This window comes from Pseudomonas sp. IAC-BECa141, from assembly GCF_020544405.1.
GTDB lineage: Bacteria > Pseudomonadota > Gammaproteobacteria > Pseudomonadales > Pseudomonadaceae > Aquipseudomonas.
Map to the genome: position 1 here is coordinate 1 of NZ_CP065410.1, position 113,268 is coordinate 113,268.

Here is a 113,268-nt window from a genome sequence, read left to right on the forward strand (position 1 = left end):
GTGTCAGTGGAACTTTGGCAGCAGTGCGTGGAGCTTTTGCGCGAAGAGCTGCCTGCCCAACAATTCAACACCTGGATCCGTCCACTACAGGTCGAAGCCGAAGGCGACGAGTTGCGCGTCTATGCACCGAATCGTTTTGTTCTGGACTGGGTCAACGAGAAGTACCTGGGGCGCGTCCTTGAACTGCTGGATGAGCATGGCAATGGTCTGGCACCGTCGCTTTCCTTATTAATAGGCAGCAAACGCAGTTCGGCCCCGCGTGCCGCCCCGAATGCGCCATTGGCTGCTGCTCAAGTGGCCCAGGCTCAGGCCAATGCGGTACCGGCCAGCGCACCAGCGCCAGCGCCGACACCTGCACCGACCAAGCGTTCGCCTCAGAAAACCGAAGAGATCAGTGAAGAGCCGTCCCGCGACAGCTTTGATCCGATGGCCGGCGCCGCTTCGCAACAGGCACCGGTTCGCGCCGAACAGCGCACCGTGCAGGTCGAAGGCGCGCTCAAGCACACCAGCTACCTGAACCGCACCTTCACCTTCGAAAACTTCGTCGAAGGTAAGTCCAACCAGCTCGCCCGTGCGGCGGCCTGGCAAGTGGCAGACAATCCCAAGCACGGCTACAACCCGCTGTTCCTTTATGGCGGTGTAGGTCTGGGTAAGACGCACTTGATGCACGCGGTGGGCAACCATCTATTAAAGAAGAACCCGAATGCCAAGGTCGTGTACCTGCATTCCGAGCGTTTCGTGGCCGACATGGTCAAGGCGCTGCAATTGAACGCAATCAACGAGTTCAAGCGTTTCTACCGTTCGGTGGACGCCCTGCTGATCGACGACATTCAGTTCTTCGCCCGCAAGGAACGTTCCCAGGAAGAGTTTTTCCACACCTTCAACGCCCTGCTTGAAGGTGGCCAGCAGGTCATCCTTACCAGTGACCGCTACCCGAAAGAAATCGAAGGCCTTGAAGAACGCCTCAAATCCCGCTTCGGCTGGGGCCTGACGGTTGCCGTCGAGCCACCGGAACTGGAAACCCGCGTCGCGATTTTGATGAAGAAGGCCGACCAGGCCAAAGTCGAGTTGCCTCATGACGCGGCGTTCTTCATTGCCCAGCGTATTCGCTCCAACGTCCGCGAGCTGGAAGGTGCGCTGAAACGCGTGATCGCCCACTCGCACTTCATGGGCCGCGACATCACCATCGAGTTGATTCGCGAATCCCTGAAAGACCTGTTGGCGCTGCAGGACAAACTGGTCTCTGTGGATAACATTCAGCGTACCGTCGCCGAGTACTACAAGATCAAGATCTCCGACTTGCTGTCCAAACGCCGTTCGCGTTCGGTCGCTCGTCCGCGTCAGGTGGCCATGGCCCTGTCCAAGGAACTGACCAACCACAGCCTGCCGGAAATCGGCGATGTGTTTGGCGGCCGCGACCACACGACGGTGTTGCACGCCTGCCGCAAGATCAACGAACTTAAGGAATCCGACGCGGACATCCGCGAGGACTACAAGAACCTGCTGCGTACACTGACCACTTGATGAACACCAGCGCAGCTTATTAAGGCAAGGGACTAGACCATGCATTTCACCATTCAACGCGAAGCCCTGTTGAAACCCCTGCAACTGGTCGCAGGCGTCGTCGAGCGCCGACAGACCTTGCCGGTACTGTCCAACGTGCTGCTGGTTGTCGATGGCCAGCAACTGTCGCTGACCGGTACCGACCTGGAAGTCGAGCTGGTCGGTCGCGTGCAACTTGAGGAGCCGGCTGAAACAGGTTCCATCACCGTGCCGGCGCGCAAGCTGATGGACATCTGCAAGAGCCTGCCGAACGATGCGCTGATCGATATCAAGGTCGACGAGCAGAAGCTGGTGGTGAAAGCCGGCCGTAGCCGATTCACCCTGTCGACCCTGCCGGCCAATGACTTCCCGACTGTAGAAGAAGGCCCGGGTTCGCTGACCACCAGCCTGGAACAGAGCAAGCTGCGTCGCCTGATCGAACGCACCAGTTTCGCGATGGCCCAGCAGGACGTGCGTTACTACCTCAACGGCATGTTGCTGGAAGTCTCGACCGGTGTGATCCGTGCCGTCGCTACCGACGGTCACCGTCTGGCCATGTGTTCGATGCAGGCCGACATCGGTCAGCAGGAACGCCACCAGGTAATCGTGCCGCGTAAAGGTATTCTCGAACTGGCGCGTCTGCTCACCGAGCCGGACGGCAACGTCAGCATCGTCCTGGGTCAGCATCACATCCGCGCTACCACCGGCGAGTTCACCTTTACCTCGAAACTGGTCGACGGCAAGTTCCCGGATTACGAGCGCGTTCTGCCGAAGGGCGGCGACAAGCTGGTGCTGGGCGATCGTCAGGCGTTGCGTGAAGCTTTCAGCCGTACCGCGATTCTGTCCAACGAGAAATACCGTGGTATCCGTCTGCAACTGGCCAGCGGTCAGTTGAAGATCCAGGCTAACAACCCGGAGCAGGAAGAAGCGGAAGAAGAAGTAGGTGTGGAATACAACGGCGGCTCCCTGGAAATCGGCTTCAACGTCAGCTATCTGCTCGACGTGCTGGGCGTGATGACCACCGAGCAGGTTCGTCTGATCCTGTCCGACTCCAACAGCAGTGCGCTGGTGCAAGAGTCCGACAACGACGATTCGGCTTACGTTGTCATGCCGATGCGTCTGTAATCAGCTGACTCTGGATGTCGCTAAGTCGCGTCTCGGTCACCGCGGTGCGCAATCTGCACCCGGTGACCTTCTCCCCCTCCCCCGAATCAACATTCTTTACGGTGCCAACGGCAGCGGCAAAACCAGTGTTCTGGAAGCCATTCACCTGCTGGGGCTTGCCCGTTCGTTTCGTAGCACGCGGCTGTTGCCGGTCATCCAGTACGAGCAGCTTGCCTGCACCGTTTTCGGACAGGTCGAACTCGCCGAGGGTGGCCACAGCGCATTGGGGATATCTCGCGATCGTCAGGGCGAGTTCCAGATCCGCATCGACGGTCAGAATGCCCGCAGCGCTGCGCAACTGGCGGAAATCTTGCCGCTGCAGTTGATCAATCCCGACAGCTTTCGCCTGCTGGAAGGCGCGCCGAAGATTCGCCGACAGTTCCTCGACTGGGGCGTGTTCCACGTCGAGCCGCGGTTCATGGCCACCTGGCAGCGTTTGCAGAAGGCCTTGCGCCAGAGAAACTCCTGGCTGCGGCATGGTACACTTGACGCCGTTTCGCAAGCGGTTTGGGACAGGGAACTGTGCCAGGCCAGCGCTGAAATCGATGAATACCGCCGCGCTTACATCAAAGCCTTGAAACCAGTCTTTGAACAAACCTTGAGCGAACTGGTTGAGCTCGAAGGTTTGACGCTCAGCTATTACCGAGGCTGGGACAAGGACCGGGAACTGAGCGCTGTACTCGCCGGATCCGTGCAACGGGACCAGCAAATGGGTCATACCCAGGCTGGGCCACAACGGGCTGACTTGCGTCTTAGATTGGGCGCTCACAACGCTGCGGACATCTTGTCCCGGGGTCAGCAAAAGTTGGTGGTCTGTGCGTTGCGGATTGCCCAGGGGCATTTGGTGAGCCAGGCCCGACGCGGCCAGTGTATTTATCTGGTGGATGACTTGCCGTCCGAGCTGGATGAGAGTCACCGTCGCGCGCTGTGCCGCTTGCTGGAAGACTTACGCTGCCAGGTTTTTATTACCTGTGTAGATCACGAATTATTGAGGGAAGGCTGGCAGACGGAAACGCCAGTCGCTCTGTTCCACGTGGAACAGGGCCGTATCACCCAGACCCACGACCATCGGGAGTGAAGGCATTGAGCGAAGAAAATACGTACGACTCATCGAGCATTAAAGTGCTGAAAGGCCTGGATGCCGTGCGCAAACGTCCCGGTATGTACATTGGTGACACCGACGATGGCAGCGGTCTGCACCACATGGTGTTCGAGGTGGTCGACAATTCGATCGACGAAGCCCTCGCCGGCCACTGCGACGACATCAGCATCATCATCCACCCGGATGAGTCCATCACCGTCAAAGACAACGGTCGTGGCATCCCGGTAGACGTGCATAAAGAGGAAGGCGTTTCCGCCGCCGAGGTCATCATGACCGTCCTCCACGCCGGTGGTAAGTTCGACGACAACTCCTACAAGGTATCCGGCGGTCTGCACGGTGTAGGTGTTTCGGTAGTGAACGCGCTGTCCGAAGAGCTGGTCCTGACCGTTCGCCGCAGCGGCAAAATCTGGGAACAGACCTACGTCCATGGCGTACCTCAGGCGCCGATGGCGATCGTTGGTGACAGCGAAACCACCGGTACCCAGATTCACTTCAAGGCTTCCAAGGAAACCTTCAAGAACATTCACTTCAGCTGGGACATCCTGGCCAAGCGCATTCGTGAACTGTCCTTCCTCAACTCCGGTGTCGGTATCGTCCTGAAGGACGAGCGCAGCGGCAAGGAAGAGCTGTTCAAGTACGAAGGTGGCCTGCGTGCGTTCGTTGAATACCTGAACACCAACAAGACTGCGGTCAACCAGGTGTTCCACTTCAACATCCAGCGTGAAGACGGCATCGGCGTGGAAATCGCCCTGCAGTGGAACGACAGCTTCAACGAGAACCTGTTGTGTTTCACCAACAACATTCCGCAGCGCGACGGCGGCACCCACCTGGTGGGCTTCCGTTCCGCACTGACGCGTAACCTGAACAACTACATCGAGCAGGAAGGTCTGGCGAAGAAGCACAAAGTCGCCACCACCGGTGACGATGCACGTGAAGGCCTGACTGCGATCATTTCGGTGAAGGTGCCGGATCCGAAGTTCAGCTCCCAGACCAAAGACAAGCTGGTTTCTTCCGAAGTGAAGACCGCGGTCGAACAGGAAATGGGCAAGTACTTCTCCGATTTCCTGCTGGAAAACCCGAACGAAGCCAAACTGGTTGTCGGCAAGATGATCGACGCAGCCCGTGCCCGTGAAGCGGCGCGCAAGGCCCGTGAGATGACCCGTCGCAAAGGCGCGCTGGACATCGCCGGTCTGCCGGGCAAGCTCGCTGACTGCCAGGAAAAAGACCCGGCGCTGTCCGAACTGTACCTCGTGGAAGGTGACTCCGCGGGCGGCTCTGCCAAGCAGGGACGTAACCGCAAGACCCAGGCCATCCTGCCGCTGAAGGGCAAGATCCTCAACGTCGAGAAAGCCCGTTTCGACAAGATGATCTCGTCCCAGGAAGTGGGCACCCTGATTACCGCGCTGGGCTGCGGTATCGGTCGCGAAGAGTACAACATCGACAAGCTGCGCTATCACAACATCATCATCATGACCGATGCTGACGTCGACGGTTCGCACATCCGTACCCTGCTGCTGACGTTCTTCTTCCGCCAGTTGCCTGAGCTGATCGAGCGCGGCTACATCTACATCGCCCAGCCGCCGCTGTACAAGGTCAAGAAAGGCAAGCAAGAGCAATACATCAAAGACGACGACGCCATGGAAGAGTACATGACGCAGTCGGCCCTGGAAGATGCGAGCCTGCACCTGAACGAAGACGCCCCGGGCATTTCCGGTGAAGCGCTGGAACGTCTGGTGAATGACTTCCGCATGGTGATGAAGACCCTCAAGCGTCTGTCGCGCCTGTACCCGCAGGAACTGACCGAGCACTTCATCTACCTGCCGGCCGTCAGTCTGGAAATGCTCGGCGACCACGCCAAGATGCAAGATTGGCTGGCCCAATACGAAGTCCGTCTGCGCACCGTCGAGAAGTCGGGTCTGGTCTACAAGGCCAGCCTGCGTGAAGACCGCGAGCGTGGCGTATGGCTGCCAGAGGTCGAGCTGATCTCCCACGGCCTGTCGAACTACGTCACCTTCAACCGCGACTTCTTCGGCAGCAACGACTACAAGACCGTCGTCACCCTCGGCGCTCAATTGAGCACCCTGCTCGACGAAGGCGCCTACATCCAGCGTGGCGAACGCAAGAAAGCGGTCACCGAGTTCAAGGAAGCCCTGGACTGGCTGATGGCCGAAAGCACCAAGCGCCACACTATCCAGCGATACAAAGGTCTGGGTGAAATGAACCCGGATCAGCTGTGGGAAACCACCATGGACCCAAGCGTGCGCCGCATGCTGAAAGTCACCATCGAAGACGCCATTGGCGCAGACCAGATCTTCAACACCCTGATGGGTGATGCGGTCGAACCTCGCCGTGACTTCATCGAGAGCAACGCTCTGGCGGTGTCCAACCTGGACTTCTGATCCCGGTCGTCGTCAAAAAAAGGCCAACGCATTGCGTTGGCCTTTTTATTGGCAGATCAAACTACGCAGTCTTACTCAGACACCGCCGCCACACTCTCCAACCGATACCCATACCCATAAATCGTCAGCAGCTGCCAACCCCGATCCGCCGTCAGTCCGAGTTTGTTGCGTAGGCGATAAATATGGGTGTCCAGTGGTCGCGACGTGGACATCTCTTCGTGGGGCCAGAATCTCTCGTACAGGTAATCCCGCGACAGCGGCCGCCCCAGGTTGCTGAACAGGCAGTGGGCGAGACGATATTCGCGTTCGGTCATGACGATCGGTTTCCCGTCGCGGGTAACGGTCAGTTCGGCGTCGTCGAACACCAGATCGTTAAAACGCAGGACTTCGGCGGGTGCGCTACGTTGCAGGCTATGCCGACGCAATACCGCTGCCACGCGGGCCTTCAATTCATTGGGTCGAAACGGTTTGCTCACGTAATCGTCGGCTCCCGCATTCAACGCCTGGACGATATCGCTCTCGCCGTCGCGGCTGGTGAGCATTATGGCGGCCGGCGGGGCTTCCATGTGTTCGCGGGTCCAGCGCAGCAGTGCCAGGCCGGTGAGGTCGGGCAATTGCCAGTCGAGGATCAACAGGTCGAAGGTTTCCCGGCGCAACTGGCGCAGGAGGTCTTCACCGCTTTCGAAGCTGTGAAGTGACCACGGCTGTCCTCCAGCCTCGGCGATTTGTTGCAGGGTCTGCTCGACCCGGCGCAGTTCGGCGGGTTCATCGTCCAGTATCGCAACGCGCATACGCGGTGGTTCCTTGTCGCTCGGGCAATGGGTGCCGACCGGATCGGCTCTCTCCATGCAGTGAAAGTAAGCGGCACGCCGTGGGGTGAGCCGCTATGATTCTTCGGGTCTACGTCCTCAGACCGGCCGTCTATGAATCCATTCAACCCGCCCTGCCCTGTTTCCCATGAATAACCAGCGCCGACACGAAAGTCGCGTACCCAGCCAGGTTCAGCGTTTGTTCCGGCAACTGGTGCGCGAGTGGGTGTGGATAAGTCTAGTGCTGTTGCCGCTGACTGCACTGCTTTCCTGGCGTGCGCAGATCAATTTGCATGACTCGGCGCCGTTGCTGGGCGCAGGACTTTCGGTAGCCATGGTCGCGTGCGTACTTGGGTTGCTGCTGTGGCGCCCGCGTCTGGCGCTCTGGCTCACATTGGGCGGGATGGCCTGCGTGCTGTTGACCAGTGCAGGCCTGGCTGAGATGCGGCGTTGGTGGTCACCGACGCCGGCGGTGCTGGGTATGTTGTTCGGTTATCTGATCTGGAACTGGCGACGCCTGAGCGTGGTGCTGACCTACTTCGGTTGGGAGCTTGCGCGGCTGGACAGTGAACCGAAAGTCTTCCCCGAACGGCGTCGGGCGCAGTTTCCCGGCGCCGACCGCTTGCAGGGGCAGATCATGGCGCTTGAGCAAGCCATGAGCCGCACCCGCGATACCCGCCGGTTCATTGCCGACGGGCTGGAATATCTCCCGGTCGCGACCCTGATCAGCGATCCACGGGGGCAAGTCTTGTTGGGCAACCGCAAGGCACGGAGCCTGTTCGATCACAATCTGGTGGGCGAGGATGTGCTCGATCAACTGGCGAGCCTGGGCTATCCGGAGTTGTCCACCGATCAGCGCCCGCCGCTCTCCGAGCTGCCTCTGCTGGAGTTTCGTGATCACAAGGAACGCAGCCTGCGCCTGGAGCGTGCTGCGTTGTTGCCCGTCGATGGCGACCTGCCAATCGGCTGGCTCCTGAGTCTCACTGACCTGAGCGCCGAACGCGCCGCCGAGGAACAGCGCGGTGTATTGCTGCGCTTTCTGTCCCATGACCTGCGCGCGCCCCATTCGGCGATTCTCGCCCTGCTCGATGTACACCGGCATCAGGCAGGAACGGATTCGCCACTGCTCGAACAGATTGAGCGTCAGGTACGCCGGGCGCTGGAACTCACCGACGGCTTCGTTCTGCTGGCCCGGGCGGAATCCGAGGCGTACCGGTTTCAGCCGAGCTTGTTCGGAATGCTGGTCATGGACGTGCTGGATCAGGCACTGCCCATCGCCCAGCAAAAGCGCATCCAGCTGTTGAACGACATGGACGAACACTCCCAGGAGCGTTTGATCCTGGCCGATCAAGGCTTGTTGACCCGAGCACTGTTCAACCTGCTGGAAAACGCAATCAAGTACAGCCCGGCCGGATCCACGATCGTCATGCGTGTCAGCTGCCATGACGACTGGTTGCGTTGTGAACTGACCGATCAAGGCAAAGGCATCGCGGCAGAGGAACTGCCTGATCTGTTCAGCCAATACCGACGCTTTTCTTCTGCACAAGGCATCGACGGTGTGGGGTTGGGGCTGTCGATGGTCAAAGCCGTGGTGGATCACCATGGCGGTCGGATCGAGTGCCTGAGCGTGGTCGATCAAGGCACGACGTTCCGTGTGGAACTGCCACTGATCGCCGAAGAGCAGGCATAAAAAACCGGCTATATCAGCCGGTTTCCTTACTTCCCAAAAAAACTTATGCACCTTTTACGGTGTTTTATCAGCTTCAGAAATATATAAATAAATCAGTCACTTAATCTGGTAATCAAGCACTTTGCGAACAAACCGTACACAGGTTATCCACAAATCTCAGACAGCGATCTGATCGTTCGCAGCCGGAGCTTCAGGGGCCGGAGGCAGCGAGCCCATTTCCCGTTGTGTCTTCTCGTTCCACGCCTGTACCCGGTCATTCAGATCGGCAATGGCGCGAGGGCCGTTGCCCTCGGCGTACATCGGCTCACCAATCACCACAGTGATCACGCCGGACTTTTTGCCCCAACCGATTTTCGGCCAGAACTTGCCGGCATTGTGCGCAATTGGCAGCACCGGAAGCGCCGCATTCACTGCCAATGCGCTGCCACTGCGGGAGAACTTGCCGATGGTGCCGTGGGGAACGCGAGTGCCTTCAGGGAAGATCAGCACCCAGACATTGTCCTTGAGCAACTCGTCACCCTTCGCCGCGACCTGCTTGAGGGCGGCTTTCGGGTTTTCCCGGTCAATTGCGATCGGCCGCAGCATGGCCATCGCCCAGCCGAAGAACGGCACGTACAGCAATTCGCGCTTGAGCACCTGGCTCAAGGGCGAGAAATAAGCGGAGAGAAAGAACGTCTCCCAGGTGCTCTGGTGGTTCGATTGAATCACGCAGGGCCGGTCAGGCACGTTTTCTGCGCCTTTGACTTCGTAGCGGATGTCGAGGAACACCTTGGTTAACCACAAGGCGCAACGGCACCAGTACACGTTGATGAAACGATAGCGCGCCTTGAACGGCAGAAAGGGCGCGATAAAAAAGCTCAGGCTGCACCACAGCAGAGCAGTGGTGCCCAGCAGCAGGTAAAAGAGGAAGATTCTGATGGCCTGCAGTATCGACATGGCGACGTTTACCATTACGGGCGATGCCCGACTGTTCAAGCGCACTCCCGATCAATCCCTGGTCAGGAACTTCAGAAGTACTCTAGTTGTGGATAAGTTCTGCGGCAATCGCCGCGAGATCGTCAAAAATCAGGGTGCCCACCGGCAAGGTCTTGGCCTGAGTCTTTTCGCCTTTCCCGGTCTTTACCAAAACGGGCTGTGAATCGACGGCTTTGGCGGCCTCCAGGTCACCAAGGCTGTCGCCGACAAACCAGACATTTGTCAGCGCGACGTTGTAATGCTGCGCGATGGTTTTCAACATCCCCGGTTTCGGCTTGCGGCAATCGCAACCTTCGTCCGGGCCATGCGGGCAATACACGATCAGCCCGACTTCACCGCCCTGCTCCGCCACCAGTTCGCGCAGACGCGCGTGCATGGCATCGAGGGTGGCGAGGTCGTAGTAGCCGCGAGCAATGCCCGACTGGTTGGTGGCGACCGCCACCGTCCAGCCGGCCTTGCTCAACTGCGCAATCGCTTCGATCGAGCCGGGCAGCGGAATCCACTCCTCCACCGACTTGATGTAAGCGTCGGAGTCGTAATTGATCACTCCGTCCCGATCGAGAATCAGCAGTTTCAACAGCAATCCCTCAACCCAGCAGCGAGATGTCGGCAACGCCCAGGAACAGACCACGCAGACGCGCCAGCAGCGCGTAACGGTTGGCCCGCACGTTGGCGTCTTCGGCATTGACCATCACCGCGTCGAAGAACGCGTCCACCGGCTCGCGCAGGGCGGCCAGGCGTGCCAGCGATTCGTTGTACTGACGCGCCGCGGCCATTGGCTGTACAGCCTGGTCCGCCTGCTGGATCGCCGAGTACAGCGAGAACTCGTTGGCATTGTCGAAGTACTTGGCCTGGACTTCGGTCGGCACCGAGCCTTCCACCTTGCTCAGCAGGTTCGACACACGCTTGTTCACCGCCGCCAGCGCTGCCGCTTCCGGCAGTTTGCGGAAGGCCTGGACCGCCTGCACACGCTGGTCGAAGTCCAGCGCCGAACCCGGCTTCAGGGCACGTACCGACAGGTAGGTGGCCACATCCACGCCTTCGTCTTCGTAACGCGCACGCAGACGGTCGAAGATGAATTCCAGCACTGCGTCGTTCAGGCCGGCAGCCTTGACCTTCGCGCCGAAGGAATTCACAGCGAACGCCACGGCATCGTTCAGATCTAGATCCAGTTGTTTTTCGATCAGGATCCGCAACACGCCCAGTGCCGCACGGCGCAGGGCATACGGGTCTTTGCTGCCGGTCGGCAGCATGCCGATGCCGAAGATGCCGACCAGAGTGTCGAGCTTGTCGGCGATGGCCACTGCTGCACCGGTCAGGGTGGCTGGCAACTCAGCGCCGGCACCGCGTGGCATGTACTGCTCGTTCAGGGCCAGAGCGACGTCTTCCGGCTCGCCGTCATTGAGGGCGTAGTAGTAACCGGCGACACCTTGCATCTCCGGGAACTCGCCGACCATTTCGGTCGCCAGGTCGCACTTGGACAGCAGACCTGCGCGGGCAGCCCACGAAGCGTTGCCGCCGATGCGTGCGGCGATGTACGCGGCCAGTTTCGACACGCGCTCGGCCTTGTCGTAGACGCTGCCAAGTTTTTCCTGGAACACCACGTTCTGCAGGCGATCGTTGAATGCTTCGAGCTTCTGCTTCTTGTCTTGCTTGAAGAAGAACTCGGCGTCGGTCAGGCGTGGGCGAACCACTTTCTCGTTACCGGCGATGATCTGCTGCGGGTCTTTGGATTCGATGTTGGCCACGGTAATGAAACGTGGCAGCAACTTGCCGTCGGCATCCAGCAGGCAGAAGTACTTCTGGTTGTCCTGCATGGTGGTGATCAGCGCTTCCTGCGGCACGTCGAGGAAACGTTCCTCGAACGAGCACACCAGCGGCACCGGCCACTCGACCAGCGCGGTCACTTCGTCGAGCAGCGCCGGCGGCACGATCGCGGTGCCTTCCTGGCGGGTCGCCAGTTCTTCGGTGCGTTTGCTGATGATTTCGCGACGCTCGTTGGCGTCGGCCAGCACGTAAGCGGCACGCAGGTCGGCCAGGTAGCTCGACGGCGAACCGATGCGCACACTTTGCGGGTGGTGGAAACGGTGGCCACGGGACTCACGGCCAGCCTTCTGCGCGAGGATCGTGCAGTCGATGACCTGGTCGCCGAGCAGCATCACCAGCCACTGGGTCGGACGCACGAACTCTTCCTTGCGCGCACCCCAGCGCATGCGTTTCGGGATCGGCAGGTCGTTCAGCGAGTCTTCGACGATGGTCGGCAGCAGGCTGGCGGTTGGTTTGCCGGCGATGTTCTGGCTGTAGCGCAATTTCGGACCGCTCTGGTCGATTTCGCTCAGCTCGACCCCACACTTCTTGGCAAAACCCAGTGCCGCTTGAGTCGGGTTGCCTTCAGCGTCGAATGCGGCCTGACGTGGCGGGCCGTCGAGGTTGATGCTGCGATCCGGCTGCTGGGTCGCCAGCGCAGTGATCAGCACGGCCAGACGACGCGGGGCGGCGTAGACGGTTTTGGTCTCGTAGTTCAGGCCAGCGGCCTGCAGGCCCTTGTCGATACCGGCCAGAAACGCTTCGGCCAGGGTGTTCAGGGCTTTGGGTGGCAGTTCTTCGGTGCCCAGTTCAACCAGAAAATCTTGAGCACTCATTGTGCAGCCTCCAGCTTGGCCAGTACTTCGTCACGCAGGTCCGGGGTTGCCATCGGGAAGCCCAGCTTGGCGCGGGCCAGCAGGTAGGCTTGGGCGACGGAACGCGCCAGGGTGCGCACGCGCAGAATGTATTGCTGACGCGCAGTCACCGAGATCGCCCGGCGCGCATCCAGCAGGTTGAAGGTGTGCGAGGCCTTCAGGACCATTTCATAGCTCGGCAACGGCAGCATCTGGTCGAGTTCGATCAGGCGCTTGGCTTCGCTTTCGTAGAAATCGAACAGTTCGAACAGCTTGTCGACGTTGGCGTGTTCGAAGTTGTAGGTGGACTGCTCCACTTCGTTCTGGTGGAACACGTCGCCGTAGGTCACTCTGCCGAACGGACCGTCAGCCCAGACCAGGTCGTAGACCGAATCCACGCCCTGCAGGTACATGGCCAGACGCTCCAGACCATAGGTGATCTCGCCGGTCACCGGGTAGCACTCGATGCCGCCTGCCTGCTGGAAGTAAGTGAACTGGGTCACTTCCATGCCATTGAGCCAGACTTCCCAGCCCAGACCCCAGGCGCCGAGGGTCGGCGATTCCCAGTTGTCTTCGACGAAGCGGATGTCGTGGACCAGCGGGTCCAGGCCGACATGCTTGAGGGAGCCCAGGTACAGCTCCTGGAAGTTGTCCGGGTTCGGCTTCAGGACTACCTGGAACTGGTAGTAGTGCTGCAGACGGTTCGGGTTTTCGCCGTAACGGCCGTCAGTCGGACGGCGGCTTGGCTGCACGTAGGCGGCGTTCCAGGTTTCCGGGCCGATGGCACGCAGGAATGTCGCGGTGTGGAAAGTGCCGGCGCCTACTTCCATATCGTAGGGCTGAAGTACCACACAACCTTGCTCGGCCCAGTATTGCTGGAGCGCGAGGATCAAGTCTTGGAAGGTACGCACGGCTGGCGTAGGCTGGCTCACGAAATTCACCTGTTTCTTGGGCTGCGATTTAAAGAGCGGGAGTATACCCGATTCAGTCGCACCTCCACCCCCTGGAGCCTTATGCCACGCTGCTTTTGGTGCAACGAAGATCCGCTGTACATGGCTTACCACGATCAGGAGTGGGGTACGCCGCTACGCGATGCGCAGGGTTTGTTCGAGTTGCTTTTGCTCGAAGGGTTCCAGGCCGGGCTTTCGTGGATCACCGTGCTGCGCAAGCGCGAGCGATATCGCGAGGTGTTGTACGGCTTCGACGTACAACGCGTGGCGCAGATGAGCGATGCGGAAATCGACGATTTGATGCTCGATCCGGGGATCATCCGCAACCGTCTCAAGCTCAATGCCGCCCGGCGCAATGCCCAGGCGTGGTTGGAGCTGGAAGACCCGGTGGCGTTCCTCTGGTCGTTTGTGGATAACCGCCCGATCATCAATCATTTCAAGGATCGCAGTGAAGTCCCGGCCATTACCCCGCAAGCCGTGGCCATGAGCAAGGGCCTGAAAAAGGCCGGTTTCACCTTCGTCGGTCCGACCATCTGCTACGCGCTGATGCAGGCCTCGGGCATGGTCATGGATCACACGCAGGACTGCGACCGCTACGCGCAGCTCGTCAACGGCGGTTAGAATGGCCGCCTCGCGCACAGCACAAGATCAGGAGTGACCTGTGGAAAAGTTTAAAGGCGCCATGCTGGTTGGCGCTCTGCGGCTGTTTGCCCTGCTGCCGTGGCGGGCCGTGCAGGCCGTGGGTTCGGCGATCGGCTGGATCATGTGGAAAACCCCCAACCGCTCCCGGGACGTGGTGCGGATCAACCTGGCCAAATGTTTTCCACAGATGGATCCGGCCGAACGTGAGCGTCTGGTCGGCCAGACCCTGAAAGACATCGGCAAGTCCCTGACCGAAAGCGCCTGCGCCTGGATCTGGCCGGCCCAGCGCTCCATCGACCTGGTGCGCGAAGTCGAAGGCCTCGACATCCTCAAGGATGCGCTGGCGTCGGGCAAAGGCGTGGTCGGCATTACCAGCCACCTGGGCAACTGGGAAGTGCTCAACCACTTCTATTGCAGCCAGTGCAAACCGATCATTTTCTACCGTCCGCCGAAGCTCAAGGCTGTGGATGAATTGCTGCGCAAACAGCGCGTGCAACTGGGCAACAAGGTCGCCGCGTCGACCAAGGAAGGCATCCTCAGCGTCATCAAGGAAGTGCGCAAGGGCGGTCAGGTGGGGATTCCTGCGGACCCGGAGCCGGCCGAATCCGCCGGGATCTTCGTGCCGTTCTTCGCTACCCAGGCCCTGACCAGCAAGTTCGTGCCGAACATGCTTGCCGGTGGCAAGGCTGTCGGGGTGTTCCTGCATGCCCTGCGTCTGCCGGACGGTTCTGGCTACAAGGTGATCCTCGAAGCCGCGCCGCAAGCCATGTACAGCACCGACACCGAAACGTCCTGCGCGGCGATGAGCAAGGTGGTCGAGCGTTATGTGGCGGCTTATCCGAGCCAGTACATGTGGAGCATGAAACGCTTCAAGAAGCGTCCGCCGGGCGAGGCGCGCTGGTACTGATCGGCGATGGGAGATTGTGGATAACCTGACCAGGCGGGTTATCCACAGCTGTCACGGCTTCTGCCGTTCGAGCTTCTTCAGGAACACCGTCATTTCTTTCTCGGCCTGCTTGTCGCCATGGACCCGGGCCGCCTCCAGCCCTTGTTCCCACGCCTGCCGCGCTGCCGCGTGATCACCTCGCGCCAGCTGCGCCTTGCCCAACAGTTTCCAGGCCGCCGAGTATTTCGGATCGAAGCCGACGCAACGCTGCAAATGTTCGGCAGCCTTCGCGTTCTCCCCAGATCCAGATAACCCTTGCCCAGGCCGAAGCGCAGCAGCGAGTTATCCACACCCTTGGCGAGCATTTTCTCCAGCGATTCAATCATCGGTTCGGCTCCTGGTGGTCAGAAGAAACTCAGGCCCACGTGGAACAGTTTCTCCACATCGCGAATATGTTTTTTATCCACAAGGAACAGAATCACATGGTCACCGGCGGCGATGACCGTATCGCCGTGGGCGATGATCACTTCCTCATCACGGATGATCGCGCCGATAGTCGTGCCCGGAGGCAGTGCGATGTTTTCGATCGCCTTGCCGATGACCTTGCTCGACTTCGAATCGCCATGGGCCACCGCTTCAATGGCCTCTGCCGCGCCCCGGCGCAACGAGTGCACGCTGACGATATCGCCGCGCCGCACGTGGGCCAGCAAGGTGCCGATGGTCGCCAGTTGCGGGCTGATGGCGATGTCGATGTCACCGCCCTGGATCAGATCGACGTAGGCCGGGTTGTTGATGATCGTCATCACCTTCTTCGCGCCCAGACGTTTGGCCAGCAGCGACGACATGATGTTGGCTTCGTCATCGTTGGTCAGCGCGAGGAAGATGTCCGCGTCGGCGATGTTCTCTTCCAGCAGCAGGTCGCGATCCGACGCGCTGCCCTGCAGCACCACGGTGCTGTCGAGGGTGTCGGAGAGGTAGCGGCAGCGCGCCGGGTTCATCTCGATGATCTTCACCTGATAGCGACTTTCGATGGCCTCGGCCAGCCGCTCGCCGATCTGCCCGCCGCCGGCAATCACGATGCGTTTGTAGCTTTCGTCTAGCCGGCGCATTTCGCTCATCACCGCGCGAATGTTCGCACGGGCGGCGATGAAGAAGACTTCGTCGTCCGCCTCGATCACCGTATCGCCCTGGGGAAGAATCGGTCGGTCACGACGGAAAATCGCGGCCACTCGGGTTTCCACATTCGGCATGTGCTCGCGCAACTGGCGCAGTTGCTGACCCACCAGCGGCCCGCCGTAGTAGGCGCGCACCGCCACCAGTTGCGCCTGGCCTTCAGCGAAATCGATCACCTGCAAGGCGCCGGGGTGCTGGATCAACCGCTTGATGTAGTTGGTGACCACTTGCTCGGGACTGATCAGCACGTCGACCGGAATCGCCTCGTTCTGGAACAGTTGCTCCTCGCGGGTCAGGTACGACGCTTCGCGCACCCGGGCAATCTTGGTCGGGGTATGGAACAGGGTGTGGGCAACCTGGCACGCGACCATGTTGGTTTCGTCGCTGTTGGTCACCGCCACCAGCATGTCGGCGTCGTCGGCACCGGCCTGACGCAGCACGGTCGGCAGCGAGCCACGGCCCTGCACGGTGCGGATGTCGAGTCGATCGCCAAGATCGCGCAGACGGTCGCCGTCTGTGTCGACCACCGTGATGTCGTTGGCCTCGCTGGCCAGATGTTCAGCCAGCGAACCGCCGACCTGTCCCGCACCGAGGATGATGATTTTCATCCAGTCACTCCATTGAATCCGTTTAGCCGCGCGCGGCAGCGATCTTGATCAGCTTGGCGTAGTAGAACCCGTCATGCCCGCCCTGCTGGGCCAGCAATTGGCGACCATGGGGCTGCTTGATCCCGGCGGCGGTGGCCAGATCCAGCTCCCGTGCGCCCGGCGTACGCTCAAGGAAAGCACCGATCACCTCGGTGTTCTCGGTCGGCAAGGTCGAGCAGGTGGCGTAGAGCAGGATGCCGCCCACTTCGAGGGTTTTCCACATCGCGTCGAGCAACTCGCCTTGCAGTTGTGCGAGGGCGGCGATGTCGTCGGCCTGACGGGTCAACTTGATGTCCGGATGGCGGCGGATCACGCCGGTGGCCGAGCACGGCGCGTCGAGCAGGATGCGCTGGAACGGTTTCCCGTCCCACCACGCTGCCGTGTCGCGACCGTCGGCGGCGATCAGTTCGGCGTTCAGACCGAGGCGCTCGAGGTTTTCCTTCACTCGCACCAGCCGTTTGGCTTCCAGGTCCACTGCCACCACGCCGGTCAGTGCCGGTTCGGCTTCGAGGATGTGGCACGTCTTGCCGCCCGGCGCGCAGCAGGCGTCCAGTACTCGCTGGCCTGGCGCGAGGTCGAGCAGATCGGCAGCCAGTTGCGCGGCTTCGTCCTGCACGCTGATCCAGCCTTCGGCGAAGCCCGGCAGGCTGCGTACATCAGCGGCGGCGTCGAGAACGATGCCGTCGCGGCTGAAGGTGCACGGCTGCGCGGCGATAGCTGCTTCAGTCAGCAATCCGAGGTACGTGTCACGGCTGTGATGACGGCGGTTGACCCGCAGGATCATCGGCGGATGCGCGTTGTTCGCCTCGCAAATGGCTTCCCATTGTTCAGGCCAGAAGGCCTTCAGGGATTTTTGCAGCCAGCGCGGATGAGCGGTGCGAACCACCGGATCGCGTTCCAGTTCGGCGAAGATCGCCTCATGTTCGCGCTGGGCATTGCGCAGCACGGCGTTGAGCAGACCTTTGGCCCACGGCTTTTTCAGCTTGTCGGCGCAACCGACGGTTTCGCCGATGGCGGCGTGCGGCGGGACGCGGGTGTAAAGCAGTTGATAGAGACCGACCAGCAGCAGCGCCTCGACATCGGCGTCCGCAGTCTTGAACGGTTTCTGCAGCAGTTTTTCCGCCAGCGCCGACAAACGTGGCTGCCAGCGGGCGGTGCCGAACGCCAAGTCCTGGGTGAAACCGCGATCGCGTTCTTCGACCTTGTCCAGTTGCGTCGGCAGAGAGCTGTTGAGCGAAGCCTTGCCGCTCAGGACGGCGGCGAGTGCCTTGGCGGCGGCCAGACGCGGGTTCATGGCGCGTCCACCGTTGCGCCCAGCACGGTGCCGGTGGCGAATTTCTCACGACGGCTGTTGAACAGATCGCTGAAGTTCAGCGCCTTGCCGCCGGGCAATTGCAGGCGGGTCAGGCACAGCGCCTGTTCGCCGCACGCGACGAGCAGACCCTCCTTGCTGGCGCCGAGAATCGTACCCGGTGCGCCTTTGCCTTCGGCCAGTGTCGCCGCCAGCACTTTCAGCGCTTCACCGTTGAGCGTGCTGTGGGTGATCGGCCATGGATTGAAGGCACGGACCAGACGTTCCAGCTCGACGGCCGGACGGCTCCAGTCGATGCGCGCTTCGTCCTTGTTCAGTTTGTGCGCGTAGGTGGCGAGGTCGTCGTTCTGCACTTCGCCTTCCAGGGTGCCAGCGGCCAGACCGGCAATCGCCTGCACCACGGCGGGCGGGCCCATTTCGGCGAGGCGATCGTGGAGGCTGCCGCCAGTGTCTTCGGCGCTGATCGGGGTGACGACCTTGAGCAGCATCGGACCGGTATCGAGGCCGGCTTCCATGCGCATCACGGTCACGCCGCTTTCAGCGTCGCCTGCTTCGACGGCACGCTGGATCGGCGCCGCACCGCGCCAGCGCGGCAGCAGCGAGGCGTGACTGTTGATGCAACCCAGACGCGGAATATCCAGCACCGCTTGCGGCAGGATCAGGCCGTAGGCGACCACCACCATCAAATCCGGTTTCAGCGCCGCGAGCTCGGCCTGAGCGTCGGCGTTGCGCAGGGTCGGCGGCTGCAACACCTGGATATTGTTTTCCAGGGCGAGCTGTTTGACCGGGCTCGGCATCAGTTTTTGCCCACGACCGGCCGGGCGATCCGGTTGGGTGTAGACCGCAACGATCTCGTAAGGGCTGTCCAGCAGGGCCTTGAGGTGTTCGGCGGCGAATTCCGGGGTGCCGGCAAAAACGATGCGCAGTGGCTCAGTCATGGGGGAGTCTCATAAAAAGAAAAAGGCTTGCCGCAGCAAGCCTTTGGAGAGGGGCATCAAGCGTTCTGGCGGTGCTGCTTTTCCAGTTTCTTCTTGATCCGGTCGCGTTTGAGCGTGGACAGGTAATCGACGAACAACTTGCCGTTGAGGTGGTCGCATTCGTGCTGGATGCACACCGCGAGCAGACCTTCGGCGATCAGTTCGTAAGGCTTGCCGTCACGGTCCAGAGCCTTGATCCTGACCTTCTGCGGGCGGTCGACGTTTTCGTAGAAACCCGGCACCGAGAGGCAGCCTTCCTGGTATTGCTCCATTTCGTCGGTCAGCGATTCGAACTCGGGGTTGATGAACACCCGGGGTTCGGTGCGGTCTTCGGAGAGGTCCATCACGACGATACGTTTGTGCACGTTGACCTGGGTCGCGGCAAGGCCGATGCCCGGCGCTTCATACATTGTTTCAAACATGTCATCGACCAGCTGACGCACTTCGTCGTCCACTACAGCCACAGGTTTGGCGATAGTGCGCAGACGCGGGTCCGGAAATTCGAGGATGTTCAAAATGGCCATAAGCTTGATTGCTGCACGTGTGAGGTAAAGTCGGGCGATGGCCTGGCGGGTCCGAAGATGCAGGCTACCGTTGTGAAACGTAGCTCCTTGCTTTTCAGCATAGAGCAGGGAGCGAGCCACGGGGGCTCTGGCGTTTCACGCGAACGCACATAATAAAGGGATTCACCGCATGAGGAAATCACTACTCGCCCTGCTGTTTCTGGCCTCGGCCGGCGCCGCGCACGGGCAAGTGCAACTCAAGGAAGGTTTTCCACAGCAATACACGGTGGTTTCGGGGGATACGCTCTGGGACATCTCCGGTAAATATTTGCGCGAACCCTGGCAGTGGCCGCAACTGTGGCAGGCCAATCCGCAGATCGAAAACCCCAATCTGATCTATCCCGGCGACACGCTGACGCTCAGCTACGTCAACGGCCAGCCGCGTCTGACCGTCAATCGCGGCGAGTCGCGCGGCACCATCAAGTTGTCGCCGCGCATCCGCACCAGTCCGGTCGCAGAGGCGATTCCGAGCATTCCGCTCAAATCGATCAACAGCTTTCTGCTGAGCAACCGCATCGTCGACAAGGTCGAGGACTTCGACAAGGCGCCGTACATCGTCGCCGGCGATGCCGAACGGGTGCTCAGCGGCACTGGCGACCGGATCTTCGCCCGTGGCCATTTCGACCCGAGCCAGTCGGTCTACGGCATCTTCCGCCAGGGCAAGGTCTATACCGATCCGCAGAGCAAGGAGTTTCTGGGGATCAACGCCGACGACATCGGCGGCGGTGAAATCGTTGCCACCGAAGGCGATGTCGCCACCCTCGCTCTGCAACGCACGACCCAGGAAGTACGCCTCGGCGACCGTTTGTTCAGCGGCGAAGAGCGTTCGATCAACTCGACCTTCATGCCCAGCGCACCCGCCGCCGACATCAACGGCCTGATCATCGATGTGCCGCGCGGCGTCACGCAGATCGGCGCGATGGACGTGGTGACCCTGAACAAAGGCAAACGCGACGGCCTGGCGGAGGGCAACGTCCTGGTGGTGATGAAAACCGGGGAAACCGTACGTGACCGCATCACCGGCCAGCCGCTGAAAATCCCCGATGAACGCGCCGGATTGCTGATGGTGTTCCGCACCTACGACAAACTCAGTTACGGCCTCGTGCTGAACGCATCGCGCTCGCTGGCGGTGCTGGACAAGGTGCGAAATCCTTAGCTGGCTTCACAAGTTACCAACAGAGTTATCCACAGCTTGTTCCGAAAGGTTCGGGCCTTATAACGATCAAGGATGATCCATGATGATGCCTGATTCGTCGCCGGTTTCCCCGGCGGAACTGGAAGCGCGCCTGCGCCTGCACCGCTTGCCGGAAATCGGTCCCAAGCGTTTTACCAAACTGCTCGAAGCTTTCGGCTCGGCCTCGAAGGCGATCAGTGCGCCCGCCAGCGCCTGGCGCTCGTTGGGTTTGCCGATGGCTTGCGCCGAGGCCCGACGCTGCCCTGACGTTCGCGACGGTGCCAGTCATGCATTGCGCTGGCTAGAGCGTCCGGATCAACATTTGCTGATGTGGGATCACCCGGATTACCCAGCCTTGCTGGCGCAGATTCCCGACCCGCCACCCTTGCTGTTCGTCGCTGGCGACCCCCGGATTCTGGAAAAACCGCAACTGGCGATGGTCGGCAGTCGCCGCGCTTCCCGTCCGGGCATGGACACTGCCGCTGCATTTTCCCGCAGCCTGGCCGGCGCCGGTTTTGTCATCACCAGTGGCCTGGCGCTGGGCATTGATGCGGCCGCGCATCAAGCCGCCGTCGACGTCGGCGGGCAAACGGTCGGTGTGCTTGGTACGGGTCTGGAAAACTTTTATCCACAGCGCAACCGTCGGTTGGCGGACGCGATGATTGCGTCCGGCAGTGCAGTGCTTTCGGAATTTCCTCTGGACGTCGGGCCAACGCCGAGCAACTTCCCCAGACGCAACCGGATCATCAGCGGTTTGTCCCTCGGCGTGCTGGTGGTCGAGGCCAGTGTCGCCAGCGGTTCTTTAATCACCGCGCGGCTGGCCGCGGAACAGGGGCGCGAGGTGTACGCCATTCCGGGTTCGATCCACCATCCCGGCGCCCGGGGCTGTCATCAACTGATCCGTGACGGGGCGGTGCTGGTGGAAACCATCGAGCACATTCTCGAAGCCTTGCGCGGCTGGCAACATCTGCCGGTATCCACCGCCGCAGCGAATCCGCAGAACCCGTTGCTGCGTCTGTTGCACGCCGCGCCGCACACCAGCGAGGGCCTGGCTGACAGCATTGGCTGGGCGCTGCCGAAAGTGCTGGCGGCGCTGACCGAACTGGAGATGGATGGCCGCGCGGTGTGCGAAAACGGCCGCTGGTTTGCGCGCGTAAGCTAGGTTTTACATTGAAGATCGGTAAACTGCGCGAAACCTGTTTGCGGAGAGTTTTTCATGGTCAACAGTTGGCGTGTGCAACAAGCCGCACGAGAGATTCGCGCCGGGGCGGTGATTGCCTATCCAACCGAAGCCGTCTGGGGGCTGGGGTGCGATCCTTGGAATGAAGAAGCGGTGGATCGTCTGTTGGCGATCAAGAACCGTTCGGTGGACAAGGGCTTGATCCTGGTCGCCGACAACATTCGTCAGTTCGATTTTCTGTTCGAGGATTTCCCCCAGGACTGGATCGATCGCATGGCCAGCACCTGGCCGGGGCCGAACACCTGGCTGGTGCCGCACCAGAACCTGCTGCCGGAATGGGTGACCGGAGTGCATGACACCGTGGCATTGCGAGTCAGCGATCATCCGCAGGTGCGGGATCTGTGCTCGCTGGTGGGGCCGTTGATTTCGACGTCGGCGAATCCGCAGGGGCGGCCGGCAGCGAAAAGTCGCTTGCGGGTCGAGCAGTATTTCCGTGGTCAGGTCGATCTGGTGCTCGGCGGAGCGCTGGGCGGTCGCAAGAACCCGAGCCTGATTCGGGATCTGGCCACTGGCAATATCGTGCGCCCGGGCTGATATCACCCCTGATTAATTTCGTGAGTACTCCTCGGCTTTAATGGCGAGGGGTACTACGCTTGCCCGCGATTTTTCCCTCATGTAGCTGTAGTTATAGTCCGGTTTTTTGTTCGATTTTTTCCCTTCTACGTCAGATGAATCCGTAAGTATTCAATTGTTGTAATTTTTCCGACGTTATTCTCAGAAGCCACACAGTGGCGATTTTTCTAAAACCATTCATTATTTCAATGCGCTCAGAAAACTTCGAAAAGTTAACGGCTGCGGAGAAGAAATGGATATCAGGGATTCGCAATTAACGGATTATTTTCAGGAGATTCAGACGACCTTTAAAAGGCGTCATGAAAATTATCGCATCGTTATTCTTGAAGCAGGATCGGATACACGAGAGTTTGAACGGTTTGTTTCCCGTCATTTTAGGTTGCGATTGCAACACTACATGCTGACACCCAAAGCCAGATTACTTGAAACACGTCTGGCGATTATCTCGCGCAGTACCCACTTTTTGTTGTATCAGCACGACAGGCCCACGGCGGTATTGCGCGTGACCCCCGGGCCGTTCGAATGGGCTTCACTGACGCAGCAGCAACTATCCCCTGCCACGACGCTGTCGCGCCATGTCGAGTTCAGCCGCTTGATCAGCCACTCGCAAACGCAGTTCCCCGTGTCGATCAACGGCCTGCTGGCGGCTGCCACGGAATGGGCGATCAAGCGGGGTTATGAAGGGGTCACCGCGCTCTGCCGATCACCGCAACGGCGATTGTTCCAGCGTTTCGGCCTGACGCCCATTACCACCGACGCCCTGCGCATCGAACAGCGCCAGCGCGGCGATTACTGGCTGCTCTCGGCTCAATGGCCGCAAATCCTCACAGCACTTCAACAGTCTGCCCACCTGCTCGCCAACCCATTGGAGAACCCGGTTGATGAACTCGCCTCTCGGTTTTGAACAACAACTAAGCCTGCTCGATGAGCGAATCGAAAATACATGGGCCGATATTCTGGAAAGTTCGCGACTGATAAAAGCCATACGTGAAGGCAGTGTTTCAAAAGCCTTGTACGCGATCTACATGATCCAGACTTTTCACTACACGGCACACAATGCGCGAAATCAGGGATTGGTCGGAGTCCGACATGCGGATAATCCGGTGTATGCCAAGTTTTGCTTTGAACATGCGGCACAAGAAGTCGGCCATGAAAAAATGGCGCTGCATGATGTCATGAGTCTTGGTTTGAAGAATGAGGTGTTCGATATTCCGCCTGCACTTCCAGCTACGGATGTATTGATCGCCTACTTATACTGGATTTCCTTTACCGGTAATCCGCTACAACGGCTTGGTTATAGTTATTGGGCAGAGAACGCTTACCAGTTCATTACTCCGTTGATTAACAGCCTGAGTGAAGTTCTGGAACTGAAGCCCGCTCAGCTGACGTTCTTCATTGCGCATTCCGACATTGATGTCGAGCACTTCAATGAAATCAAACTCATGCTGCAACGCACCTGCAAGCGACAGGAAGACTGGGATGCGATCAGCACTGTCATGGAAACCAGCCTGCGTCTGACCGGCAACATGCTCGAGGCGGTTTATGAGCAGTTCGAGGCCTGGCAAAACGGGCTGGCGCCTCGCTATGACTTCCTTCACGCCGTGGACAACCAATGAAGTCTGGCCGCCCTTGTTCCAATCAGACGGCTGGAGGCAGACATGGCTGATTATTTCGACCGGCTCAACTACACGTTGGGGGATGAAGACACTGCACTCGAGTACGCGATCCTGCCCAGACATGCCGGGCACGTGCTGGGTATTGCCGGATGCGGCGGCCGGCTGTTGCCGTTGCTGGCCGCCGCTCCGTCACGCATGACCTGTACCGATATCAGTGCGCCGCAACTGGCGTTCAGCCGGTTGCGTTTTGCCCTGCTGGAACAGACCGATCACGAGTCGTTCATGGCGTTCATGGGCTATCGAATGGAAAGCCTGAGGTCGCAACGCCAATCCATTTTCCAGCAACTGGTTTTACCGCCGGCGGATCGTCGCTGGTTGTTCGCGCTGTTCCAGTCCCGGCACTGGGAAGCGCCGATTTACATGGGTGCATTCGAGCAAACCTTGAAGCGGTTGGCGAGGATCACCGGACTGTTTACCGGCAAGGCTGGCCGAGGCATTTTTCATTCAAGCCGGCTTGACGAACAGACGGAATATTACCGAAACCGCTTTCCACTCAAGCGCTGGAAAGCCGTGGTCGCTTTGCTGGGGAACGCAGCAGTGCTCAATTCGCTGCTGTACAAGGGCGCGTTTCCACCCAACAACCTGGGGATCAGTTCCCGCGCGGCGTATCTGGAAATTTTTCATACGTTGTTCACCACTCAGGTGGTCCGCGAAAGCTTTTTCCTGCAAATGCTGTTTTTCGGTGAGCTGCGTTATCCACAAGGCTTTCCGCTGGAGTGCGATCCGGCAATTTTCCAGCGGGCCCGCGAGGGAATTCAGCAGTGCGAGTTACGCGTGGTGCAGGCCGACATCCTCGACTGTGCTGCCGGGGAAACAGCCATCGATTTCGTATCGCTGTCGGACGTGCCTTCCTTCATGTCCGCAGCGGCCGGCAAGAACGTTTTACAGCGCCTGGCACCGTCCCTGTCGGAAAACGCACAGGTGGTCATGCGGGGGCATTTGCATGTGGTGCGACCCGATTGCGCAGGTTTCTGCGATATCACCCAGCAGTACCAGGCAGACATTGCGCGAGAAAAAACCCAGCTCTGGCGAGTCCAGGTCTATCGCCGTACTCCCTCTTTGCAGGTATCCCGATGAACACTTTTCAACCGACCGTCAATTGGGTCAAAAACCGTGTCCGGCAAGCGCGTGACGATCAGCAGCAATTGTTCGATGCCGGACTCAATGGTCTGAAATTGGCCAAACGTGAAGGCAAAGAGATCGAACTCGAGAGTGGCGAACGGCTGACCGAGTTTCTTTCCTGCTCTTATCTGGGACTGGAGTGTGACCCTCGCTTGATTCAAGGAGCGGTGAGCGCCTCGGAGTCCTTCGGCGTGCAGTTCGCCGCCGCACGAACCCGAGCGCTGTTGCCGCCCATGCGTGAACTGGATGAACTGCTGAACCGGATATTTCAGGGACATACAGTCACCTTCAACTCGGTGGGCAGTGCGCATCTTGGCTGTTTGCCGCTGCTCGGCTCCGGCGAGATGCCCTCGTATCCCATGCGTCGAGGCCCTTGCTGGATTGTTGACCGTGCCGCTCACGCTTCGATGCAAGTGCTGCAAGGCATTCTCTGGCAGTTCGGGCCGATCCAGCGCCGTGACTGCAGCGATATAGAACAGGTGGAGGAAGCGTGTTCAACGGCCGTCGCAGCGGGTAATACGCCCATCATTCTGACGGACAGCATCGGCTCGATGCGCGGTGTATACCCGGTCAGTCGCCTGCTGCAACTGGCGGAGCGTTTCGACGGTTATCTCTATGCGGATGACGCCCACGGTACCTCGATCCATGGTTTCGCCGGAGGTGGTTACGCGCTGGATGCGGCGGGTGACCGATATCGTGGCCGGTTGATACTCCTGTCATCGCTGTCCAAGGCGTTCGGTGCAACCGGCGGGGCAATCACTGTGCGCACCGAAGCCGATGCCGAAATAATTCGGCGCCATGCGTCGACCTATACGTTTGGCGGGCCACTGTCTGTTGGCGGAGTAGGCGCGGCAATTGCCTCGGGGAAAATTCATTTGTCGCCGGAGTTGGGGCAATTGCAGGTGGCGCTGTGGAAAAATATCGCCACGATCGACCGTTTGCTGGGGCCAGTGCTGGGTAATCATCACGTCGCGTCCCCCATTCGATTCGTCCGCGTCGGGGCCGAGAGAGATGCGATCAGCCTGGCGCAGCATTTGCGTCGGCAGGGCATGGCGGTCACTACCGCGCTGTTTCCGGTGGTGGCGAAGGGCGAGGCAATTTTGCGTCTGGCCATCAGCGCGAGCCACAGTCAGCGCCAGCTGGAATGTCTGGCGAACGCCGTCCGTAGCGGATTCGATGAGCTGGGTATTCGTCAGGGAAGGCGCGGCAATGAGCAATGAATCGATAACGGATATATCGGCCGAGGCCTTCGCTCGCAAATTGGCTCACGCGCGTTCGCTGCCTTGGTTCCTTGCGTTGTATCCGCGAATCCTGGAAGTGCAGGGATTGGCCGATCAGCATCGGTTGCCGGTTCTGGCGGTGGAAGACGAGTTCGGCGGGGCCCTGTTTTCCGCGCTCGGTGATGCTTCTCATCGAGCACCGGGCGGTGGACTGACCCTGACCTCGGGAGGCAGTACCGGCAGTCGCAAACAGATCACCCATTCCTGGGCGTTCAACGCTGCAATCGTGCACTTGGGGGCACGGATGTTCGGTGCGATGGACGAACGCCCTGAGGTGGTCATCAATTGCCTGACTGCCGGGGAAATGCAGGGAGCGTTCCAATACGCGTCAGCCATCGTCCAGCACATTGGCGCACGCTTGTTGCCTGCCGGTTCACAAATGGGCGTGGAACGCATCGCCGAGCTGATTGAGGCACACAAGGCCGATGCGTTGATATGCACTCCCTCCTTCGCCGCCGCGTTGTTCAATCATGACGCAGCCCGGTTGGGCACCCTGAAGTGGCTTTATTACATCGGAGAACCCTGCAGTAAAACGCTGCGCGACCAGTTGGCCCGGGACTGGCCGATGCTCAATATTCGCTCGTTGGGCTACAGCTCGACGGAGACCGGCCCCATCGGTTTTCAGTGTGCCCATCTGGAGCATGGCTTTTATCATCTGCATGCCGACGCCATGCTGCTCGAAGTGGTTGATCCTCTGACCCTGAACGCTATGGCTGAAGAGCAAACCGGTGAGTTTCTGCTGACGCCACTGCTGTCCGATCACGTGCCGCTGTTGCGCTACCGGATCGGGGATCGTGGGCGAATCCTGCGCACAGGGACGACGTGTGCCTGTGGCAGCTCCCTGCCGGTGCTGGCGCTGGAGGGGCGGGTCGAGACTTCGATCAAACTGGGTGGCGCGCTCGTCACTCAGTCACAGGTATTGCACGTACTCCGGCAACTTTTACCGCAGTTGCAGGCCACCGATGTCCAAGTACAGATTGAACGACAGCCCGAGGGCGCACGCATGCGTCTGGTCCTCGCTGAGGACACACTGACAGCCGACACCCGAAGCGTCATTGAAGGTGCGTTGCAGATCGAAGGGCAGGCCAGCGGATTGCTCAGGCTGCCCGGGGTGTTGGGGCTGGAGGTGAAGCGTCTTGCCCGTCAGGAATTCGAAACCACCCTGGCTGGCAAGACGCCGTTTTTTATGACGCTGGAACAGACCCCGGCACTGTCATGACGATATGCAGAGGCCATCGGCGGTCAGGGCAGCAGGACAGTGGAGCCCGTGGTGCGCCGCGCGGACAGCTCGGTTTGCGCTTTCGCCGCGTCAGCCAGCGGATAACGCTGGCTGATATCCACTTTCAGCTTGCCGCTGGCGATCATCCCGAACAGCTCGTCGGCCATGCGCTGCAGGTTCTCGGCGTTGTTGGCGTAGGTCGCGAGGGTCGGCCGGGTGACGTACAACGAGCCTTTCGCCGCCAGAATCCCCAGATTCACGCCGTCCACCGCGCCCGACGCATTGCCGAAGCTCACCAACAGGCCACGGGGCGCCACGCTGTCCAGCGAGGCCAGCCAGGTGTCCTTGCCGACGCCGTCGTAGACGACCGGGACTTTTTTCCCGTCGGTCAATTCCAGCACCCGTTGGGCAACGTTTTCGTGGCTGTAGTCGATGGTTTCCCAGGCGCCATGGGCCTTGGCCAGATCGGCTTTGGCTTGCGAGCTGACGGTGCCGATCAGCTTCACGCCCAGGGCCTTGGCCCATTGGCAGGCGAGCAAGCCGACGCCGCCGGCCGCTGCGTGGAACAAAATGGTTTCGCCACCCTTGAGTTCATAGGTCTGGCGCAGCAGGTATTGCACGGTCAGGCCCTTGAGCATCACGCCAGCGGCGGTTTCGAAGCTGATGGCGTCCGGCAGGTGCACCAGATTCGCTTCCGGCAGGACGTGGACATCGCTGTACGCGCCCAGCGGGCCGCTGCCATAAGCCACACGATCACCGACCTTGAACCGGGTGACCTCGCTGCCCACCGCCTCGACGATGCCGGCGCCTTCCGCACCTACGCCCGACGGCAAGGCCGGTGGCGTGTACAGACCGCTGCGGTAGTAGGTGTCGATGAAGTTCAGGCCGACGGCCTTGTTGCTCACGCGAACCTGCTGCGGACCGGGTTCGGCGGGTTGATAGTCAACGTACTCGAGCACTTCGGGGCCGCCGTGGGCGCGGAACTGGATTCGCTTGGCCATCTGCCTACTCCTTGGGTGATTCGGGAAGGCCCCTATCGAACGCTCATGCTTGATCTTCGTCAACTGCGGCGTGCCGGTTTGCGATGGTATGCTACGCGCCCATTTGCGCGGGGGCCGCGCAGTTCCGCCCGATCCAAGGTGAAGCCATGACGACCCGCACCGACGCCGTAAAGGCCTATCTGCTCGACCTGCAAGACCGCATCTGCGCCGCGCTGGAAACTGAAGACGGCGGCACGCGCTTCGTCGAAGACGCCTGGACCCGTCCGGCCGGCGGTGGCGGTCGAACCCGAGTGATCGAGAACGGTACGGTGATCGAAAAGGGCGGCGTCAACTTTTCCCACGTATTCGGCAGTGGCCTGCCACCGTCTGCCAGCGCCCATCGTCCGGAACTGGCCGGGCGTGGTTTTGAAGCCCTCGGCGTGTCGCTGGTGATCCACCCGCACAACCCGCATGTGCCGACGTCCCACGCCAACGTGCGCTTTTTCATCGCCGAGAAGGAAGGTGAAGAACCGGTCTGGTGGTTCGGCGGTGGCTTCGACCTGACCCCTTACTACGGCAACGAAGAAGACTGCATTCACTGGCACCGCGTCGCCGAACAGGCCTGCGCGCCGTTCGGTCCGGACGTCTACCCGCGCTACAAGGCCTGGTGCGACACCTATTTCCACATCAAGCATCGCCACGAGCCGCGTGGCATCGGCGGCCTGTTCTTCGACGACCTGAACGAGTGGGACTTCGACACCAGTTTCGCCTTCATGCGCGCCATCGGCGATGCGTACATCGACGCTTACCTGCCGATCGTGCAGCGCCGCAAGAACGACGCCTTCACCGCCAAGCAGCGCGAGTTCCAGGAATTCCGTCGCGGCCGCTACGTCGAGTTCAACCTGGTTTACGACCGTGGCACCCTGTTCGGCCTGCAATCGGGCGGGCGCACCGAATCGATCCTGATGTCGCTGCCGCCGCAAGTGCGCTGGGCCTACGACTGGAAAGCCGAGCCGGGCAGCGAAGAAGCGCGCCTGACCGAGTACTTCCTGCAAGACCGCGACTGGCTGGCTCAGGCCTGAGGACTTCTGATGGATCGTTATGTCGTTTTCGGTAACCCGATCGGCCACAGCAAGTCGCCGATGATTCACAAACTGTTCGCCGAACAGACCGGGCAGAGCCTCGACTACAGCACGCTGCTGGCGCCGCTCGACGATTTTTCCGGCTGCGCCACGGCGTTTTTCCAGGAAGGTCGCGGCGCCAACGTGACCGTGCCGTTCAAGGAAGATGCCTATCGCCTGGCCAACAGCCTGACCGCCCGCGCCGAACGCGCGGGTGCGGTGAACACTTTGAGCAAACTGGCCGATGGCAGCCTGCTCGGCGATAACACCGACGGCGCCGGGCTGGTGCGGGATTTGACGGTCAACGCCGGGTTCAGCCTTACCGGCAAACGCATTCTGCTGCTCGGCGCCGGTGGCGCGGTGCGCGGTGCGCTGGAGCCGTTGCTGGCAGAAAAACCGGCCTCGGTGATCATCGCCAACCGCACAGTGGACAAGGCCGAGCTGCTGGCTGAACTGTTTTGTGATCTGGGGCCGGTGTCGGCCAGTGGTTACGACTGGTTGCGTGAACCAGTGGACGTGATCATCAACGCCACCTCCGCCAGCCTCACCGGCGATGTGCCGCCAATTGCCCCAAGCCTGATCGAACCCGGCAAAACGCTGTGCTACGACATGATGTACGGCAAGGAACCGACCGCGTTCTGCCGTTGGGCCAGCGAGCATGGCGCGGGCGTGGTGATGGACGGGTTGGGCATGCTGGCCGAACAGGCTGCCGAAGCCTTTTTCCTGTGGCGTGGCGTGCGTCCCGACACGGCGCCGGTTCTGGCGCAATTGCGTCGGCAGTTGGCGCTGTAAGGCGCCCTCAGTCCTCGAAGCGGATCGGGCACTTCTCCGGCCCTTCGAGCTTGCGTAATTCCTCCACCACCTGGGGGCGCGCCTGACGCAAGGTCAGGCTGCGATCCTGGCGCAGCAGGCGCCGGGCTTCCTGATGGAGCATTTCCACGCCTGAATAGTCGATGAAGTTGATCTGCTGCGCCTCGATCACCACCCGTGCGCCGTGCATTCGTTGCAAGCGCACTTGCAGGTAGTGGCTGGCGCCGAAAAAGATCGAACCGCCGACCCGCAGCACATCGTCTTCGCCATCGCGCCAATGCTGCACCCGGGGTTGTGAGGTGCGCTTGAGGTAGAAAAACAGCGAGGCCAGCACACCGGCATAGATCGCCGTCTGCAGTTCCAGCAGCAACGTGGCGATGCAGGTCAGGCTCATCACCACGAACTCGGCTCGACTGACCCGCAACAACGCACGAATGCCACGATGATCCACCAGTCCCCAGGCGATCAGCAGAATGCTGCCGGCCATGGCCGGGATCGGAATGTGCGCGATCAGCCCGGCACCGAAAATCGCGAACAACGCCACCCACAACGCCGAAAACACTCCGGCCAATGGCGAACAGGCCCCGGCCTCATAGCTCAGCCCGGAACGGGTGAACGAGCCGGCGGACAACGAGCCGGAAAAAAACGCACCGATAATGTTCGAAAGGCCCTGCGCGCGGACTTCCTGATTGGCATCGAGCAACTGTTGCGAGCGCGCGGATATCGAACGGGCAATCGACAGGCTGGTGACCAGCCCGAGCATGCCCACCGCCACGGCACTGGGCAGCAGGCGCAGGATCAGATCCATATCCAGCGGCAATCCACTGAACGGCGGCAGGCGCCCGGCAAACGCGCTGACCAATTGAACATGGCCGAACATCGCCGGCCACAGCCACACCACCAGACTGCCGAGCACCAGGGTCATCAACAACGTCGGCCAGCGCGGTAGCCATTGTTTGAGCAACGCACCGACCACCACCGTGGCGACACCGAGGAGCAGCGACGGTTTATCCACAGCCCCCAGATGGCGCAGCAGATCCATCAGGCTGTCCAGCGCCGTGGCCCTGGCCGGCAGATCCAGCCCCAGCAGGTTCGGCAATTGACCGATGGCAATCACCACCGCCGCGCCGAGGGTGAAACCCAGCACCACGGAGTGCGAGACGAAATTCACCAGCGCACCGAAGCGCAACAGGCCGAGCAGCCACTGGAAAATCCCGGCAAGGAAGGTCAGCAGCAGGATCAGGGTGATGTAGTCCTGTGACGCGGGCACCGCCAGTGGGCTGACGCTGGCAAACAGCACAATCGAAATGGCTGCCGTCGGCCCGCAGATCAGGTGCCATGACGAGCCCCACAGACAAGCGATCAATACCGGAACGATGGCGGCGTAGAGCCCGTATTCCGGTGGGAGACCGGCGATCAGGGCGTAGGCAATCGACTGGGGCAGCGCGAGAATCGCTCCGGTGAGGCCGACGACCAGGTCCCGCCCGACGCTGGCGCGGGTCTGCCGGGGCAGCCAGGTCAGGAAGGGGAAAAGTGAGCGACGGCTGGGGAGGGCCATGGATCCTCTCGGGTGAAATTTTGCGCATTGTACGCAGCCCGGGACGCCGAGCGTCCATTGCGGCGTTCCCACGCAGAGCGTGGGAACGATCGGCCGCGCAGTTACAGTTTGGCTTTTACGACCGGCAACGCATCTTTGCCGTCCACGGTTTTCACACCATCAAGCCACTTATCCAACACCCCCGGATTTGCCTTGATCCAGGCCTTCGCCGCATCGGCATTGCTGACCTTCTTGTTCACCACCTCAGCCATGATGCTGTTCTCCATCTCCTGAGTGAACGAAAGATTGGTCAGCAATTTACCCACATTCGGGCACGCCTCGGCGTAGCCCTTGCGGGTCAGGGTGTAGACGCTCCCCGTGTCGCCGAAGTATTTCTCGCCGCCCTTGAGGTAATGCATTTTCAGCTGCACGTTCATCGGATGCGGGGTCCAGCCCAGGAAGGTGACGAATTTCTGTTTCTTCACCGCCCGCGAGACTTCCGCCAGCATCGCCTGTTCGCTGGACTCGATCAGCTTCCACTGACCCATGTCGAAGTCGTTCTTCTTGATGATCTCTTGCAGCGAGATGTTCGCCGGCGCGCCGGAGCCGATGCCGTAGATCTTGCGCTCGAACTTGTCGGCGAATTTGTTCAGGTCGGCAAAGTTATGCACACCCGCATCCCACACATAATCCGGCACGGCCAGGGTGAATTCGGTGCCGTCGAGGTTCTTCGCCAGTTGCGTGACGTCGCCGGTGGCGACGAACTTGTCGTAGAAACCCTGCTGCGCCGGCATCCAGTTGCCGAGGAACACGTCGACCTGACCGTCCTTCAAACCACCGAAGGTGATCGGCACCGCGAGGGTGTCGACCTTGGCCTTGTAGCCCATGCCATCCAGCAGAAACCCGGTGATGGCGTTGGTCGCAGCGATGTCGCTCCAGCCGGGATCGGCCATTTTCACCGTGTCGCAGCTCTCGGCGAACGCGGATGCGCTGCCCAGTGCCAGCAGACTGACCGTCACGACTGTGGATAACTTGACCATGGACTTCCCCTTAACGTTATTGGTTTTGGCAGGGTTGTGGATAACGGGCCTTGCGCTCCAGGTCATCGAGGTCGATGTGGTTGCGCATGTACTGCTGACTGGCGTCCACCAGCGGCTGGTGATCCCAGCTCTTCAGCTTGCCGATCGTCAGTGCCTCGGCAACGAAACGCCGACGCCGCTGGCTTGCAAGCACATCGCGGTGGATCGCCGGGATGTCCCACTTGGCCCGCGCTTCGGCAAGAAAATCGTCGAACAGCTGACGATGTTGCGGTGATTGGCTGAGTTCTTCCTGTTCGCGTGGATCGTTATCCACATCGAAGAGTAGGCAAGGGTCGGTTTCGCTGTAGATAAATTTGAAAGCGCCACGACGAATCATCATCAGTGGACTGACGGTACCCTCGGCCATGTATTCGCCAAACACTTCGTCGTGACCGCCCCGCCCTTGCAGGTGCGGCACCAGCGAACGGCCGTCCAGCGGCAGGTTCGGTTCCAGGCTGCCGCCCGCCAGTTCTACGAAAGTCGGCAGCAGATCGGCGGTGGACACCGCGGCGCTGACACGGCCGGATTTGAACTGTCCGGGTGCACTGATCAACAGGGGCACGCGCGCGGCCATTTCGAACCAGTGCATTTTGTACCAGAGGCCTTTCTCTCCCAGCATGTCGCCGTGGTCACCGGAGAACACGATGACGGTGTCGTCCATCAGCCCACAATCTTCAAGGGTTTGCAGGAGTTTGCCGACGTTGGCGTCGATATAGCTGCAAGCACCGAAGTATGCACGGCGTGCGTCGCGGATTTTATCCACAGGCAGCGGCTTGTCCCACAGGTCGTAGACTTTGAGCAGGCGCTGGGAGTGCGGATCAAGAGAATGCTGATCCGGCGTCGTCGGAAGCGGGATATCCGCATCGTCGTACAAATCCCAGAACGCCTTGGGAATCGTGTACGGGTCGTGGGGGTGAGTCATCGACACGGTCAGGCAGAACGGCTGGTCGCCGTCCTCGCGGATGTGATCGAACAGGTATTGCTGCGCCTTGAACACCACCTCTTCGTCGAAGTCGAGCTGATTGGTGCGCACGCACGGCCCGGCCTGCAGCACCGACGACATGTTGTGATACCAGCTCGGCCGTACGTCGGGCTCGTCCCAGTTCACCGCCCAGCCGTAGTCGGCCGGGTAGATATCGCTGGTCAGGCGCTCTTCGTAACCGTGCAGTTGATCGGGGCCGCAGAAGTGCATCTTGCCCGACAGCGCGGTGCGGTAACCGAGGCGGCGCAGGTAATGGGCGTACGTGGGGATGTCGGCGGGGAAATCGGCGGCATTGTCGTAGGCGCCGATCTTGCTCGGCAACTGGCCACTGACCAGGGTGAAACGCGACGGCGCGCACAGCGGGCTGTTGCAGTACGCGGCATCGAACACCACGCCTTGTTCGGCGAGGCGGCTGAGATTCGGCAGTTTGATGGGCGACTGGCCGTAGAACGGCAACATTGGCGCGGCCATTTGATCGGCCATGATGAAAAGAATGTTCTTGCGCTTCATGTGATCGCGGCATTCCATAGTGAATATTTATGCGACATTGCTGCGATTGAGCATGGATTCCACGCAATATCCGGTAAAGCCCGCGCCGGACAATGACTAGGATAAGCACAGCTTATGTATGAAGCCCTCGGTGATTTGTCGCTGGATCTGCTGCGCGCCTTCGAGGTGGCGGCCCGTCATCGCAGTTTTACCGCTGCGGCGGTGGAACTCGGGACCACCCAACCGGCTATCAGTCAGCAAATCAAACGCCTGGAGGAACAGCTTGGAACGCGGCTGTTTGATCGCATCTACCGAGGCATCGAACTGACCGAGGTCGGCTCGATCCTGTTCGAGCAGGTTACCCTCGGTTTGCAGAATATCGACGCAGGATTGAGTGCAATCAGCACGCAGCAGCAACATGAAGTGCTGCAGGTCGCCACCGATTTCGCCTTCGCCGCGTACTGGCTGATGCCACGTCTGCACCGTTTCCATGAGGCTTATCCACAGGTGGATGTGAGCCTGGTCACCAGCGAGCGCAATCACAATATGCTGCGCCCGGATATCGACGTTGCTGTGCTGTTCGGCGACGGTCGCTTCAAGCAGGGCGAAAGTCACTGGCTGTTCAGCGAAGAAGTGTTTCCCGTGTGCAGCCCGCAGTTGCTCAGGGATCGCGCCCTGCCCTTGCCGGCCCAAGCATTGATGGAGTTTCCGCTGCTGCACCTGCGTGGAGAAAACAGCAGCAACTGGTTCAACTGGAGTGGCCTGTTCCGCGCGCTGAATATCATTACACCGCCGGCCCCGGGCCAGCTGCGCTTCGACAATTACACCTTGCTGATCCAAGCGGCGATTGGCGGTCAGGGCGTGGCGATCGGCTGGCGGCACCTTGTGGATAACTTATTAACCCAAGGGCTGTTGTGCCGGCCGATCGCCGAGACCACTCTGTCGCGCCTCGGTTATTACGTGGTGTTGCCGCAGCGCAAACGCCGGGGAGCATTGATCCAGACGTTCGTGGATTGGCTGATGGCCGAACAGGCCAGCAGCGCCGAGTCCCTGGCTGGACTGCCGTTGCCCTCGATTGCTGTGTAACGGATCAGGAAGCCGCAACAAAATCCACGTGCTGACGCAGATGCAGATTCAACCGCAGCTCATCGGAAATCCCCACCGCCACCCGGTTCAGGCGCTCCAGCGGCTCGGCGAGACCCGGTTCAAGCGCGCGGCCGACCTGACTGAAATGCTCGATTGTCAGCCCCGCCACACTGCGCGGTGCATTGACCAGCGTCCAGTGCAGCGGGCTGCTTTGCAGGGCTTCGCGTATTTCCTTGGCGGCGTGGCGTTGCAACGGCTCGGCGTTTTCCGGATCGTCCAGTGCTTCGAATTCGCCAATGACAAACAGCCGCGAGACGTTCGCCGCCTGCAACCCGTCGATCAACGCATCCACCGCCAGGACCTGTTCCACCGGCCCCAGCACCACGGATTTCTCGACATGATCGCTGCTCAACGGCAGGCCCGGCGCATTGAGCAGGCAGATCACCGCCGAGCTGCCGGCCACGCTCTGATGGACCCGTTCGGCGTCCAGCAGGTCGCCGCTTTTGGTGCGCAGCCCCGGCCGTGGCGCGAGCGCCGTCAGATCGTCGAGGATCGCGATGACTTCGTGCTGGCGGCGCAGCAGTTCAGCCATCAACGCGCTGCCCAGGCTACTCATGGCACCATAGAGCACCACTTTTACCACCGGGGTTTCGGCATTTTTCATGGCTGAGATCCCTTTTGTTTTCCCTTGTATGGCGTGTGACATACGGCCAACGCCAAGGGTTCGAACCGATACAGAGGGTTTGCGATGCAGACGATCAAGGGTTATCACGCCCACGTTTATTACGACGCCAGCACGATCGAACAGGCGCGAGCGCTGTGTGAGCAGGCGGCAACGCTGTTTCCATTGAAGATGGGCCGCGTGCATGAACGTCCGGTCGGCCCGCACCCGGACTGGAGCTGCCAGTTGGCCTTCGGCCCGGAGTTGATCGGCGATGTGCTGCCGTGGCTGGCGCTCAATCGCAAGGGGTTGGTGGTGTTCCTGCACCCGGACACCGGCGATGACTTGCTCGATCACACCGAACACGCGATCTGGATGGGCGCAATGCGGCCGCTGGACCTGTCTGTTTTTTGATCAGATGGTTTCTTTACTGATCGAACAATGACAGTCGGCGATGTCGTGAAACGCTCCGCTGAACTGATAGCGGATATGTCCGCAATGGCAGGCACCGCTGTGTAATTCAGTCATCGACCTGCCCTCCGCTTCCCGTGTTCATTGACTCCAGTCGCATCCGACGGCCGGTTGGTCGTTCGCATCGAAGCTTTCAGCTGCGAAAGCTGGCTGAAAGGTTGCCCCATTAGGATCGCCGCCACTACCGGCAACAGACCGGTTGGCCACTGCGTGTGATTGCTCGCACGACAGGCCCAATTAACAACAACAATGGTGATTCTGATGTCCTCTGCAACCCGCCTCCTCGCTGCAACTCCGCCCGTACGTCTCGTGCTTCCCGTTCTGCGCTGATCCCGCCCGATCCGCTCACTTACCTAGCCGCGCTACGCCTGGAGTATTCCCATGCTGACTTTCCTTGGCTTCGCCATGGTCATCACGTTCATGTTCCTGATCATGACCAAGCGCCTGTCTGCGCTGATCGCTCTGATCATCATCCCGATCCTGTTCGCCTTGTTCGGTGGTTTCGCCCCGAAGATCGGCCCGATGATGCTCGAAGGTATTACCAAGCTTGCGCCGACCGGCGTGATGCTGATGTTCGCGATTCTGTATTTCGCCCTGATGATCGACTCCGGCCTGTTCGACCCGGCCGTGCGCAAGATCCTCAAACTGGTCAAGGGCGACCCGCTGAAAGTTTCGGTCGGCACCGCCGTACTGGCGCTCGTCGTTTCCCTCGATGGTGACGGCGCGACCACTTACATGATCTGCGTGGCCGCCATGCTGCCGCTGTACAGCCGCATCGGCATGAGCCCGCGGATCATGGCCGGCCTGATCATCCTCGCCGGCGGCGTGATGAACATGACGCCATGGGGTGGCCCGACCGCCCGTGCCGCGAGTGCGCTGCATGTGGACCCGTCGGACATTTTCGTGCCGATGATCCCGGCGATGGCTGCCGGTGTGGTGGCGATCCTGATCATTGCCTACTTCTATGGCAAACGTGAGCGTGCGCGTCTGGGTGAGCTGCACCTGATCGGCGACGAAATCGATCACAGCGAAATCAGCGTCTCGCAATTCCCGGATGCCCGCCGTCCGAAACTGATCTGGTTCAACGGTCTGCTGACCCTGGCCCTGATGTGCACCCTGATCGCCGGCCTGCTGCCGCTGCCGGTGCTGTTCATGGTGGCGTTCAGTATTGCCATGATCGTCAACTACCCTTGCCTGCAAATGCAGAAAGATCGCGTCGCGGCCCACGCCGGCAGCGTGCTGTCGGTGGTCAGTCTGATCTTCGCGGCGGGCATTTTCACCGGTATCCTGTCGGGCACCGGCATGGTCGACGCGATGTCGAAAAGCCTGCTGGCGGTGATCCCTGATTTCCTCGGCCCGTACCTGGCGGTGATCACGGCGCTGGTGAGCATGCCGTTCACGTTCTTCATGTCGAACGACGCGTTCTACTACGGTGTGCTGCCGGTGCTGTCGGAAGCGGCCAGCCATTACGGCATCACCGCAGTGGAAATGGCCCGTGCCTCGATCGTCGGTCAACCGGTTCACCTGCTGAGCCCACTGGTGCCGTCAACGTACCTGCTGGTCGCACTGGCGGGCATCGAGTTCGGCGATCACCAGCGTTTCACCCTGAAGTGGGCAGTGCTGGTCTGCCTGTGCATACTGGTCGCCGCCTTGCTGTTGGGGACTTTCCCGCTGTTCAGCACGTTGTAACGGCACCAAACTCACCAGGACGCCAGCTGATTGCTGGCGTCCTGGTTTAACACTCGCTCAAAGGAATACACATGGAATGGCTGACCAACCCTGAGATCTGGGTTGCCTTCTTCACCCTGACCGCCCTGGAGATCGTCCTGGGCATCGATAACATCATCATGATTTCGATCCTGGTCAGCCGCATGCCCAAACACATGCAGCAGCGCACCCGGATCTTCGGTCTTGGCCTGGCCATGATCACGCGGATCCTGCTGCTGCTGTCGATCACCTGGGTCATGCGCCTCACCGCCGACCTGTTCGAAGTGTTCGGCCAGGGCATTTCCGGTCGCGACCTGATCCTGTTCTTCGGTGGCCTGTTCCTGCTGTGGAAAAGCTCCCAGGAGATGTACCACGCGCTGGAAGGTGAAGACGAAGCCGGCGACGAGCCTTCGGGCAAGGGCGGCAACTTCCTCTACACCATCATCCAGATCGCGATCATCGACATCGTGTTTTCGCTGGACTCGGTCATCACGGCGGTTGGCATGGTGTCTCATGTGCCGGTGATGGTCGCGGCGATTATCGTTGCGGTACTGGTGATGATGGCGGCCTCGGGCAAGATCAGCGAATTCATCGACAAGCACCCGTCGCTGAAAATGCTCGCGCTGTCGTTCCTGCTGGTGGTCGGCACCGTGCTGATCGCCGAGTCGTTCGACGTGCACGTACCGAAAGGCTACGTCTACTTCGCCATGGCGTTCTCGCTGGCGGTCGAAGCGATCAACATCAAGATGCGTACCGCGATTGCCCGCAAGAAGAAACAGCAGGATCCGGTGAAACTGCGCAAGGATATTCCGGGTCAGTAACCCGAACATTGCACGAAAGATCAAAGGGCCTTCGGGCCCTTTTTTCATGGCCGCGTGAATCTGTTTTCATGACACTTTTGTTTCAATCCCCGCTTTAGCTGTGCAATGCTGGCGCCCAGACCGTTAGCCAACTACAGCTTAAGTATCAGAACGTAGAAATTGCGCGGTACCGTCAACTTGCCCCTCTGGGGCGCTGCTATTACGGGGGGTCTGCATGCTCACCCTGCTCAATCTGCTCTCTGCCGTGGCCCTGTTGATCTGGGGCACGCACATCGTTCGAACCGGCATCCTGCGGGTGTACGGCACCAACCTGCGCCACGTGATCGGCCAGAACATGTCCAGGCGCTGGCTGGCCTTTGTCGCCGGCATTGTCGTCACCGCGATGGTGCAGAGCAGTAACGCCACCGCCATGCTCGTGACGTCTTTCGTCGGTCAGGGCCTGATGGCGTTGACCCCGGCCCTGGCGACCATGCTGGGTGCCGACGTCGGTACGGCGCTGATGGCGCGGGTGCTGACGTTCGATCTGTCGTGGCTGTCGCCACTGCTTATTTTCCTCGGGGTGATTTTCTTTCTGTCGCGCAAACAGACGCGGCTCGGGCAGATGGGCCGCGTGGCCATCGGGTTGGGGCTGATCATTCTGGCGCTGCAATTGATCGTCGAGGCCGCCGCGCCGATCACCCATGCCCAAGGGGTGAAGGTGATTTTCGCCTCGCTGACCGGCGATATCCTGCTCGACGCCCTGGTCGGCGCGCTGTTCGCGATGATTTCCTACTCAAGCCTCGCCGCCGTGCTGCTGACCGCCACGCTCGCCGGCGCTGCGGTGATCAGTCTGCCGGTGGCGATCGGTCTGGTGATCGGCGCCAACATCGGCAGCGGCGTGCTGGCGTTCATGAGCACCAGCATGCAGAACGCCGCCGGCCGGCAAGTGGCGCTGGGCAGTCTGCTGTACAAACTGATCGGGTTGCTGTTGATCATTCCGGTACTCGACCCGCTGGTGCACTGGATCGACAGCCTGGATTTCAGCCCGCAGGAAATGGTCATCGGCTTCCATCTGCTCTACAACACCGCGCGCTGCCTGATCCTGCTGCCGAGCGTCGGGCCGATGGCGCGGCTGTGCGCCTGGCTGCTCCCGGAGCGCCCGGAGGTCAACGGTACCGCCAAGCCGCGTCATCTGGATGCGACGGCATTGGTCACGCCGAGCCTGGCGCTGGCCAACGCTGCCCGGGAAACCCTGCGCATTGGCGACCTGATCGACAACATGCTCGACGCGACCCTCGACGTGTTGCGCGGCAAGCAGACCGCCGTCACCCAGGAAATGCGCAAGCTGACCGATGACGTCGAAGCGTTGTACAACGCGATCAAGCTGTATCTGGCGCAGATGCCCCGTGAAGATCTCGGCGAACAGGACAGTCGGCGCTGGGCTGAGATCATTGAGCTTGCGATCAACCTCAAACTCGCCAGCGACCTGATTGAACGCATGCTGCGCAAAGTGCAGCAGCAGAAGACTTCGCAACGCCGGTCGTTTTCCGAGGACGGGCTGGAAGAACTGGCCGGTCTGCAGCAGCAATTGATCGCCAATCTGCGGCTGGGATTGTCCGTGTTCCTCAGCGGCGACAAGGAAAGCGCCCGTCAGTTGCTGCGCGAGAAACGTCGTTTTCGCGCACAGGAACGGCGTCTGGCCCACGCCCATGTCAGCCGGTTGCAACGTAAGGTCGTGCAGAGTATCGAGACCAGTTCGTTGCACCTGGAGTTGATTGCCGACATGAAACGCCTGAACTCGCTGTTCTGCAGCAGTGCCTACGTGGTGCTGGAAACTTCCGATACCGGCGCGTTGGCGGCGGACGATATGGCAGACATCACGCATTCGCCTTGAACGTCTGGGGTTGTGGTCAGTCAGTAACTCAGAGTTCAGTCTCCAGGGCGCCTTCGCGAGCAAGCTCGCTCCCACATTTGAAATGCATTCCTTTGTGGGAGCGAGCTTGCTCGCGAAAGCGATCTGACTGACGACACGGATCTCCAATTCAGCCGTATGGAAGCTCGTTATGCGTTGCCTGTTGTTCGCCTGTCTGTTGCTCGGTTCCCTGCCCGCCTTCGCCCTGGATCGTTTTCAGGTCGAAGGCTATGCGTTGCCCAATGGTTTGCAGTTGCTGCTCAAGCCCGGCACCGAGCGTGGGCACGTGGCGATCCGCTTGGTGATCGGTGTCGGGCTCGACGACTTCGATTGCAATGAAAAGGAGCTGCCGCACCTGCTCGAACACTTGCTGTTCAGCGGCATCGACGCCACCGGCGAAGGTGGCCTCGAAGAGCGCATGCAGGCCCTCGGCGGTGACTGGAACGCCTTCACCAGCAACGCCGACACCACCTTCGTCATCGAAGCCCCGGCGAAAAACCAGCGCAAGGTCCTCGATCTGCTGCTGGACCTGCTGACCCAGACCCGTTTCGACGACAACGCGATCAACGCCGCCAAACGGGTGGTCGAGCGCGAGGACGGCGGTCATTACACCCGGCTGCAACGCTTTCTCGATCGGCAGGATCTGGGCCACACCGCCAGCAATCAACTGGCGGTCGAACTGGGCCTCAAATGCCCGCAGCGGGCCGAAGTCGATGGCCTGACCCGCGAGCAGCTGGATAAGGTGCGCAAGGCCTGGTACGCGCCGAACAACATGACCCTGATCGTCGTCGGTGACCTCGACAAACTGCTGCCGGCCTATCTGGAACGGGCGTGGGGCGCGCTCGAAGCGGTCGAGCCGAGCGAGCACCGTCCATTGCCTGACATCCGCGCCAGTGCCGCTCACGAACGCACGATCACTCGCGGCTTCATCGGCAACAGCGCCAAGCTGCACTGGCTGGTGCCGGAGCCGGTGCTGGACGATCAGTACGACGAAACCTTCGATCTGCTCAAGGAATACCTGGAGTGGGCGCTGTACCGCCAATTGCGCCTGAACCACGGTTTGTCCTACGGGCCGTGGGCCGAGCGCGAAGTGTTCGGCGGTGTCGGCTTCATGAGCCTGAACGCCGATCTGGATCGCGCTGACATTGCCGAGGCCGAACAAGTGCTGGAAGACCTCAAGGCCGACCTGCTGAAAAACGGCCTCGATGCCGACACCTTCAATCGCTTGAAACAAGCCGCCATCGCCCATCAGGCCTGGGCCGTGCAAGGCACCAGCGCCTTGGCCGATTATTACTGGAGCGCCCTGGGCGACTACGAGGATGGTCGCTTCGCCGATCCTGCGCGGGAGCTGCAAGGCGTGACGCTGGAGGCGGCGAACAAGGCCATGCGCGAGTTGCTGCTGCAACCGGGTTATCTGCGCATCGAGAAACCGCTGCTCAGCGACGATCAGGTGTTGTGGCTGCTGGCGGGCGGATTGGGCGTGCTGGTGCTGATTCTGCTCGGCTGGCGCCTGCATCGGCGCAAGTCCGTGCATCCGGATTGACCGGCAGCCTCGCCACGCGGCCCGGCGGGCGCTACTCTGTCGAGGTTTTTTCCTATCCAGTCGTGAACCGCCCACATGTCTAAATTGACCCTCCTGATCCAGCGCATTCTCGAACTGATGAAGCGCTACCCCGGGGTTATTGCGCTCGGCGGATTCATCTCCGGGGTCGGCAGTTTCATTCTGGTCGACCGGCAACAGGGGCTGGCGAGCTGGATCACCACGATCATGCTGCTGAGCTGGATCTGGCTGATGCTGGAAAACAGCCTGACCCAGCTGTTCACGCGGATCTTCAAACGGGAAATCCCCCAGCCGCTGCTGCGTTACGCGACGCAGATGATCCACCAGGAAAGCCTGTTTTTCGTCCTGCCGTTCTTCTTCATCACCACCACCTGGAACAGCGGCCAGCTGTTTTTCACCGGGCTGCTGTGCATCGCGGCGCTGATTTCAATCATCGACCCGCTCTACTACAAGTGGCTGGCGCCAAGGCGCTGGGCGTTCCTCGCGCTGCACACCCTGACACTGTTCGCCGCTCTGCTCACGGCGCTGCCGGTGATCATGCACCTGACCACTTCGCAGAGTTTCAAATGGGCGCTGGGGATTGCGGTGGTGCTGTCGTTCCCGAGCCTGGCGTCGATCTTCCCGATCCGCACGGTGCGCAATGCGCTGGCGATCCTCAGCATCACCATCGGGATCGGCGGTGTGGGCTGGGTCCTGCGTTCGTGGGTGCCACCGGCAACGCTGTGGATGACTGACGTGGCGATCAGCACTCAGGTGCAGGACCGGGTTCCGGGCGACAGCCTCAAGGAAGTCAGCGCCGAGCAGATCCGTGGCGGCGGGCTATATGCCTACACCGCGATCAACGCGCCGCGCGGACTCGATGAGCGGATTTATCACGTGTGGCAGTTCAACGGTAAAGAGGTCGACCGCATCGCCCTCGATATCCACGGCGGGCGCAAGGAAGGCTATCGGGCCTGGACCCACAAACAGAATTTCCCCGGCAACCCGGCGGGCAAATGGCAGGTGCGGGTGTTGACCGAAGACGGTCAGGTGATCGGCGTGCTGCGCTTCGAGGTCAAGGACAGCACACCGACCAAAGAAAAGTAACCGGGTTCGTGCTATTACGTATGCCAGCGTATTCAGCCGAACAAGCCCGGAGCTTATGACCAGCAGCCCAATGACCGGCAGTGCCCGCCTGGACACCTCGATCACCCCTGCCCGCCTGCGGGTTACCGGGGACTGGACGCTTGCCCATTACGCCGACCTCAAGCAACTGAGCGAAACGCTCCACGGCCAGTACGACGCCAACACGCCCATTGATCTCAACGGTCTCGGCGCCCTCGACACCGCCGGCGCGTCGCTGCTGGTGGAACTGCTCGGCTCGGAGCGGCTGGGCAAGTCCGCCGAACACCCCGATTGCACGCTTTCCAGCGCCGACCGCGCCTTGCTGCAAACCGTGTATCGCTCGCTGACCGACTTCTGCGTGCCGATCAAGGAACCGGAAATCAGCGTCAGCGTGCAATTGCTGACGCGCATTGGCCGGGCTGTCGACGCGGTCTGGCAAGACACGCTGCAACTGCTCGGCTTCGTCGGCCTGATCCTCGAAACCATCGCTCGCAGTCTGTTCCGGCCCAGGCGCTGGCGGATTACGCCGATGATCGCCCATATCGAACAGACCGGCCTCGACGCCGCGCCCATCGTCGCGTTGCTGACCTTTCTGGTGGGCGCCGTGGTGGCGTTTCTCGGGGCGACGGTGCTGGCCAGTTTCGGTGCCAGCGTGTTCACCGTGGATCTGGTGGGTTTTGCCTTCCTGCGGGAATTCGGCGTGTTGCTCACGGCGATCCTGATGGCCGGCCGTACCGCCAGTGCCTTTACCGCGCAGATCGGCTCGATGAAGGCCAACGAAGAAATCGACGCGATCCGCACACTCGGCCTCGACCCCATGGAATTGCTGGTGGTGCCGCGGGTGCTGGCGCTGCTGGTGGCGCTGCCGATGCTGACCTTTCTGGCGATGATCTGCGGGATCGTCGGCGGCGCGGTGGTCTGCGCGGTGTCGCTGGATATTTCGCCGGCGATGTTCCTGTCGCTGCTGCAAAGCGACATAGGGATTCAACATTTCCTGGTGGGCCTGGTCAAAGCCCCGATCTTTGCCTTCCTGATTGCCGCCATCGGTTGTCTGGAGGGCTTCAAGGTCAGCGGCAGCGCCGAATCGGTCGGCGCCCACACCACTTCGAGCGTGGTGCAATCGATTTTCGTGGTGATCGTGCTCGACGCGGTCGCCGCGCTGTTTTTCATGGAGATGGGCTGGTGAGTCGTCTACCCCGCGCGCCCTCCGAGGCGGTGATCGAAGTCCGTGGCCTGTGCAATCGCTTCGGCCGCCAGAGCGTGCACGAGAACCTCGACCTCGACTTATACAAGGGCGAGATCCTGGCCGTGGTCGGCGGCTCCGGCAGCGGTAAATCGGTGCTGCTGCGCAGCATCGTCGGCTTGCGCCAACCGAGCGAGGGCGTGGTCAAGGTGTTCGGTCAGAACCTGCCGAGCCTGGCGGAGCATGAGCGTTCGTTGATTGAACGGCGTTTCGGTGTGCTGTTCCAGAAAGGCGCGCTGTTCTCGTCGTTGACGGTGACCGAGAACGTCGCCCTGCCGCTTATTGAACACGCCGGTCTGAGCCGCGATGACGCCGAGCATCTGGCGGCGGTGAAGCTGGCGCTGGCCGGGCTGCCGCTGTCGGCGGCGGACAAATACCCCGCCTCGCTGTCCGGCGGCATGATCAAGCGTGCGGCACTGGCCCGGGCGCTGGCGCTGGACCCGGACATCCTGTTTCTCGACGAACCCACCGCCGGCCTCGATCCGATTGGCGCGGCGCAGTTCGACCAATTGATCCTGACCCTGCGCGACGCGCTCGGCCTGAGCGTGTTTCTGGTGACCCACGACCTCGACACGCTCTACACCATCACCGACCGCGTCGCGGTACTCGCGCAGAAGAAGGTGCTGGTGGCCGGTCCCATCGATGTGGTCTCGGAAACCGACGACGCGTGGATTCACGAATACTTCCACGGCCCTCGCGGCCGCTCGGCGCTGGACGCCGCCAAACAGCTCAACGAGGTCTGACATGGAAACCCGAGCCCATCATGTGTTGATCGGCCTGTTCACGGTGATTGTGGTGGCGGGCGCCCTGCTCTTCGGTCTGTGGCTGGCCAAGTCCAGCGTCGACACCGAGTTCAAGGATTACGAAATCGTCTTCAACGAAGCGGTCAGCGGCCTGTCCCGGGGCAGTCCGGTGCAGTACAGCGGGATCAAGGTCGGCGATGTGGTCAGCCTGCGCCTCGACCCGAAGGACCCGCGCCGGGTGCTGGCACGGATTCGTCTGGCGGGTGACACGCCGGTCAAGGAAGACACTCAGGCCAAACTGGCTCTGGCCGGGATCACCGGCACCTCGATCATCCAGCTCAGCGGAGGCACGCCAGAGAGCCCGAAACTCAAGGGCCACGACGGCAACCTGCCGACCATCGTCGCATCGCCCTCGCCCATTTCGCGGCTGCTCAATGACAGCAATGACCTGATGAGCGGGGTCAGCACGCTGCTGAGCAACGCCAATCAGATGTTCTCCGCCGACAACATCGAGCGCGTGAGCAAAACCCTCGAGCATCTGGAGCAGACCACCGGCTCGATCAACGATCAGCGTGGCGACCTGCGTCAGGCCATGCAGCAACTGGCGACGGTCGGCAAACAGGCCGGCAACATGCTCGAACAGACGTCTGCGCTGATGCGTAACGCCAACGGTTTGCTCAACGATCAGGGCAAGCAGGCCTTGGGCAGCGCCGAGCAGGCGATGAAGTCCCTGGAGCAAAGCAGCGCCACCATCAACGGCTTGCTCAGCAAGAATCAGAATTCCCTCGACAGCGGCATGCAGGGCCTTAACGGTCTGGCCCCGGCGATCCGCGAACTGCGTGAAACCCTGAACTCGCTGCGCGCCATTTCCCAACGCCTGGAGGCCAACCCCAGCGGTTACCTGCTGGGCAGTGACAAGAACAAGGAGTTCACGCCATGAAGCTGACTCGCCTCGCCCTCCTCGCCGGCTTCACGCTGATCAGTGCGTGCTCGATCCTGCCCAAGTCCGAACCGCTGGACGTCTACCGTTTGCCAGCCGCACAGGCGCCCGCCTCGGCCGGTTCGGCGGCGGCTCGGCACTGGTCGCTGCGTCTGAACAAACTGCAGGCCAGCGAAGCGCTGAATCGGCCGAGCATCGCGGTGATTCCCCAAGGGGATGTGATCAGCAGCTACAAGGCCTCGCGCTGGAGCGATCCGGCGCCGGTGCTGGTGCGTAACCGGTTGCTTGATGGCTTTGCGCGTGATGGCCGGGTGACGTTGCTCAGTACCGATGACAGCAATTTTGCTGCGGACCTGGAGCTGGGCGGCAGCCTGCAAGCGTTTCAGACCGAGTACCAGGGCAATCAGGCCAGCGTCGTGGTGCGGGTCGATGCGTTGCTGGTGCGCGGTTATGACCAGAAGATTCTCGCCAGCCAGCGCTTTGAAGAGCGCCAGCCGCTGAGTGATGTGCAGGTGCCGGCGGTGGTGGCCGGGTTTGGACAGGCCAGTGATCGCCTCACCGCGAAGGTTGTGGCATGGACCGTTCAGCAAGGCCAGCAGTTTGCGCAACAACCCAGACCTTGAGGCTCCATATTCGAGATTTGTGTTTAACCGAAGAACCAGTAGCAGACGCCGATAGCGCCGAGCACGCCCGCCAGCTCGGCCAGCAGCGCGCATCCCACGGCATGTCGCGCCCGCTGGATGCCCACCGCGCCGAAGTACACCGCCAGCACGTAGAACGTGGTCTCGGTGCTGCCCTGGATTGTCGCCGCCACCAGCGCCGGGAAACTGTCCACGCCCGAGGTCTTCATGGTTTCGATCAGCATCGCCCGGGCGGCGCTGCCGGAGAACGGTTTGACCATGGCGGTCGGCAGCGCATCGACGAAACGCGTGTCCCACCCTGCCCACTCCACCAGATGACGAATGCCGTCGAGACCGAAATCCAGCGCACCTGAGGCACGCAATACGCCGATCGCGCACAGCATCGCCACCAGATACGGCAGCAGGCTCTTGGCAACGTCGAAACCTTCCTTCGCCCCTTCGACAAAGGCCTCGTAGACCTTCACCTTGCGCAATGCGCCGATCACCAGGAACAGCATGATCAGGCCGAACAGCGTCAGGTTGCCGAGAATCGATGACAGCCCCGCCAGCGCGGTGGCCGACATTGTCGCGAGCAGCGCCATGAAGCCGCCGAGAATCAGCGCACCGGGAATCAGGTAAGCCAGCACCACCGGGTCCCACACACGCAGGCGCTGCATGAACGCCACCGACAGGAAGCCGACAATGGTCGAGCAACTGGTGGCCAGCAGGATCGGCAGGAACACCAGCGTCGGGTCCGGCGCGCCTTGCTGGGCGCGGTACATGAAAATCGTCACCGGCAGCAGGGTCAGGGACGAGGCGTTGAGCACCAGGAACAGGATCTGCGCGTTGCTGGCGATGGTCGAGCTGGGGTTGAGCTCCTGCAGCGCCTTCATGGCCTTGAGGCCGATCGGCGTGGCGGCGTTGTCCAGGCCAAGGCCGTTGGCGGCGAAGTTCAGGGTGATCAGGCCCAGCGCCGGGTGACCTGCCGGCACCTCCGGCATCAGCCGCAGGAACAGTGGCCCGAGCACCTTGGCCAGCCATTCGACGATGCCGGCCTTCTCGGCGATGCGCAGAAAACCCAGCCACAGGGTCAGCGTGCCGAACAGCAGCACCATGACTTCGACCGACAGCTTGGCCATGGCAAAAATGCTTTCCACCATCGCCGCGAATATTCCGGCGTTACCGCCGATCAGCCATTGTCCCAGTGCCGAAACGGCTGCCACGATGAAGAAGCCAAGCCACAGGCCATTAAGCATCAGTCAAATCCCCCGGAAGATGCGGCGAATGATAGCGGGGTCGCCAGAAACGACAAACCCCGGATTTCTCCGGGGTTTGTCAGGGTGCCTTGCGGGCGGGATCAGTTTTTCGAAACGTCACCGGCCGGCAGTTTTTCCTTGCTGCGCCAGTGCGGCAGCGAGTTCCAGTAGCGCTGGCCCTTGGCGTCGTCGTACATGCCTTCCCAACGGGCGATAACCAGTACGGCGAGGGCGTTGCCGATGACGTTCAGGGCGGTACGCGCCATGTCCATCACACGGTCGACACCGGCGATGAAAGCCAGGCCTTCCAGCGGAATGCCGACGCTACCCAGGGTGGCGAGCAGCACCACGAAGGACACGCCCGGTACACCGGCGATGCCTTTGGAGGTGACCATCAGGGTCAGGACCAGCAGCAGTTGCTGGCTGATCGACAGGTCGATGCCGTACAGCTGGGCAATGAAGATCGCCGCGATGGACTGGTACAGGGTCGAACCGTCGAGGTTGAACGAGTAGCCGGTCGGTACCACGAAGCTGCAGATGGCTTTCGGTGCGCCGTAGGCTTCCATCTTCTCGATCACGCGTGGCAGCACGGTTTCCGAGGAGGCGGTGGAGTAAGCCAGCACCAGTTCATCCTTGAAGATGCGCATCAACTTGATCACCGAGAAACCGAACATCTTGGCGATCAGGCCCAGAACCACGAAGGCGAAGAAGGCGATGGCGACGTAAACCAGGATCACCAGTTTGGCCAGCGGCAGCAGCGAGGCGAAACCGAAGTTGGCCACGGTCACCGCGATCAGGGCGAACACACCGATTGGCGCGTAATTCATGATCATGTGGGTGACTTTGAACATGCTTTCCGAGACGCTCTGGAACATCTTCACCAGCGGCTCGCGCAGGTCCGACTGCAGGCTCGACAGACCGAGGCCGAACAGTACGGAGAAGAAGATGATCGGCAGCATCTCGCCACGGGCCATGGCCGCGAAGATGTTCGACGGGATCAGGTTGAGGATGGTCTCGATGAACGCGTGTTCATGCTGCACTTCGGCGGCGGTCGCCTGGTACTTGGAGATGTCCACGGTGCCCAGGGTGCTCATGTCGATGCCCGCACCCGGATGGAACAGGTTGGCCAGCAGCAGGCCGACGACAATGGCGATGGTGGTGACGATTTCGAAGTAGATGATGGTCTTCAGGCCGATGCGCCCGAGCTTCTTGGCGTCGCCCACGCCGGCGATGCCGACGATCAGGGAAGAGATGACGATCGGGATCACGATCATCTTGATCAGACGGATAAAGATATCGCCTGCCGGTTGCAGGACGTTGCTGATCCACCAGGCCTTCTCGGCACTGAAATGGTTGAGCAACGCACCGATTGCAATCCCCAATACCAGACCGATGATGATCTGCCAGGCGAGGCTAAGCTTTGCCTTCTTCATTATCTTTACCCTTACTTGCGTTTGACTCAGGCACATGCAGGAACTGGAACGCTCATCAGCGGAAAAGTCTGTGCATCTGCCTCCGTATAAGGTGCCCCGAAGCGCGTGTTTACGGCTCTCCGGCAGGCGAAAAAAGGCGCAACTATTCCGATGCAAGGTTGCGCCGTCTAATGCCGTAAACGCCTACCCTATGCCGAATCGGCATGAGCTTTTTCAAATGAAACTGGCGTCCCAACCGGTTCGAATACGACATTTCGGCAGGCATAAGTGCCGTGAACCGGCCATTACAGCGTAGGTTGGTTGTTTTTTGAACGAGTGATTTCGACAAAAAATTCAGGAAAAAGCCTACGTTCGGAATCTAAATGTCCGACTTACTTGATCGACTCTTTCTCGATATACGGTCGCGACGAAACACCGCGAAATGCTTTCGCATGCAGTGTGGGCGATAAAAAAGACGAGCAGAACGCTCTGGATCAACGTTTTGTCACGTTGCAAGCCCAGCGCAAGTCCGTCGAACCGCTCCGGTTGGCGGACTTGCGTCGCAGCTTTTACCCTGACCCGGCCCTCATCGCAGGCACTCCCTGTACCCGTAGGTCACTCCGACCCTGCAACAGTCAGAACGTCCCGGCCCCCTGGTCATGCACCGGCCTTCCTCGGGCGGGTGCAATAGAGGACAGCCTCTCGGCTGCCCTCATGTTCAATACCAGTTCGGATCTTTCTTCAGTGTTTCCATCAACAGATCCTGCATGCCCTGGTCGGGCTTGCCGAGGAAGCGGTAGGTCGCATGTCGCGTTGGCGACTTGTCGGCCGGCAATCCTTCGGGCACATCGACCAGCATGGCGTAGGCGTCTTTCTTGTCGAAGCTGAAGGCGACGATCAGGCGGTGGTTGAGGCATTTGTCCTGCGATTCGCAGAGCGGCCCCACCAGATATTGATCGCCATCTTCGGTGACGGCATTCATCTGTTGGTCCGGCGCGCCGGACAGGTTCATCACCCATTCCGGCAGGCGTTCTTCCTTCTTCACCACGCCTTCCCAGGTTTCCCTGTATTGCGGGTCGGAACTCAACAGCTCGTTGACCCGCGTCTGGCCGTCATTGGCCGCCATCGCCATGGCACTACCGCCCAGGAGCAGGGCGGCTGCCAGCGTCTTTAAACCCTTCATGTTCAGCCTCGACCGCGACGGCCAAAGAAGAAAGAAGCGATGAACATCACCAGGAAAACGACAAATAGAATCTTGGCGATACCCGTGGCGGTGCCCGCGATACCACCGAAGCCCAGTACTGCAGCGATGATGGCAATGATCAGGAAAGTGATTGCCCAGCTCAACATGGTGATTCTCCTTGCTTCTATTTAAGGGTGTTGCCGGTCTTGGCGCGGGGGCGCCCAGATTCGTTGATTAGAAAACCCAGCGTTCTTCACGGGGCATGTCGCCCAGCGGCTGTGGTTGGTCGACGTCCATCATGCGCATTGCGCCGTTGTCTGCCTGGCTGCTGCTGACGGCGCTGAAGTGGGTCTGTGTCGCGTGTTGCATGTAAATCAGGGGCTCAGGATGCTGACTCTGCTCCCAGCGCAGGTATTGCTGGCAAGCGACCAGCGTAATCAGGAGCGCAAGTGCGCCAAACAAGGCCTGCTGCAAGTGCAGTGGCGAAATACGCATTTGGGCGGCACGTGGGCGAGTCATCCTGGGTTCCTCACTCTTGTTCGGTTGGGGCAGTGCATTTCTGCCCGGGCTGAGAGAGGTATTGCAGCCTGCATGCCAGCTTTTTTGTTTTAAAAAAATCAATAAAATCAGTTGGTTACAGATGTAGTGAAAATTCCTGACGACGCATCCTGCACGATGACCCCCGCAGGCTCGTGCGTAATGCACGATTATTTCGTAAGAAAAATCATTCTTTTTGAATTGAGTGCAGGGTGCAGATGTCAGAAAAGTAGGCAGGAAACCGACTTGAAACGGTGCGATGTTTAAAAAATCAACAAAATCAGAGGATTAGCCGTTATGGCAGGAGAGAGCTACCCTGCAATGGCTGGAATCGATCAGAATCAACCATGCAACTTGCCCGATTTTTCCGGGACTAACCCAAGACATTTACTTATGGAGCGTAGGAAAAATGGAATCAGCCACTGAGCACCAAGGCCGCATTCTGCTGGTGGACGATGAATCCGCCATCCTGCGAACCTTCCGTTATTGCCTCGAAGACGAAGGTTATACAGTCGCCACCGCCAACAGCGCGGCCCAGGCTGACGCGCTGTTGCAACGTCAGGTGTTCGATCTTTGCTTCCTTGATTTGCGCCTTGGCGAAGACAACGGTTTAGATGTGCTGGCGCAAATGCGCATCCAGGCGCCGTGGATGCGGGTAGTGATCGTCACCGCCCATTCGGCCGTCGACACTGCGGTGGATGCGATCCAGGCTGGCGCCGCCGATTATCTGGTCAAGCCGTGCAGTCCGGATCAACTGCGCCTGGCGACTGCCAAGCAGCTTGAGGTACGTCAGCTTTCGGCGCGCCTGGAAGCCCTGGAAGGCGAGATCCGCAAACCCAAGGACGGTCTCGATTCCCACAGCCCGGCGATGAAAGTCGTACTCGAAACGGCGCGGCAAGTGGCGAGTACTGACGCCAACATCCTGATTCTCGGCGAGTCCGGCACCGGTAAAGGTGAATTGGCCCGAGCCATTCACGGCTGGAGCAAGCGCGAGAAGAAATCCTGCGTCACTATCAACTGTCCGTCGCTGACCGCCGAACTGATGGAAAGCGAGCTGTTCGGTCACAGTCGCGGCGCGTTTACCGGGGCCAGTGAAAGTACCTTGGGACGGGTCAATCAGGCTGATGGCGGCACGCTGTTTCTCGACGAGATCGGCGATTTTCCGTTGACGTTGCAACCCAAGTTGCTGCGTTTCATTCAGGACAAAGAATACGAGCGGGTGGGGGATCCGGTCACCCGCCGGGCCGATGTGCGCATCCTCGCCGCCACCAACCTCAATCTCGAAGACATGGTGCGCGACGGCCGTTTCCGTGAAGACCTGCTCTATCGCCTGAACGTCATTACCCTGCATTTGCCGCCGTTGCGCGAACGCGCCGAAGACATCCTGACCCTGGCCGACCGGTTCCTTGCACGCTTTGTGAAGGAATATGCGCGCCCTGCGCGGGGCTTCAGTGACGAGGCCCGCGAAGCGCTGCTCGGCTACCGCTGGCCGGGCAACATTCGCGAGCTGCGTAACGTGGTCGAGCGAGCGAGCATCATCTGCCCGCAGGAGCGCGTGGAAATCAGCCACCTCGGCATGGCCGAACAACCGGCGAACAATGCGCCACGGGTTGGCGCCGCGTTGAGCCTCGATGAGTTGGAGAAAGCCCACATCGGCGCGGTATTGGCGACTGCCGGGACCCTCGATCAGGCGGCCAAGACCTTGGGGATTGACGCTTCGACACTGTATCGCAAGCGCAAGCAGTACAACCTGTGAGCATCTGCCGATGAAACTGGCGATGAAGTTGCGGACCCGCTTGTTCCTGAGCATATCCGCACTGATCACCGTGGCCTTGCTCGGGCTGTTGCTCGGGCTGGTCAGCGTGATGCAGATGGCCGGGACCCAGGAGGCGTTGATCCGCAACAACTTCGTCACCCTCGATCTCGGACTCAAACTGCGCCAGACCCTCGGCGATCAGCTGATCATGATGCTTGCCGAGAAGCCCGACCCCGTGGCGTTCGAGGCGTCCAAACGGCGTTATTTCGAATTGCTCGACGAGGGCATCGCCCAGGAACAGAAAGACGACGACCGTCCATACGGTTTCAGCCAGGCAAAAGCCGATTACCTGAACTTCCTCCAGGCGTTCGACATTTCACGCGACCCGGCAGCTGCCCTGACTGGCGGTGGCGATTTGCGGGAGCGCTTCAATACGCTACGCAACGGATTGATCACCGAGCACAAACACGCACTGGACAACATCAATTCGGTCCAGCACGCCGCCCGCGACCGCGCGTTGCTGATTTCCGGCCTGCTTGGGCTGGTTGGGCTGGCAGTGCTGATCATCGGCTTCATCACCGCCCAAGGCATTGCCCGGCGTTTTGGTGCGCCGATCGAGGCGCTGGCCAAAGCGGCGGACAATATCGGCCAAGGCAATTTCGAAGTGATGCTGCCGGTATCTTCGGCGATGGAGATCAACCTGTTGACCCGCCGCTTCGGGCTGATGGCCGAAGCTTTGCGCGAACACCAGGCGACCAATGTCGACGAATTGCTTGCCGGCCAGCAGCGCCTGCAGGCGGTACTCGACAGCATCGATGACGGCTTGCTGATGATCGATCGTCAGGGACGTCTGGAACACTTGAACCCTGTGGCCCAGCGACAACTGGGCTGGGACAGCGACCGTTTCGGCGAGGGTCTGGGTACGGCGCTTCAGCGTCCGGAACTGGATGCACAACTGCAACTGGTGTTGCGCGGTGGCACGCTGGAGCGAGCGCCGGATGATTTGAGCATCGAAGTCGATGGCGAATCGCGTCTGCTGACCTACAGTCTTACGCCGGTCAGCCATACCCAGGGGCACATCCTCGGCGCCGTGATGGTGTTGCATGACGTCACCGAGCAGCGCGCCTTCGAGCGGGTGCGCAGCGAGTTCGTGCTGCGTGCGTCCCACGAATTGCGCACACCGGTCACGGGCATGCACATGGCGTTCGGCCTGTTCCGCGAGCGGGCGAAGTTTCCACCGGAGTCTCGCGAGTCCGACCTGCTCGACACGGTCAACGAAGAAATGCAGCGCCTGATGCAGTTGATCAACGATCTGCTGAATTTCTCGCGGTATCAGAGTGGGTTGCAGAAGCTCACGCTGGCGCCGTGTTCCATCGAAGACTTGCTGGAACAGGCGCGTTTGCGTTTCGCCGATTCAGCGGCCGAGAAGGGCGTTGCCCTGCAGGTCGAAGCGCAAGGTCCGCTGCCACGCCTGCAGGCGGATCAGGCGCAGCTCGATCGAGTCCTCGACAACCTGATCGACAACGCGTTGCGCCACACCGCGCGTGACGGGCTGATCCGCTTGCAGGCCCGGCGCCATGGCGAGCGGGTAATCATCAGCGTCGAAGACAACGGCGAAGGGATTGCTTACGGTCAGCAAGGGCGGATTTTCGAACCCTTCGTCCAGGTCGGCAGGAAGAAGGGCGGTGCCGGGCTGGGACTGGCGCTGTGCAAGGAAATCGTCCAGCTGCACGGTGGACGGATGGGCGTTTACTCGCGGCCGGGGCAGGGCACGCAGTTCTACATGGCGCTGGCCGTCTAGGCTTCGTCGTCGAGTCGGCGTCCGGCGAGTCGTCGGCCACGGGTGATCAATTCGATGAACTGCACCGCGCTCAAGGCGTGGGCGAACAGCCAGCCCTGGCCGAATTTCACCCCTTCGCTGCTCAGCAGCTCGGCCTGGGATTCATATTCGATGCCTTCGGCGATCACCTTCAGGTCCAGTGCCTGGGCCATGTGGATAATGTGCGGCGCAACACCACTGCTGGCGGCATCATGCCCGAGGGCGTCGATGAACGCCTTGTCGATCTTCAGGCAGTCCACGGGCAAGGTTTGCAGATAGGCGAGGCTGCAATAGCCGGTGCCGAAATCGTCGATCAGCACCTGATGGCCGACATCACGCAGCGCTTGCAGGTTTTCCCTGGCCACCACCACATCGATCAGACCGCGTTCGGTCACCTCGAACGCAATCTGCCGCGCCGCGACCCGGTGCAGGGTCAGCAGCCGCGCCATGACCTGGCCGATGCGCGGCACCATCACGTCGCAGGCGGCCAGGTTCACCGAGATATACAGCTGCGGGTTGGCCCGCAGCAACTGGCCCAACTGTTCGAGCAAGCGCTGCAGGACGAAGTCGGTCATCTGGCGAATCTGCCCGGTGTTTTCGGCCATCGGGATGAACAGGTCGGGACTGGTCAGCGTGCCGTCCGGTCGGCGCCAGCGCAGCAGCGCTTCGGCGCCGACGCAGTTGCGGCTGTCGAGATCGAAAATCGGCTGATAAAGCACCTGCAATTCACCCCGACGAATCGCGCCGTGCAACTCGGCGTCCAGCGACTGGCGCTGGCGTACGATCCAGAACACCAGAACGCCCACCACCGCACCGAGCACCAGACAGAAGGGCACCATCCACCACCAGAGCTGCGGAATGTGCATGCCCGTGCGTGGGCTGATCAACACCAGTTGATATTCCGGGTTGTCGGTGGGCATGCGGTAGATCAGGCGCGACTGGGTGACTTGCAGCGCATCCCGGGTTTTCGGCGGCCAGGGTTGCGCGGGTGGCCAGGTCTGTGGAACGCCGAGTACCGGAATCGCCCGGGTGCCGTGATCCAGCACCACCAACAGACTGCTGCCGGGCGACAGGTCGACCATGTCGGTCAGGTGCCCGCGTGAGGTGGCCACGCGAAAATTGCCGCGCCCGAGCATCAGCGCCGCGCGGTTTTCATCGGGTTCGGTGGTGGTGTTCAGCCAGTAGCTGTAGGTCGGACCTTTGATGTCCGGAGGACGGATCACCGACAGGCCATCCTGGCGCGGACGGTTGGAACAGATCCGCGTGGCGTCCATGTAGGCGGCTTCGTAGACGAAGCGATAGTTGAACGTCACTTGCTGCAACGTGGCGATCATCTCGTCGTCGCAGCTGCGCAAGGGTTGGGCTTCGAGGTCGTCGAGGCTTTCGCGCAACTGGCCGAACAGTTGCTCCAGACGCGCCAGGAAGCGCTCGCCCTGGGCATTCATTTCCTGGCTTTCGCTTTGCTCGACCTGGCGCACGGCCACGAACAGCCCGCCGGTGATCAGCAGGCTCGCACTGAGGACAGCCGCGATCATCGCCAGAAACCAGGGGCGATAAAACCAGCTACGCAGCGTCTCTCGGGTAGCAACCATCATGGATATCCGAAGAATTACCAATGAGTTATAGCTGCTGATTGCGTTTTCGCCCTGACCGTCGGGCGGGCGTCATTATTTTGTCTGATTCAACACCAGCAGCAACGCTGCCGTTTGTGCATCCGGCGTGCCGTCAAAGCGCGTCGGGCGGTAGTGCATCTGGAAGGCCGCGAGCACATGACGGGTCGCTACATCAAGCTCGCCGGTCTGCGGCGTCGAGTAGCCCAGGCGCGCCAGTTGGCTCTGGAACCAGGTGATGCTCGGCAGTTCGGCATCGAACTGCGCCTGTTGGCGTGCCACCGCTTGTTCATTGGGCCAGAGCCCCAGCCCTTCGGCGGCCAGGCGCTTCCATGGGAACAGTGGCCCCGGGTCGAGCTTGCGCAGCGGGGCGATGTCGCTGTGGCCGATGATGTGGCGCGGGCTGATGCCCTGGCGTTTGCTGATGTCCTTGAGCAGAACGATCAGCGATTGCACCTGGGCTTCGCTGTAGGGATACCAGAGGCGACCGGTCGGTGTGTCCTTGAAACCCGGATTGACGATTTCGATGCCGATCGAGCTGGAGTTGAGCCAGGTACGGCCTTGCCATTCGCTTTCGCCGGCATGCCAGGCACGCAGGTTCTCGTCCATCAGCTTGTAGATGGTGGCGTTCTTGTCGTCGCCGATCAGGTAATGGCTGCTGACTTCGCCGTGGGTCAGCAATTGCAGTGAGCGTTCGAGCGAGGCGGACGTGTAGTGCACGATCACAAACTGCACGCGACTGTCGTGATTGAGCGAAGGATGGCTGGTGTCAAAACGCGGGCCGCTGGCACAACCGGCCAGGAGGATCAGCGACACGAGGAGGGTAAAAAATTTCATGGCAGAGGGCAGTACACGCAAGACGATAATGCAACAGTGTAACGTATCGCCTCGCGCTTCGACGCTTGAAGGGGTGATTTAAACAATATGGAACAATTGCCTCAGCCCAGCTCCACCCGGTTACGTCCTGCGTTTTTTGCCCGGTAAAGCGCCTGATCGGCTCTTTTGAGCACCAGATCGCTGTGTTCTCCTGGCCGGAACGACGCCAGTCCCATGGAAACCGTGATCGTGACGCGCTCACCCTTGAAGTGAAACGGGCAGGCTTCGATGGCCGCTCGCAGGGTTTCCAGGAATTTGGCGCCGACGGCTGGCGTAGTGGCTGGCAGCAGCAGGACGAACTCTTCGCCGCCGAAACGAGCGATGAAGTCGCTGCCACGCAGGCGCTTGCGCAGCACCGTCGCGATGATCTTCAACACCTTGTCGCCGGCCAGATGGCCATAGTTATCGTTGATCCGTTTGAAATGATCGAGGTCGAGCATGGCCAGGCTCAGGGTGTTGCCGTGTTGCCGCCATTGAGCGATTTCATGTTCGAGCCGTTCGGTCCAGGCGGCGCGGTTGGGCAAGCCGGTGAGTGGATCGATCAGGGCTTTCTGGCGCTGCTCTTCAAGGTGTTCGCGATAGCCCAGCGCTTCCTGCTCCATGTGCGCCACGCGCTCGGCCAGGCTTTTCAGGCGTCCGGCGACTTCCTGTTCCCGGGCGTCTCGCTGCTTCTGGTGCTGATCCATGGTGCCGAGCAGGCCTTCGAGGTGGTTTTCCAGTACGTGCTTCAGATCATCCAGATCAGCCGCTTCCTGCACGCTGTTCTGCAAGCCGTCGACCTGTTCGCGGATCTGCGTGTCCATCGCCCGCGACGCGGAGCTGTTGTCGGCGTGGCCTTCGCTGGCGGCCTGCAAGTTGCTCTGAAATGCTTCGAGGCGTTCATTGAGTTGCTGCAGGTAGGCTTCGAATTCGTGCTGGCCGCTGTCGGTAATGGCCAGCATCAAGGTCGCCAGATCGTCGAGGATCGGCAGCAGTTCGTACCAGTTCAGACCGTTTTTCAGGCGGTCGCGCATGGCTTCGGCTTGCGGGCGGTGGCGCTCCGGCAGGGTCAGGTCATCCAGCAATCCGATCAGCGTGTCTTCGATATGTTTGGCGACCGAGCTGTAGGACGGTTCCGGCGAGTCGGGCAGGGCATAGAGAATGTCGTGCTCGGATTGCTCCGGATCGATGGCGGCCAGTGCCTGAGCGATGGGTTCGGGCAGGGGTAGGCTGTCGAGGATCACGGGTGGCGGGGTATCGCCGGGGTGGATCAGTTCGTCCGGATTGATGGCTTTCGGCACTGCGGGCGCGAAAACCGGAGGAGGCGTGAAGGCCTGCGGCTCCGGCTCAGGCTTAGTGGGTTCTGGTTCGGTGGGTTCTGGTTCGCCGGGGGCCGTGGGGGCTTCGGTGAGGATTCTGGAAGGCTCAAAGGCAACCACCTCCGGCTCAGAATGGTACTCAGGCAGCGGCGCGGGAGTTTTCGCTGGTTCTGCCACGGTTTCGGCGACCGGTGCTTGGCTGGCTGGCGCAGAGGCGATCGGTTCGCTGGTCGTGACAGGTGCTTCCTGCAAGGGCGCAATTTCATGCGTGACGGGCGTTTGGTCTGGCTGTGCTGGAGGCGCGACCACGCCAGGCTGAGTCACTGCGGCATGCGTTTCCTCGCTGTCGCGGCTGCCGAACAGGCGCTGCAACAGCCCCGGGCGCCCGGGTTCCGCTGGCGTCTCCAGCCGGCTCAAGGCCTTGCCCTGCAAGCCGCTGAGCTCGCTGAGCAACAGCGGCATTTCCCTTGCCTGACTGACCCGGCCGTCCAGTTGCTTGGCGAATTTCTTCAGCGGCTGGGCCACATCGCGGGGCAGCGGGAGGGATTGCAGCTGAGTGACCAGCGCAGTCAGTGCGGTGCTGACCTGTTCGATCCGGGTTTCCCGGCGCTGCTCGGAATCGAGCACGGCTTTTTCCAGGCGTGGCAACAGGGCGGCGAGGCCGGCGTCCATGTCATCGGTGCGCACCACGTCGCGCATTTCTTTCATGCACTGATCGACTACGCGGTCGGTGCCTTCCGCCGCCAGGGTGCTGCGCACCAGACCACGGCGCAGCAAGTCGAGCCGGGCGTCCCATCGACGTTCGAGCTTTTCCTGTTGTTCGATGCTTTTGAGGTATTTCTCTTTCCAGCGCTGGGCTTCGTCGCTCATTCAGGGGTTCCGCGAAGGGCAGTGCTCAACGCGGGCAATGCATCGGCCGTGAGCGAACCCGGCAGACGAATCTCTACCGCGACCGGCAGGTGATCGGAAATCGGTTGTGCCAGCACTTCGACCTTTTCCAGGGCCAGGGTCGGGCTGAGCAGAATATGGTCCAGGCAACGCTGTGGGCGCCAGCTGGGGAATGTCGCTTCGAGTTGCGGGGCCAACAGGCCGAGGTCGCGCAACGGCGAGTGTTGCAGCAGATCGCTGGCGTGGGTATTCATGTCGCCCATCAGCACCTGATGCTTGTAGCCGCCGATCAGCTCGCGGATGTAGGCCAGTTGCATGCTGCGCACGCGCGCGCCCAGTGCCAGATGCATCATCACCACTACCAGCGCTTCCGGGCCCTCGCCAAAACGCACCAGAATTGCACCGCGCCCTTTCGGACCCGGCAGCGGGTGGTCCTCGATTGCCCACGGTCGCAGGCGACTGAGCACGCCATTGCTGTGCTGGGCCAGTCGGCCAAGGTTGCGATTGAGTTGTTGATACCAGTAAGGGAAGGCGCCCAGTTGGGCCAGGTGTTCGACCTGATTGACGTAGCCTGAACGAAGGCTGCCGCCATCGGCTTCCTGCAGGGCGACGAGATCGAAGTCGCCGAGCAGATTGCCGATCTTTTGCAGATTGCTGGAGCGCCCGGGGTGCGGCAGCAGATGCTGCCAGCTGCGGGTCAGGTAGTGCCGATAGCGCTCGGTGCTGATGCCGACCTGAATATTGAAGCTGAGCAAGCGCAGACGGCTGTCTGCGGGCAGGCCCGTCGATTCCAGGTGATGCTCGTTGACCTGCGGATCATGCAGGCCAACGACGCGTCCGGTTCCCCAGCGGCGCATGGCGATTGCCGCGATTAGTTGGCGGCTGCCTTGCTGGCCGCTCGCTCTTTGGCCACCAGTTGGTCAGCCAGTTTCAGCGCTTGTTCGGCGCCGCCGGCAGAGCCGATGTCGAAGCGGTATTTACCGTTGACGATCATGGTTGGAACGCCGGAGATTTCATACTTCTTGGCCAGCTCGCGGGCTTTTACGATCTGCCCTTTGATGGCGAACGAATCGAAGGTCGCCAGGAACTTGTCCTTGTCCACGCCTTGAGTGGCGAGGAAGTCGGCCATGTCGTTCTTGTCGGTCAGTTTCTTGTGTTCTTTCTGGATCGCGTTGAATACGGCAGCGTGCACGTTGTGCTCGACGCCCATGGCTTCCAGGGTCAGGAACATTTGACCGTGAGCGTCCCAAGGACCGCCGAACATCGCAGGAATGCGCACGAAGTTGACGTCGGACGGCAGTTTCTCAACCCATGGGTTGATCACCGGCTCGAACGCGTAGCAGTGCGGGCAGCCATACCAGAACAGCTCGACCACTTCGATCTTGCCAGGCACGGCGACCGGCACCGGGTTGCTCAGCTCGACGTAAGGGGCAGCAGGGGCTTCGGCGGCCTGGGCGGTCACGCCGAACAGGCTGGCAGCGACGAGGGCGGCGCTGATGATCAGGTTACGCATGCTTTACTCCTGGACAATTTTGGTCGCCTCGCGCGACCTGTTTTCAGACAGGTCCTGGCGGGCATGAGTTCTGTAGTGTAACGGCAGCGGCCACAAAAAAGGGCGGCCAAAGCCACCCTTTTTATACTTGCTGCGACGGATTAATCGAGCGTTAACGTGACAGGCGTTGGCCATTGCACGCAACGCTCGAATCGCGCGTGTTAATGCAGGCCCTGAATGTAGCTGGAGACTGCCGCGATGTCTTCATCGCTCAGCTTGCGGGCGATGGTGCGCATGGTCATCGCGTCGCCGTCGTTGTTGCGGCCGGCTTCTTCTTTGCGGAAATCGGTCAGCTGCTTGGCGATGTACTGAGCGTGTTGGCCACCCAGGTGCGGGAAGCCGGCGGCTGCGTTGCCGGCGCCGTTCGGCGAGTGGCAACCGGTGCAGGCTGGCAGGCCTTTCTCGAGGTTGCCGCCACGGAACAGGGCTTCGCCGCGAGCGACGATCTTCGGATCGGCGGCACCGACGCTGCCTTTCTGGCTGGCGAAGTAGGCAGCGATATCGGCCAGGTCCTGATCGCTCAGGTTGGTCAGCAGGCCGGTCATTTCCAGAACGGTGCGCTTGCCCGACTTGATGTCGTGCAATTGCTTGGTCAGGTAACGTTCACCCTGTCCGGCCAGCTTTGGAAAGTTTGGCGCCATGCTGTTGCCATCCGGGCCATGGCAGGCCCCGCAAACGGCAGCCTTCGCCTGGCCTGCGGCGGCATCGCCTGCAGCATGGGCGAAACCTGAGATTCCCACGGTCAACAGCAGACTCACGATCAGTTTGTTCATCAGCTAATCCAACTACGGCTAAGGGTTAAGAGTTATGGACCGGGCTTACTCTCGCTCATCCATAGGATGATGGCCTGGTAATCCTCGGCACTGCAGTCCATGCACAAACCACGCGGCGGCATCGCCTTGAAACCCTGGGTCACGTGTTGCACCAGCGTCTCCATACCTTTCGCCAACCTCGGCGTCCAAGCTTCCTGATCGCCTCTTTTGGGCGCCATGGGTAGTTGGCCGGAATGACAGGCTCCACATACACGGTTGTACACGGCTTCCGGATCCTGTGTAGCCTGTGCGCTGTACAGCGGCATCAAGACTCCGGCAGCCAGCAGCCATTTCGTCATAAAACGACCTTTTCAGGGTTGAGAGCGTTCTGCGTTCTAATGCGCAATCAAAGTCTGTCGCTCTCGTGAACTTCATCCTTCGCTGGGACAAAGCACACACAAAATCTGCGGCATTATATACTGGCGCCACTGAAACGGAAGCGACACCGCGTTCCGCGCCTAATCCCGGCGCCGCCCACATCGGAAATCCCATGCAACTCAAGAATCCCATCCTCGGCCTGTGCCAACAGTCCACGTTCATGCTCAGTGCCGCCAAAGTCGATCAGTGCCCCGACGACGAAGGCTTTGAAGTGGCGTTCGCCGGTCGCTCCAACGCCGGTAAATCCAGCGCGCTGAACACTCTGACTCACGCCAGCCTGGCGCGCACCTCGAAAACCCCGGGTCGCACACAGCTGTTGAACTTCTTCAAGCTAGACGATGAACGGCGTCTGGTCGACCTCCCGGGCTACGGTTATGCAAAAGTACCGATCCCGCTCAAGCAACACTGGCAGCGTCACCTGGAGGCTTATCTCGGTGGCCGCGAGAGTTTGAAGGGTTTGATTCTGATGATGGACATCCGTCATCCAATGACCGATTTCGACCTGCTGATGCTCGACTGGGCCGTTGCCGCCGGCATGCCGATGCACATCCTGCTGACCAAGGCCGACAAGCTGACCTACGGCGCAGCCAAGAACACCCTGCTCAAGGTGCAGTCGGAAATCCGCAAGGGTTGGGGCGATCAAGTGACGATCCAGCTTTTCTCGGCCCCGAAACGCATGGGCCTGGAAGAGGCCTACACTGTGTTGGCAGGCTGGATGGAGCTGGCGGATAAAGGTGCCGAAGCGGCGACCGAGGCAGAATAAGGGGATTTCAAAACTGTCTGTGGTGCCGCCAGGCAAGGCACAGGCAGTTTTTAGGCAAAAAAAGCCCCGGACTTCATATGGGGAGGGAGAAGTTCCGGGGTTTAAGCTCCGAACCGCTAGGGCGGGGTTCAGATATCTGCCAACACTTAACACAACATAGGAGCATCGAAGGGCTTCACCAGCCATTCAGTATCTCTGAGTGCCTTGTCGCAAGATTAGTTCAGAATTTTTCAAAGAACTTTGGAATAAGCTCAAGAACGATCAGGCCTAAGCGGTTTTCGATGCCTTTGCCGCGACGCTCTGTCGCGGCAAAACCCCGTCTCAGAAACCTCAGTGCGCCTCGTCCCAGTTGTTGCCAACCCCGACTTCCACCAGTAACGGCACGTCCAGTTTTGCCGCTTCGCTCATGTGCACGCGTATTTCTTCGCGAACCTGATCGACCAGATCCTCGCGTACCTCCAGCACCAGTTCATCGTGCACCTGCAGGATGACTTTGGCGTCCAGCCCGGAAGCGCTCAGCCAGTTATCCACCGCCACCATGGCTTTCTTGATGATGTCCGCTGCGGTGCCCTGCATCGGCGCGTTGATAGCGGTGCGCTCGGCGGCGGCACGTTCCTGCGGCTTGTTGGAGTTGATGTCCGGCAGATACAGACGACGACCGAAAATCGTTTCCACGAAACCCTGATCTGCTGCCTGCGCGCGGGTGCGGTCCATGTACTCGCGAACGCCCGGGTAGCGCGCGAAATAGGTGTCGATGTAGGCCTTGGCGGTCTTGGTGTCGACGCCGATGTCCTTGCCCAGCTTCTGCGCGCCCATGCCGTAAATCAGGCCGAAGTTGATCGCCTTGGCGCCACGGCGCTGGTCGGAGGTCACTTCGTTCAGCTCGACCTTGAATACTTCCGCTGCCGTTGCTGTGTGCACGTCCAGATTGTTGCGGAAGGCGTTCATCAAGCCCTCGTCGCGGGACAGGTGCGCCATGATCCGCAGTTCAATCTGCGAGTAGTCCGCCGCCAGCAGTTTGTAGCCTTTCGGCGCGACGAACGCCTGGCGGATGCGCCGGCCTTCGGCGGTGCGCACCGGGATGTTCTGCAGGTTCGGATCGCTCGACGACAGGCGACCGGTCGACGCAACGGCCTGATGATATGAGGTGTGGATACGTCCGGTGCGCGGGTTGATCTGCTCCGGCAGGCGATCGGTGTAGGTACTCTTCAACTTGCTCATGGAACGGTGTTCCATCAGCACTTTCGGCAAGCGGTGATCGTCTTCGGCCAGCTTCGCCAGCACTTCTTCGGCGGTGGATGGCTGGCCCTTGGCGGTCTTCTTCAGCACCGGCAGGCCGAGTTTTTCGTAGAGGATCACGCCCAGTTGCTTCGGCGAGCCGAGGTTGAATTCTTCACCGGCGATTTCGAAGGCTTCACGCTCCAGCGCGACCATCTTGTTGCCCAGCTCGATGCTCTGGATGCCGAGCAGTTCAGCGTCGACGAACGCGCCCTGGCGTTCGATGCGAGCGAGCACCGGCACCAGCGGGATCTCGATATCCGTCAGTACGCTGGCCAGGCTCGGGATGGCACTCAGCTTCTCGAACAGCGTCTGGTGCAGGCGCAGGGTCACGTCGGCATCTTCGGCGGCATACGGCCCGGCCTGTTCCAGGGCGATCTGGTCGAAGGTCAGCTGCTTGGCGCCTTTGCCGGCGATGTCCTGGAAGCTCACGGTGGTGTGATCGAGGTACTTCTGCGCCAGGCTGTCCATGTCGTGACGAGTGGCGGTGGAGTTGAGCACGTAGGACTCAAGCATCGTGTCGAAGGCAACCCCGCGTACGGTGATGCCTTCGTTCTGGTCGCCACCGATGGCGCAGTTGGCCAGGATGTTCATGTCGAACTTGGCGTGCTGGCCGACCTTGAGCTTGTTCGGGTCTTCCAGGATCGGCTTGAGCGCGCGCAGCACGGTGTCGCGATCCAGTTGCTCCGGTACGCCGATGTAGGAGTGGGTCAGCGGGATGTAGGCTGCTTCGTTGGCCTGCACCGCGAAGGACAGACCGACCAGTTGTGCCTGTTGGGCGTCGATCCCGGTGGTTTCGGTGTCGAAGGCGAACAGCTTGGCGTTCTTCAGCTTTTCCAGCCAGACGTCGAAGCGCGCCTGATCGAGGATCGTTTCATACGCGGCTTCAGTCGGAGCGGCGGGCGCTTCTTCTACGACAGGCGCGCTGAACAGATCGCCGGCCGGCGCAGGCTCGGTGGCAACGCTCAGTTCCAGACGCTTGGCGTCCCGCTGCAGATCGTTGATCCAGCTCTTGAACTCCAGCAGGGTGTAAAGCTCAAGCAGTTTGGCCGGATCTTCCGGGCCCATTTGCAGGTCGTCGAGGCCGATATCCAGCGGCACGTCAACCTTGATGGTCGCCAGTTGATAGGAGAGGAACGCCATCTCCTTGTGCTCTTCGAGCTTGGCCGGCAGGGTCTTGGCGCCGCGAATCGGCAGGGTCGGCACGATGTCGAGCTGCGCATACAGCTCGGTCAGGCCACCGTTGACGCCCACCAGCAGGCCGGAAGCAGTCTTCGGACCGATACCCGGAACGCCGGGGATATTGTCGGAAGAGTCGCCCATCAGGGCCAGATAATCGATGATCTGCTCGGGAGCGACGCCGAATTTCTCCTTCACGCCCTCCACGTCCATCGAACTACCGGACATGGTGTTGACCAAGGTAATGTGGCCGTCGACCAGTTGCGCCATGTCCTTGTCGCCGGTGGAGATGATCACCGGACGATCGGCAGCCGCGCTGCTGCGAGCCAGGGTGCCGATCACGTCATCGGCCTCGACGCCTTCGACGCACAGCAGCGGGAAACCGAGGGCGATCACGCTCTGGTGCAGCGGCTCGATCTGCACGCGCATGTCGTCCGGCATGCTTGGGCGGTTGGCCTTGTATTCGGCGTACATCTCATCGCGAAATGTCCCACCCTTGGCGTCGAACACCACGGCGAACGGGCTGTCCGGATACTGCTTGCGCAGGCTCTTGAGCATGTTCAACACGCCTTTGACCGCACCGGTCGGCATGCCTTTGGAGGTGGTCAGCGGTGGCAGCGCGTGAAAGGCGCGGTACAGGTAAGACGAACCGTCCACCAGGACGAGGGGGGCTTGGCTCATGAGCAGAATCAACCTTTTCGGCGGGCCCGGCGCTAGAATAGCGGGACCATTGACGACAAAGGGACAAGGTTATCATGCGTACGTTAAATCGCTTGCTGCTGGTCAGTCTGATTGCTGTCTCACCGCTGGCCGCGATGGCGGCGGATGATGCGCCATCCTCGGAGCCGGAAGTTACCATTAGCACGCACACGGAAGGCGATAAGGTCATTCAGGAATACAGCCGGAGTGGATTCGTGTATGCGATCAAGGTCACACCGAAGGGCGGCAAACCCTATTTCCTGGTGCGCGCCGATGGTACGGACGCGAACTACATCCGGTCCGACCAGCCGGATATGCTGATTCCGTCGTGGGAAATCTTTACCTGGAAGTAAGTTTCCTGACTTTTAATCGGCGCCGTCTGATAGCGGCGCCAGAACTGAGCAGTTTTTAACCATGTCTGTGTTCACCCCCCTGGCTCGGCCCGAGCTGGAAACCTTTCTCGCCCCTTACGGGCTCGGCCGTCTGCTCGATTTCCAGGGGATCGCCGCCGGCAGCGAAAACACCAACTTCTTCATCAGCATGGAAAAGGGCGAGTTCGTCCTGACCCTGGTCGAGCGCGGGCCGGTGCAGGAAATGCCGTTCTTCATCGACCTGCTCGACGTGTTGCACGAAGCCGATCTGCCGGTGCCTTACGCACTGCGCACCACTGACGGCGTGGCCTTGCGCGAGCTGAAAGGCAAACCGGCACTGCTGCAGCCGCGTCTGGCGGGCAAGCACATCAAGCAGGCCAACGCCCAGCATTGCGCGCAGGTCGGTGACCTACAGGCGCATCTGCACCTGGCGACCCAGGGCGACAACATGATCAAGCGCAAGACCGATCGTGGCCTGGACTGGATGCTGGAGGAGGGTACTCAGTTCCTTTCGCACCTGAGCGATGAACCGCGCGCACTGCTGCAAACCGCGCTCGATGAAATCACTCAACAGAAAGAGAAAATTCTCGCGCTGCCACGGGCGAACATCCACGCCGATCTGTTCCGCGACAACGCGATGTTCGAAGGCACTCACCTGACCGGGCTGATCGACTTCTACAATGCCTGCTCCGGGCCGATGCTCTATGACGTGGCGATTGCTCTGAACGACTGGTGCTCTGACGATGACGGTCTGATCGACGGCCCGCGTGCGCGTGCGTTCCTGGGTGCCTACGCGGCACTGCGACCGTTCACGGCTGCCGAAGCCGAGCTGTGGCCGACCATGTTGCGAGTGGCGTGCGTGCGGTTCTGGCTTTCGCGGTTGATCGCGGCGGAATCGTTCGCCGGGCAGGACGTGCTGATCCATGATCCGAAAGAGTTCGAGCAGCGGCTGGCGCAGCGTCAGGCGGTCAATACGCCGCTACCTTTCGCCCTGTAAAAGAAAAACCGCAGCCTGTTTGCAGGCTGCGGTTTTTTGTATCAGAGCGATTCGATACAGCCCGCCAGGTCATTCCCCAGCTTCTCCAGCACTTGCTCGTAACCCTGAGCCGTCGCTGGCGTGTACCCGCCCAACGCATCCAGCTCCGCCAGCTTCACCGGCAGGCCCGCCACCAGCGTTTCGGCCAGGCGTGGACGCAGCGGCGGCTCACTGAACACGCAGGTCTTGCCGACCTCCTGCAATCGCGCGCGCATCGCCGCCACATGCTGGGCGCCCGGCTGCACTTCCGCCGCCACGCTGAATACGCCGGTGTGTTTCAGGCCGTAGGCGTCTTCGAAGTAGTCGAAGGCTTCGTGGAAGACGAAGTAGGGTTTGCCTTCAATACCGGCCAGGCGTTTCTTCAAGCGCTGGTCGAGTGCATCCAGACGCTCATCGAACGCCTTGGCGTTGCTCTGGTAGCGCTCGGCATTGGCCGGGTCTGCGGCGCTCAGGTCAGCAGCCATTTTGTCGGCAATAACCCGCGCGTTCACCGGCGATAGCCACAAATGCGCATCGAGGCTGCCCGGGCGATGATCGTGATCGTGTTCGTCGGCTTCTTCAGCGTGGGAGTGGCTGTCCGCAGCGAAACGACGCAGCTTCATGCCTGAAAGATCCTGTACCGCGACGCTCGGCAGCGTACGACCGTTCAGCACGCGAGGCAGGAAACCTTCCATGTCCGGGCCGATCCAGTACAGCAGGTCCACCGATTGCACTTTGCGCACATCGGACGGACGCAATGCGTAGTTGTGCGGCGAAGCCCCCGGCGGTAGCAGCACTTCCGGAATCGATACACCGTCCTGCACTGCAGCGGCGATCAATTGCAGGGGCTTGATGCTGGTGAGGATTCTGACCTCGGCCTGAGCCGGACCGATCAGCAGAAAACCGGTGATGAATACGACAAAAACAGAAAAAAGTCGGGACACGATGACCACTCAATGAGGCGAGAACGGGTAACATAATAACGTCTCTAACCAAACTCGTCGCCGCTCATGCCTATTACCCCGATTGCCAGCCGTCCCCACGACCACTCGCACTGCGTTCACAGCGCGCTGTCCGAGGCCGATGCCCTGTGTGCACAGAAAGGCTTGCGCCTGACCGCGCTGCGCCGGCGAGTGCTGGAACTGGTCTGGCAGAGCCACAAGCCGCTGGGTGCCTACGACATTCTGGCGGTGCTCAGCGAGCAGGATGGCCGCCGCGCTGCTCCGCCAACCGTGTATCGGGCGCTGGACTTCCTGCTGGAAAACGGCCTGGTGCACCGCATTTCCTCGCTCAACGCCTTCGTCGGTTGCGTTCACCCGGAGCATTCGCACCAGGGCCAGTTCCTGATCTGCCGCGAATGCCACGCCGCCATCGAACTTGAACAAAAAAGCATCAGCGACGCCATCGTTCACAGTGCCAAGGACGTCGGCTTCATCGTCGAAGCCCAGACCGTCGAAGTGGTCGGCCTCTGCTCCGGTTGTCGGGGGGCTTGATGAGCGATGCGCTGATCCGTCTGGAGCAGGTGGCGGTCCGGTTTGCCGGGCAGAACGTGCTGGACAACATTCACCTGAGCGTCGAGCCGGGACAGATCGTCACCCTGATCGGCCCCAACGGCGCCGGCAAGACCACCCTGGTGCGTGCCGTGCTCGGGCTGCTGAAACCCGACAGCGGCAGCGTCTGGCGCAAACCGAAACTGCGCGTCGGTTACATGCCGCAGAAACTTCACGTCGATCCGACCTTGCCGCTGTCGGTGCTGCGCTTCCTGCGGCTGGTGCCGGGGGTCGATCGCCCGCGTGCGCTGGCGGCACTCAAGGAAGTCGGCGCCGAGCACGTCATCGACAGCCCGGTGCAAAGCGTTTCCGGCGGTGAAATGCAGCGGGTATTGCTGGCCCGTGCCTTGTTGCGCGAGCCGGAGCTGCTGGTGCTCGACGAGCCGGTTCAGGGCGTCGATGTCGCCGGACAAGCCGAGCTGTACAGCCTGATCACCCGACTGCGTGACCGTCACGGCTGCGGCGTATTGATGGTTTCTCACGATCTGCATCTGGTGATGAGCACCACCGATCAGGTGGTGTGTCTCAACCGTCACGTCTGCTGCTCCGGGCATCCCGAGCAGGTCAGCGGCGATCCGGCCTTCGTCGAGCTGTTTGGCAACAATGCGCCGAGCCTGGCGATCTATCACCACCATCATGATCACGCCCACGACCTGCACGGGTCGGTGGTCAAAGGGCCCCTGTCGGCTCAACCTCACGTTCACGGAGATAGCTGCAAGCATGGCTGATTTTCTGTTCTACGCCCTGCTTGCAGGTCTGGCGCTGGCGGTGGTCGCGGGGCCGCTGGGCTCGTTCGTGGTCTGGCGGCGCATGGCCTATTTTGGTGACACCCTGTCCCACGCCGCACTGCTCGGCGTGGCGCTGGGCTTTCTGCTGGATGTCAGCCCGACTGTCGCGGTGACCGTGGGCTGCCTGCTGCTGGCGGTGCTGCTGGTGACCTTGCAGCAGCGCCAGCCACTGGCGTCCGACACGCTGTTGGGCATTCTTGCGCCGAGCACGCTCTCTCTCGGGCTGGTCGTACTAAGCTTCATGCATGAAGTGCGGATCGACCTGATGGCCTATCTGTTCGGCGACCTGCTGGCGATCAGCCCGACCGATCTGGCGTGGATCCTCGGCGGCAGCGCGGCGGTGCTGGTGTTGCTGGTGACCTTGTGGCGCCCGCTGCTGGCGATCACCGTGCACGAAGAACTGGCGCGGGTCGAAGGCCTGCCGGTGGCCGGATTGCGCATGGCGCTGATGTTGTTGATTGCGGTGGTGATCGCGGTGGCGATGAAAATCGTCGGTGTGTTGCTCATTACATCGCTGTTGATCATCCCGGCGGCTGCGGCACAACGTCACGCCCGTTCGCCGGAGCAGATGGCACTGGGCGCGAGCGTGCTGGGCATGCTCGCCGTGTGTGGCGGGCTGGCGCTGTCCTGGTTCAAGGACACCCCGGCCGGCCCGTCCATCGTTGTGACGGCGGCCGCACTGTTTCTGCTGAGTTTTGTTCTGCCCCGTCGAGGGGTGTAGACTTGCTCGTTTTTTGCGCAAATAGAGAGTCGCAGGAATGAAGCCGTTCGCCTCCCGTTATCTGCTCCTTGTGGCCTTTTCAGTGCTGCTGGGCGCCTGCCAAAGCACGCCGCCGGTGGCCGAAGTCCCCGATGCGCGGGCCACGGCCATCGCACAGCTGGAGCAAAGTCTGGCCAGCAGCGAACTGGCCACTGCCGAAGACCAATTGGCAGCCTTGCAGGCCGAAACACCCAACGATCAATCCCTTGAGCAATACCAGCGCCAGTTGGCCGAGGCCTATCTGCGTCGCAGCCAGATCGTCCTGCAAAAGGGCGATGTGAATGCGGCGGCGACTGCGCTGGCCCGTGCCCGCGTGCTGATGCCCAAGGCCCCGGCGCTGACGGGTGGCGTCAACGGCGCGATCACTGAAGCGCGCAAGGCTGAACTGGAGAAAGCCGAAGCGGCGCTGCAAGCCGCTGAAGCCAAGCCGAAAGCCAAGGTGATCGATCCGACTGCGCAAAGCACTACGATCGCGCTGAATATCACCGACAGCCGCAAACTTCGTCGCCAACTGGATGCGATCGCCGCCGATGTGGTGAATTACGACTGTGCGGTAAGCATTCAGGCCCCGCGCACCAATGATTACCCGTGGCTGGCGACGTTGATCACCAAGCGCGTGAAGAAGCTAGATCCGGATTTCGATCTGAAAATCGAGAAACAGATTCTGCGCAGCGTGCCGGCACAGATGGTTCTGAGCCCGCGCAAACCCTGAAAAGTTTCGTCGGAACGCCGCCCGGAGCAAGCCCGCTCCCGCATTGAGTTCGTGTGCGACACAGAACCAATGTGGTAGCGGGCTTGCTCGCGAAGGCGTCCTTTCTGTCAACCAACAGCCTTAAGCAGGAATGGCCTTGGCCTTGGGCTCCCGGTCCCAAACCCGATGCTGCCCGATCGCCGCAAAGAATGGCTTGGTCAGCGCGCCAACATCCTTGCCCTCCAGCAATCCGGCATCCGCCTCCAGCTTCAGCACGTCCAGCAACTGTTTGGCCTCGCCATGCAGCGCGATTGCCTTCAAGTGTTTGTACGCCTCCAGCAGGTAGTGCAACGCCACGCCGTCACCGCTCAACGCCTTGATCGACGCCGTGCCACCCGGCACGAATACCGCGTCGAACGCAATTGATGGCATGCCTTCCATCGATGCATCCACCGCCAGGGTTTTGCCATCGGCGGTCTTCACTGGCGCCGAAGTCGGGCCAAGCAGCTTGGCGTGCGCACCTTCTGCCGCCAGCGCCTTCTTCATCGCATCAATCGCCGCACCATCGACACCGTTGGCCGCAAGGATCGCGACTTTCCGTGTCTTGATGTTTTCCGGCAACAGGTTGGCCTGACTCAACGCTGGCGAGCGATCCAGTGAAGTTTTCGGCACGTCCACGGTACCTTTGCCTGGCGCCGGCAGACCCAGGTTGGCCGCCACGCGTTTGGCCAGTTCCAGGTCGATGTTGGCGAGAATCTCGTTCACTTCCCGCGCCCGGATGAATTCACGCTCAACCTTGCCCAGTTCGAAACTGTAGGCAGCGATGATGTGCTCTTTCTCGTGCGGGCTCATGCTGTTGAAGAACAGCCGCGCCTGGGAGAAGTGATCGCTGAACGACTCGCTGCGCTGACGGATCTTGTGGGCGTCGATCCGCTCCGGATAGCTTTCGAACCCGCCGTCCTGCGCCGCCGGTGGCGTTTCTTTCGGCCAGCCACCATCGATGGAGTTCGGTTCGTAAGAGGCGCGGCCCTTGTCGATCACCGTACGGTGTTGGGCATCGCGTTGGCCGTTGTGGAATGGCGCGACCGGGCGATTGATCGGCAGCTCATGAAAGTTCGGCCCGCCAAGTCGGCTGATTTGCGTATCGGTGTAGGAAAACAGCCGACCTTGCAGCAGCGGGTCGTTGGAGAAGTCGATCCCCGGCACGATATGGCCGGGGCAGAACGCGACCTGTTCAGTCTCGGCGAAGAAGTTGTCCGGGTTGCGATTGAGGGTCATCTTGCCCAGCGGCGTGATCGGGACGATTTCCTCGGGGATCAGTTTGGTCGGATCGAGGATGTCGAAATCGAAGTCGTGTTCGTTTTCCTCCTCGATGATCTGTACGCCAAGTTCCCATTCCGGGTAATCACCCATCTCGATGGCTTCCCAGAGATCGCGCCGGTGGTAGTCGGTGTCTTTACCCGCAAGCTTTTGCGCCTCGTCCCACACCAGCGAACAGGTACCGGCGGTAGGGCGCCAGTGGAATTTGACGAAGCGCGATTTGCCCTCGGCGTTGATCAGGCGGAAGGTGTGCACACCGAAACCCTGCATGCTGCGCAGGCTTTTCGGGATGGCGCGGTCGGACATGGCCCAGATGACCATGTGCGCCGATTCCGGCACCAGCGACACGAAATCCCAGAAGGTGTCGTGCGCGGAGCCGCCGGTGGGTATTTCGTTGTGCGGTTCGGGTTTTACCGCGTGGACGAAGTCGGGAAACTTGATCGCGTCCTGAATGAAAAATACCGGCATGTTGTTGCCGACCAGATCGAAGTTGCCTTCGTCGGTGAAGAACTTCACGGCAAAACCACGCACGTCACGCACGGTGTCGCCGGAACCGCGTGGCCCCTGCACCGTGGAAAACCGCACGAACACCGGGGTTTTCTTTCCCGGATCCTGCAGGAAACCGGCCTTGGTCAGCGCCGAATGGTTCTCGTAGCTCTGAAAGAAACCATGGGCGCCGGTGCCGCGGGCGTGGACGATGCGCTCGGGAATCCGCTCATGGTCAAAGTGCGTGATCTTTTCACGCATGATGAAGTCTTCCAGCAGCGACGGCCCGCGAGCGCCGGCCTTCAGCGTGTTCTGGTTGTCTGCGACCTTCACGCCCTGATTGGTGCGCAGGGCCTGGCCGGTGGCGTCGGAGCGAAATTTTTCAAGACTGTCGAGTTTGGCGTTGGTGTTGGCGCGATCCAGAGTATCGGTTCCGGCCAGCTCACTTTTGGAAGGGACAGGTTTTTTGCTGCTCATCAGACGTAAACTCCTCGTTTGACCCCGGTGCTGCCGAGGCTCTTGAGTGGTTTCCGGACACGGCGCCCGGAGTTTCAAGTCGCTTAACTAGTGACTGATGAGGATTTTGGGCGTTCCTTTTTTATGACCTTTGATCGCGTTATTGCCAAATGACAGGTTGAATGCGGAATAAATGCTAATAACCTCTATACGGACAGGCTAAAATGCGCGCCCGGCTAACCGCTGATCCTTTTCCAACGCGCCCCACAAGGTTCGCTACGTGATCGAGTTTCAAAACGTCCATAAAACTTACCGCGTCGCCGGTAAGGACATCACCGCGCTGCACCCGACCAGCTTCTCCATCGAGAACGGTCAGGTGTTCGGCCTGATTGGCCATTCCGGTGCGGGAAAAAGTACCCTGCTGCGTCTGATCAATCGCCTGGAGCAATCCAGTGGCGGCAAGATCATCGTCGACGGCGAAGAAGTCACCGCGCTGGACGCCAAAGGCCTGCGCCGTTTCCGTCAGCAGGTCGGGATGATCTTCCAGCACTTCAACCTGCTGGCGTCCAAGACCGTGGCCGACAACGTCGCGCTGCCGCTGACCCTGGCCGGTGAACTGTCCCGTGCCGAGATCGATCAGCGTGTGGCCGAGTTGCTGGCGCGGGTCGGTCTGTCCGATCACGCCAAAAAATACCCGGCGCAGCTTTCCGGTGGCCAGAAGCAGCGCGTCGGCATCGCCCGCGCGCTCGCGACCAAACCGAAGATCCTGCTGTGCGACGAAGCCACCAGCGCTCTTGACCCGCAGACCACGGCGTCGGTCCTGCAACTGCTGGCCGAGATCAACCGCGAGCTGAAGCTGACCATCGTCCTGATCACCCACGAGATGGATGTGATCCGCCGCGTGTGCGATCAGGTCGGCGTGATGGATGCCGGTGTGATTGTCGAGCAAGGTTCGGTGGCCGATGTGTTCCTGCATCCGAAGCACCCGACCACCAAGCGTTTCGTGCAGGAAGACGAACAGATCGACGAAAGCGAGCAACGCGATGACTTCGCTCATGTGCCGGGCCGCATCGTGCGTCTGACCTTCCAGGGCGAAGCGACCTACGCGCCGTTGCTCGGTACCGTCGCCCGGGAAACCGGTGTGGACTACAGCATCCTGGCCGGTCGCATCGACCGCATCAAAGACATTCCCTACGGGCAATTGACCCTCGCCGTCACCGGTGGCGACATGGAAGCGGCGTTCGCCCGCTTCACCGCCGCTGACGTTCATATGGAGGTGTTGCGCTAATGGAAGACCTGATGAGTTTCTTCACCAATATCGACTGGTACGAAATCTGGCTCGCCACCGGCGACACCATGATGATGCTCGGCGGTTCGCTGCTGTTCACCGTGCTGCTCGGCTTGCCGCTGGGCGTGTTGCTGTTTCTGTGCAGCCCACGTCAGTTGCTCGAAGCCAAAGGCGTATACGCCTTGTTGTCGCTGGTGGTGAACATCCTGCGTTCGCTGCCGTTCATTATTCTGCTGATCGTGATGATCCCGTTCACCGTGCTGATCACCGGCACCTCGCTGGGCGTGGCCGGTGCGATTCCGCCGCTGGTGGTGGGTGCGACGCCGTTCTTCGCGCGGCTGGTGGAAACCGCGTTGCGTGAAGTCGATCGCGGCATCATCGAAGCGACCCAGTCGATGGGCGCGACTACTCGCCAGATCATCATGAACGCCTTGCTGCCGGAGGCCCGTCCGGGCATCTTCGCAGCGATTACGGTGACGGCGATTACACTGGTTTCCTACACGGCGATGGCCGGTGTGGTCGGTGCCGGCGGCTTGGGTGACCTGGCGATCCGTTTCGGCTACCAGCGGTTCCAGACCGACGTGATGATTGTCACCGTGGTATTGCTGCTGATTCTGGTGCAAGTGCTGCAAATGGTAGGCGACCGACTGGTCGTGCACTTCTCGCGCAAATAACCGGTTTTGTAATGACATGAGCCGGCCATTCGCTGGCAGGCGCCAGACGGGCGCCGTAAAAAGGAGTTAGCTGAATGAAAAAACTGATCGTTGCCCTGGCTGCCGTCGCAGCGTTCTCGGCCCATGCCGAGCAAACCCTGACCGTTGCCGCCACCCCGGTGCCGCACGCGGAAATCCTCGAATTCGTGAAGCCGGTACTGGCCAAAGAAGGCGTGGATCTGAAGGTCAAGGTCTTCACCGACTACGTTCAGCCGAACGTCCAGGTGGCCGAAAAGCGTCTGGACGCCAACTTCTTCCAGCACCAGCCGTACCTCGATGAGTTCAACAAGGCCAAGGGCACCAGCCTGGTGTCCGTGACCGGCGTGCACCTGGAACCACTGGGCGCCTACTCCAGCAAGATCAAGAAAATCGAAGAGCTGCCAAGCGGCGCCAACGTGGTCATCCCGAACGACGCCACCAACGGCGGCCGTGCGCTGTTGCTGCTGGCCAAGGCCGGTGTGATCACCCTGAAGGATCCGACCAACATCCTGTCGACCGTCAAGGACATCGCCCAGAACCCGAAAGACCTGAAGATCCGTGAACTGGAAGCCGCGACCATCCCGCGCGTGCTGACCCAGGTCGACCTGGCGCTGATCAACACCAACTATGCGCTGGAAGCCAAGCTTGATCCGTCCAAGGATGCGCTGGTCATCGAAGGCAGCGACTCGCCTTACGTGAACATCCTGGTGTCCCGCGCGGACAACAAGGACAGCGACGCCATGAAGAAACTGGCCGCTGCGCTGCACAGCCCGGAAGTGAAGAAATTCATTACCGAGAAGTACAAAGGCGCGGTGCTGCCGGCCTTCTGATCTGATCGTGCCCATGCTTTGCGTGGGCATGCATCCCGGACGCTTCGCGTCCGCTGGGACGCAGAGCGTCCCTTGCTGCGTTCCCACGCAGAGCGTGGGAACGATCAAAAACGAAAAAGGGGACGCCAGTGGCGTCCCCTTTTCTGTGCGTTCATTTTTACTTGCGGTTGAGCATCACCGGTAACTGCGCCACCAGCTTGGCATTGTTCAACGGCGCACGAATGAACCCGCGCTGCGTACCGTCCGGCCCGATCACCGCCAGATTCCCGCTGTGATCCACCGTGTAATTCGGTTTGCTGGTATCGGCCGGAATGAATGTAATGCTCACCGCATTCGCCACCTTCTGCAGCTCGTCGATTGACTTCGGCGTCAGGCCGACGAACTGGGGATCGAAGTAGCCCAGGTATTGCTTCAACTGTGCAGGGTTGTCGCGGTTCGGGTCGACGCTGACCAGCACGATCTGCAATTTATCCACCGCATCCTTCGGCAGTTCGCTCTTGATCTGGCGCAGTTGGGCGAGGGTGGTCGGGCAGATGTCCGGGCAGAAGGTGTAGCCGAAGAACAACAGGCTCCACTTGCCTTTGAGCTCGTTGACCGTGACCGGTTGGCCGTCCTGATTGGTCATCGTCACGTCCGGCAGGTTGCGGCTCTGCGGCAGCAGGATGATGCCGGCGTCGATCAGTGCGGTCGGGTCGCCCTGGCCCTTGCCGCTCAGCACTTTGTTGACGGTCAGGCCGAGGATCAGCGCGATCACGGCGACGAGGATGAAGACGGTTTTCTGGGTTCGAGTCATAGGTTCAACAGTAGGTAGTGGTCTACGAGCAGGGCGATGAACAGCAGAAACAGGTACCAGATAGAGTACTTGAAGGTGTTGATCGCCGCGTGCGGCCGAGTGCCACGGTACAGCACCACGGCCCATTGCAGAAACCTCGCGCCCAGACCGAGCGCACAGATCAGGTACAGCAGGCCGCTCATGTGGATCACATATGGCAGCAGGCTTACCGCCAGCAGGGCGAAGGTGTACAGCAGAATGTGCACCTTGGTGTAGTGCTCGCCGTGGGTGACCGGCAACATTGGAATGTCGGCCTTGGCGTATTCCTCCTTGCGGTGGATGGCCAGCGCCCAGAAGTGCGGCGGGGTCCAGGCGAAGATGATCAGCACCAGCAGCAACGGTTCGGCACCGATGTGGCCGGTGGCAGCGGTCCAGCCGAGCAGCGGCGGGGCGGCACCGGCGAGGCCGCCGATGACGATGTTCTGCGGCGTCGCGCGTTTGAGGAAACCGGTGTAGATCACCGCGTAGCCGAGCAGCGAGGCCAGGGTCAGCCACGCGGTCAACGGATTGGTGAAGGTCAGTAGCAAGGCCTGACCGAGCAACGCCAGCACCAGCGCAAAGGTCAGTGCCGCGGTGGGCGAAACCCTGCCTTCTGCCAACGGGCGTTTATGGGTGCGCGCCATGACGGCATCGATGCGCCGATCCACCACATGATTGACCGCCGCCGCGCCCCCGGCACACAACGCGATCCCCAGGTTGCCGAACACCAGCACCGTCCACGGCACCCCGGCGCGGGTCGCGAGGAACATGCCCACCAGTGAGGTGATCAGCATCAGCACCACGACTTTCGGTTTGGTCAGCTCCAGGTAATCGCGCCACAGCGCCTGCGCCGGACGTTCGCCGATCAGAATCGCCATGGCGTCTCTCCTTTAATAGTGATGGGCGCCGCCGAGTGTTTGCGCGGGCTCAGGCGCCAGCGCGCGATCATCGGCTGCTTGACCCGAACCAGGCTGGTCCGCGCGTGATAGTTGACCAGCACCATCGTCAGCAGCAACGCTGCACCGCCGGCGTTATGCGCCACGGCCACCGGCAGCGGCAGATGGAACAGCACGTTGCTGATGCCGAGGGTGATCTGCGCGGCGAGGGCGATCAGTACCAGCCCGGCCAGTCGCGTCATGCCGACCACTTTCAGCTGCCAGGCCAGACCGAGCAGCACGACTGTCACCAGCAACGCGCCGATGCGGTGGGTCAGGTGAATCGCCGTGCGTGCATCGCTGTCGAGTTGCCCGCCGAGGTAATTGGGGCCGATGTGTTGGGTCAGGTGAAAGCCGTTGGCGAAATCCGCCGGCGGCAGCCATTGGCCGTGACAGGTCGGGAAGTCGATGCAGGCCACTGCCGCGTAGTTGGAACTGACCCAGCCACCGAGGGCGATCTGGCCGATCACCAATAACAGTCCGGCGGTAGCCCAGTATTGCAAACGCTTGGGCACGGTCAGCGCCGGCAGCACACCGGACAGTCTAAAGGTCAGCAGAAACAGCAGGCTCAAGGTCGCGAACCCGCCGAGCAAATGCCCGGTCACCACCTGCGGCCAGAGCTTGAGCGTCACCGTCCACATGCCGAACGCCGCCTGGGCGAACACCACCGCCAGCAGAAACAGCGGCAGTTTCAGCGGTTGTCCCGGATGACGACGATTGACCCACGCCCGCCCGGCCAGAATCGAGATCAACATGCCGAGGGTGCCGGCGAAGTAGCGGTGGATCATCTCGTTCCAGCCCTTGTGCGCCTCCACCGGTGAGTCGGGGTAATGCAGTTCGGCATGGGCCAGTTGGGCTTGGCTCTTCGGCACGCTGATGAAGCCGTAGCAGCCCGGCCAGTCAGGGCAGCCGAGGCCGGCATGAGTCAGGCGGGTGTAGGCGCCGAGCAGCACCACGATCAGTGCCAGCAGCGTGGCAAACAGCGCGAGGCGAAATCCAGGTTTGGCCATGACGATGCCCTTATCCGATGTTCGACAGTTTCAGCAGGTGGCGCAGGTCGTTGAGCAGATCCTTGCCTTTGACGCTCGGGTCGTAGCGCAGCACGAGGTTGCCGTGGGGGTCGATGATCCACAGTTGCGGCGTGGCCTTGTCGCCCGTGGCCTTGCTGAAAGTCGCTGCGTCCAGCGGGTAACGTTGCAGCTGCGGGTATTCGCGGGTCAGCTTGGCTTCATAGTCGGCGCCCAGCGGTTGCGCAGCAGCGAGTGCATGGCTGGCGCGCCCGGCTTCGCGGCCCAGGCCGATCTGGATCTGGCGCGCCAGGTACACCAGTTGCTGACAGTCCACCGCGCAATCCTTCGGCGCGGTGACCAGCATCTGCCAGCGCGTTTCGTCGGACTGGATGCCGAGGTCGGCGCGGGTCTGGCCGTTGCCGATCAGTTCGCCGTGATAGCTGCGACCTTCCGGCACCCAGAACTGCAGCTTGTACATGCCGGTGGCGAGGATCATCGGACCGACCACACCGAGCACGATCAGCAGCAGCTGGATGCGTCCGCGACGGCGACTGGCCGGGGCTTTCGTTTCAGACATGCTGGGTGGATTCATGGCCGCTCCCATGGTGTTTCTCCTTTGCGTTGTGCCAGCCGAGATAGAGGTAGAGACCGAGCAGGGCGGTGGCCATGGCGAACCACTGCACGGCGTAACCAAGGTGTTTTTCCGGGCCCATTGCGACCACCGGCCAGTCAGCCTGATAGCTGGCCGGGCCGGGTTCGGCACGTAATTCGTAGGCGAAGCCGTCGCGTTCGAGGGTTTTCCACAGCTTGGCGGGCTCGATGGCGGTGACGGTTTGCGGCCAGGTGCTGCTGACCGGATCGGCATGCAGCTGGAAGGTGGCGCCGGGGGCGACATACACCCAGGCATCGACATTCACGGCGTCAGCCGGCGTGTTGAATTGCGGGGCCGTGCGCCGGTCCGGCCACGGCAACCAGCCGCGATTGACCAGCAGCCACTGGCCGCTGCGTTGATCCTGGAACGGTTGCAGCAGTTCGACGCCGACCTTGCCGTTGCGCTGACGGTTATCCAGCAACAGGCTGTGGGCGGCATCGAACTGGCCGTGCAGATGCACCCGGCGAAAGGCCGGATCAGCGCTGTGCAGCAACTCGGTGCTGGCCATCGGTTCGGCGGCGCGGCGTTCGGCGTAGCTGGCGAGCAGGGCGGTTTTTTCCGCGCCCCGGCCCAGTTGCCAGAAGCCCAGCGAAACCAGCAACGGCAGCAGCAGGCCGACCACCAGTGTCGGCACGACGCCCGGCCGGAAGCGCTTCATGGTTGCGCCGGAAAATCAGTGAATGCGATCGCTATACTCAAGTGCATCGCTTGTTCCCCCGGAGTTCTTCCCATGCTCAAAGCAGCCATCGTCCTGATGCTGATTGCCACGGTGCTCAGCCTGTTCAGCGGCCTGTTTTTCCTGGTCAAGGACGACAGCAGCTCGAATCGCCTGGTGATCGCCTTGAGTGTTCGGGTGACGTTGGCCGCCGTCACCGTCGGCCTGATCGCCTGGGGTTTCTACAGCGGCCAACTGGTGTCGCACGCGCCTTGGTAGGTTGATCCTCAGAGCACGTAAACGAAGATGAACAAGCCGATCCACACCACATCGACGAAGTGCCAGTACCAGCTCGCTGCTTCAAAGCCGAACTGATGTTCGTTGTCGAAGTGGCCCTTCATGATGCGCATCAGCATCACGAACAGAATGATCGTGCCGATGGTCACGTGGGCGCCGTGGAAACCGGTGAGCATGAAGAACGTCGCGCCGTAGATGCCCGAGCCGAGCGTCAGCCCCAGTTCGTGGTAGGCGTGGATGTATTCCTCGGCCTGGAAGCCGAGGAACGCGCAACCCAGCAGCACGGTGATCGCCAGCCACAGTTTCAGCGCGCCGCGATGACCTTTCTTCAGCGCGTGGTGGGCGATGGTGATGGTCACGCTGGAGCTCACCAGCAGAATGGTGTTGATCAGCGGCAGGCCCCAGGGGCTGATGACTTCCTTGGGCGGCGGGAACAGTTTCGGATCCGGCGTGTGCAGCAGCGGCCAGGTGAACTGGAAGTTCGGCCAGAGCATGTGGGCGATGCCTTTGGTGCCTTCGCCGCCCAGTGCCGGGCCGGAGACGTGCCGCACATAGAACAGCGCGCCGAAGAAGGCGATGAAGAACATCACCTCGGAGAAGATGAACCAGCTCATGCCCCAGCGGAACGAGCGGTCCAGCTGCGGGCTGTACAACCCCGCTCGGCTTTCCTTGATCACCGCGCCGAACCAGCCGAACAGCATGTACGCCAGCAATAGCCCACCGACGAAAAAGATCAGCGGGCCGTGGGATTCCGGACGCGCTGCCTTCAGATCGTTGAACCAGGTCGCCAGACCGTACACGGTGACGAACATCCCCACCGTGGCCACGATCGGCCACTTGCTCTGGGCCGGGACGTAATAGTGCTCATGAGTTGCCATTTATTGTTCTCCTTATCGGGCACGCTTAACCGCCAGTGTTTGCAGCCACCGGAGGATGTCGGGCGGTGATATCGAACAGCGTGTAGGACAGCGTCAGGTGCTTCACGTCCTTGGGCATGTCGCGGTCAACGATGAAACGCACCGGCATCTCGATCTGCTGACCGGGCTGCAGCACCTGCTGGGTAAAACAAAAGCATTCGGTCTTGTGGAAATACGCCGCTGCATTGCTCGGCGCGATGCTCGGCACCGCTTGCGCGCTCATCGGTTTGTCGGTGGGGTTGCGCGCGATGAAGATCATCTCGTTCACCGCGCCGGGGTTGGCTGTGAGTTCGTCATGCTTGGGATAGAAATCCCACGGCATGTCGGCGGTGTTGGTCGACAGAAACTGCACCCGGACCTGCCGCGAAGCATCGACGGTCTGCTCGCCCTCGTACTGCCCGGCGGTCTTGCCGTTGATGCCGAAGGCCTTGCACATCACGTCGTAGATCGGCACCAGGGCAAAACCGAAGACGAACATCGCCACCACCACGCCGAGCAGTCGGGTGACCAGCTTCTTCATCGAAATCGAGTCAGCCATGATCCTTGCCCTCGGCCGAGAACCCTGTGGGAGCCGGCTTGCCAGCGATGCAGCCGACGCGGTGTTTCAGGCAGGCCGTCATCGCGGGCAAGCCCGCTCCCACAGGAGTTTCCACAAGGCAGAAAGTATTCATTTCACTTCCGGCGGCGTGGTGAAGGTGTGATACGGCGCCGGTGACGGCACGCTCCATTCCAGACCTTCGGCGCCATCCCACGGTTTGGCCGGAGCCGGTTCGCCGCCACGGATGGTCTTGATCACGATGAACAGGAAGAAGATCTGCGTGGCGCCGAACATGAACGCGCCGATCGACGAGACCATGTTGAAGTCGGCGAACTGTAGGTTGTAGTCCGGAATCCGCCGGGGCATGCCCGCCAGGCCGACGAAGTGCATCGGGAAAAACGTCAGGTTCATGCCGACAAAGGACAGCCAGAAGTGCAGCTTGCCCAGGGTTTCGTCGTACATGTGGCCGGTCCATTTCGGCAGCCAGTAATAGGCGGAGGCGAAGATCCCGAAGATCGCTCCCGGCACCAGTACGTAGTGGAAGTGCGCCACCACGAAGTAGGTGTCCTGGTACTGGAAGTCCGCCGGCGCGATGGCCAGCATCAGCCCGGAGAAACCGCCGATGGAGAACAGGATCACGAACGCCACGGCGAACAGCATCGGTGTCTCGAAGGTCATCGAACCCTGCCACATGGTGCTGGCCCAGTTGAACACCTTCACCCCGGTCGGCACCGCGATCAGCATCGTCGCGTACATGAAGAACAACTCGCCCACCAGCGGAATGCCCACCACGAACATGTGGTGCGCCCAGACGATGAACGACAGAAACGCGATGCTCGCCGTGGCGTAGACCATCGAGGTGTAGCCGAACAGCGGCTTGCGCGAGAAGGTCGGGATGATCTGGCTGACGGCACCGAAGGCCGGCAGGATCATGATGTACACCTCGGGGTGGCCGAAGAACCAGAACACATGCTGGAACAGCACCGGGTCACCGCCACCGGCGGCACTGAAGAAACTGGTGCCGAAGTGGATGTCCATCAGCATCATCGTCACGCACCCGGCCAGCACCGGCATCACCGCGATCAGCAGGAACGCGGTGATCAGCCAGGTCCAGACGAACAGCGGCATTTTCATCAGCGTCATGCCGGGGGCGCGCAGGTTGAGGATGGTGGCGATCACGTTGATCGCGCCCATGATCGAACTGATCCCCATCAGGTGGATGGCGAAGATGAAGAACGTCACGCTTTCCGGTGCATAGGTGGTGGAAAGCGGGGCATAGAACGTCCAGCCGAAGTTCGGCCCGCCACCGGGGGTGAACAGGGTCGAGACCAGCAGCAGGAACGCGGCCGGCAGCAGCCAGAAGCTGAAGTTGTTCATCCGCGGCAGGGCCATGTCCGGCGCGCCGATCATCAACGGGATCATCCAGTTGGCGAGACCGACGAACGCCGGCATCACCGCACCGAACACCATGACCAGGCCATGCATGGTGGTCATCTGGTTGAAGAACGCCGGCTCGACTATCTGCAGGCCGGGCTGGAACAGCTCGGCGCGGATCACCATGGCGAACGAGCCGCCGAGCAGGAACATGCAGAACGCAAACCACAGGTACAGCGTGCCGATGTCCTTGTGGTTGGTGGTCAGCACCCAGCGCATCAGGCCTTTGGCGGGGCCGTGTGCGTGGTCGTGGTCGGCATGACCGTGGTCATCGATGACAGCGCTCATGGCCGGTCTCCTTCATGTGAGTGGACTGGGCAGGCCGGGGCGCAGGGCTCCGACCGGTTCACGAAGTACGCAATAGACCGGCTCATTTGCTTTCCGCCTGTTTCAGCTCCAGCACTTCTTTTGGCGTGACCATGTCGCCCTTGTTGTTGCCCCAGGCGTTACGTTCGTAGGTCACGACCGCTGCGATATCGACTTCCGAGAGTTGCTTGCCGAACGCCGCCATGGCGGTGCCGGGCTTGCCGTGGAAGACAATGCTCAGGTGCGCCTCTTTCGGACCGGTGGCGATTTTCGAGCCCTTGAGCGCAGGGAACATCGGCGGCAGGCCCTGGCCTTCAGCCTGGTGACAGGCGACGCAGGTGGTGTGGTAGATCTTGTCGCCACGTTCCTTGAGCTCGTCGAGGGTCCATTCCTTGCTGGTCAGCTCCTTGAGCTGCATCGCTTCGGCCTTGCGTTCGGCGAGCCATTTGTCGTAATCGGCCTTCTCTTTGACGTCGACCACGATCGGCATGAAGCCGTGATCCTTGCCGCACAGCTCGGCGCACTGGCCTCGGTAAATGCCGGGCTTGTCGATGCGGGTCCAGGCTTCGTTGACGAATCCGGGAATCGCATCGCGCTTGACCGCGAAGGCCGGCACCCACCAGGAGTGGATCACGTCAGCGGAGGTCACGAGGAAGCGCACCTTGGCGCCAGTCGGCAGCACCAGCGGCTTGTCGACCTCGAGCAGGTAATGCTCGCCCTTGGCTTCCTTGTTGTGGATCTGTTCGGCGGGCGTGGCCAGGTTGCTGAAGAACTCGACGTCCTGGCCCAGGTATTTGTAGTGCCACTTCCACTGATAGCCGGTGATCTGGATATCGATATCCGGCTCACTGGTGTCGTACATCTTGATCAGGGTCGCGGTCGCCGGAACGGCCATCGCCACCAGGATCAGCAGCGGGACGACGGTCCAGAGAATTTCGACGGTGGTGCTTTCGTGGAATTTTGCGGCGACCTGCCCGGTAGAACGGCGGTGCACCATCATCGACCAGAACATGGCGCCGAAGACGATGATCCCGATTACCACACAGATCCAGAAAATGGTCATGTGCAGGTCGAATACTGCGTGACTGATTTCAGTCGCTCCAGGCGCCATATTCACAGTCCAGGCAGCTTGCGCCGGGCTGAAAATCGACCACAACAGGAGGCCCATCCAGACGTGTGGATGTCGCATCATTGCGGGTTCCCCTTATCGTTCTTGTTATCCCGCCGGCTTTCACCAGAGGCAAGGGAGCGGCTGCATCAGACTACGAACTTGAATCGCCGGGCCTTGCTGCGTGGGCAGTCGGGCGTCATCAGCTAACTCCATTCATTGGCGAGTATAGACAGCCGCTGAAAAATGCAATGTGTGGACGTAAATCGAATGAAACAGCTGGCACTTGCGTTCAAGGGCACGGATGGAGAAGGATGCAGACGAGTGGTGGCGAACCGATATAACGCCGGTGCATCAAGGATGAAATAATTATGACAAATGCGTCTTAGCATTTTTCGTAAGCCAGCTAAGTTATGTCTTCCCTATTTCATTGCCTTGTTTCCTGGAGTTTTCATGAACACCGCCGCATTGCGCGAGCAAATACATATAGCCCGACAACACGAGATTGAAACCGGAAAGCTGACCCGTCAGCTGGAAGCCCAACTGCAACACCTGCATCCGGCCATCCAGTTGCCGGAAACCGACGCCAACGGCGTGCTGACGCGTTTTGTCGCCGCCTACATCGACGAAGTGCCAGACCTGCTGGATGCAGCCAATGAAGTCGCCAGGGAAGCGGGAATCGAGTCGCAGATCAAACCGGTGCTGAAAATCGCCGAACAGTACTTCATCCAGCCGCCCGTGGGCCTGGACAGTCTGCTGGACGAGGCCTATCTGGCACACCGTTTTGTCGAAGAGGTCAACGACCTGTACATCAAGCATTTCGGCCAGCCACTGATCCCATTGGACATGACGGTCGCCAATCTGATTGCTCACCAGTTGATCGGTGAGGAGTTTGCCAACCAACTCGACGAAGTGGTGCATCACGCAGTGGACAGCATGCTCGACGACGACAGCTTTGCGCTGGAGTCGGTGGAAGCCTACCGCGAGAAACTCAGCAGCCCGGACACCGGCGCGGCGTGGAAACGCTGGCCGTGCATGAGCCGCCGTCTGGGCGTGGGCCTGGAGCTGGATCAGCCTGCGGCTTGATCTCTGCGCAAACGATTGGGGGAACAGATTGCTCTGTTCCCCCAAATGTTTTCAGCCCGCCGCACCGATCCCGGTGGTGGTGCGGATCCGTCCCTCAAGCCTGCGTTTCAACCCGCGCGACTCGATCAACAGTTTCGCCCCCTTGGCCGCATTCGCCCGGCCCCACTCTTCGAGCAGTTCCAGACACGAATGGTCGATGTAGCTCAGATTATTGAGCGGCACATGCACCGTCGTGCCCGGCGGAATGCTGCCCAGCACCTGAGTCAGTGCCGGCACTTTGAGGAACGTTGCCGCGCCCACCAGACGCAACTCCATTTCCCCTTCCTGCGGCAGATCGATCAGGCTGATTTTCAGGCGCGAGGCCTTGAACGCCAGTTTCACCAGGGTCAGGCCGAAACCGATCAGCACGCCGGTCAACAGGTCAGTGAAGATGATCGCCAGCGCCGTGGCGGCGTAGGTAAACATCGGCATCCGGCCATAGCGGCCCAGACCGCGGAACGCTTTGAGATCCACCAGTTTGAAGCCGGTGTAGACCAGGACGCCCGCCAGACTCGCCACCGGAATGCTCTGCAACAGGCTCGACAGCAACAGCACAAAGGCCAGCAGCCACAGGCCATGAAAAATCGTCGAGTAACGCGTGGTGGCACCGGCCTGGACGTTGGCCGAACTGCGTACGATCACCCCGGTCATCGGCAGTGCGCCGACCAGACCACAGAGCATATTGCCGACGCCTTGTGCCGACAGTTCACGGTCGAAATCCGAACGCGGGCCGCTGTGCATGCGATCCACTGCGGCGGCGGACAGCAGGGTTTCGGCGCTGGCAATGAAGGCCACGGCGAACGCGGCGATCAGCAGCGTCGGGTCAGCCAGACTGAGCAGATCCGCCGGTTTCAGCCAGTCGATGGCTTCGGCCAGATTCGCCGGTACTTCAACACGTTTGACCTGCAACGCCAGCAGCAGACTGGCACCTGTCGCCAGGCCGACACCGAGCAATGCACCCGGAATGAAGCGCAGCGAATGTGGGCGGAATTTCTCCCACAGCCACATCACGGCGATGGTCGACAGCCCGAGCAACCCGGCCTGCCAGCCAACGGACGGCAAGGCCTGCGCCACCGCGCCGGGGAAGGCCGTGAGGTTGTCGAGGCCGGAGGGTTTGGGCGAAGCGTCGAGCATCACATGCACCTGCGAGAGCACGATCAGTACGCCAATCCCGGCAAGCATGCCGTATACCACCGCTGGCGCCGTGACCCGGAACCAGCAACCGAGTTTCAGGCGTCCCGCTACCAGTTGCAGGAAACCGGCGAGCAGCAGGATTGGCCCGAGCATTTCGATGCCGTGCTGGCGCACCAGCTCGAACACCAGTACCGCCAGACCCGCCGCCGGCCCGCTGACCTGCAACGGCGAACCCGCCAGCCAGCCCACCACCAGACCGCCGATGATCCCGGTGATCAGGCCTTTGGCCGGCGGCAGCCCTGACGCAATGGCAATGCCCATGCACAGCGGCAGGGCGACCAGAAACACAACCACTGAAGCGAGCAGCTCCCGTGGCAACACAGCTTTCAATTGAGCCGCACGCATGGCGATACTCCCGAAGTTTTCTTCAGGCGTGGCGATGCCGGGCCGCTGAAACAGCGGCCGGCGTCAAACCACACAGATTTTTAGGAGGATTCAGAAGCGCGCTTTGGGCGTCGCCACCGGGATCGGATGGCTGCCGTCGAGCGGCAGGAAGCAACCCTGATCCGCGTCGTAAGCCTTTATTTCGCTGGTTTCGATGTTGTAGACCCAGCCATGGATGAACAGATGACCGTTCGCCATTCGCGAGGCTACCGAAGGATGGGTACGCAAGTGCTGCAGTTGGGCGATGACGTTCTCCTCGGTGAGGATCGGCATGCTTTCTTTTTCGTCGGTGCAGTTGCAGTTGTCATGCACCATGGTTTTCGCCACTTCGGCGTGGCGCAGCCAGGCTTTGACCGTCGGCATTTTTTCCAGGCTGCCCGGATTGAGCACTGCGCGCATGGCGCCGCAATCGGAATGGCCGCAAATGATGATGTGCTGCACGCCAAGGGCCAGTACCGCGTATTCGATGGCGGTGGAAACGCCGCCGTTCATCTGGCCGTAGGGTGGCACGACGTTGCCGACGTTACGGGTCACGAACAGATCGCCGGGCGAACTCTGGGTAATCAGTTCGGGCACGATGCGCGAGTCGGCGCAGGTGATGAACATCGCCCTTGGCGACTGGGCCGTGGCGAGTTTCTTGAAGAGTTCTTCCTGCTGCGGGAAGACCTCATGATGAAAATGCAAAAAGCCGTCAACGATATGCTTCAACGCTGCATCGGCGGATTCCGCCACGGAGGCGGCTGGCGCCGACGCAGCCAACGGCTGATTATCCTTGTCACTCATGATTCATCCTCATTGGCGGATTCGGGGAGTCGTTCCCGTGTATTCCGGTGTGAAGCCAGTGGCTGTTCAGAACATCCGGGCCATCCCGACCCATCAGTCACTCGATGAACAAGGTAACCGCCGAAACTTAACTCAAACTGAATGAAGCGCTCTAGAACGTGTGTTCCAGGTCACAAAAAACGTGACTGACGTAAACCGGGCCTGGCATTCCTTCCTCTCAATCAGAGGGCCAATAATTTCTAAATCAGCGCCATCTGGCGCCCCGGCGGACAGAAGGCCGTGCAATCGAGGTTGAAGCCTTCGCGATGATTGAGCCCAAGGCGTTTCAATGCTTTGGCGAAACGCTGGGCGAGCAGGTCGGCAAACGGCCCTTCACCGCGCATCCTGGCGCCGAAACGGCTGTCGTACAGCTCGCCGCCACGGCTCTGGCGGATCAGGCTCAGTACATGGGCAGCGCGCTGCGGGTAGTGAGCCTCAAGCCACTCCTCGAACAGCGGCGCCACTTCCAGCGGCAGCCGCAACATCATGTAGGCGGCGCTCTGGGCGCCGGCGGCATGGGCTTCGGTCAGCAGGCTTTCGATTTCGCTGTCGTTGATCATCGGAATCATCGGTGAACACAGCACACCCACCGCAATCCCTGCCTCGCGCATGACCCGGATCGCCCGCAGCCGGGCCTTGGGCGCGGCGGCGCGGGGTTCGAGGATGCGTTTGAGTTCATCATCCAGGGTCGTGAGGCTGATCATCACTGCCACCAACCGCTGTTGCGCCAGTTCGGTGAGCAGGTCGAGATCGCGCAGGATCAGCGAACCCTTGGTGACGATGGTCACCGGATGCCGGTAGCGCAGCAGTACTTCGAGGGTCTGGCGGGTGATCCGGTGTTCACGTTCGATCGGCTGATAGGGATCGGTGTTGGAACCAAGGTTGATCGGCGCGCATTGGTAGCCTTTTTTCCCCAGCTGTTCTTCCAGCACCTGGGCGGCGTTGGTCTTGGCGATCAGCTTCGTTTCGAAATCCAGCCCCGGCGACATGTCCCAATAGGCGTGGCTGGGCCGTGCGTAGCAATAAATACAGCCATGCTCGCAGCCGCGATAGGGATTGATCGAACGGTCGAAGGGCAGGTCCGGCGAGGTGTTGCGGGTGATGATGGTCTTCGCGGTTTCAAAACTGACTTCGGTGCCCTGGGTCACGGGTACTTCCTGATACCAGCCGTCATCCTCGGCCACCGAACGACTCGGCGCAAAGCGGTTGTGCGGGTTGGTGGCGGTGCCGCGACCGCGCGGGGGCAAGGGGGTGGTCATGACGGGTTTCCTTGATCTGTATATGCATACAGTATCCGTCGAAGGCCGGATGATCCACTACCGTTCGGCGTCGATTGATAATTGACAGGGTTAGTTACTTACCTATTTAAATAACGAACTTTATTCGAGTGCAAATTAAAGAAACACAAGTTGGCTGGTGGTTTGTTGTTGATATCCCTAGCATCCACTTCGCTTTACAACACTTGATCAAATGAAAGACAAAGGGATTTGATAATGTCGTTTTTTAATTCTCGTGGAATTTTTCTGCAAATGATGCAACCCGGTCCTTCGGAGCCCAATACACTGGTTTCCATGCAACTGGCGCGCAAGGAACTGGGCTGGGATGCCGAGGCTCGCCAGCAGACTGAAATGCTGGTGGACCCGATCTTTGTTACCGCTACGTCCAGCGACGGCGGGCGTACCTTCAGTCTTGGCCGTTTGAATCACGATGTGGATCGGGATGGAGAAGTGGGTGAGCAGGATCGAGCCAAACTGATTGCCCTGGCTAAAGCCTATGTCAGCATTACCAATCCGTAACAGCGGTTGAATATATAACCCCTGCATGTTTATTCATGCAGGGGTTGTTTTTTTATTTATGACTGGTGACTTGTCCAAGATCGTCGGTTGATGTGGTGGTCATGTCGTCCGTGCGTAACTTTGCAACATCTTTGGCTGTAACGGCCGATGCCTTGTTACCCCAACTTCCACGAATAAAGCTCACCACATCCGCCACTTCCTGATCCGACAGGCGCCAGGCGAAGCCAGGCATGGTGAAGGTGGACGGCGCCGTGTGCGTTGCAGGCAGGGTACCGCCCTTGAGCACGATGTGGATCAGCGACGTCGGGTCATCCGATTGCAGCACCGGGTTGCCCGCCAGCGCCGGGAACACCCGGGTGTAGCCGTGGCCGTCAGTACGGTGGCATGCCGCGCAGTTATCGATGTACACCGACGCGCCACGTTGGCTGTCATCCCCGTTCCACAAGGCCTTGGCAGCTTTCTCGTCGTACTGGTGCGGCTGGTCGGCAGGGTCATTGGCTGGCAGCGATTTCAGGTAACGGGCAATCGCGGTCAGGTCGGCGTCGCTCATGTACTGCATGCTGTGGGTGACCACGTCGCTCATGCCGCCGAACACCGCGCTGCGGTCGCTGCGACCGGTCTTGAGGAACTGCACCAGTTGCTCTTCGCTCCAGCTGCCGAGACCGTCCTTGTGGTCGCCGCGCAGGCTCTTGGCGATCCAGCCTTCCAGCGGCGCACTGCCTGACAGAAAACTGTTGCCTTCGGCCGCGCTCAGGGATTTTTCCTGCATGGTCAGAGCTCGTGGCGTATGGCAGGCGCCGCAATGTCCGAGGCCTTCCACCAGATACGCCCCACGGCTGACCACGGCATCGTCCGACGCGGCTTTGTAATCCTCGACTTTCGGCGCGAACAGCCAGCGCCAGCCCGTCAGCGGCCAGCGCATGCTCAGTGGCCACGGAATATCGCTGGCTTTGTTTTCCTGTGCCACTGGGGCAACGCCGTGCATGAAGTAGGCGTAGAGCGCCTGCATATCGGTTTCGCTGACGCGGGCGTAGGACGGGTACGGCATCGCCGGGTACAAGGTACTGCCGTTTTTGGCCACGCCATGCCGCACGGCCTGGTCGAAGTCCTCGAAGCTGTAGTCACCGATGCCGGTTTTGTCCGGGGTGATGTTGGTCGAGTAGATTGTGCCGATCGGGGTTTCCATCGGCAGGCCACCGGCGAACGGCTTGCCGTCCTTGGCCGTGTGGCAGGCCACACAGTCGCCGGCGCGGGCCAGGTATTCGCCTTGTTTGATCAGGGATTGATCAACTTCTGCGCCATGAACGGCCGTGCTGCCGAGCAGGGCCAGGGTCGCGATAACGAGAGTTTTCATGGTCATCGCTCCTTAAGCCTGAACCAGCGGGCCGGGGTTTTTCAGGTATTGCTCGCGAATCGCTTTCGCCGACCAGTAGGTCAGCGCGGCGACCAGGCCGGTCGGGTTGTAACCCAGGCCTTGCGGGAACGCCGAGGCGCCCGGAACGAACACGTTGTGCACATCCCAGCTCTGCAGATAGCGATTGAGCGCGCTGGTCTTCGGATCGGTGCCCATGATCGCGCCACCGTTGAGGTGGGTGGTCTGGTACGACGCAGTGTTGAAGTGGTCGCCGACCTTCTTGCCGATCACGGCGATGGCCTTCGGGCCCATGGCCTCGGCGATCTTGCCCATTTTCTCGACCATGAAGCGGTTCATCTTGATGTCGTTTTCCTGCCAGTCGAACGTCATCCGCAGCAGCGGCATGCCGTAGGCATCGCGGTACACCGGATCCAGATCGAGGTAGTTGCCACGGTAGGATTGATGCGCACCGTGGGCGTCCATCGACACCTGGTGGGTGTAGTAATCGGCGGTCGCGCGTTTCCACGCGCTGCCCCAGGCCGGCGTGCCCGGCGGGTTGGAGGTGCCGGCGATCGGTCGGCTGCCGGCCTGGTTGACCCACATCGGCGAGCCACCGACGAAACCGTGTGGTCCGTGATCGAAGTTGTCGGCGTTGAAGTCATCCACCGCCACACCGTTGCCGCCGGCACCGATGAAATTGTTGGTGTGGGTGTCCTTGTCGAAGAACGCCTTGATGGTGGCCATGTTCTGGTAAGCGAAGTTGCGCCCGACCACGCCTTCACCGCTGACCGGGTCGTACGGTTTGCCGATGCCGGAGAGCAGCATCAGGCGCACGTTGTGCAACTGGAACGCGCCGAGGATTACCAGATCGGCCGGTTGCTCGATCTCGCGGCCCTGGCCGTCGATGTAGGTGACGCCGGTGGCTTTGGTTTTCGTGCTGTCGAGGTTGACCCGCAGAACGTGGGCGTTGGGCCGCAGTTCGAAGTTCGGCAGCGGCTTCAGCGCCGGCAGAATATTCACGTTCGGCGACGCTTTGGAGTACATGTAGCAGACGTAACCGCTGCAGAAACCGCAGAAGTTACACGGACCCATTTGTGCGCCGTAAGGATTGGTGTACGGACCCGACGTATTGGCGGAAGGCAGGTTGTAGGGTTTGTAACCCACCTCCGTAGCAGCTTTGCCGAACAGCTGTGCGGAAACCGTGTTCTTTTGCGCTTCCAGTGGAAACGGGTTCGAACGATCCGGGGCGTACGGGTTGCCGCCCTTGCCTTGACCGACCAACTGGCCTTTGACGGTCCAGGCCTGGCCGGAGGTGCCGAAGACTTTTTCGGCGAAGTCGAAGAACGGCTCCAGCTCTTCATAGCTGACACCGAAGTCCTGGATGGTCATGTCCTTGGGGATGAAGCTTTTGCCGTAGCGCTCTTCGTAGTGGCTGCGCATGCGCAGCTCGATCGGGTCGACGCGAAAGTGCACGCCCGACCAGTGCAGCCCGGCGCCGCCCACGCCATTGCCCGGCAGGAACGCGCCCAACTGGCGGTTCGGCAGGGCGATGTCGTTGACGCTGTGGCGGATGGTGACGGTTTCCTTGGAGATGTCCTGAAAGAGTTTTTTGCGCACGCTGTAGGTGAGTTCGTCGATCACCTGGGGATAGTTGCCGTCCGGGTAGGTGTCCTGCATCGGCCCGCGCTCCAGCGCCAGCACGTTGAGGCCTGCCTCGGTCAGCTCCTTGGCCATGATCGCGCCTGTCCAGCCGAAACCGACGATCACTGCGTCGACCTTCTTCATTACCGTTGCCATGCTCACGCCCTCTCGCCGCGAATCGAAACTGCCGGGAAGGGGTACTGCTCGTTGCGTTCCACCCAATCCATGAAATCGGCGCGGGCGCCGGGGAAGCCGATCATGGTCCAGCCGACCATGCCTTTATTGCCGCCGTGGATCGGGTCGCAGAAGAACCCTTCCTTGGTGTTTTGCAGCAAAAGACTGAAGAAAATCTTCGCCGGAACAGCGTCGAATTGCGGTGTTCCAGCTTCAAGCTGCTTGAGCAGATCGTCTCGGGTAGCGCTGTCTTGCTCGGCAAATGTTTTACCGTTGATGGATTTTGCCCACTGATCCGTGGCGGCGATGCCGAGGCGATAGATCTCTTTCGGCACCAGTTTGCTCTGCCAGCCCATCTCTGGCGCAGCGTCGGCATTGAACGGGCCCTGCATGTACCAAAGGGCACCGGCGGCGTACGGCGTGTTCATCTGACGGTCGATGTATTCCGGCACGCCGGCTTCGAGTGCACCCGGACCCTGCGCATCGTTGGGGATCAATTGCGCGACAGCGGCATTGATGAACGCCCACTCTTCTGTAGTGAAGTAGCTCGGCTGATAAGGGCTGGCTTCAACGGCGGCCGCTTTTGCCGGGGCAGGCGCGCTTTCAGGCGCGGCTTGCAGCACCGTGCTGCCCAGACCGCTGCCGGCGAGGGTGACGACCGGAATCAGGGTCAGGGATTTGCGCAAAAAGTCACGCCGCGGGTTGTCTCGATCTTCATCAGACATGGGGGATGCACCTCATCAGGCATTGATGGTTGTCAGCCGTTTCTGCGAACGACTCAAGAATTTTCTGGCTGCGACGTGGCCGGAATGACAGGGAAAGAGGGGACGCGTCTGCAACATCATGTGACAAATGGTAGCAGGCTAAGCAACGAGATGAACCGATCAAGCCAAAAAGAGCGCATTTCGACCAGGGAACCCGGTGTCTTCACGATTCTTTTACAAGCGCCTCACAGGGATTTGACTGCGTGGCTCGCAAGCTGAGGCCCTCTCTGACGAAACCCACACGGTCGCCGCAAAGCATGTTCCTGACGCGTTTTTCCTCCGCATTTTGTTTGTCGCTCCTTGCGCTGTTCAGCTGGATTCCTGCTCAGGCTGCGCAAACCCCGGCTTCTCGTCCCGTCGAATGGGCGCAGCCGGTAGAAGTGCAATACAACCTGTTCCAGATGTCGCCCACGCTGTACCGCAGTGCGCTTCCCGACGACGGCGCGGTACCGTTGCTGAACAGGCTGAAGGTGGCCACGGTCATCAACTTCCTGCCGGAAGCGGATTCCAACTGGCTCAAGGCTCCCGGTATCCATCAGGTGCAATTGCCCTATCGCACCAATCACGTGGACGACAGTGATGTGCTCAAGACTCTGCGTGCAATCCAGTCCGCCGAAGCCGACGGCCCGGTGTTGATGCACTGCAAGCACGGCTCCGATCGCACCGGCCTGATGGCGGCGATGTACCGGATCGTCGTGCAGGGCTGGAGCAAGGAAGACGCCCTGAACGAAATGACCCAGGGCGGTTTCGGCGAAAGCGGCCATTTCAAGGACGGCGTGCGCTACGTGATGCAGGCCGATGTCGACAAATTGCGCACTGCGCTGGCCAATGGTGATTGCAGCACCAGCGCGTTTGCCACGTGCTCGATGAAGAGCTGGTTTCAGACGGTCAATCTGAAGTAACTCGCCCGGCTTCTCCGTCAACGAGGCCGGTAACTGGCCGGCCGATGAACGCTTCCACCGCGTCCAGTAACGGGTGCCCCGCACCCGGCGAAAAGAACGTTGTACGAAACTCTCGACCGGTTTGCGCGTTGAACACCCAGTCGCGGCTGAAACGCTTGAACGCTTCCTTGGCCAGTACGTCCGACCAGATGTAGGCGTAAACCGAAGCGTCGTACTGGGTCACCATGTAATCGAATCCATTGGCGAACCGGTGATCGTCCGGCAGTTGCAGATGGCCGAGGCGGCGTTGCGCTTCAGTGCACACCTCCTCGGTCGAGCGGCCGTCGCCGTGGGTCAGGTGTAGCTCGAAATCGATCATCGCCCCCATCAGCAACAAGGCCTGTTGCCGGCTGGAATGGGCCTGACTGGCTGACAGTGCCGCGTCGACCCGCGCGGCGCTCAAGCGCTCGCCGGTCTGAAAGTGCGCGCCGAGCCACAGCACAAACTCCCGCGATAGACACCATTGCTCGAACAGTTTCCCGGAAAACTCCGCCGCTTCATGGCCCAGTTGCAGGATGCCGGACAGGCTGTGATGGGGCGAGCGCGTCAGCACGTGCTGGAGGCAGTGGCCAAACTCATGAAACAGCACCTGCAGATCGTCGATTTCGAGCCGGCATGGATGGGAGGCAGTGGCCGGTGTGAAATTGCTGTAGAGCAGGGCAATAGGTAGCGCCGGGCGGCCTTCGGCGTTGATCCGACGATTGCGCAATGTGGAGGTGCCGGGGAAGTCCACTGCGTTTTCGCGATGAAACGGATCGAGGTAGATGTAGCCGACCACTTGCTCATGCTCGCTGACTTCCAGCAGACGCACATTGGCATGCCAGCGCCCGCCGCCGGACTGTTCGACGATGCGGATCCCGAACATCCGCTCGCAGAACAGAAAAAGCCTGCGCAGGGTGCCCTCGAGCGGAAAGTAATCACGCAGGTTTTCCAGTGCGCCGGGAAACTGCTGCTGGCGCCATTGTTCGGCGAGGAAATCTTCATCCCACGGCTGGACCCGGTCGATCCCGCGTTGCTGCGCAAAGGCTGCCAGTTGTTCTGCATCCTGCGCGAGAGTCGGTACCAGATGCATCGCCTGACGCTGGAGAAAATCACTGACCCACGCCGTGGTCCCGGCGCTGTTATATGCCAGGCTCAATTGCGCGGCGTTTTCATGGCCGAGCAAACGGGCTTTCTGCTGGCGCAAGGCGAGCAGCCCCGCGAGCACCGGGCCGTTATCGAAGCGCCCGGCCAGCGGGCCCCGATCAGAGACACGGGTCATGTAGGCAACGTAGCATTCCTGTCGCAACGCGCGGTTCTCGGCGTACTTGAGGATGTGCTGGCAGGTGTTCTGGTCCAGTCGGATCAGCCAGCCGTCATGGCCGGCCTGGCGTGCGGTGAGAGCCAGACGATCCTTCATCGCCTGCGAGAGGCCCGCGAGCAGCGCAATATCGTCGATACGTTTGCTCCACGCCTCGGCCCAGCGTTCGAGGTTTTCCAGAAACGCGAACTCCAACCCGCCGATCTCGAGGTTCAACCGCGCCAGTTCCTGTTGCTGTTGAGCCGCAAGCTCAATGCCCGACTGCTTGAATCGGCGCACGATCCCCGCCAGAGCGATAGTGCGCGATTCATCGAAACTCCCGGCGATCGAACTTTGCGCCAGACGCTGATAGGTCTCGTACAACGGGCGATTGAGGGCATTTTCAGCATGGTACTGATTGATCGCCAGATGTGCCTTGGCGCTTTCTACAAGCCAGACCGCATCGTCGGACCTGACTATCGACAACGTTTCGAGAATCGAGCGGACTTCATCGAGGCGGGCATCGGCCTCATCGATACTCACTACCAGATCGTCCCAGCCGGGGTGTTCGGCCTGACTGGCGATAACCTGGGCGATGATTTGTCGATTGTCGGCAATGATTCGGTTGACGGCCGGCAGCAGGTGCTCGGCGCGAATCGCTGGCCAGGGTGGCAGGATCCAGTGTTGCAGGAGGGGATTGGTGTCGGGCATGGCAGCTTCCTTCGAGGCGTGGCGCAAAAGGCCAGCCTACGAAGCAAGTGCGGGGGACAGGTGTTAAGCCAATACCACCTTCCACCGGTATTCGGCAGAAGGTGGTTCTGGATCAGTGTTGCTCGTCGGGCTTTTTCTTCAGTTTCGGGTTCGGGAAGAACTGCACCGCCTGAACCGTCTTGTCCGGGGCAGGCTTGAGTGCGCTGGTGTTGACCCGCGTACCCAGTTCCTTCGGAACCGACAACCCTTGGGCATTGAGCGTATCGCTGTAGCCGCACGCCACGCATTCGCGGTGCGGGACATCGTCCTCGCTCCACATCATCAGTTTGTCCGGCTCGCTGCACGCCGGGCAGACCGCCCCGGCGATAAAGCGTTTTTTGGTCTTCACGGGCGCCTCACTCATGCTGCCGCGTCCTCACTCAGGCCGCTGTGGCGCAAGAGTGCGTCAATCGACGGCTCACGGCCACGGAAGTCGACGAACAGCACCATCGGCTCCTGCGAACCACCGCGGGCCAGAATCGCTTCGCGGAAGGCGCGGCCGGTGTCGGCGTTGAGTACGCCGTCCTCTTCGAACCTGGAGAAGGCATCCGCCGACAGCACTTCCGCCCATTTGTAGCTGTAGTAACCCGCCGCATAACCGCCGGCGAAGATGTGCGCGAAGCTGTTCGGGAAGCGGTTATAGGCCGGAGGGCGCATCACCGAGACTTCGTTGCGCACGCTTTCCAGAACCTGCGCGACGCTGCGACCGTCACCGTGGGTGGCGTGCAGTTCGAAGTCGAACAGCGAGAACTCCAGCTGACGCACCATCATCAGGCCGGACTGGAAGTTCTTGGCCGCGAGCATTTTTTCCAGCAGATCCTGTGGCAGCGGCTCGCCGGTTTCGTAGTGGCCGGAAATCAGCGCCAGACCTTCCGGCTCCCAGCACCAGTTTTCCATGAACTGGCTCGGCAGCTCGACCGCGTCCCACGCCACACCGTTGATGCCGGATACACCGGCATGTTCGACGCGGGTCAGCAGGTGATGCAGGCCATGGCCGAATTCGTGGAACAGGGTGGTGACTTCATCGTGGGTCAACAGCGCAGGCTTGCCGCTGTCGGCCGGGGTGAAGTTGCACACCAGGTTGGCCACCGGGCTTTGCAGCACGCCGTCAATGGTGCGGCGACGGTCGCGGGCGCCGTCCATCCAGGCACCGCCGCGCTTGTTGGCGCGGGCGTAGAGGTCGAAGAAGAAGCGGCCGACGTGCTGACCGTTTTCCTTGATTTCGAACAGGCGCACGTCCGGATGCCAGGTGTCGAAGCCTTTCAGTTCGGCGATTTCGATGCCGTACAGACGCTGGACGATGGCGAACAGTCCGCCCAATACCTTGTCGATCGGGAAGTAGGCGCGCAAGGTTTCCTGGGCGACGCTGTAGCGTTGTTCACGGAGTTTTTCGCCGTAGAAACCGCTGTCCCAGCTTTGCAGATCGGCACAGCCCTGCTCGGCGGCGTAAGCCTTGAGCTGTTGCAGATCCTGGGCGGCAAACGGTTTGCTGCGCTTGGCCAGGTCGCGCAGGAAGCTCAGCACCTGATCGCTGGATTCGGCCATTTTGGTGGCCAGGCTCAGCTCGGAGAAACTGGAGAAACCGAGCAGTTTGGCCAGCTCCTGACGCAGGTCGAGGATTTCGTCCATCACCGGGCCGTTGTCGTTCTGGCCGGCATTCGGACCTTGATCCGACGCACGGGTGCAGTAGGCGGCGTAGACTTCTTCACGCAGCGCGCGGTCCTGGGCGTAGGTCATCACCGCGTAGTAGCTCGGGAATTCCAGGGTGATCAGCCAGCCATCGAGACCTTTGGCCTGTGCGGCGGCAGCCATTTGCGCCTTGGCCGAGTCGGTCAGGCCAGCGAGGGCGGCTTCGTCGGTCAGGTGCTTGGTCCAGGCCTGAGTGGCGTCGAGCAACTGGTTGGAAAAGCGGCTGCCCAGCTCGGACAGCCTGCTCTGCACTTCGGCGTAACGCTTCTGTTCGGCTTCCGGCAGATCGATACCCGACAGGCGGAAGTCGCGCAGGGCGTGTTCCAGGATAGTTTTCTGCGCCACGTCAAAACCGGCGGCTTCCGGACTGTTGGCCAGGGCTTCATAGGCCTGGAACAGCTCGCGGTTCTGGCCCATCTCGGTGGAATAGGCGCTCAATGCCGGCAGGCAAGCCTCGTAGGCTTCACGCAGTTCGGCGCTGTTGCACACGGCATTGAGGTGGCTGACCGGGCTCCAGGCAGCGCCCAGGCGATCATTGAGTTCGTCCATCGCCAACACCAGCCCGGCCCAGGTCGGGTTCCGGCCTTGGGTCTTGAGGATTTCGGCGATGGCGGCGCGGTTGTCGGCCAGGATGGTTTCGATGGCCGGCTGCACGTGTTCGGCACGGATCGCGGAGAACGGCGGCAGGTCGTAGGACTGCAGAAGAGGGTTGTTCACGCTCACGGTTGGCACCTTGGCTGGAAGAAACATGCGCCCATCTTAATTACAATCGACATCCACCGCAGCTATCGGCGACAGAGAGAGAACCAATCGTGTCCCTTCGCAAGTACCAGAATCACACCCCACGCTTGAGCACAGGCGCTTTTGTCGACGGCTCGGCGGTGGTGATCGGCGACGTCGAAATCGGCGAAGACAGCTCCGTGTGGCCGCTGACCGTGATCCGCGGCGACATGCACCGCATCCGCATCGGTGCACGCACCAGCGTGCAGGATGGCTGCGTGTTGCACATCACCCACGCCGGCCCGTTCAACCCGGATGGCTTCCCGCTGCTGATCGGCGATGACGTGACCATCGCCCACAAGGTCATGCTCCACGGTTGCACCGTCGGCAGCCGCGTGTTGATCGGCATGGGCAGCATTGTCATGGACGGCGCGGTGGTCGAGGACGACGTGATCATCGGCGCCGGCAGCCTGGTGCCACCGGGCAAGCGTCTGGAAAGCGGTTTTCTGTACGTGGGCAGCCCGGTGAAACAGGTTCGCCCGCTGACCGACAAGGAAAACGCCTTTTTTACCTACAGCGCGGCGAACTACGTGAAGCTCAAGGATCTGCATCTGGCCGAAGGCTACGACCAGCTCTGACTTTTCTCTCTATTGCCCGGGATTTTTCATGCATTACCAGACCGTACTGTTCGACCTCGATGGCACTCTCACCGACCCGCGTGAAGGCATCACCCGCTCCATCCAGTTCGCCTTGAGCAACCTCGGCATCGATGAGCCGGACCTGAGCAAACTGGAACACTTCATCGGCCCGCCGCTGTTGCAGGCGTTCATGCAGTTTTATGGTTTCGACGAAGCCAAGGCGTGGGAGGCGGTGAATTTCTATCGCGAGCGCTTCAAGGTCACCGGCCTGTACGAGAACCGGGTGTTCGAAGGCGTCACGCCGTTGCTGGAAACCCTGAGCGGCCAGGGCCGGCAGCTGTATATCGCGACGTCGAAGCCGTGGGTGTTCGCCCGGGAAATCGCCCGGCACTTCGATTTCGCCAAACACTTCAAAGTGATCTACGGCAGCGAACTCGACGGCACCCGCACCAACAAGGTCGAGTTGATTGCCCACCTGATCGCCGAGGAAGGGCTGGATCCGGCCAATACATTGATGATCGGTGACCGCAAGCACGACCTGATCGGTGCTCGCAGTAACGGGTTGGATGCGGCGGCCGTGGGTTACGGTTTTGGCAGCCATGAGGAGCTGAGTGCCGAAGCGCCGGCTTATCACTTCGAGACGCTGGCGGAGCTGCATCAGGCGTTTTTGCAGCGCCAGTGATATCGCCTTCGCGGGCAAGCCCGCTCCCACAGGAAACCGAGTACCACTGCTGAAACACTGTCCTTGTGGGAGCGAGCTTGCTCGCGATGGAGCCAAAAATGCCGCTGTAGATTTATGAGTCTGCCAGCACTTTCAAAGCCGACTTACGCTCAACGACTGGCAAGCCACCCAACTTCTCGACCTCTGCGTAAAACCTGACCCAATTCCCTTCGACCTGCCTGAACAACGCCGCAAACGCCGGCACCCACTGGTCATACAGCCCGAACGGCAACAGCCGTGCGTTGTTCAATGGCGCATTGACCCAGGCGTCATAGCGTTTGTCTCCAGCCCACTGGCCATCGCGCATCGCTCGGTAGTCGTGTCGAAACCGTTCGAACTCCGCCGCCTTGCGCTCGCGCATCTGCGTCGTCGCCAGCGGTTGTGCATAGAGCTGTTCAAGTCGTGAGCGGGTATCGAGGATCAACTGAATGAACTGATCCCGTTGTTTCAGCTTCGAGTCGTTTTCCGGGGGCAAGCCCCGAAACGCTCGCCACTGCCGCGTACCTTCCTGCTCGACGAAGGTCGCGAAGGACTCGTTGAACTCAGTGTCGTCCTTCACATAGAAACGCTGGTGGGCCAGTTCGTGGAAGATCAGCGTCGCCAGACGCTCGTCGCCCCAGCCCATCATCGAATTGAGGATCGGGTCGTTGAACCAGCCCAAAGTCGAGTAGGCCTCGACGCCGCCGATCGACACATCCATGCCTTGCAGGCGCTGAATCGCGGCTTCGCCCCGCGCTGCGCTCTGGCTGTAATAGCCGCGATAGGCCACGCAGCCGGCAATCGGGAAGCAATGGTTCTGCGGGCTCAGGGAAAATTCCGGGGTGGCGAACACATTCCACACGACAAACGGCCGACCGATGTCGGCGTAGAGGCGATAGCTTTGGTTGTCCGGCAGGTGCAGGTGTTCGCTGGCGAAGGCGCGGGCTTTTTGTGACTGGGCCAGGTGAGTGCGCAGTCTGGCGTCGCGAGCCGGGTCGGCGATCACCTTGGCCACCGGCTCCCGCGCCCGCAAAAGCTGCAGCTGACCGCTGGCCAGCTGGCTGTAATAGCTCAGGCTTGAGCAACCGTTGAGCAACAAAATCATCACACCCGGAAACAAAATCCGCAAAACGCGATCAAGTAACCCATGGCTTGGAAGCGGCCTGATCAAAATAAAAAATCCCCCGGAAAGTCTGCCCAAGACTATCCCGCCCATTGGAGCTTCGCTATGCGCATGTTGATACTGACAGGAAGCGTGCTGACGCTTGCCGGTTGTGCCGGATTCGGAATGCCGACCCCTGACCCCTCGCAAGCCTGGATCGATCTGGATGCCCGGCAACAGGACACGGCGCTGCAGGCGCTGGAAGTCGACAACAAGGCGGCCGTCGATCACCGTTACTTCGAAGTACTGCCCGGCAGCCATGAGTTGAGGGTGCGTTATCAATTCCCGGTCGAAGCGACCAACATCGGCCCGGATGCCGAACCGCTGTGGCGCGATTGTCAGTTGAACGTGAAATTCAAGGATTTCAATGCCGGCCAGCGTTATCAGTTGCAGGCGGGAAGCATCGGTTTCCGTCCATGGGCCAAGCTCTACGATCAACAACGCAACGTGGTGGGACAGGGCACGCCGGCGGGCTGCCAGCGAACCTGATCGGCGTTATGCTGGATGTCCGAACTCACGGACATCCATCATGCGCACGTTGATGCTGTTGCTGGCCGCAGGCTTGCTCACTGGTTGCCAGACACCGTTGCCCCCCGTCGATCCCAATATGGCCTGGGTCGAATTCTCGACGCCGTCCCCCGGCGGGAAACTGCTGATGGCCGAGCGCCTCGACAACCAGCGGCTGACTGACGGGCGTTTCTTCCAGGTCACCCCCGGCAGCCACGAGTTGCGGGTGCGCTTCGACTTTGAAGTGTTCGGCGGAGGCGGCAGCCTGATGACCGGCCCCGTTGAGCGGCTGTGCTATCTGACCATCCGCTACGATCATTTCGAGGCGGGACAGCGTTACAGGCTGGAAGGCCGTTCGTTGGCGTTTACCCCGAGTGCCCGCCTGTACAACGACAAGCGGGAAATCGTCGCCGAGGACCGTGAGGTCAACTGCATCATCTGAGGCGCATCAGCGGTCATTCTTCTGATAGATGATGGCTTTGGTGCCGTTGTCGCAGGTGCCGACGATCATGGCGACGTCGTGTTTTTCAGCCTCCTCCCTGGAGACTATCTCCAGGGTGTAGGAGGGCACGGCATTCGCCTGAATCTTGATTTCGATCTCTTGCTTGAGTTCTTCGCAGTCTTTGGGCGCTGCGAAGGCCGAGGTTGCCAACACGCCACAGATAACCGCCAAGGCAAAACGTTTCATGGTTGAAGCTCCATCGAAGCAGCGCGCACGAAGATGCGCGAAAGCTGCTGTCATTTATACGACCACATTTTTGCCTGGCGGGTTCTGATCCGGCTCGATCCCGTCAGCCAACCAGCGACGCGTCGAGAGTGATCTTCGCATTCAGCACCTTGGACACCGGGCAACCTTCTTTGGCCTTGTTGCTCAATTCTTCGAACTGCGCCTGGGTTGCTCCCGGGATTTTTGCCTTGAGGATCAGTTTCACTGCGGTGATCGCAAAGCCGCCATCCACCTGATCCAGTGTGACCTCCGCCTGGGTGTCGATGCTGTCGGCCTTGAGCCCGGCGTCACCGAGAATCATCGAGAACGCCATGGAGAAACAACCTGCATGAGCGGCGCCGATCAGTTCTTCCGGATTGGTGCCCTTGCCGCCCTCGAAGCGCGCCTTGAAGCCGTAGGGCGCTTCCCGCAGTACGCCGGTTTCGGTGGAAATCGAGCCGATGCCGGTTTTCAGGTCACCTTCCCAATGTGCGGATGCCTTCTTCACGATAGCCATGTGTGCCTCCTTCAAATCGGGCGCGAAATGCCGCGCCGTCGTGGTTTTTGCCTGCAAGGCTTCTGAGGATAGACGCCGGAACAAAGTTCAGCCCAACTGAATCGTTGACTTTTTTAGTAGGAAATTTCTGATCGGCTATTGAAACTCGGGTATATGCCCTCATTGCACAGAACACGCTTATGAATTGGGCAGGTTTGCGTTCGCCAAGAACAAACCTGCACCCTCAATCGGAGATGCAGGTTTATGAAGCAACTGTCCGACGTAAAGTTTTCCACCCTCGATCTGGTGCCGGTGCGCGAGAACGGCAGCCCGGCCCAGTCGCTGCGCAACTCGCTGGATCTGGCGCAGCATGTCGAAAAATTTGGCTACACGCGGTTCTGGGTCGCCGAGCACCACAACATGGATGGCATCGCCAGTTCTGCCACCTCGGTGTTGCTGGGGTATCTGGCCGGTGGCACGTCGACCATCCGTGTCGGCTCCGGTGGCGTGATGCTGCCCAACCACGCGCCGCTGGTGATCGCCGAGCAGTTCGGCACCCTTGAAAGCCTGTATCCGGGGCGGATCGACCTCGGCCTGGGCCGTGCGCCGGGTTCCGATCAGATGACCGCCCGCGCCCTGCGCCGTGAGCGCTCCGGCAGTGCCGATGATTTCCCGGAAGACGTGGCTGAGCTGGTGCGCTTCCTCGGCCCGCGCACTCCGGATCAGCGCGTGATCGCGATGCCAGGCACCGGCACCAATGTGCCGATCTGGCTGCTCGGTTCCAGCCTGTTCAGCGCGCAACTGGCCGGTGAGCGCGGTTTGCCCTACGCCTTCGCCTCGCATTTCGCACCGCGCTTCATGCACGAGGCGATCCGCGTCTACCGCAATCACTTCAAGCCGTCAGCGGTGCTCGATAAACCGTACGTGATGCTCGGCGTGCCGCTGGTGGCGGCCGACACTGATGAACAGGCCGATTACCTGGCAACGTCGGTGTACCAGCGAATCCTCGCGCTGATGCGTGGGCAAAGTCTGGTGCAACGTCCGCCGGTGAAAACCATGGACGGACTGTGGTTGCCTCATGAGCGTGAGGCGGTGGGTGATTTCCTCGGTCTGGCGATGGTCGGCAGTCCGCAGAAAATCCGCGCGAAACTCGAAGTGCTGATCGAACAGACTCAGGCTGATGAACTGATCTTCACCTGCGACCTGTACGAACACGCCGATCGCCTGCATTCCTACGAGTTGCTGGCGCAGGTGATGAAGGGCTGAAATCCTGTATCCGTGCACAAAAAAGCCGACGCATTGCGTCGGCTTTTGTTTTTCCGGGGTGATCAGCCGCGGGTGTAAACGATCTCTTTGGTGCCGCCTTCGCAGGTGCCGACGACTTTGCCGCCACTGGCCGCACCCTTGTCGACAACCTCCAGCGAATACCCGGAAACGCCCTTGGCATCCAGCTTGGCCGCGATTTCAGCCTTCAGTTCTTCACAGGGCTTGCCGGCAGCAAACGCACCACCCGCAAGGCTCAACAAACCTACTGCCAATATCAACTTCTTCATCGGTCGCACTCCCTGGTCGGATTAATTAAGGCGGGCATCAAGCCGTTCGCTCGATGCACTCACCTCGTAGCGCATTGCCATTCCTATGGCACTCGGCCAGCGCGCAAGTTCAGAAGCGTAGACCAAACTCAGCTGCTGGCAATCCGGAACCCGACTTTCAGGGTCACTTGAAAGTGGGCAGCCTTGCCGTCCTTGATGTGGCCGCGGGTTTCGGTCACTTCGAACCATTCCAGATGCTTGATGCTCTTGTTGGCCTCGGCCAACGCATTGTTGATGGCGTCTTCGATGCTGCTGGTGGACGAGCCGACCAGCTCGACTTTCTTGTAGGTGTGATGGTCACTCATGGTGTTCTCCTTGAAGTGTGCAATTGAGCCTAGCAGCGATTTGCCGTGTTGATTTCGGCGTCCTGGGCGAAGGGAAGTTCAGATTTTCTGCACTTTCCGGAAGCCGTGAAGTCCCAAACAACACACGCCACTCATCACCAATGCAGGAGAGCCACCATGGCCAACACCTCGTTACGCAAAGCCTCGTTGCAAAGCATGGAAGCGGAGATCGAGAGTCTGCTCAAGTCGTTGGAAAGCCTGAAGGACGACGCTTCGGACGAGTCGCGCAAGACCCTCAAGGCGCTCAAGGGCAACGCCGAAAGCGCGTTGAAACACTCGCGCAGCCTGCTCAGCGATGCCTACGAAGAAGTCAAAGTCAAAACCCGTGAGACCGGGATCGCCACCCGCGATTACGCGCAGGAACATCCGTGGACGACTGCCGGTGTGGCGGTCGGTGCGCTGGGTCTGCTGGCCGCTTACTTGCTGTTCAAGCGCGGCGAGTGATCCGCCTGGCGCAGCTCGTTCCTGAGCCACTGCGCCAATTGCCGGGCGCGCCCGTCTGCGGCGCGCTTGGGTAGCCACAACGCCAGTTGCGCCGGGGTTTCAATGAAACCCCACGGCGCGACCAGGCGACCGGCCTTCAAGTCTTCGGTCACCAACGGTTCCGGCGCGATTGCCACGCCCAACCCGGCGACGGCCGCTTCCAGCAAGTAATACAAATGCTCGAAACCTTGCCCCAGCTTCAACGCCTTGGCGTCGAGGCCGCTTTGCTGAGCCCAGCTCGGCCAGGCTTGCGGGCGTGAAGTCGTGTGCAGCACGGCTTCGTCGAGCAGGGCAATGGGCGGTGCCGATTGCAGGCGCGGGTAGCCGCTGAACAGCGGGCTCATGACCGGGCCGATGCGCTCGCTCGCCAGCTCGTACACCTGCATGTCCGCCGGCCATGGCGGTTCGGCGAACAGCAGCAATGCATCCAGCCCCGGGCGTCGTGGATCGAGATCGCCTTCTCCGGCCGACAGGTGCAGACGCAAATCCGGCAGATCGGCATTCAAGCGTCCCAGTCGCGGAATGAACCAGCGCGCCAGCAGACTCCCGGAGCAACCGAGCACGAACGGCGCATCGGCGGTGCTTTGGGTCAGTTCCGCGCAAACGCTGCGCAAACGGTCGAACGCCTCGCCGCTGGCATCGCGCAGTCGGATGCCGGCATCTGTGAGTTTCAGGCCACGACCGTCCTTGACGAAAAGACTGACGCCGAGATGCTCCTCCAGCACCTTGAGCTGGCGGCTGACCGCACCGTGGGTCACATGCAGCTGTTCCGCAGCCTGGCTGACGCTATTCAGACGGGCGGTGGCCTCGAAGGCACGCAAGGCGTTAAGCGGGGGAAGGTCATGGCTCATGATATCTGTGAGTTTTCCTGACAGGTTGTGGCGATCTTATCGGTTTTCAGCCTGGAAGGTCAGGGGTAGAGTGAACGCCATTGTCTTCTCGTGAAATCCGCTGGAGCGAACCATGACCCAGACTTCGAACACCTCCGATCTGCGTAACGGCCCTGACGCCAACGGCCTGTTTGGCTCGTTCGGCGGCCGTTACGTTGCCGAAACCCTGATGCCGTTGATCCTCGACCTGGCTCGCGAATACGAAGCGGCCAAGGACGATCCGGCGTTCAAAGAAGAATTGGCCTACTTCCAGCGCGACTATGTCGGACGTCCGAGCCCGCTGTACTTCGCCGAGCGCCTGACCGAATTCTGCGGCGGCGCCAAGATCTACCTCAAGCGCGAAGAGCTGAACCACACCGGCGCGCACAAGATCAACAACTGCATCGGCCAGATCCTGCTGGCGCGGCGCATGGGCAAGAAACGCATCATCGCCGAGACCGGCGCCGGCATGCACGGCGTGGCAACCGCCACCGTGGCTGCGCGTTTCGGTCTGGACTGCGTGATCTACATGGGCACCACCGACATCGAGCGTCAGCAGGCCAACGTGTTCCGCATGAAGCTGCTGGGCGCCGAGGTGATCCCGGTGGTCGCCGGCACCGGTACGCTGAAAGACGCAATGAACGAAGCGCTGCGTGACTGGGTGACCAACGTCGACAGCACCTTCTATCTGATCGGCACCGTGGCCGGTCCGCATCCTTATCCAGCCATGGTCCGCGACTTCCAGGCCGTGATCGGCAAGGAAACCCGCGACCAGCTGCAAGCCCAGGAAGGTCGTCTGCCGGACAGCCTGGTGGCGTGCATCGGCGGCGGTTCCAATGCCATGGGCCTGTTCCACCCGTTCCTCGATGACAAGAGTGTGGAAATTATCGGCGTCGAAGCCGCCGGTTACGGCATCGAAACCGGTAAGCACGCGGCCAGTCTCAACGGCGGTGTACCGGGCGTGTTGCACGGCAACCGTACTTTCCTGCTGCAGGACGACGATGGTCAGATCATCGACGCACACTCGATTTCCGCCGGCCTCGACTATCCGGGCATCGGCCCTGAACACGCGTGGTTGCATGACATCGGTCGCGTCCAGTACACCTCGGTGACCGACGACGAAGCCCTCGCCGCATTCCACCAGTGCTGCCGTCTGGAAGGGATCATTCCGGCACTGGAAAGCGCTCACGCCCTGGCCGAAGTATTCAAACGCGCACCGAAACTGCCGAAGGATCACCTGATGGTGGTCAACCTGTCCGGCCGTGGCGACAAAGACATGCAGACCGTCATGCACCACATGGAAACTTCCAAGCAGGAGAAACACTGATGAGCCGCCTGCAAACCCGTTTTGCCGAACTCAAGCAACAGAACCGCGCCGCGCTGGTGACCTTCGTCACTGCTGGCGACCCGGACTACGACACTTCGCTGGCCATCCTCAAAGGCTTGCCGAAAGCCGGTGCCGACGTGATCGAACTGGGCATGCCCTTCACCGACCCGATGGCCGATGGTCCGGCGATTCAGCTGGCGAACATCCGGGCCTTGGGCGCCAAGCAGAACCTGATCAAAACCCTGCAAATGGTCCGCGAATTCCGCAAGGACAACAGCGACACGCCGCTGGTGCTGATGGGGTACTTCAACCCGATCCACAAGTTCGGCGTCGAGCGCTTCATCGCCGAAGCCAAAGAGGCCGGCGTTGATGGCTTGATCGTGGTCGACATGCCGCCGGAGCACAACTCTGAGCTGTGCGATCCGGCCCAGGCTGCGGGCATCGACTTCATCCGCCTGACCACCCCGACCACCGATGATGCGCGTCTGCCGAAAGTGTTGAACGGCAGCTCCGGCTTCGTTTACTACGTGTCGGTCGCCGGTGTGACCGGTGCCGGCGCGGCGACGCTGGAACACGTCGAGGAAGCGGTGGCGCGTCTGCGTCGTCATACCGATCTGCCGATCAGCATCGGTTTTGGTATTCGCACGCCGGAGCAGGCCGCGTCCATCGCGCGTCTGGCCGATGGTGTGGTGGTGGGCTCGGCGCTGATCGATCACATCGCCAACGCGACCACGCCGGACCAGGCCATCGACGGCGTGTTGAGCCTTTGCTCGGCGCTGTCCGAAGGCGTGCGTAAGGCTCGCGTCAGCTGAAGGTAAAGTTCCTGATACAGAGGAATTAGAGCCTCCACGCACAGACTAACCAAGCAAGACCGAGGGATTCAGAACCACGTTCTGAATCCCTTTTTGCTGTCAGTGCAGTGAGGAAAGACCCGATGAAAATGCCGAAACGTCTGATTGCCAGTCTGGGCGTGCTGATGATCAGCGCGACTCCGCTGTTGGCCAGCGCCGATCCGCGCGACGATCACGACCACGGCGGCCCGCAACAGGGCCACTACGACAATCGCGGTGGCGATCATCATGATTGGCAAAGCAACCATCGCGGTGGCCCGCCGCCTCGGGATTTCGGCCCGGTGCGTCAGGTGATCCGCGACAATCATGGCTACTTCGTTCGCGGTGCGCCGCCACCTCCAGGCATCCATCTGGTACGTGGCCGGCCGCTGCCCCATGGCTATTACGGCGAACGGCTGGATAACCGGGCGTTGAGTCGTCTGCCGTATTACCCGGGTTATGAATGGCGTCGTGCCGGCGGTGACATCGTGCTGATCGCGGTGGGCACCGGGGTCGTTTACGAAGTGTTGGATGGCGTTCTGTACTGATCGTCAGGCAATAAAAAAGACCGCAGCCTTTATTGGCTGCGGTCTTTTGTTTTCAGGGCCGGTGTTTTTCAGGGTAATTCCAGTCCGCCGGACGCTTTGTGCAGTTTGCGCAGATGCTCGCCGATCTGCTTCACATTCGCCTCGTTGGCCGCGATCTCGGCCGCTCGTTTTGGCTCAAGAAGCGCGCGCACTTCCTTGTCGAGATCGCCGGTCAGAGCCAGCAACTGTTTCTGGCGCTGGCTGCTTTCCGCTTCAAGCCGGCTGAATTCGCTCGGTTGCGGCAGGCCATAACCCCGGGAATCGAGCAGTTCTGCCGGTCGACTGAGGAAGCCGCTGTTGGCGAGGATCTGCTGCAACGTCGCATTGGCCTTGTCCATACCGCCGTTCTCCAGCTCCCGGGCGCCGAGGTAGCGTTGCTTGACTTCATCCTGAGCCAGCAACAATTGGCGGCGGAAACTGGCTTGCTCCAGCAATAGCAGTGCGGCGCTGGTGCGCAAGTCGGCCCGTTCGAACCAGGGGCGGCGCTCTTCGGCAGACAGCGAAAGCCATTCCTCGACGGTTGTCTGCTTGATCGGCAATTGCTTCTTCAAGACATCGAACATCGCCTGATAACGGTCACGGAACGAGTCGAAACGATAACCCAGGCGTAACGCCTCTTTCGGATCATCGAGCACGCTGGTGTCGGCCAGGCCACGCCCCTTCAATACTTCCAGCAAGCCGTTGGGCATGATGCTGTCGAGGCCGGTGAGCCGGGCGTTGTTGCTGCCGCTGCGCAGCAGTTTCAGGCCTTCGACGGCGCAGTTGTTGGAAAGGAAGAAGTAATTGCCGTCGTAGCTCCAGTGCATTTCGGCAGCGTGTTCGACAACGCCCTCGATTTCACTGCGCGAGAGGTTCAGTGGCACAGATGCCAGACTGCGCAGTTCGGTTTTGGTGTATTCGTCGATCACCTGCGCCAGCGGCAGCACGAACAGTCGTGACGGGTACTTGCCGACCAGACCGTCCCAGCTCGACAGCTGCACGTCACCGACAAAGGCGCGGTATGACAGCACCAGATGCTGATCCAGATCCAGTCGGCAGTCCGGCCCGCGCGGCCGGCCCGGTGCGCAGATCACCAGACGCAGCATGCTGTGGCCCCAACGGCTGACCCAGTTCTGGTTGGCTTCGGCCAACAGGTAATCCACCGCGTACACGCGCTCCGGATCGACCTGGCCCAGGGGCTGTTTGGCAAAGTCGTTGCCGGCATTGAGGAAGGCGAAGGTTTTGGCGCACGCATCCTTGGCCGGCGGTGCCCAGCCGAAGTGTTGCTGGTAATAGCGATACAGCGCCGGGCGTCGGCAGGCGTAACTCGGGTCGAGGAGGAAATACTCCATGTTGACCGCGACAAACTCCTTCGGGCTGGAGATTTCGTAGAGATCGGGGCTGCGGGCGATCTGCCGGTTGTGCTGTTCCCGCTCACCCCGGCGCCCGACGTATTGCTGCCAGCCGGCAAGATCGAGCAGGCGTGGATCATCGCTGAGGGTGAAGCGCCGACCGTTCTGGCCGCGGCATTCATCGGGAATGCCGATCAGCCCGGCGCTGTTGTTGCGCCGGGTGCAGCGCTGGATCAGCGTGCGTTCGGCCGCCGGCCACAAGCGCGCGCGATCGTAAATATGGGTGATTTCGTGCAGCACTGTGGCCAGCAGTTCGCGGCGAACCGTGCCGTGGGGGCGATTGGTTTTTTCTTGCGCCGCACTGCCGTCGGTAAGGCTGGCGAGCAGTTTGCGGTTCAGGTCCAGCTCGGAGACGAGCGTCGCCTGGCCGTAGGCGTTACCGGGCATGTCGTCGGTCCAGCCGACATCGATGCGCCGGTCCAGGCGTTCGATGAAACTTGGCGGCAAGGCCTGCATGGCTTCATCGAGCAGCGCCTGGCTGGCTTGTTGTTGGGCGGGGCTCAGGCCATCGGTCTTGAGCTGCAATTGCAGGCCGGCGTGGGCGTTGTTGCCAAGCAGCAACAACGCCCCGGCCAGCAGCCAGGCGCCGAATGACTTCACAGTGCGAGGATGGCTTCGGCGAGTACCTGATCACTGGCGTCGCGAGCTTCCGGCACGCGGGTGCGCAAGGTATTGAAGGCGGCTTCCAGGTTTGCACCACGGATATCACCGTCGGTGGCCACGAAACTGGCGGCGTCGTCGTGGGCTTCGCGGATGATTTTCGAATCGCGAATCGACGTGGTGGTGTCGGAGGTGAAATCAATGGTGCGCTGGGAGGCGCGGACGATGATGTTACTGGTGGCTACCAGGGTGTGCGCCTGGGCCATATCGGCTAACAACAGCATGCCAAGGGCGGCAGCAATCAGCGGGCTACGCATGGAACGACTCCGAAAAGACAGGGATGACTATTGGACGAGAATTGCCTGTGCCAGTTCAAGGTCGCTGACATGAAGTTTTGGCCGGCTTTTGCGCAGGTAATGCAGGGCGGATTCCAGCTGTGCGCCGCGCATCTGGCCGTCACTGGCAACGAACGCTGCAGCATCGTCCTGCGCGGCGATGATCAGTTTACGGTCGAACGGCGCGGAAGACACCATGCCGGTGGCCCAGACGCTGACCACGGTGTTTTGTGTGGACACA

108 protein-coding genes and 3 pseudogenes (1 of these 111 only partly in view) are annotated in these 113,268 nt (G+C 60.9%); 53 read left to right on the forward strand and 58 right to left on the reverse strand.

From position 1 onward, the window contains the following. The 4 genes and pseudogenes from dnaA (at position 1) to gyrB (ending at position 6,207) form a co-directional block, all read left to right on the forward strand. Positions 1–1,524, forward strand: a complete 1,524-nt coding sequence (gene dnaA, locus I5961_RS00005; protein ID WP_085696623.1) for a chromosomal replication initiator protein DnaA — start codon at positions 1–3, stop codon at positions 1,522–1,524. A gap of 39 nt (positions 1,525–1,563) precedes the next feature. Then, positions 1,564–2,667: a DNA polymerase III subunit beta gene (dnaN, locus tag I5961_RS00010; protein WP_007954131.1), complete on the forward strand. Its 1,104-nt coding sequence runs from the start codon at positions 1,564–1,566 to the stop codon at positions 2,665–2,667. Positions 2,668–2,681: 14 nt separating this feature from the next. Then, a pseudogene (recF, locus tag I5961_RS00015) lies at positions 2,682–3,784 on the forward strand (DNA replication/repair protein RecF). Between the two features lie 5 nt (positions 3,785–3,789). Further along, a complete protein-coding gene (gene gyrB, locus I5961_RS00020) occupies positions 3,790–6,207 on the forward strand; it encodes a DNA topoisomerase (ATP-hydrolyzing) subunit B (RefSeq protein ID WP_085686140.1) in 2,418 nt (805 codons plus the stop codon). A gap of 71 nt (positions 6,208–6,278) precedes the next feature. Here the strand turns inward: gyrB and I5961_RS00025 are convergent, their stop codons facing one another. Beyond that, positions 6,279–6,998, reverse strand: a complete 720-nt coding sequence (locus tag I5961_RS00025; RefSeq protein ID WP_085696622.1) for a response regulator transcription factor — start codon at positions 6,996–6,998, stop codon at positions 6,279–6,281. Between the two features lie 166 nt (positions 6,999–7,164). On the opposite strand from I5961_RS00025, the gene I5961_RS00030 reads away from it, so the two are divergent. Beyond that, positions 7,165–8,706: a sensor histidine kinase gene (locus tag I5961_RS00030; protein WP_085696620.1), complete on the forward strand. Its 1,542-nt coding sequence runs from the start codon at positions 7,165–7,167 to the stop codon at positions 8,704–8,706. A gap of 156 nt (positions 8,707–8,862) precedes the next feature. On the opposite strand, the gene I5961_RS00035 is transcribed toward I5961_RS00030, so the two are convergent. The 4 genes from I5961_RS00035 to glyQ all read right to left on the reverse strand — a co-directional run bounded on the left by I5961_RS00035 (position 8,863) and on the right by glyQ (position 13,273). After that, the gene (locus tag I5961_RS00035) at positions 8,863–9,642 is read right to left on the reverse strand and encodes a lysophospholipid acyltransferase family protein (RefSeq protein WP_085696942.1); all 780 of its coding nucleotides are present in this window, start codon (positions 9,640–9,642) and stop codon (positions 8,863–8,865) included. Between the two features lie 82 nt (positions 9,643–9,724). Further along, on the reverse strand, positions 9,725–10,264 hold the full coding sequence (gene gmhB / locus I5961_RS00040; protein WP_164872121.1) for a D-glycero-beta-D-manno-heptose 1,7-bisphosphate 7-phosphatase: 540 nt from the start codon (positions 10,262–10,264) through the stop codon (positions 9,725–9,727). A 4-nt stretch (positions 10,265–10,268) separates the two neighbouring features. Beyond that, the gene (gene glyS / locus I5961_RS00045; protein WP_085696617.1) at positions 10,269–12,323 is read right to left on the reverse strand and encodes a glycine--tRNA ligase subunit beta; all 2,055 of its coding nucleotides are present in this window, start codon (positions 12,321–12,323) and stop codon (positions 10,269–10,271) included. Further along, positions 12,320–13,273 carry a glycine--tRNA ligase subunit alpha gene (gene glyQ, locus I5961_RS00050; RefSeq protein ID WP_227234006.1) on the reverse strand — a complete coding sequence of 318 codons (954 nt, stop codon included), beginning with the start codon at positions 13,271–13,273 and terminating at the stop codon, positions 12,320–12,322. The genes glyS and glyQ overlap by 4 nt, the downstream gene beginning before the upstream one ends. A gap of 81 nt (positions 13,274–13,354) precedes the next feature. Between glyQ and tag the strand changes: the two genes are divergently transcribed. Beyond that, on the forward strand, positions 13,355–13,912 hold the full coding sequence (gene tag / locus I5961_RS00055; protein ID WP_085696615.1) for a DNA-3-methyladenine glycosylase I: 558 nt from the start codon (positions 13,355–13,357) through the stop codon (positions 13,910–13,912). Between the two features lie 40 nt (positions 13,913–13,952). Continuing rightward, positions 13,953–14,840, forward strand: a complete 888-nt coding sequence (locus tag I5961_RS00060) for a lysophospholipid acyltransferase (RefSeq protein ID WP_085702241.1) — start codon at positions 13,953–13,955, stop codon at positions 14,838–14,840. A 51-nt stretch (positions 14,841–14,891) separates the two neighbouring features. Here the strand turns inward: I5961_RS00060 and I5961_RS00065 are convergent. The 5 genes and pseudogenes from I5961_RS00065 to def form a co-directional block, all read right to left on the reverse strand. Next, positions 14,892–15,205, reverse strand: a pseudogene (locus I5961_RS00065) (tetratricopeptide repeat protein). An 18-nt stretch (positions 15,206–15,223) separates the two neighbouring features. Next, complete coding sequence (trkA, locus tag I5961_RS00070) at positions 15,224–16,600, reverse strand: Trk system potassium transporter TrkA (RefSeq protein WP_085696610.1); 1,377 nt, start codon at positions 16,598–16,600, stop codon at positions 15,224–15,226. 22 nt (positions 16,601–16,622) lie between these two features. After that, positions 16,623–17,933: a 16S rRNA (cytosine(967)-C(5))-methyltransferase RsmB gene (gene rsmB, locus I5961_RS00075; RefSeq protein WP_227234007.1), complete on the reverse strand. Its 1,311-nt coding sequence runs from the start codon at positions 17,931–17,933 to the stop codon at positions 16,623–16,625. After that, the gene (fmt, locus tag I5961_RS00080; RefSeq protein WP_227234009.1) at positions 17,930–18,889 is read right to left on the reverse strand and encodes a methionyl-tRNA formyltransferase; all 960 of its coding nucleotides are present in this window, start codon (positions 18,887–18,889) and stop codon (positions 17,930–17,932) included. Before fmt ends, rsmB begins: the two co-directional genes overlap by 4 nt. Before the next feature lie 56 nt (positions 18,890–18,945). Further along, positions 18,946–19,452 carry a peptide deformylase gene (gene def, locus I5961_RS00085; RefSeq protein ID WP_085696605.1) on the reverse strand — a complete coding sequence of 169 codons (507 nt, stop codon included), beginning with the start codon at positions 19,450–19,452 and terminating at the stop codon, positions 18,946–18,948. A 169-nt stretch (positions 19,453–19,621) separates the two neighbouring features. Here def and I5961_RS00090 point away from each other — a divergent pair, with 169 nt between their 5' ends. From I5961_RS00090 to I5961_RS00125, 8 genes are all read left to right on the forward strand, one after another. Further along, positions 19,622–20,647 carry a LysM peptidoglycan-binding domain-containing protein gene (locus tag I5961_RS00090; protein ID WP_085696603.1) on the forward strand — a complete coding sequence of 342 codons (1,026 nt, stop codon included), beginning with the start codon at positions 19,622–19,624 and terminating at the stop codon, positions 20,645–20,647. Between the two features lie 79 nt (positions 20,648–20,726). Continuing rightward, a complete protein-coding gene (gene dprA / locus I5961_RS00095) occupies positions 20,727–21,827 on the forward strand; it encodes a DNA-processing protein DprA (RefSeq protein WP_085696602.1) in 1,101 nt (366 codons plus the stop codon). A gap of 54 nt (positions 21,828–21,881) precedes the next feature. Beyond that, positions 21,882–22,439, forward strand: coding sequence for an L-threonylcarbamoyladenylate synthase (locus I5961_RS00100; protein WP_085696600.1), 558 nt, complete (start codon positions 21,882–21,884; stop codon positions 22,437–22,439). Between the two features lie 271 nt (positions 22,440–22,710). Continuing rightward, complete coding sequence (locus tag I5961_RS00105) at positions 22,711–23,382, forward strand: hypothetical protein (RefSeq protein WP_227234010.1); 672 nt, start codon at positions 22,711–22,713, stop codon at positions 23,380–23,382. Continuing rightward, positions 23,360–24,094, forward strand: a complete 735-nt coding sequence (locus I5961_RS00110) for an iron-containing redox enzyme family protein (RefSeq protein ID WP_227234012.1) — start codon at positions 23,360–23,362, stop codon at positions 24,092–24,094. The genes I5961_RS00105 and I5961_RS00110 overlap by 23 nt, the downstream gene beginning before the upstream one ends. A gap of 42 nt (positions 24,095–24,136) precedes the next feature. Then, entirely contained in the window at positions 24,137–25,231 is a 1,095-nt protein-coding gene (locus I5961_RS00115; protein WP_227234013.1) for a DUF3419 family protein, read from the forward strand. Then, positions 25,228–26,496, forward strand: coding sequence for an aminotransferase class I/II-fold pyridoxal phosphate-dependent enzyme (locus I5961_RS00120; RefSeq protein ID WP_085702236.1), 1,269 nt, complete (start codon positions 25,228–25,230; stop codon positions 26,494–26,496). Before I5961_RS00115 ends, I5961_RS00120 begins: the two co-directional genes overlap by 4 nt. Next, positions 26,486–27,775, forward strand: coding sequence for a phenylacetate--CoA ligase family protein (locus I5961_RS00125; protein WP_085702235.1), 1,290 nt, complete (start codon positions 26,486–26,488; stop codon positions 27,773–27,775). The genes I5961_RS00120 and I5961_RS00125 overlap by 11 nt, the downstream gene beginning before the upstream one ends. A 23-nt stretch (positions 27,776–27,798) precedes the next feature. Here I5961_RS00125 and I5961_RS00130 read toward each other — a convergent pair whose 3' ends face one another. Continuing rightward, positions 27,799–28,776 (reverse strand): NADPH:quinone reductase, encoded by a 978-nt coding sequence (locus I5961_RS00130; protein WP_085702234.1) that lies wholly within the window; start codon positions 28,774–28,776, stop codon positions 27,799–27,801. 146 nt (positions 28,777–28,922) lie between these two features. Between I5961_RS00130 and hemF the strand changes: the two genes are divergently transcribed. Together hemF and aroE are read left to right on the forward strand one after the other, a co-directional pair. Further along, positions 28,923–29,837, forward strand: coding sequence for an oxygen-dependent coproporphyrinogen oxidase (hemF, locus tag I5961_RS00135; protein WP_007954079.1), 915 nt, complete (start codon positions 28,923–28,925; stop codon positions 29,835–29,837). Between the two features lie 9 nt (positions 29,838–29,846). After that, positions 29,847–30,668 (forward strand): shikimate dehydrogenase, encoded by an 822-nt coding sequence (aroE, locus tag I5961_RS00140; protein ID WP_085696589.1) that lies wholly within the window; start codon positions 29,847–29,849, stop codon positions 30,666–30,668. Positions 30,669–30,675: 7 nt separating this feature from the next. On the opposite strand, the gene I5961_RS00145 is transcribed toward aroE, so the two are convergent. From I5961_RS00145 to betC, 3 genes are all read right to left on the reverse strand, one after another. After that, positions 30,676–32,244 carry a SulP family inorganic anion transporter gene (locus I5961_RS00145; RefSeq protein ID WP_227234015.1) on the reverse strand — a complete coding sequence of 523 codons (1,569 nt, stop codon included), beginning with the start codon at positions 32,242–32,244 and terminating at the stop codon, positions 30,676–30,678. Between the two features lie 101 nt (positions 32,245–32,345). Beyond that, positions 32,346–33,263 (reverse strand): choline ABC transporter substrate-binding protein, encoded by a 918-nt coding sequence (choX, locus tag I5961_RS00150; protein WP_085702232.1) that lies wholly within the window; start codon positions 33,261–33,263, stop codon positions 32,346–32,348. Positions 33,264–33,279: 16 nt separating this feature from the next. Next, on the reverse strand, positions 33,280–34,794 hold the full coding sequence (betC, locus tag I5961_RS00155) for a choline-sulfatase (RefSeq protein WP_227234016.1): 1,515 nt from the start codon (positions 34,792–34,794) through the stop codon (positions 33,280–33,282). Between the two features lie 114 nt (positions 34,795–34,908). On the opposite strand from betC, the gene I5961_RS00160 reads away from it, so the two are divergent. Beyond that, a complete protein-coding gene (locus I5961_RS00160) occupies positions 34,909–35,859 on the forward strand; it encodes a choline sulfate utilization transcriptional regulator (RefSeq protein ID WP_227234018.1) in 951 nt (316 codons plus the stop codon). Positions 35,860–35,863: 4 nt separating this feature from the next. Here I5961_RS00160 and I5961_RS00165 read toward each other — a convergent pair whose 3' ends face one another. Beyond that, positions 35,864–36,523, reverse strand: coding sequence for an NAD(P)-dependent oxidoreductase (locus I5961_RS00165; protein ID WP_227234019.1), 660 nt, complete (start codon positions 36,521–36,523; stop codon positions 35,864–35,866). Between the two features lie 84 nt (positions 36,524–36,607). Here I5961_RS00165 and I5961_RS00170 point away from each other — a divergent pair, with 84 nt between their 5' ends. Next, positions 36,608–36,934, forward strand: a complete 327-nt coding sequence (locus I5961_RS00170) for a DOPA 4,5-dioxygenase family protein (protein WP_085696579.1) — start codon at positions 36,608–36,610, stop codon at positions 36,932–36,934. 12 nt (positions 36,935–36,946) lie between these two features. Here the strand turns inward: I5961_RS00170 and I5961_RS00175 are convergent. Beyond that, a pseudogene (locus I5961_RS00175) lies at positions 36,947–37,048 on the reverse strand (GFA family protein); the annotation flags it as partial. Positions 37,049–37,372: 324 nt separating this feature from the next. Here I5961_RS00175 and I5961_RS00180 point away from each other — a divergent pair. The 9 genes from I5961_RS00180 (at position 37,373) to I5961_RS00220 (ending at position 47,624) form a co-directional block, all read left to right on the forward strand. Continuing rightward, a complete protein-coding gene (locus I5961_RS00180) occupies positions 37,373–38,680 on the forward strand; it encodes a CitMHS family transporter (RefSeq protein ID WP_007954069.1) in 1,308 nt (435 codons plus the stop codon). Between the two features lie 71 nt (positions 38,681–38,751). Then, a complete protein-coding gene (locus I5961_RS00185) occupies positions 38,752–39,519 on the forward strand; it encodes a TerC family protein (protein WP_085696577.1) in 768 nt (255 codons plus the stop codon). Between the two features lie 214 nt (positions 39,520–39,733). Further along, positions 39,734–41,392: a Na/Pi cotransporter family protein gene (locus tag I5961_RS00190; protein ID WP_227234021.1), complete on the forward strand. Its 1,659-nt coding sequence runs from the start codon at positions 39,734–39,736 to the stop codon at positions 41,390–41,392. A gap of 169 nt (positions 41,393–41,561) precedes the next feature. Then, positions 41,562–42,953, forward strand: coding sequence for a M16 family metallopeptidase (locus I5961_RS00195; RefSeq protein WP_227234022.1), 1,392 nt, complete (start codon positions 41,562–41,564; stop codon positions 42,951–42,953). 75 nt (positions 42,954–43,028) lie between these two features. After that, positions 43,029–44,057, forward strand: a complete 1,029-nt coding sequence (locus tag I5961_RS00200; RefSeq protein WP_085696573.1) for a DUF5924 family protein — start codon at positions 43,029–43,031, stop codon at positions 44,055–44,057. 55 nt (positions 44,058–44,112) lie between these two features. Continuing rightward, positions 44,113–45,261, forward strand: a complete 1,149-nt coding sequence (locus tag I5961_RS00205; RefSeq protein WP_085696571.1) for an ABC transporter permease — start codon at positions 44,113–44,115, stop codon at positions 45,259–45,261. Continuing rightward, on the forward strand, positions 45,258–46,061 hold the full coding sequence (locus I5961_RS00210; RefSeq protein WP_085696569.1) for an ABC transporter ATP-binding protein: 804 nt from the start codon (positions 45,258–45,260) through the stop codon (positions 46,059–46,061). The genes I5961_RS00205 and I5961_RS00210 overlap by 4 nt, the downstream gene beginning before the upstream one ends. A gap of 1 nt (position 46,062) precedes the next feature. Next, positions 46,063–47,001: an MlaD family protein gene (locus I5961_RS00215; RefSeq protein ID WP_085696568.1), complete on the forward strand. Its 939-nt coding sequence runs from the start codon at positions 46,063–46,065 to the stop codon at positions 46,999–47,001. Next, positions 46,998–47,624, forward strand: coding sequence for an ABC-type transport auxiliary lipoprotein family protein (locus I5961_RS00220; protein WP_085702228.1), 627 nt, complete (start codon positions 46,998–47,000; stop codon positions 47,622–47,624). The genes I5961_RS00215 and I5961_RS00220 overlap by 4 nt, the downstream gene beginning before the upstream one ends. A 23-nt stretch (positions 47,625–47,647) precedes the next feature. On the opposite strand, the gene I5961_RS00225 is transcribed toward I5961_RS00220, so the two are convergent. The 5 genes from I5961_RS00225 to I5961_RS00245 form a co-directional block, all read right to left on the reverse strand. Next, positions 47,648–48,877 (reverse strand): nucleoside recognition domain-containing protein, encoded by a 1,230-nt coding sequence (locus I5961_RS00225; protein ID WP_085696566.1) that lies wholly within the window; start codon positions 48,875–48,877, stop codon positions 47,648–47,650. Positions 48,878–48,978: 101 nt separating this feature from the next. Continuing rightward, a complete protein-coding gene (gene gltP / locus I5961_RS00230; protein ID WP_227234024.1) occupies positions 48,979–50,310 on the reverse strand; it encodes a glutamate/aspartate:proton symporter GltP in 1,332 nt (443 codons plus the stop codon). A 697-nt stretch (positions 50,311–51,007) separates the two neighbouring features. Next, entirely contained in the window at positions 51,008–51,472 is a 465-nt protein-coding gene (locus I5961_RS00235; RefSeq protein ID WP_085696565.1) for an inhibitor of vertebrate lysozyme family protein, read from the reverse strand. Between the two features lie 2 nt (positions 51,473–51,474). Further along, positions 51,475–51,639 carry a DUF1328 domain-containing protein gene (locus I5961_RS00240; RefSeq protein WP_003177151.1) on the reverse strand — a complete coding sequence of 55 codons (165 nt, stop codon included), beginning with the start codon at positions 51,637–51,639 and terminating at the stop codon, positions 51,475–51,477. A 67-nt stretch (positions 51,640–51,706) separates the two neighbouring features. After that, positions 51,707–51,991 (reverse strand): hypothetical protein, encoded by a 285-nt coding sequence (locus tag I5961_RS00245; RefSeq protein WP_227234025.1) that lies wholly within the window; start codon positions 51,989–51,991, stop codon positions 51,707–51,709. 427 nt (positions 51,992–52,418) lie between these two features. Between I5961_RS00245 and algB the strand changes: the two genes are divergently transcribed. Further along, entirely contained in the window at positions 52,419–53,765 is a 1,347-nt protein-coding gene (algB, locus tag I5961_RS00250; RefSeq protein WP_025112294.1) for a sigma-54-dependent response regulator transcription factor AlgB, read from the forward strand. Positions 53,766–53,775: 10 nt separating this feature from the next. Further along, entirely contained in the window at positions 53,776–55,566 is a 1,791-nt protein-coding gene (locus I5961_RS00255) for a KinB sensor domain-containing domain (RefSeq protein WP_227234027.1), read from the forward strand. Here I5961_RS00255 and I5961_RS00260 read toward each other — a convergent pair. The 7 genes from I5961_RS00260 to I5961_RS00290 form a co-directional block, all read right to left on the reverse strand. After that, a complete protein-coding gene (locus tag I5961_RS00260) occupies positions 55,563–57,176 on the reverse strand; it encodes an EAL domain-containing protein (RefSeq protein WP_170929692.1) in 1,614 nt (537 codons plus the stop codon). The two genes, I5961_RS00255 and I5961_RS00260, sit on opposite strands and share 4 nt — an antisense overlap. Positions 57,177–57,251: 75 nt before the next feature. Then, positions 57,252–58,031 carry an N-acetylmuramoyl-L-alanine amidase gene (locus tag I5961_RS00265; protein WP_085702226.1) on the reverse strand — a complete coding sequence of 260 codons (780 nt, stop codon included), beginning with the start codon at positions 58,029–58,031 and terminating at the stop codon, positions 57,252–57,254. A 101-nt stretch (positions 58,032–58,132) separates the two neighbouring features. Then, positions 58,133–60,238 carry a GGDEF domain-containing protein gene (locus I5961_RS00270; RefSeq protein WP_085702225.1) on the reverse strand — a complete coding sequence of 702 codons (2,106 nt, stop codon included), beginning with the start codon at positions 60,236–60,238 and terminating at the stop codon, positions 58,133–58,135. After that, positions 60,235–61,113 carry an endonuclease/exonuclease/phosphatase family protein gene (locus I5961_RS00275; protein WP_085696559.1) on the reverse strand — a complete coding sequence of 293 codons (879 nt, stop codon included), beginning with the start codon at positions 61,111–61,113 and terminating at the stop codon, positions 60,235–60,237. Before I5961_RS00275 ends, I5961_RS00270 begins: the two co-directional genes overlap by 4 nt. A 14-nt stretch (positions 61,114–61,127) precedes the next feature. Next, entirely contained in the window at positions 61,128–61,769 is a 642-nt protein-coding gene (locus I5961_RS00280) for a thiol:disulfide interchange protein DsbA/DsbL (protein ID WP_085696558.1), read from the reverse strand. Between the two features lie 200 nt (positions 61,770–61,969). Beyond that, positions 61,970–62,581: a c-type cytochrome gene (locus tag I5961_RS00285; protein WP_039764863.1), complete on the reverse strand. Its 612-nt coding sequence runs from the start codon at positions 62,579–62,581 to the stop codon at positions 61,970–61,972. Positions 62,582–62,613: 32 nt separating this feature from the next. Then, positions 62,614–62,919, reverse strand: a complete 306-nt coding sequence (locus tag I5961_RS00290; protein ID WP_085696557.1) for a c-type cytochrome — start codon at positions 62,917–62,919, stop codon at positions 62,614–62,616. 191 nt (positions 62,920–63,110) lie between these two features. Between I5961_RS00290 and yihA the strand changes: the two genes are divergently transcribed. Beyond that, entirely contained in the window at positions 63,111–63,761 is a 651-nt protein-coding gene (gene yihA, locus I5961_RS00295; protein WP_085696556.1) for a ribosome biogenesis GTP-binding protein YihA/YsxC, read from the forward strand. 330 nt (positions 63,762–64,091) lie between these two features. Here yihA and polA read toward each other — a convergent pair whose 3' ends face one another. Beyond that, positions 64,092–66,899 carry a DNA polymerase I gene (gene polA / locus I5961_RS00300; RefSeq protein WP_085702224.1) on the reverse strand — a complete coding sequence of 936 codons (2,808 nt, stop codon included), beginning with the start codon at positions 66,897–66,899 and terminating at the stop codon, positions 64,092–64,094. Between the two features lie 74 nt (positions 66,900–66,973). On the opposite strand from polA, the gene I5961_RS00305 reads away from it, so the two are divergent. Continuing rightward, positions 66,974–67,270 (forward strand): DUF2782 domain-containing protein, encoded by a 297-nt coding sequence (locus tag I5961_RS00305; RefSeq protein ID WP_085696553.1) that lies wholly within the window; start codon positions 66,974–66,976, stop codon positions 67,268–67,270. 61 nt (positions 67,271–67,331) lie between these two features. Next, positions 67,332–68,285 carry a homoserine kinase gene (locus I5961_RS00310; protein ID WP_085696551.1) on the forward strand — a complete coding sequence of 318 codons (954 nt, stop codon included), beginning with the start codon at positions 67,332–67,334 and terminating at the stop codon, positions 68,283–68,285. A gap of 41 nt (positions 68,286–68,326) precedes the next feature. Here the strand turns inward: I5961_RS00310 and I5961_RS00315 are convergent, their stop codons facing one another. Next, positions 68,327–69,247: a zinc ABC transporter substrate-binding protein gene (locus I5961_RS00315; RefSeq protein WP_227234029.1), complete on the reverse strand. Its 921-nt coding sequence runs from the start codon at positions 69,245–69,247 to the stop codon at positions 68,327–68,329. Positions 69,248–69,313: 66 nt separating this feature from the next. Here I5961_RS00315 and zur point away from each other — a divergent pair, with 66 nt between their 5' ends. Genes zur through I5961_RS00335 form a run of 4 tightly spaced genes read left to right on the forward strand, consistent with a single transcriptional unit; the run spans position 69,314 to position 72,113 of the window. Next, positions 69,314–69,796 carry a zinc uptake transcriptional repressor Zur gene (gene zur, locus I5961_RS00320; protein ID WP_085696548.1) on the forward strand — a complete coding sequence of 161 codons (483 nt, stop codon included), beginning with the start codon at positions 69,314–69,316 and terminating at the stop codon, positions 69,794–69,796. Beyond that, the gene (gene znuC, locus I5961_RS00325; RefSeq protein WP_085690422.1) at positions 69,796–70,581 is read left to right on the forward strand and encodes a zinc ABC transporter ATP-binding protein ZnuC; all 786 of its coding nucleotides are present in this window, start codon (positions 69,796–69,798) and stop codon (positions 70,579–70,581) included. Before zur ends, znuC begins: the two co-directional genes overlap by 1 nt. Continuing rightward, positions 70,574–71,362 carry a zinc ABC transporter permease subunit ZnuB gene (znuB, locus tag I5961_RS00330; RefSeq protein WP_085647186.1) on the forward strand — a complete coding sequence of 263 codons (789 nt, stop codon included), beginning with the start codon at positions 70,574–70,576 and terminating at the stop codon, positions 71,360–71,362. The genes znuC and znuB overlap by 8 nt, the downstream gene beginning before the upstream one ends. A gap of 37 nt (positions 71,363–71,399) precedes the next feature. Then, on the forward strand, positions 71,400–72,113 hold the full coding sequence (locus tag I5961_RS00335; protein WP_085702223.1) for a PA5502 family lipoprotein: 714 nt from the start codon (positions 71,400–71,402) through the stop codon (positions 72,111–72,113). Positions 72,114–72,233: 120 nt separating this feature from the next. On the opposite strand, the gene katE is transcribed toward I5961_RS00335, so the two are convergent. Next, complete coding sequence (gene katE / locus I5961_RS00340) at positions 72,234–74,375, reverse strand: catalase HPII (protein ID WP_227234030.1); 2,142 nt, start codon at positions 74,373–74,375, stop codon at positions 72,234–72,236. A 259-nt stretch (positions 74,376–74,634) separates the two neighbouring features. On the opposite strand from katE, the gene I5961_RS00345 reads away from it, so the two are divergent. The 3 genes from I5961_RS00345 (at position 74,635) to I5961_RS00355 (ending at position 77,164) form a co-directional block, all read left to right on the forward strand. Continuing rightward, complete coding sequence (locus I5961_RS00345) at positions 74,635–75,642, forward strand: methionine ABC transporter ATP-binding protein (protein ID WP_085696542.1); 1,008 nt, start codon at positions 74,635–74,637, stop codon at positions 75,640–75,642. Further along, positions 75,642–76,316 (forward strand): methionine ABC transporter permease, encoded by a 675-nt coding sequence (locus I5961_RS00350; protein WP_007953997.1) that lies wholly within the window; start codon positions 75,642–75,644, stop codon positions 76,314–76,316. Before I5961_RS00345 ends, I5961_RS00350 begins: the two co-directional genes overlap by 1 nt. A 74-nt stretch (positions 76,317–76,390) precedes the next feature. Then, positions 76,391–77,164, forward strand: a complete 774-nt coding sequence (locus tag I5961_RS00355; protein WP_085696540.1) for a MetQ/NlpA family ABC transporter substrate-binding protein — start codon at positions 76,391–76,393, stop codon at positions 77,162–77,164. 157 nt (positions 77,165–77,321) lie between these two features. Here I5961_RS00355 and I5961_RS00360 read toward each other — a convergent pair whose 3' ends face one another. The 5 genes from I5961_RS00360 to I5961_RS00380 are packed head-to-tail and all read right to left on the reverse strand — an operon-like array spanning position 77,322 to position 81,230. Beyond that, entirely contained in the window at positions 77,322–77,957 is a 636-nt protein-coding gene (locus I5961_RS00360; RefSeq protein ID WP_227234032.1) for an SCO family protein, read from the reverse strand. Continuing rightward, the gene (gene cyoE, locus I5961_RS00365) at positions 77,954–78,853 is read right to left on the reverse strand and encodes a heme o synthase (RefSeq protein ID WP_085696537.1); all 900 of its coding nucleotides are present in this window, start codon (positions 78,851–78,853) and stop codon (positions 77,954–77,956) included. The genes I5961_RS00360 and cyoE overlap by 4 nt, the downstream gene beginning before the upstream one ends. After that, positions 78,841–79,920, reverse strand: a complete 1,080-nt coding sequence (locus tag I5961_RS00370) for a COX15/CtaA family protein (RefSeq protein ID WP_227234033.1) — start codon at positions 79,918–79,920, stop codon at positions 78,841–78,843. Before I5961_RS00370 ends, cyoE begins: the two co-directional genes overlap by 13 nt. 10 nt (positions 79,921–79,930) lie before the next feature. Next, positions 79,931–80,524 (reverse strand): hypothetical protein, encoded by a 594-nt coding sequence (locus I5961_RS00375; RefSeq protein ID WP_085696939.1) that lies wholly within the window; start codon positions 80,522–80,524, stop codon positions 79,931–79,933. Further along, a complete protein-coding gene (locus tag I5961_RS00380) occupies positions 80,490–81,230 on the reverse strand; it encodes an SURF1 family protein (RefSeq protein WP_085702220.1) in 741 nt (246 codons plus the stop codon). Before I5961_RS00380 ends, I5961_RS00375 begins: the two co-directional genes overlap by 35 nt. 72 nt (positions 81,231–81,302) lie before the next feature. On the opposite strand from I5961_RS00380, the gene I5961_RS00385 reads away from it, so the two are divergent. Next, positions 81,303–81,506 (forward strand): twin transmembrane helix small protein, encoded by a 204-nt coding sequence (locus I5961_RS00385; RefSeq protein WP_227234035.1) that lies wholly within the window; start codon positions 81,303–81,305, stop codon positions 81,504–81,506. Positions 81,507–81,514: 8 nt separating this feature from the next. Here the strand turns inward: I5961_RS00385 and I5961_RS00390 are convergent, their stop codons facing one another. The 4 genes from I5961_RS00390 to coxB form a co-directional block, all read right to left on the reverse strand. After that, positions 81,515–82,402, reverse strand: a complete 888-nt coding sequence (locus tag I5961_RS00390; RefSeq protein ID WP_085690430.1) for a cytochrome c oxidase subunit 3 — start codon at positions 82,400–82,402, stop codon at positions 81,515–81,517. A gap of 25 nt (positions 82,403–82,427) precedes the next feature. Continuing rightward, positions 82,428–82,979, reverse strand: coding sequence for a cytochrome c oxidase assembly protein (locus I5961_RS00395; RefSeq protein WP_011331799.1), 552 nt, complete (start codon positions 82,977–82,979; stop codon positions 82,428–82,430). A gap of 129 nt (positions 82,980–83,108) precedes the next feature. Then, positions 83,109–84,701, reverse strand: coding sequence for a cytochrome c oxidase subunit I (ctaD, locus tag I5961_RS00400; RefSeq protein ID WP_085696532.1), 1,593 nt, complete (start codon positions 84,699–84,701; stop codon positions 83,109–83,111). Positions 84,702–84,783: 82 nt separating this feature from the next. Continuing rightward, entirely contained in the window at positions 84,784–85,911 is a 1,128-nt protein-coding gene (coxB, locus tag I5961_RS00405) for a cytochrome c oxidase subunit II (protein ID WP_227234036.1), read from the reverse strand. A gap of 369 nt (positions 85,912–86,280) precedes the next feature. Between coxB and I5961_RS00410 the strand changes: the two genes are divergently transcribed. Continuing rightward, entirely contained in the window at positions 86,281–86,913 is a 633-nt protein-coding gene (locus I5961_RS00410; RefSeq protein WP_007953981.1) for a hypothetical protein, read from the forward strand. 51 nt (positions 86,914–86,964) lie between these two features. On the opposite strand, the gene I5961_RS00415 is transcribed toward I5961_RS00410, so the two are convergent. The 3 genes from I5961_RS00415 to I5961_RS00425 all read right to left on the reverse strand — a co-directional run bounded on the left by I5961_RS00415 (position 86,965) and on the right by I5961_RS00425 (position 90,611). Next, positions 86,965–88,491 carry a SulP family inorganic anion transporter gene (locus I5961_RS00415; RefSeq protein WP_085702217.1) on the reverse strand — a complete coding sequence of 509 codons (1,527 nt, stop codon included), beginning with the start codon at positions 88,489–88,491 and terminating at the stop codon, positions 86,965–86,967. 90 nt (positions 88,492–88,581) lie between these two features. After that, positions 88,582–89,313 carry a carbonic anhydrase gene (locus I5961_RS00420; RefSeq protein WP_085696528.1) on the reverse strand — a complete coding sequence of 244 codons (732 nt, stop codon included), beginning with the start codon at positions 89,311–89,313 and terminating at the stop codon, positions 88,582–88,584. A 239-nt stretch (positions 89,314–89,552) separates the two neighbouring features. Beyond that, positions 89,553–90,611: a PA0069 family radical SAM protein gene (locus tag I5961_RS00425; RefSeq protein WP_085702216.1), complete on the reverse strand. Its 1,059-nt coding sequence runs from the start codon at positions 90,609–90,611 to the stop codon at positions 89,553–89,555. A 234-nt stretch (positions 90,612–90,845) separates the two neighbouring features. On the opposite strand from I5961_RS00425, the gene I5961_RS00430 reads away from it, so the two are divergent. Continuing rightward, entirely contained in the window at positions 90,846–91,148 is a 303-nt protein-coding gene (locus I5961_RS00430; protein WP_085696526.1) for a hypothetical protein, read from the forward strand. Positions 91,149–91,200: 52 nt separating this feature from the next. Here I5961_RS00430 and I5961_RS00435 read toward each other — a convergent pair whose 3' ends face one another. From I5961_RS00435 to I5961_RS00445, 3 genes are read right to left on the reverse strand one after another with little or no spacing between them, the layout of a single operon-like run. Then, positions 91,201–92,502, reverse strand: a complete 1,302-nt coding sequence (locus I5961_RS00435; protein WP_227234038.1) for a c-type cytochrome — start codon at positions 92,500–92,502, stop codon at positions 91,201–91,203. Between the two features lie 12 nt (positions 92,503–92,514). Continuing rightward, positions 92,515–94,299 carry a GMC family oxidoreductase gene (locus I5961_RS00440; RefSeq protein ID WP_085696522.1) on the reverse strand — a complete coding sequence of 595 codons (1,785 nt, stop codon included), beginning with the start codon at positions 94,297–94,299 and terminating at the stop codon, positions 92,515–92,517. Between the two features lie 2 nt (positions 94,300–94,301). Then, positions 94,302–95,042, reverse strand: a complete 741-nt coding sequence (locus I5961_RS00445; protein WP_227234040.1) for a gluconate 2-dehydrogenase subunit 3 family protein — start codon at positions 95,040–95,042, stop codon at positions 94,302–94,304. A 296-nt stretch (positions 95,043–95,338) separates the two neighbouring features. On the opposite strand from I5961_RS00445, the gene I5961_RS00450 reads away from it, so the two are divergent. Further along, complete coding sequence (locus I5961_RS00450) at positions 95,339–95,983, forward strand: dual specificity protein phosphatase family protein (protein ID WP_227234041.1); 645 nt, start codon at positions 95,339–95,341, stop codon at positions 95,981–95,983. Here I5961_RS00450 and I5961_RS00455 read toward each other — a convergent pair. The 3 genes from I5961_RS00455 to prlC all read right to left on the reverse strand — a co-directional run bounded on the left by I5961_RS00455 (position 95,970) and on the right by prlC (position 100,490). Then, positions 95,970–98,012 carry a M3 family metallopeptidase gene (locus I5961_RS00455; RefSeq protein ID WP_227234043.1) on the reverse strand — a complete coding sequence of 681 codons (2,043 nt, stop codon included), beginning with the start codon at positions 98,010–98,012 and terminating at the stop codon, positions 95,970–95,972. The two genes, I5961_RS00450 and I5961_RS00455, sit on opposite strands and share 14 nt — an antisense overlap. A 112-nt stretch (positions 98,013–98,124) precedes the next feature. Next, on the reverse strand, positions 98,125–98,415 hold the full coding sequence (locus I5961_RS00460) for a YheV family putative zinc ribbon protein (protein WP_007953955.1): 291 nt from the start codon (positions 98,413–98,415) through the stop codon (positions 98,125–98,127). Further along, positions 98,412–100,490: an oligopeptidase A gene (gene prlC, locus I5961_RS00465; RefSeq protein WP_227234044.1), complete on the reverse strand. Its 2,079-nt coding sequence runs from the start codon at positions 100,488–100,490 to the stop codon at positions 98,412–98,414. The genes I5961_RS00460 and prlC overlap by 4 nt, the downstream gene beginning before the upstream one ends. A gap of 62 nt (positions 100,491–100,552) precedes the next feature. Here prlC and I5961_RS00470 point away from each other — a divergent pair, with 62 nt between their 5' ends. Beyond that, a complete protein-coding gene (locus tag I5961_RS00470; RefSeq protein ID WP_085696514.1) occupies positions 100,553–101,098 on the forward strand; it encodes a gamma carbonic anhydrase family protein in 546 nt (181 codons plus the stop codon). Positions 101,099–101,126: 28 nt separating this feature from the next. Continuing rightward, positions 101,127–101,780, forward strand: a complete 654-nt coding sequence (locus I5961_RS00475) for an HAD family hydrolase (protein ID WP_085696512.1) — start codon at positions 101,127–101,129, stop codon at positions 101,778–101,780. Between the two features lie 112 nt (positions 101,781–101,892). On the opposite strand, the gene I5961_RS00480 is transcribed toward I5961_RS00475, so the two are convergent. Further along, the gene (locus I5961_RS00480; RefSeq protein ID WP_227234046.1) at positions 101,893–102,969 is read right to left on the reverse strand and encodes an aminopeptidase; all 1,077 of its coding nucleotides are present in this window, start codon (positions 102,967–102,969) and stop codon (positions 101,893–101,895) included. A 57-nt stretch (positions 102,970–103,026) separates the two neighbouring features. On the opposite strand from I5961_RS00480, the gene I5961_RS00485 reads away from it, so the two are divergent. After that, positions 103,027–103,449, forward strand: coding sequence for a hypothetical protein (locus tag I5961_RS00485; RefSeq protein WP_085696508.1), 423 nt, complete (start codon positions 103,027–103,029; stop codon positions 103,447–103,449). Positions 103,450–103,489: 40 nt separating this feature from the next. Continuing rightward, the gene (locus I5961_RS00490) at positions 103,490–103,909 is read left to right on the forward strand and encodes a hypothetical protein (protein ID WP_085696503.1); all 420 of its coding nucleotides are present in this window, start codon (positions 103,490–103,492) and stop codon (positions 103,907–103,909) included. A 6-nt stretch (positions 103,910–103,915) separates the two neighbouring features. Here the strand turns inward: I5961_RS00490 and I5961_RS00495 are convergent, their stop codons facing one another. Beyond that, positions 103,916–104,155 (reverse strand): DUF1161 domain-containing protein, encoded by a 240-nt coding sequence (locus tag I5961_RS00495; RefSeq protein ID WP_085696501.1) that lies wholly within the window; start codon positions 104,153–104,155, stop codon positions 103,916–103,918. Between the two features lie 103 nt (positions 104,156–104,258). Beyond that, complete coding sequence (locus I5961_RS00500) at positions 104,259–104,690, reverse strand: OsmC family protein (RefSeq protein ID WP_085690445.1); 432 nt, start codon at positions 104,688–104,690, stop codon at positions 104,259–104,261. Positions 104,691–104,933: 243 nt separating this feature from the next. On the opposite strand from I5961_RS00500, the gene I5961_RS00505 reads away from it, so the two are divergent. Further along, positions 104,934–105,935 (forward strand): LLM class flavin-dependent oxidoreductase, encoded by a 1,002-nt coding sequence (locus tag I5961_RS00505; RefSeq protein WP_065260633.1) that lies wholly within the window; start codon positions 104,934–104,936, stop codon positions 105,933–105,935. 62 nt (positions 105,936–105,997) lie between these two features. On the opposite strand, the gene I5961_RS00510 is transcribed toward I5961_RS00505, so the two are convergent. Together I5961_RS00510 and I5961_RS00515 are read right to left on the reverse strand one after the other, a co-directional pair. Then, entirely contained in the window at positions 105,998–106,222 is a 225-nt protein-coding gene (locus tag I5961_RS00510; protein ID WP_085690446.1) for a DUF1161 domain-containing protein, read from the reverse strand. A 128-nt stretch (positions 106,223–106,350) separates the two neighbouring features. After that, positions 106,351–106,566: a dodecin gene (locus I5961_RS00515; RefSeq protein ID WP_007953919.1), complete on the reverse strand. Its 216-nt coding sequence runs from the start codon at positions 106,564–106,566 to the stop codon at positions 106,351–106,353. Between the two features lie 156 nt (positions 106,567–106,722). Between I5961_RS00515 and I5961_RS00520 the strand changes: the two genes are divergently transcribed. Continuing rightward, positions 106,723–107,049: a DUF883 family protein gene (locus I5961_RS00520; RefSeq protein WP_007953918.1), complete on the forward strand. Its 327-nt coding sequence runs from the start codon at positions 106,723–106,725 to the stop codon at positions 107,047–107,049. Here I5961_RS00520 and I5961_RS00525 read toward each other — a convergent pair. Then, positions 107,022–107,939: a LysR family transcriptional regulator gene (locus tag I5961_RS00525; protein WP_085696497.1), complete on the reverse strand. Its 918-nt coding sequence runs from the start codon at positions 107,937–107,939 to the stop codon at positions 107,022–107,024. The two genes, I5961_RS00520 and I5961_RS00525, sit on opposite strands and share 28 nt — an antisense overlap. Positions 107,940–108,051: 112 nt before the next feature. Between I5961_RS00525 and trpB the strand changes: the two genes are divergently transcribed. The 3 genes from trpB to I5961_RS00540 all read left to right on the forward strand — a co-directional run bounded on the left by trpB (position 108,052) and on the right by I5961_RS00540 (position 110,662). Then, entirely contained in the window at positions 108,052–109,284 is a 1,233-nt protein-coding gene (gene trpB, locus I5961_RS00530) for a tryptophan synthase subunit beta (protein ID WP_085696495.1), read from the forward strand. After that, complete coding sequence (gene trpA, locus I5961_RS00535; RefSeq protein WP_085702207.1) at positions 109,284–110,096, forward strand: tryptophan synthase subunit alpha; 813 nt, start codon at positions 109,284–109,286, stop codon at positions 110,094–110,096. The genes trpB and trpA overlap by 1 nt, the downstream gene beginning before the upstream one ends. A 122-nt stretch (positions 110,097–110,218) precedes the next feature. Next, positions 110,219–110,662 (forward strand): anti-virulence regulator CigR family protein, encoded by a 444-nt coding sequence (locus tag I5961_RS00540; protein WP_085702206.1) that lies wholly within the window; start codon positions 110,219–110,221, stop codon positions 110,660–110,662. A gap of 68 nt (positions 110,663–110,730) precedes the next feature. Here I5961_RS00540 and I5961_RS00545 read toward each other — a convergent pair whose 3' ends face one another. The 3 genes in view from I5961_RS00545 to I5961_RS00555 are tightly spaced (at most 27 nt apart) and all read right to left on the reverse strand, a layout consistent with a single transcriptional unit that may run on beyond the window. Beyond that, entirely contained in the window at positions 110,731–112,692 is a 1,962-nt protein-coding gene (locus I5961_RS00545) for a DUF4105 domain-containing protein (RefSeq protein ID WP_085702205.1), read from the reverse strand. Beyond that, positions 112,689–113,009 (reverse strand): DUF2388 domain-containing protein, encoded by a 321-nt coding sequence (locus I5961_RS00550; protein ID WP_085696491.1) that lies wholly within the window; start codon positions 113,007–113,009, stop codon positions 112,689–112,691. The genes I5961_RS00545 and I5961_RS00550 overlap by 4 nt, the downstream gene beginning before the upstream one ends. Before the next feature lie 27 nt (positions 113,010–113,036). After that, positions 113,037–113,268, reverse strand: the 3' portion of a protein-coding gene (locus I5961_RS00555) for a DUF2388 domain-containing protein (RefSeq protein ID WP_085702204.1). 77 nt of this gene lie beyond the right edge of the window; 232 of the gene's 309 nt are visible here — the last part of the coding sequence; its start codon lies beyond the right edge, outside the window; its stop codon occupies positions 113,037–113,039.

Bases quoted from the DNA above. Each gene is read 5' to 3' on its own strand.
- trkA (WP_085696610.1), bottom strand. From the start codon at position 16,600: ATGAAAATCATCATCCTCGGTGCGGGACAGGTCGGCGGTTCGCTGGCT.
- I5961_RS00130 (WP_085702234.1), bottom strand. From the start codon at position 28,776: ATGGCCAAGCGAATCCAGTTCCGCGCCCACGGCGGCCCCGAAGTGCTC.
- ctaD (WP_085696532.1), bottom strand. From the start codon at position 84,701: ATGAGCGCTGTCATCGATGACCACGGTCATGCCGACCACGACCACGCA.
- I5961_RS00460 (WP_007953955.1), bottom strand. From the start codon at position 98,415: ATGAGTGAGGCGCCCGTGAAGACCAAAAAACGCTTTATCGCCGGGGCG.
- I5961_RS00105 (WP_227234010.1), top strand. From the start codon at position 22,711: ATGGATATCAGGGATTCGCAATTAACGGATTATTTTCAGGAGATTCAG.
- I5961_RS00110 (WP_227234012.1), top strand. From the start codon at position 23,360: ATGAACTCGCCTCTCGGTTTTGAACAACAACTAAGCCTGCTCGATGAG.
- I5961_RS00355 (WP_085696540.1), top strand. From the start codon at position 76,391: ATGAAAAAACTGATCGTTGCCCTGGCTGCCGTCGCAGCGTTCTCGGCC.
- dnaN (WP_007954131.1), top strand. From the start codon at position 1,564: ATGCATTTCACCATTCAACGCGAAGCCCTGTTGAAACCCCTGCAACTG.
- I5961_RS00505 (WP_065260633.1), top strand. From the start codon at position 104,934: ATGAAGCAACTGTCCGACGTAAAGTTTTCCACCCTCGATCTGGTGCCG.
- I5961_RS00090 (WP_085696603.1), top strand. From the start codon at position 19,622: ATGAGGAAATCACTACTCGCCCTGCTGTTTCTGGCCTCGGCCGGCGCC.
- I5961_RS00550 (WP_085696491.1), bottom strand. From the start codon at position 113,009: ATGCGTAGCCCGCTGATTGCTGCCGCCCTTGGCATGCTGTTGTTAGCC.
- choX (WP_085702232.1), bottom strand. From the start codon at position 33,263: ATGGTCAAGTTATCCACAGTCGTGACGGTCAGTCTGCTGGCACTGGGC.
- I5961_RS00180 (WP_007954069.1), top strand. From the start codon at position 37,373: ATGCTGACTTTCCTTGGCTTCGCCATGGTCATCACGTTCATGTTCCTG.
- I5961_RS00200 (WP_085696573.1), top strand. From the start codon at position 43,029: ATGTCTAAATTGACCCTCCTGATCCAGCGCATTCTCGAACTGATGAAG.
- I5961_RS00335 (WP_085702223.1), top strand. From the start codon at position 71,400: ATGAAGCCGTTCGCCTCCCGTTATCTGCTCCTTGTGGCCTTTTCAGTG.
- I5961_RS00235 (WP_085696565.1), bottom strand. From the start codon at position 51,472: ATGAAGGGTTTAAAGACGCTGGCAGCCGCCCTGCTCCTGGGCGGTAGT.
- I5961_RS00220 (WP_085702228.1), top strand. From the start codon at position 46,998: ATGAAGCTGACTCGCCTCGCCCTCCTCGCCGGCTTCACGCTGATCAGT.
- I5961_RS00190 (WP_227234021.1), top strand. From the start codon at position 39,734: ATGCTCACCCTGCTCAATCTGCTCTCTGCCGTGGCCCTGTTGATCTGG.
- I5961_RS00440 (WP_085696522.1), bottom strand. From the start codon at position 94,299: ATGGCAACGGTAATGAAGAAGGTCGACGCAGTGATCGTCGGTTTCGGC.
- I5961_RS00395 (WP_011331799.1), bottom strand. From the start codon at position 82,979: ATGGCTGACTCGATTTCGATGAAGAAGCTGGTCACCCGACTGCTCGGC.
- I5961_RS00165 (WP_227234019.1), bottom strand. From the start codon at position 36,523: ATGAAAAATGCCGAAACCCCGGTGGTAAAAGTGGTGCTCTATGGTGCC.
- I5961_RS00410 (WP_007953981.1), top strand. From the start codon at position 86,281: ATGAACACCGCCGCATTGCGCGAGCAAATACATATAGCCCGACAACAC.
- I5961_RS00525 (WP_085696497.1), bottom strand. From the start codon at position 107,939: ATGAGCCATGACCTTCCCCCGCTTAACGCCTTGCGTGCCTTCGAGGCC.
- I5961_RS00205 (WP_085696571.1), top strand. From the start codon at position 44,113: ATGACCAGCAGCCCAATGACCGGCAGTGCCCGCCTGGACACCTCGATC.
- I5961_RS00420 (WP_085696528.1), bottom strand. From the start codon at position 89,313: ATGAGTGACAAGGATAATCAGCCGTTGGCTGCGTCGGCGCCAGCCGCC.
- I5961_RS00425 (WP_085702216.1), bottom strand. From the start codon at position 90,611: ATGACCACCCCCTTGCCCCCGCGCGGTCGCGGCACCGCCACCAACCCG.
- I5961_RS00025 (WP_085696622.1), bottom strand. From the start codon at position 6,998: ATGCGCGTTGCGATACTGGACGATGAACCCGCCGAACTGCGCCGGGTC.
- I5961_RS00520 (WP_007953918.1), top strand. From the start codon at position 106,723: ATGGCCAACACCTCGTTACGCAAAGCCTCGTTGCAAAGCATGGAAGCG.
- yihA (WP_085696556.1), top strand. From the start codon at position 63,111: ATGCAACTCAAGAATCCCATCCTCGGCCTGTGCCAACAGTCCACGTTC.
- glyS (WP_085696617.1), bottom strand. From the start codon at position 12,323: ATGAGTGCTCAAGATTTTCTGGTTGAACTGGGCACCGAAGAACTGCCA.
- I5961_RS00035 (WP_085696942.1), bottom strand. From the start codon at position 9,642: ATGTCGATACTGCAGGCCATCAGAATCTTCCTCTTTTACCTGCTGCTG.
- I5961_RS00270 (WP_085702225.1), bottom strand. From the start codon at position 60,238: ATGAGCGACGAAGCCCAGCGCTGGAAAGAGAAATACCTCAAAAGCATC.
- I5961_RS00415 (WP_085702217.1), bottom strand. From the start codon at position 88,491: ATGCGTGCGGCTCAATTGAAAGCTGTGTTGCCACGGGAGCTGCTCGCT.
- znuC (WP_085690422.1), top strand. From the start codon at position 69,796: ATGAGCGATGCGCTGATCCGTCTGGAGCAGGTGGCGGTCCGGTTTGCC.
- I5961_RS00275 (WP_085696559.1), bottom strand. From the start codon at position 61,113: ATGCGCCGCTGGGGAACCGGACGCGTCGTTGGCCTGCATGATCCGCAG.
- tag (WP_085696615.1), top strand. From the start codon at position 13,355: ATGCCACGCTGCTTTTGGTGCAACGAAGATCCGCTGTACATGGCTTAC.
- I5961_RS00100 (WP_085696600.1), top strand. From the start codon at position 21,882: ATGGTCAACAGTTGGCGTGTGCAACAAGCCGCACGAGAGATTCGCGCC.
- I5961_RS00390 (WP_085690430.1), bottom strand. From the start codon at position 82,402: ATGGCAACTCATGAGCACTATTACGTCCCGGCCCAGAGCAAGTGGCCG.
- znuB (WP_085647186.1), top strand. From the start codon at position 70,574: ATGGCTGATTTTCTGTTCTACGCCCTGCTTGCAGGTCTGGCGCTGGCG.
- I5961_RS00455 (WP_227234043.1), bottom strand. From the start codon at position 98,012: ATGCCCGACACCAATCCCCTCCTGCAACACTGGATCCTGCCACCCTGG.
- I5961_RS00310 (WP_085696551.1), top strand. From the start codon at position 67,332: ATGTCTGTGTTCACCCCCCTGGCTCGGCCCGAGCTGGAAACCTTTCTC.
- gltP (WP_227234024.1), bottom strand. From the start codon at position 50,310: ATGAAGAAGGCAAAGCTTAGCCTCGCCTGGCAGATCATCATCGGTCTG.
- polA (WP_085702224.1), bottom strand. From the start codon at position 66,899: ATGAGCCAAGCCCCCCTCGTCCTGGTGGACGGTTCGTCTTACCTGTAC.
- I5961_RS00245 (WP_227234025.1), bottom strand. From the start codon at position 51,991: ATGACTCGCCCACGTGCCGCCCAAATGCGTATTTCGCCACTGCACTTG.
- I5961_RS00360 (WP_227234032.1), bottom strand. From the start codon at position 77,957: ATGACTCGAACCCAGAAAACCGTCTTCATCCTCGTCGCCGTGATCGCG.
- I5961_RS00515 (WP_007953919.1), bottom strand. From the start codon at position 106,566: ATGAGTGACCATCACACCTACAAGAAAGTCGAGCTGGTCGGCTCGTCC.
- rsmB (WP_227234007.1), bottom strand. From the start codon at position 17,933: ATGAACCCGCGTCTGGCCGCCGCCAAGGCACTCGCCGCCGTCCTGAGC.
- dprA (WP_085696602.1), top strand. From the start codon at position 20,727: ATGATGATGCCTGATTCGTCGCCGGTTTCCCCGGCGGAACTGGAAGCG.
- I5961_RS00380 (WP_085702220.1), bottom strand. From the start codon at position 81,230: ATGAAGCGCTTCCGGCCGGGCGTCGTGCCGACACTGGTGGTCGGCCTG.
- fmt (WP_227234009.1), bottom strand. From the start codon at position 18,889: ATGACTGAGCCACTGCGCATCGTTTTTGCCGGCACCCCGGAATTCGCC.
- I5961_RS00375 (WP_085696939.1), bottom strand. From the start codon at position 80,524: ATGGGAGCGGCCATGAATCCACCCAGCATGTCTGAAACGAAAGCCCCG.
- I5961_RS00030 (WP_085696620.1), top strand. From the start codon at position 7,165: ATGAATAACCAGCGCCGACACGAAAGTCGCGTACCCAGCCAGGTTCAG.
- trpA (WP_085702207.1), top strand. From the start codon at position 109,284: ATGAGCCGCCTGCAAACCCGTTTTGCCGAACTCAAGCAACAGAACCGC.
- I5961_RS00240 (WP_003177151.1), bottom strand. From the start codon at position 51,639: ATGTTGAGCTGGGCAATCACTTTCCTGATCATTGCCATCATCGCTGCA.
- I5961_RS00195 (WP_227234022.1), top strand. From the start codon at position 41,562: ATGCGTTGCCTGTTGTTCGCCTGTCTGTTGCTCGGTTCCCTGCCCGCC.
- I5961_RS00260 (WP_170929692.1), bottom strand. From the start codon at position 57,176: ATGGTTGCTACCCGAGAGACGCTGCGTAGCTGGTTTTATCGCCCCTGG.
- I5961_RS00500 (WP_085690445.1), bottom strand. From the start codon at position 104,690: ATGGCTATCGTGAAGAAGGCATCCGCACATTGGGAAGGTGACCTGAAA.
- I5961_RS00285 (WP_039764863.1), bottom strand. From the start codon at position 62,581: ATGAACAAACTGATCGTGAGTCTGCTGTTGACCGTGGGAATCTCAGGT.
- I5961_RS00475 (WP_085696512.1), top strand. From the start codon at position 101,127: ATGCATTACCAGACCGTACTGTTCGACCTCGATGGCACTCTCACCGAC.
- I5961_RS00370 (WP_227234033.1), bottom strand. From the start codon at position 79,920: ATGGCCAAACCTGGATTTCGCCTCGCGCTGTTTGCCACGCTGCTGGCA.
- I5961_RS00125 (WP_085702235.1), top strand. From the start codon at position 26,486: ATGAGCAATGAATCGATAACGGATATATCGGCCGAGGCCTTCGCTCGC.
- prlC (WP_227234044.1), bottom strand. From the start codon at position 100,490: ATGTTTCTTCCAGCCAAGGTGCCAACCGTGAGCGTGAACAACCCTCTT.
- algB (WP_025112294.1), top strand. From the start codon at position 52,419: ATGGAATCAGCCACTGAGCACCAAGGCCGCATTCTGCTGGTGGACGAT.
- I5961_RS00115 (WP_227234013.1), top strand. From the start codon at position 24,137: ATGGCTGATTATTTCGACCGGCTCAACTACACGTTGGGGGATGAAGAC.
- aroE (WP_085696589.1), top strand. From the start codon at position 29,847: ATGGATCGTTATGTCGTTTTCGGTAACCCGATCGGCCACAGCAAGTCG.
- I5961_RS00290 (WP_085696557.1), bottom strand. From the start codon at position 62,919: ATGACGAAATGGCTGCTGGCTGCCGGAGTCTTGATGCCGCTGTACAGC.
- I5961_RS00430 (WP_085696526.1), top strand. From the start codon at position 90,846: ATGTCGTTTTTTAATTCTCGTGGAATTTTTCTGCAAATGATGCAACCC.
- I5961_RS00450 (WP_227234041.1), top strand. From the start codon at position 95,339: ATGTTCCTGACGCGTTTTTCCTCCGCATTTTGTTTGTCGCTCCTTGCG.
- I5961_RS00490 (WP_085696503.1), top strand. From the start codon at position 103,490: ATGCGCACGTTGATGCTGTTGCTGGCCGCAGGCTTGCTCACTGGTTGC.
- I5961_RS00485 (WP_085696508.1), top strand. From the start codon at position 103,027: ATGCGCATGTTGATACTGACAGGAAGCGTGCTGACGCTTGCCGGTTGT.
- I5961_RS00495 (WP_085696501.1), bottom strand. From the start codon at position 104,155: ATGAAACGTTTTGCCTTGGCGGTTATCTGTGGCGTGTTGGCAACCTCG.
- katE (WP_227234030.1), bottom strand. From the start codon at position 74,375: ATGAGCAGCAAAAAACCTGTCCCTTCCAAAAGTGAGCTGGCCGGAACC.
- I5961_RS00435 (WP_227234038.1), bottom strand. From the start codon at position 92,502: ATGAAAACTCTCGTTATCGCGACCCTGGCCCTGCTCGGCAGCACGGCC.
- hemF (WP_007954079.1), top strand. From the start codon at position 28,923: ATGACGACCCGCACCGACGCCGTAAAGGCCTATCTGCTCGACCTGCAA.
- cyoE (WP_085696537.1), bottom strand. From the start codon at position 78,853: ATGGCGATTCTGATCGGCGAACGTCCGGCGCAGGCGCTGTGGCGCGAT.
- I5961_RS00385 (WP_227234035.1), top strand. From the start codon at position 81,303: ATGCTCAAAGCAGCCATCGTCCTGATGCTGATTGCCACGGTGCTCAGC.
- I5961_RS00225 (WP_085696566.1), bottom strand. From the start codon at position 48,877: ATGCTTAATGGCCTGTGGCTTGGCTTCTTCATCGTGGCAGCCGTTTCG.
- coxB (WP_227234036.1), bottom strand. From the start codon at position 85,911: ATGATGCGACATCCACACGTCTGGATGGGCCTCCTGTTGTGGTCGATT.
- I5961_RS00255 (WP_227234027.1), top strand. From the start codon at position 53,776: ATGAAACTGGCGATGAAGTTGCGGACCCGCTTGTTCCTGAGCATATCC.
- betC (WP_227234016.1), bottom strand. From the start codon at position 34,794: ATGAAGCGCAAGAACATTCTTTTCATCATGGCCGATCAAATGGCCGCG.
- I5961_RS00170 (WP_085696579.1), top strand. From the start codon at position 36,608: ATGCAGACGATCAAGGGTTATCACGCCCACGTTTATTACGACGCCAGC.
- zur (WP_085696548.1), top strand. From the start codon at position 69,314: ATGCCTATTACCCCGATTGCCAGCCGTCCCCACGACCACTCGCACTGC.
- I5961_RS00185 (WP_085696577.1), top strand. From the start codon at position 38,752: ATGGAATGGCTGACCAACCCTGAGATCTGGGTTGCCTTCTTCACCCTG.
- I5961_RS00160 (WP_227234018.1), top strand. From the start codon at position 34,909: ATGTATGAAGCCCTCGGTGATTTGTCGCTGGATCTGCTGCGCGCCTTC.
- def (WP_085696605.1), bottom strand. From the start codon at position 19,452: ATGGCCATTTTGAACATCCTCGAATTTCCGGACCCGCGTCTGCGCACT.
- I5961_RS00265 (WP_085702226.1), bottom strand. From the start codon at position 58,031: ATGAAATTTTTTACCCTCCTCGTGTCGCTGATCCTCCTGGCCGGTTGT.
- I5961_RS00145 (WP_227234015.1), bottom strand. From the start codon at position 32,244: ATGGCCCTCCCCAGCCGTCGCTCACTTTTCCCCTTCCTGACCTGGCTG.
- I5961_RS00510 (WP_085690446.1), bottom strand. From the start codon at position 106,222: ATGAAGAAGTTGATATTGGCAGTAGGTTTGTTGAGCCTTGCGGGTGGT.
- trpB (WP_085696495.1), top strand. From the start codon at position 108,052: ATGACCCAGACTTCGAACACCTCCGATCTGCGTAACGGCCCTGACGCC.
- I5961_RS00445 (WP_227234040.1), bottom strand. From the start codon at position 95,042: ATGTCTGATGAAGATCGAGACAACCCGCGGCGTGACTTTTTGCGCAAA.
- I5961_RS00215 (WP_085696568.1), top strand. From the start codon at position 46,063: ATGGAAACCCGAGCCCATCATGTGTTGATCGGCCTGTTCACGGTGATT.
- I5961_RS00305 (WP_085696553.1), top strand. From the start codon at position 66,974: ATGCGTACGTTAAATCGCTTGCTGCTGGTCAGTCTGATTGCTGTCTCA.
- I5961_RS00540 (WP_085702206.1), top strand. From the start codon at position 110,219: ATGAAAATGCCGAAACGTCTGATTGCCAGTCTGGGCGTGCTGATGATC.
- I5961_RS00280 (WP_085696558.1), bottom strand. From the start codon at position 61,769: ATGCGTAACCTGATCATCAGCGCCGCCCTCGTCGCTGCCAGCCTGTTC.
- I5961_RS00350 (WP_007953997.1), top strand. From the start codon at position 75,642: ATGGAAGACCTGATGAGTTTCTTCACCAATATCGACTGGTACGAAATC.
- I5961_RS00120 (WP_085702236.1), top strand. From the start codon at position 25,228: ATGAACACTTTTCAACCGACCGTCAATTGGGTCAAAAACCGTGTCCGG.